Raw genomic sequence first — 112,500 nt, 5'->3', positions numbered from 1 at the left:
GGTATGATTATGAAACTCCAGCAGTTGTATTTTATGAAAATCAGACCCTGGCAGCATAATCAATCACACGAAAGGAGAGTTATCTTAAATATTTTGATTTCGTGTCTTGACAAGCGTGCACATTATAAAATATCACTTTGTGTAACAGTCAAATTCTTTGGGATTCATCATGGGGGAAAGGCACAGAAGTATTTGATACATTATTATTCAAAGCTTCCTTATGATAAATCACTATTCAAAATCATGGAAGAACCTAAAATGTTTCGGATTATTCTATAGTACTGAAGATTTATTTTCTTATGAATTAAAGTTGTACAGTTATCTTTATTTCTCGTTTTTTTCTATACCACCCTGGCTACCGTGTTTCGAGATACTTTTAAAGTATCCGTAATTCTCCGCTGGCTGTATCCGTTAAGGCGGAGCTGTAAAATTTGTTTTTGTTTGGACATTAACAGGTCCTCCTTTCGTAAGTACAACGGTTATCCCGTAGCTTCATTTTAACACTTGCGAAAGTGGCTCTCTATAGCGGCTTCTTTTTTTGAAGGCAAAATCATCAACACCGATTGTTTCACCACCCTTTCTATCTATTTGATGCTTTTATTATAGCACTCCAAATTTAATAAATCGTTTAGTAAACGGCTTTTTACGGAAGAACCACGAATATCTGGTCCGGATGGTAAATCACGACCGAAATATTCACCGCCGCGACTTTTACCAAGGTATTGATTCACTTCAGCATTAACAGCCCCTTTTTCGGTTCTTTTCAGGATTTTCATCTCAACTTTTTATAAAATAATGCCAAACTGATTTTATTCTACATCAGTTTGCAGTTTGCAATTTATGAATTGGTCTCTGGTTTATTGCTTCTTTTTGTTTTTATCGATGGCGTCATTGATATTACCTGCGATGACTTCTTTTATACTATCTGCCTGATCACCGATATCCATTGCTTTTCCCTCTAGCTCGCCCTTTTTAGTCTGAATTTTACCCTTTAATTCCAACTTTTCGTTTCCGGTAACTTTTCCAACTGTTTCCTTGACTCCGCCTACGAGCTTATCTTTATTTGACTCGATTTTACCTTTTGTATTTGACATCATTATACCTACTTTCGAAATTTATTTTTTTCTGAAGCAAACGACTAATGTGTGAATCTCACATAACTCCTCTGCGATCGATTACTGTAATGTACATTTTCATCACGGTAAGTGTTAATTACCTGTAATGGCCTAGCTGTTAAAAAGTTTATTTAGTTCGACAACGCATCCTACTTTCTCCGAATAAGACTCACTACAATTAGAATAACTGCAATTACGAGAAGAATATGAATTAACCCGCCAAATGTATAAGAAGTAATCAAACCTAATAACCATAAAACAACGAGAACGCCTGCAATAGTCCAAAACATCTTTATCACCTTCTCTTTAATTAATCAAATATATTGATTATAATAATCTATATACCCGATATAATACTCTCTAAACATAAGATCAACCCATGGCAATCGTAAAAACTGGAGTTCCCCCCTATCAATTTTGGATGATGCTACTTTCAAAATACATTGATGGAGAAAAATCCCACCAAAGCAGTGACCTTTGTTGATCATCATGATTCGCAACCATCTCAAGCTCTGGAATCATGAGTCGATGACTAGTTCAAACCCTTAGCATACGAGATGATTTTATTACGTGAAAATGCCCTGCCCTGTATTTTTTATGGGGACTACTACGGCATTGCCGGTGAAAATTCGATTCAGGTTCGATGCCTGTCTGGGTAGAAAGTGGGATTTATTCAGATTAAACCATGCATAATCTTTTATTGAAAAGCTTATGCCAAAAACCGTCCCATTAGTATCTAGGAGCATTCAAAAAATGTCAAAATGAATTATTAAGGATCACGCCTAAAAGTCCCCAGGCGGTCCCCAGCATAGCTCCTCCGAGCACATCCCGGGGGTAGTGCATGCCGACATAGATACGAGTGATCCCAACAAAAAAAGCCATCAGATATACTGCTAACCAGATGAATAAGTTGGCGTGAAAATAGTGTAATAGAAAAGTCGCCATGTAGAAGGACTGACTGGTATGACCACTTGGAAAAGAACTGCCCCTGGCTTGTGACCCAACAATTCGACTATTTTCTATCTTTTTATAGGGTCGGGTTCGATGGATAAGCACTTTTATTAAGGTAACCACTAACCATAATGATAACGTGCCTAAGGCAAAGGCATATCCAAGGAAATTATACCCTGAAAAATATAAAAAAAAGGCAACAATTATTGCAAAAATCCCATTACCAAGCTGAGTAAAAAACAGCATCAGCCAATCAAGCCAACACTTGCGGCGACCATGCATATTAAAATAGGTAAAAACCCAGACATCAACGCGCTGACCAACCGACCATACAAGAGAAATGGTGGTTAAACCAAAAATTAGCACTAGGATAATCAGGGTGCTTTGGGTTTTAACCACTCCTAACAAAATGATCCATATATAATTTGGAACAAATATAAGAAATAAAACAAAGAAAATGGCAACTAGGGTGAGCCAGTAAACAGGTGGAATATGACGTATCCTCGTGATGATTTTCTGCCATCTTCCGTCAATTTCAAGCTCAGGCAATGGGCCTTCTTCAGTCGGTTTTAATCCTTGGTCTTTTACGACCTTATCCTGATTATTGCCCATCATTTGACTCTGTCGATCCGACCATTACGGTCAAGGCTTGTCGCTGTACTTCAATTCGCACGGAACCCTCTCCCAGACTGATGCCATCAGCCATCACCGACATTGATGGTTCAGTGTCAATGACAACTTCACGCACACGGTAGTGCTGAATCCGGGGATCCTCAGGACTGTCGGTTCCCACACCGTTAAGAATATAACCGATCAAATCGAGTTTGGATAGATCGGAAAAAAACAATACATCGAGGAAGCCGTCATGATAGGCATCGACAGCACCGACTTTATAATTAAGACCAATATAGGGCATATTTGAAATTAATGCCGCATGACCCAACTCGCTGATTTCCCGATTATCGTCCAGAATAAGATGTATTTCAGAAGGGGGAGAAGTCGCTAGGATGCCGAGAAAATCACCGATACGAGCGATGTTGCCATGCTGGATATCATCCCCGGATGGGAAAAGTGTCGAAAACAATCCCACCGAGCAAAGCTCTATAAAAGGCGTGCTGACATTGTTGCACGTGACCATGCCCAGATCTATTTTTAAATCCCGCCCTTCTCTTAGAATCGCGACTGCAGCAGGAATATCAGTGGGGATCCCCAGGCTAAGGGCCACATTGTTCTGAGTTCCGGTGGGGACAATGCCAAGAGTAGCGTTTGAACCGACCATCGCCTTTGTGACAGCTGTAACGGTACCATCCCCGCCACAAACAACAAACAGTTCAATTCCTTGGGCAATGGCTTCTTCGACCACTGTCTTCAAGTTACAGTCTGGCGCTGTTAAATAGATTTCAGGGATAAACTTCCAGGCTTGCATTTCTTTAATCACAGCCAGCATTTGTTGGGGTGAGTCGTCATTTGATCCAGAACCAGGATTGAAAATGAGTTTAATGCGCATTGGCAGAACGTTTGTTTTCAGAACTTCCATCACTTATTCCTCCATAGATTAAGTTACTAAATAAAAGTGTGCCGGTTAACGTTTAAAACAATCAAGAAAATTTAATACTCACAAAAATCAACGCAACCATCAGATCTGGAACCGTCTCCCTTGTGTCAAAATTTTATTGCCGAACAAAAAAGCGTGGCTTTCCCCAACGGTAAAAATGAATACCCGCAATCAGACATAACCCTCCCAATAGATATGCTCCTAACACATCACTGGCCCAGTGCTGGCCAAGATAAATGCGAGATATTCCAACCAGAACAATGTGACCGCCAAAGATAAAAAACAGCAAAGTCCGTATCCAGAATGGTTTGAGCAGTGTAAAAGTCAGGGAAACTTCAGGTTTCGCTTCATATTCTACTAATGTCACAACGGCATCCTTCAGTGCAGTAAATTGATCTTTAAATTTACCCTTGGGTATTTTTTTGACATCGGGATACAGGGCTGCCGTCAGGTTGCGCTCCAATCATCGAGATAGCACCCTGCTGATCTGTCGTCTTCCCTCCATATCCAACTGCCATTAGAACCGCTAGCAATCCAATTACAAAATAGATGATTCCGCGTGCTGCATATCCTAAGCGAGCCAGTGTTTCAAAAGTATTACTAAGCGTTGCATTATTAGCGGTTAGTGGACCTTTTCTATTGATCTTTCCTTTTGATTTTTATTTGCCAGTCATATACTCATACATCCTCTCTTTAACGAAATATTACTGGTGCCGGGGCAGTCTTTGTTTTCGTCGTCCGAAGCATGAATACCGTAACCGCTCACACAAAATAAAACGGTTAATATCGATACCATAAGGGTAGAAATTACTTTTTCATAATAGAAATTTCTTTCTTTAATGATTTTATACCCAATTGTAAATAGATGAAACAACTATTGGTTCGATGAACATAAGGGCACGGTTCCGGGACCAGTGAAAAAGTCGAAAATATTAGTTTGTACAGATCGTTGAAAAAATTGGAAATCACGAATTAGAAATCGTGTAATATTTATAGACTGAAATTGAAACATCCAGTGTAGTTTTGATTAAAACAGAGTAAAAAAAAACCTGTATGGTAAATTTAAGTGCTGCCAAAACGAACCAAACAGAAGAAAAACCATGATTCGATGCGAATCAAAACTATTATCTTTCCATTGCTTATTATACAACTAAACCTGGAAAATCATATCCTTAAACAGGTTAAAAAGCGGTTGATTTCAGTTTTATCAATGATCTGCTGGAAGATACTTACTGCAAAAACTTTGGCCGTCCGGTTAAAGAACCGAAACTGTTGTGCAAATTGCTGTTTTTCCAGCATATCGACAATCTCTCTGACCAGCTTCTGGCAATAAAACAGAAGTACGGACTTTTCCCTGAATACCAGGGCAAGATTGATCTGAGGCAAGCGGTCATTACCATACGGTGCCTGGCGAAGTGTCTGGGAATAGCTGGATATGGATGTTGAATCATAAACCCAGTATTCATCCTCATTGCGACGTTTTTCCTGAAGTTTAAAGAAGTTATTTTCCCCTTCTTCGGAAATGGCATTGAAAATTTTACGGCTCCGTTGCGATGGAATATCCTTGACAAACGGGTGTTTGTGGAGACAACTCTATTTTTCAAAATGGGAAAGCGGCGAATCGCTTTCCGTGATCAAATAGTATGCAATGGACTGAATCTGCTTGTAGGCATCAGGAAAACACTGCATGAGATCCTGAATGAGACCAAGAGTTTCGCCGATTTTATCCAGCAGGTAAGTGGCTCTATAAAAGCTGCGGCTGGTTGTGGTAATGGGTACCGGTTCGTGCTTTGGCGGTTGCATACATTTGGTCTGTCCTTTGCGTTTTTTTCCCCGCCATCGGTCGGGATGATTTCACCTGTCACCAGATCACGTTTACCGATTAGTTTGCGCTTTACCCGGGGTTGTTGTTTCTCTTTGTCCCAATAGGATACGGATTTATATACATATATGATCCCACTGCGTTTATCAAACTGGTTTATGATTGCCATTATGCCACCTCATAGTTGTGTATGTGCTAACACGTAACTATGTAAGGGTCAATATAAAATTCATTGATAGCCTTTAAAATAAACAGTTTAGAGCGTTCTCATAGTCATATCCTAGTTATGAGTAACGGGAATTCAGGTTTAATGAAACGAGGGATTGTACAAATTATTTTCTAATCTTAAAAAAATGGCATCTGCATGGGGATGATTGATGACCTGGGTTCTGGGGGGGCTATTTCATTGCGAATGATGTGCCTTTATGCTTCTCCGGTGACGCACGGCCTGAAAATTAAAAAGCCGTTGCGGATTGCATCAATAGTTATGGAAATAACAAGTTGAGAGGTGAGAAAAATGAATGAAATAATGACCAATAGTGAATTATTTGAAAAATTTGCCAAAGAAGTTATGCAATTAGAAACTCAGGGACAGATTGATTCTTTTGTTAATACATTTATTTATGCAATGATTGGATTAATCTATAGTTTTAAATAGTACATCAAAATGATAAGGTTGAAAATCCGGGTATGTTTATATGGTCAGGCTGAATCAAACAGTTCTCCTTGACTGTTTAAAGAGTTTAAAGGCGCTTTGACAGAGCAGTATCAGTATGTGCTCCAGCAATTAAAGACGCGGCATGGCATTGAAACCTATTATTGGATAAATGAACGTGGTGGCGCAGAGATTGACTTCCTTGTCGATAACGAAAGCAATATATTTCCCATTGAGGTTAAGGCGGAGACCAATTTAAAAGCCAAAAGTTTGAGAACATATTATGAAAAATTTAGTCCCAAAATATCAATTCGTACAGAAATGACGGATTATAAGCAGGAAGATTGGTTAATTAATTTAACTTTGTGAGAAATCAATACATTGCAAATAAATACTGATTTAATTGAATGGACAATATCTGAAAAGCTAAATAGTAGTAAACAAAAATATAGAATTAAAAAATTTAATTAGTCGCTTTGGAGACAGTGCATCATTTAATACTGACAAGCATTTGAGAAAAGAGATGAAAAAGTGTCCTAAAAATAAATTATAAAAGTAAAATATTGGTAATAAAATAGAACTAAATTACTTAAATCCATGAAGGGGGTTGGAACGGCTTCCGTAGTTTAATTCTCATTAGGCTAGGAAGTATACACGCACATGACAATGATCAATTAGCTGATATCCATTGGCCAATTGGAAATGAGGACCTGGGTTCAATTAAATGGGATGAAGAAATTAAATTTTTGAATAGCTTTAATTATAAAGGTGCTTTTATCTTGGAAGGCTACCAAAATGACTAATTAGAATATTCATAAAAAAGAAAACTGGAAATCGTAGTGCTTACAAAAGGGCTCTGGAAATAGAATAGAAACAGAAAGTTACAGCATTCAAAATTAAACTTGGACGGGTAAACTCAAATGTGGCCTTGGCCTGATTCGGTCACAAATGGCTGATACAGGCTGCACTGTCGATTGTGTTTGTTCTGAACTTGCAAAACGTTCTTTATGCCTCTTTTTATGGTTCTTAATTACTCCGAATATTCAGTAGCACATTTTTTTTAATATGAAAAATTTTTCAGATTATGTTATATTAAGTTGTAATGGTACGATATTGCCAAATATAGGAAATGCAAAAGAAGTAATGCGTCGCTGTCAGAAAATATACAGGTAAGCAAAAACGAAGAAAAGTATTAATATAGTGTGGATAAAATAATAAAAAGACGCTAAACAACTTCAATTATTTTAAATTTCTGATACAATTGGAACTATGGTGTTTTACCTGCCAATTACTTAGAAAGAACTTTATATTAGTATGAACTTTCTGAAAATAAAAGATAAAAACTATTGACATGTGCATTAGTGCGCACGTATAATAAAGGTGGTGATAAAATGGGAAGTGAAAAAAACGCATTAGTATGTGGAAATTTTATTGAAGATAACATTGATTTTGATTTTTATAAGGCTTTATTTGATCCAGTGAGAAGCAAAATACTGGTGTACATTGCTAGTAATGGAAAAAAGAGCGTTAACGAAATTGCTGAAAATTTTACACAAGATAGATCAGTAATTTCAAGGCACCTGGATTTAATGAATCGTTATGGAATTGTCAGTAAAACAAAAATAAACAGGTATGTATTTTATGAAGTAAACAGTAAATTTATCTTTGATAAATTTGAAGAAACAACAACAAATTTAAAAAGACTTATGGAATTTTGAAAACTGATGTAAGTAATAGAGATGGCAGAGATGTCTTTTTTATTACTTACATACGTGCATTAGTGTGCACAATTACATAATGACAATTGAGGAGTTAACCGATGATTAAGACTGCTGTGTTTTATTTTTCAGGTACTAGTACCAGTTTAAGCATTGCAAAAGATATTGCTAAAGAAATGGAAAACTGCGAAATTATTTCAATGGGTAGCAGTCAGAATTATGATTTACAAGGAGGATAGGAAACGATAGGATTTGTTTACTCAACATATTATAGAGGAGAGCCGCAAAAGGTTCGTGAATTCATATCAAACATTAATCTGAAAAATTCTCAGAAAACATATTATTATGCAATAACAACCTGCGGAAAATACGATGGCAACGCACTTGTTCATATTAAGCATTTACTAAAAAGAAAAGACATAGATCTGACCTACGGAAAAAAAATTGTTATGTTTTCAAATTATGTTGTCGCTTATGATATGAGGGAAACAATTGAAGAAGAAACTAAACAGTCACAAAAAGATTTAATACAAATTATTCAATCAATAAAAAACAGAGAAATCAATAAATTATCTATTACAGAACCGTTGCAAGAAATAGCTTATCGGGTTTTAATTAAATTCGCACATAATATGGATAAGCATTATAATGTGTCTGATGACTGCATTGGCTGTGGCATATGTAAAAAAGTATGCCCGGTAGGTAATGTTGATTTAGATGACAATAATAAACCATATTTTAAACATCATTGTGAGCAATGTGTTGCCTGTATTCAATATTGTCCAAAGAAGGCAATAAACTATAAAAACAAGACACAGAATAGAAGAAGATATACTTATCCAGGTATAAAGTACACGGAATTAGCTGAAATGAACAAGAATGATTAATATATTTGATTAAACATTGAAAGAAAATTACGGAATATGCGATTATTAATTTATAATTAAAAATGTTCGAACCCCCAAATGAACTACATATATTACGTCGCCAGCAGATTGATTACTATCGTAATTCCGGACTTTCAACAGAAACCTTGGATGCTACAAGTAATTGGACAAATAACCTGTTGGTTTTTGGTCTATGAGAAGATGGATAATGTTTTAGGGCTTATGTTATAACGTTTAGGGAGTTTTTCAGAGTTGATTTGAGATTAAACATGACGATAATTAGAAATATTTATTGTCATCTTGAACCGATGCGATTCGTATACATCAAAAATGAATATAATACAACATAAAAAGCGGCTAAATAGAAATATTCAGTCGCTTTTTATTTAAAATGAATTATAAAGGTGTTTTTATCTTGGAAGGCTACCAAAATGACCAGTTAGAATCTTTAAAGTACCTGAAAAAAATACATTTGGTATAATAAGGTTTAGTTCGCAACTTTTTAAGTCTGTATTTCACATTAACCTGAAAAACTAGAAAATACAAAATTATTTACACTGCCGATAAGAGGGCTTAAAATTTGGTATAGTGTTTATGAATCCTCAGGAACTCAATCCACGACTATTTCACATGTTCCGAACCATCTCAGCTTTTTTTGTTTTACAATATTCCTTAGTGGTACCAAAGCGCATAAAAAATGGTTGCAATTGTCGTAGCGCCCAACAAATGAAAGTTACACCAAAATATTGATACCGAAAGGACGCAGTTAATATCAGTGAAATCAACAAAGACTGGACGCTTTATCAGTTTTTTATCGGTAATAAAATTACCGATAAAACCTTTAAATTGTCAAATAATAAGGAAAATGACAAAACCTAGATAAAAAAGTTAAAAAATATGTTTCAAAATCCCATTTTATGCTTGACCTTCCGGTAAATAGAATGTTTATACTTGATATATAACCGATCACAGGAGGTAATTGATGCGTTTAAATATTTTGGAAATTAATTGGCTGGAAGTTGAGCAGTGCAACAAAGAAAAAACCATTGCGTTCATTGGCTTGGCACCCATCGAAGAGCATGGAAGACATCTTCCTTTAGGTGTTGACGTTTATGAAACACAATACTGGATGGAAAACAGTTTGAGCAAACTGGAGGTCGAATTTGGTGATTACACATTTCTTATAATGCCTGTTATCACCTTCGGACATGCCAATATGAAGGGAATCCCGGGAAATATTCATCTTTCGCAACAGTTATTATATGAACTGGTGCTAGCCACAGTAAACAATATTGTTGAATGGGGAATAGAACATATTGTTATTATTTCAGGGCATGCAGACCCCAAGCATACCATTGCGATTGAACAGGCGTGTGAAAAAGTGAATAATGAAAATGGAATAGTTGCATTTGCTCCTATGGGGGCGATATTTTCTGAGAAAGTTCCAATCAAGGCTGGAAATCAAGATCAAGATATGAAACAAAAATTGAAGGCATATCCAAATGATTTTCACGCAGGTTGGATAGAAACATCAAACATGTTAGAGATTCGAAAGGATTTAGTTAAACACGACTTTATGAAACAGCCGGATATAATAGTAAATGACAAAGATATGATCAATCCTGAAGTGGTGATGACAAAAACTTCAGGATACGGACATCTTGGTTATCCCAAGGAGGCGTCAACGATGTTAGGGAAAACGCTGAATAAAGCAGTAATTGAAAAAATCAGATATTGTACATCGTGCTTTATAAAAAGACAAAACTTTCAACAATTTGCACATCATAAATTGTATGGTATCCCATCGTTGCATGTGAAAGGAGTTGAGTGACTTGTATAGCATCGGGAAATTTTCGATTATGTTAAATCTTAACAAAAAAACGTTGCGCTTTTATGATGAAATTGATTTATTTAAACCGGCATATGTAGATGAAACAAATCAGTACAGATATTATGAAGAATCTCAGATTGATGAGATCAAAGAAATAATTAGACTTAAAAATATTGGCATTTCACTTGAACAGATCAAAATAATTACGAATAAAATGAATGGTGCAAGTTTAGAGACTATATATCAGGAACGCTTATTCGAAATAGACGAATCATTGAAATTACTGACTAAACAAAAAGAATTAATTATCAATGAACAAAGATGTACAACCAGAGAAAATGATGATGAAAATGACTGCATTGTTGACAAAGGATATTTTATTGAACAGGGTAATGTATATTATCGTAATATACATTGCGAAATGGATCAGTTAAATCGTTTCATGAGTGAGTTTTATGAAAATGTAAAGGGTAAAACGCTTCGCAGTGGACATATCTTAAAAATGAGTTTAGCAGATGATGCAAAAGACATTTGTGAAATATTTGCCTATACTGATGAGGATGAAAAAGATGAAAGTGTTCGAATTCAAGAAAAAGAAATGTGTATAAAAGTTGCATGTAATAAAGTCGAACAAAGAGAAAATGGCTACAAGTCTTTATTTGATTATGCAGAAAAAAGCAAAACTATCATCCACAATACTTATGAAAAATACAATATGAAGGATGGACAGATGCATTTGGAAATAATATGTAGTATTGCATAAATCGATAAAAACTGCTTATGAAAATTTGTAATAACTCGATATGCATGGAGAATTTTTTAAAACTGATTTGTTGATTCTTTTTTGGTGACTGTAAATTCTGATAAAAGGAATTAAAAAGTATTTGTCGGCGACCAGCAACCTTACACAAGGTTGGATTGTATTTCATTTAATTGTTTGGTGCAAACAGATGGCGAAGCCCAGGGAACTTTTGAAATTACTTAGAAATAGAGATAAAAATGAACCCGGATTGGGAGAATTAAATTTGTTAATCAGGATCTCCGGCTGAGTCCAACATCATAAACTTAAGGAGATCCAGAAATATTAATTGGATTTCCTTATTTTTGTTTATGTATTAGAATATAAACAGGGGTGGTATGAACGGTAATCATGCCAGAAAATTCAGAAAAATGTATGAATCGATTAATTCAGAACAAATCAAGCCGCATGTTCATCTAGAAAACCCAAATAGTTTTTCAAGGAAACGCAAGATGCGAATGTCAAGAAAATAGTAGGCCAGTCGCTGAAATAATAGTAGGCCACTTGTGCTGAAAAAATAGTAGACCATTATCAAGAAACGCTGATAAAAAGTGATCCACTTGTTTGAATCCTGGTCTGGCTGATTTTGTATACTTTGGCAGCCATTCTCAATATTGGGGTATTATTGATCGGAAAAGGGCAGGTGTGGCGGGACAATGTTAGTTTTCAAGAAGTAGATCTTAATACCCCGACGACGGAATTGCTTCCCGGTGAAGTATTTCCAGATTACCCGAAAAAATTAACTTTTGAAGAGTAATACATAGCACATTTGGGTTGAGTAGACGGAGCCTCGCGGCGCTAATCCCTCACAGAACCGGACTTGCCCTATTAAGGCATCTGGCTCTTCACAATACTATTTACAATAAGTAGTTACTTCCTGCACCTAATTCAAAAACATTAACATAAGTCTTCGCTTTTGGTAGTGGATACTTCTTTAAAAATACTACAAATTTACTCCAATCAAAGCTCCTTTTCTGACTTCTACGATTTAACCATTTGAAAATTAGAGTTCTGCATTCATCTATAAAATTTCCTACAGACCTCCTATTATCAGTTATTCCGTAATAATTACAATGTCCTTGTCTTATAATTGAATTGCATCATGACAATCTCTATTAGGTCGAAATCCAAATGAACATTCAAGGAAATCTTGTTCATATATAGCATTTAGGATTTTGGCTAGATTAGCTTGAACTAATTTGACCTCATATACTGGTATTCCTATTGGTCTTTTATCGTTTGTGCCAGGTTTAGGGATATGTACCCTTCTTCCTGGTTGTGGTTTGTATGCTTGTCTTTTCATTTTGGCAATCAAGTCATCTGTATTTTCTAAAAGTGTAGTGTTACAACTTCATTGTACCGCTACATATATTAATACACAAAATGGTTATAGTAAATGAAATTAACCAAAACGGTTTATAGAAAAAGGGGTAAAATGATAATCAAAGTTAAAAAACTACGTGAGAACGCAAATATGACACAAGAAGAAATGGCTGAACAATTAGGTTTATCATCGGCAAACGCTTATAGTTTAAAAGAAAGAGAAGAACGCCGTTTTTCTCTGGAAAAAGCTAGAGTCATTGCAAAGTTTTTTAGATTACTATATTGAAAAATATTTTTCGAGAATGAATTAACCGAATCGGTTAATTATAATTCGAAAGCCAGTTAGGAGGGGAAAGGCATGAGTAAAACAATAGAAGCAGAGCCAAAGAAAATAGCTGCTCTTGTATTTGAATTGCAAAAGCAGCTTAATACAGAAGAATTAAAAAAAGATTGGAATGCGCTCATGTAAAAATACGTTGAAACGTTTAATCTACGGAATCCTGAGATTCAAGTTCTTTAAGTATCTCATATTCCTGAATAGCCATTAGACTTGCTTGAACTGAAACTAGGTACATTTTTTCAAGTGTATCATCAATTCCGTCAGAATAGGTTGAATGAACCCTTTCCATAATCCTGTGTTGAAGGTCATTAGTCTGATCATCTGTAAGCATTAGGTAATATCCTTTCAATTTATTTCAAAATTGCTGTTCTGATAATTAAATTATATAAGGATGAACAAAAAGAAACAAGAGTAAAAATAATAAGTCAATTAGGCGGTGAGGAGTGTTTGTTGTAAGATGAAAATGTAGAAAGGTCTCAAAAAAGTTGTGCACTTGCCAACACAATTTTGTTCATTAGCGATGGCCGACCAATCTCTTTTTTAACAGAAGGAAATAAAACCTATAAAAAGGGCTCGTTCGCTTCCATCAAACCGCTTCCGCTGATGTATTTTAGTGAGTACAAAGACGCCAATGTCAATAAATATATCTCACTATGGCGTCAATGGTTTGGAAAATACTATGGTGCAAGAATGTCAAAATTAGCCAACCTTAGTATACGTTGTTCCAGAACATTTCGGACATGGTGGCAAAGTATCGGTAGTAGCATCAAGAACAACTTGTTGACCGCAAGTTGTACATTTATATATACCATTGCCAGGTTTTTCACCAGTTTTATATGTTTGCATATTTTTCTCCTTTCACAATTATTTCAGTTATGCAACTGATAATTTGATTATAGGAGTATAAACAAAAAGAAACAAGAGCAAAAATAAATAGTTAGGTGGTGGAAAGGATGTTAAAAACAGCACGTAATATTATGGAATTTCTTGAAGGAAATAAAATGATGCTTTTTCCTGATGAAACAAATCAAATTAATTTATATAACAATCAAAAAAAGTTGTATGTTTAAATGACATGAAATATTTATTTGAAGTTGTGATTTTGAAGATGTAATTCTGAAGATGTTTATCATTTTTGAAATAATGAGTGCAATCTGAATAAATTCCTGCCGAAGAAAATTGTTTTTGTAATAATAAGTCATGGTACCACTCCTTTCAGATTGGTGAATTTGTTTTTTAACAATTCAATGTTTCATAATCTGTTGAGGAGTTATATTTTTTATAAAAAATATTCCGTAATTATACGGGTTATAGTGTTTCATAACCGCCTAAATGGGTAATTATATTATCAGAGGAGCGAAAATGCTTAGAAAAAGATTGTTTAGCATGATCATGATCATGGCGGGATCTATGACAGTAGATTAAGCAACTGGCTGTCGGTTAAATTTAATAGCGTCATCCGGCGAGGCATTAACTGCTGGAACGATTGTCATAAACAATAGGTTAAAATGTTACAAAAATACTTGACCGCAACAAGTCTAATATTTTATAATGTTTTAGGAGTGATAAAAATGTCTACAAGATACAAAAAATTATTTGAGCCACTTACAGTGGGAAAACTGACTATTAAAAACCGTATTGCTATGGCGCCTTTGGGCATGGTAGCAATGGCTGATCCTTGCGGTGGTTTCTCTGAAAATGCGCAGGAATATTATATTGAGCGTGCAAAAGGCGGAACTGGTCTGATTATTACTGGAATAACAAACGTAAATTACAATGAATTGGTACCTCTGGTAATGCCATGTGCTTCGTACCAGCCCTTAATGTTTGCAAAATCTTGTGCACTTATGAATGAAAGAATTCATGCTTATGATTCTAAAATCTTTCTTCAGCACACGGGAGGATTCGGCAGGGTAGCAATTCCACATCTTATGAAAAATGCCATTGCACCATCTGAACAAGAAAATAGATGGGACGCCTCAATTCAGCATAGAGCGATGACTATTGATGAAATAAAGGAATTGATCGCATCTTTTGTGACCTGTGCTGTTATTGCAAAGGAGTCTAAGTTTGATGGCGTTGAAATCCATGCTGTTCATGAAGGGTATCTTTTAGATCAGTTCGCTATAGCACTATATAATAAAAGAACCGACGAATATGGTGGAGATTTATTCGGTCGATTAAAGATTTCTATAGATATTGTGAAAGGTATCAAAGCCGCCTGTGGTAAGGATTTTCCGGTATCTTTACGTTACAGTTTAAAGAGTTTTGTCAAAGCAATTCGTAAGGGTGCTCTGCCTGGTGAGGATTTTGTTGAAAAGGGTAAGGATATTGATGAGGGAATTGAAGCTGCTAAAATTTTAGTGAAGGCCGGCTATGATCTTTTAAACGTAGATGCGGGAACTTACGATTCATGGTATTGGAATCACCCCCCTATGTATTTTGAAAAAGGCATGTACCGTAAATTCGGAAAGATTTTAAAGGAGAATGTAAATGTTCCTATTATTCTCGCCGGTAGGATGGATGATCCTGATATAGCTTGTGAAGCACTTGGTACTAGCTGCGATATCGTTGCTTACGGCAGACCGCTTCTTGCAGATCCGTATCTTCCAGAAAAAATCAGAACCGAAAAGCTTGAGGATATTCGCCCATGCCTGTCTTGCCATCAGGGGTGTCTTGATCGGCTTGCTCATGGTTTGCCACTTTCCTGTGCGGTAAATCCGGCCTGTGGTAGAGAAAAAGCTCTGGCAATCACTCTGGCTACTGAAAAGAAAAAGGTATTGATTATCGGTGGCGGCCTTGCTGGTATGGAAGCAGCACGTGTCTGCGCCATCCGTGGTCATCAGGTAATTCTTATGGAAAAGAACAATAAACTCGGTGGAAACATTATTCCTGGAAGTGTGCCTGATTTTAAGAAAGATGACCGTGCATTACTGAAATGGTATGTGGTACAACTTGAGAAGCTTCCTGTGGAGATTAAGCTGAACTACACAGCGAACCGAGAAATGATAGGAAAATCCAATGTCGATGTTGTTATTTTCGCCACCGGGTCTACACCCGTGAAAATAGACTTTGGCAACAAGAATCGCATTTACACGGCGGATGATATTTTAAAGAATAAAGAAAATGCAAGAGAAGATATCGTTGTTGTTGGAGGTGGTTTGGTAGGTTGTGAAACTGCTTTGTGGCTACGTTATCAAGGAAAAAATGTTACAATTGTGGAAGCGAAGGCACAGATACTCGGTGGTGGAGAAGATATGTGTTTCGCAAATTATGATATGCTCAAAGACCTTTTAATCTTTAACAAAATTGATGTATATAGCAGCTCATCTATAAAGACTATCAACGATGATTCTGTTATGGTGGCAACCCCAAATGGCGAAAAAGAGATAAAGGCAGATACGGTAATAGTTTCTGTGGGTTATCATTCTGAAAAGAGTCTATATGAAACGATGCTAGATTCAAATAAGATTGTTTACAATGTTGGCGATTCCCGTAAGGTTCACAACATTATGTATGCCATCTGGGATGCCTTTGAGGTAGCGTCAAACATTTAACATGAGTAATTATCCAGTCAGATTAGTCATCGTGACAAATTCAAAAACATCGCAACATATTTTTGAATTTGAAACTAATCCAAAATTCGATGATTTTTACAATGAAATAAAAAAGAATAGCGATCATAATGGCTGCTATTCTTTTTAACTTTACTGCGATGGTTGCCAGTTTTGACTATTTGGATAGCGCAACCAGACCGTAATTTTTGGCCTGGCCAAATTTATGGAATCGTTGATTTGAGATTAAACATGACGATAATTAGAAATATCAATTGTCACCTTGAACTGGTACGGTCCGCCTCCACTAAAGATGAAATAAATGCAAATTATTGGTATTAATAGAGCTAAATTGCTTAAATCAATGAGGAGGATTCAGAACGGTTCCGCTGTTTAATTCTCATTTTGAACGAACAAATTCAATCATTTTTGAATTTGAAGTAACTGGTTTATTAATGATTTCTTTTTACAATGTACTTGCTGATGGATTTCTAGTCTAATAAAGTTTTCCTGGCAATTTCAGCTTTTGATATACCATTGAATTAAATGCTGTTGAACCATCTGGTTCTTTAATTCATCAGGATAACTTTCTCTTAGTCTTTTGTCATTTGAGCAAGTCTCCGTCTTTTATTGTAGCTGTTCACAAATTTATTGTCCAGTTTATTATAACCTATCCAGAAATTCAGATCAGAACCATTAAAGCCAGATGGGGATCATACATTAAAGATAAAAACAGTATTATGCTAATCAAGAGTTAATAAAGAGCATCGGCAAATCAACTTTTGTGAAATATTACAACAATTTTAGGAATGAGAGCCGAGATTCTTGTATTATTGCATTCACTGAGAATTATTCAGATAATTACAAAGCTACACACACTTCAATTTTGCAAAGTATTTTTGGGAAGGTATCTAGAAAGATATCCAGAAAGATGCTTTAAGATTGATTATCAATTCACAACGAGTAGATTCAGAAACAATGCAGATAGCAGTTAATAATTTATTAGGTTGCCTTACTGAAAAAGACAGTTTTGAACTGCGAATCTTCCATGCAAAGGTGCATCTATGCTTAAGAATTTCGTTAGATTTTTGTGCTATTATAACTCGAATCAGCAATTGGAATTTTTTTAATACCGCTAATGAGTGTGAGCTTATTACAGAATTAAAAAATGATTCGATTGATGGATTTGTTATAGACATATATATGACATGTCATAGGAAAAGATGGATTTTTGGATTTACTTAATGAACGTTTTCAAAAGAGCGTAAATCCAAATACATTTGAAATGTATTATGAAACTAAAACGAAAAATGAAATAAAGGAACTTTATGGGGGAGAGAAAAATTTCAGACGAACAAAAACTAAGCGTTTGAAACAATTTTTTATCAATACTTCAAAATAATGTGGATATTTAAAGGATTACTTTGTATAGTGATGATCTATGGCTCGTTAAGGAATAAAGTGAATGTAGAAATAATTGATTGTGTGAGGTACCTTTTGGGTTTAAGAAACAGTTAAACGTCTGTATGCTTTTTGACATCATCAGAAACATGAGACATAACTAACATTGCAATCAAATATGGAGGTAATTGCTGCGAAAGCATCTAATGAAAAACAAGGATACAAAATTAAAATAACAGAAAATGGCCCGTATATTGTATCGGGAAATGTCCCCTTATCAGAGAAAATAATTGTTCCTAAGGGAAAATCCTATGAATTTAAAGAAGGTCGTGAATTGCCTCAATCTGAGGAATATGTTCTTTGCCGATGTGGAAAATCACAAAATGCACCATTCTGTGACGGTACCCATTCAAAGATAGGTTTTGTGGGCACAGAGACTGCATCAAAAAAGAAATATGAGGATAGGGCTGAATTGCGAGGAGGTCCTGCGGTGGATTTATTGGATGATCACCGATGTGCTTCGGCACGCTTCTGTCATCGGGAAACTGGTGATGCATGGGAGTTGACAAGAGCGTCGGATAACGAAGCAAACAGAAAAGAAGCGATGCAGGCAGCAAAGGAGTGCCCTTCAGGTAGAATAACCGCAATTATCAAAACAGGAGAAATCATTGAGCCTGAACTTGAACCTTCCATCGAGATCGTTCAGGATCCGGAAAAAGGAGTAAGTGCTGGAATTTTTGTTAAAGGAAATATCCCGATAGAATCAGCAGATGCCCAGATCTATCAGATTAGAAACAGAGTTGCGCTGAGTCGATGTGGTCAATCAGAGAACAAACCATTTTGTGATGCAAGACATACTTCAATAGAATATTTCGATAGAAAAGGTAACATAAAATAGCGCATTTAAAACTTCATGGTTGATGTGTTGATGCGACATCAACTACGAAATTCAAACAACTTTTGAATTAGTCTTTCTAGAGATGATTACGCGATCCATCATAGTAGGAATAAATAAAATGAAAATTTTGTAAAGTGATGATCGTTGGTTCGTTAAAGTAGGATTCTTTAAATCTTCAGCTTGTACAAAATACAGAAACATATTTAAAAGACAAAATGAGTGTAAAAATAATCGATTATAGCGAGCTACCTCTTTTATTTCAGAATATTGAATATTCAATACCGGAAAATGTTAAAAAAATAAGAGAAAAAATTAGAAAAGCGGATGGTTTTTGGCTTTTCACACCTGAGAACAATCATTTTTCCCCGGGGGTACTGAAAAATTTGATTGATTGGTTGTCAAGACCGGTTAGTAAAATTGAAGGACAGGTTCTAAATGTGAAATAAGCTGCAATCGGTGGGATTACCCCCGGAATGTCTAGTGCCGGGATTGCCTTGTATGAGTTCGCAACTAGAAAAATAATTCCAACACTAGCCCCAAGGATAATTGCATAGTATGGACCCTTATCGCTAATTGGATACATGGTGAAGTTCAAGTTAGCTTCTGGTGGTCATTCAGCATCTGGAATTGTTGGTGGGAATGTTGTCCATTCCTTGTCGTAGTTGAATTCACCACGGCTAAAGTCTCCATTTTTTTCAGTTTTGGCAAATTCATTTTCTGGAAGTCCATGTCTAAAATCTTCAGGATTATAGAGATGAGGTGAAGAAAATCGAACCATATAATAAAATATTATATCAATGGATATAAGCACAAGAAAGGAAATCTAATGAAAAAAGAAATTAAATTATATACATGGCCACATTGCCCATATTCCAATGGTGCAAAAAGACTTCTAAATGAAAGAGGTTTGAAATATATCGACGTTAATATTTATCAAAATAATGAAATGCGAAATGAATTGGAAGAAAAAACGAACCATTATACTGTTCCTTTTATTTTTATTGGGGATTCGTGTATCGGAGGCTTTGAGGAGCTTCAAGAACTTGATATTCGTGGAGAACTAGAAGAACTGCTGAAATAAGAAAAGCAAGTTTAAATGGTACGAATAAATTACACGACTCAACAAAGGGCTTCTGAGTGACCTGTTCAAAAAAGCTTTGAGCTGTATGCACTTTTTTACCATTGGAAAAAAAGTGCGCTGGTTTCTAAAATATTTTAAATTTTCCGGCAATAAAATACTGCTCCAGTATTAGCCATTTCTACCATTGCACTGTCGATTGTTGTTCTGAAATTGCAAAACGTTCTTTATGCCTCTTTTTATGGTTCTTAATTACTCCGAATATTTAGTAGTACATTTTTTTTAATATGAAAAATTTTTCAGATTATGTTATATTAAGTTGTAATGGTACGATATTGCCAAATATAGGAAATGCAAAAGAAGTAAAGCGTCGCTGTCAGAAAATATACAGGTAAGCAAAAACGCAGAAAAGTATTAATATAGTGTGGATAAAATAATAAAAAGACGCTAAACAACTTCAATTATTTTAAATTTCTGATACAATTGGAACTATGGTGTTTTACCTGCCAATTACTTAGAAAAAACTTTATATTAGTATGAACTTTCTGAAAATAAAAGATAAAAACTATTGACACGTGCATTAGTGCACACGTATAATAAAGGTGGTGATAAAATGGGAAGTGAAAAAAACGCATTAGTATGTGGCAATTTTATTGAAGATAACATTGATTTTGATTTTTATAAGGCTTTATTTGATCCAGTGAGAAGCAAAATACTGGTGTACATTGCTAGTAATGGAAAAAAGAGCGTTAACGAAATTGCTGAAAATTTTACACAAGATAGATCAGTAATTTCAAGGCACCTGGATTTAATGAATCGTTATGGAATTGTCAGTAAAACAAAAATAAACAGGTATGTATTTTATGAAGTAAACAGTAAATTTATCTTTGATAAATTTGAAGAAACAACAACAAATTTAAAAAGACTTATGGAATTTTGAAAACTGATGTAAGTAATAGAGATGGCAGAGATGTCTTTTTTATTACTTACATACGTGCATTAGTGTGCACGATAACATAATAAATATTGAGGAGTTAAACGATGATTAAGAATGCTGTGTTTTATTTTTCAGGTACTGGAAACAGTTTAAACATTGCAAAAGATATTGCTAAAGAAATGGAAAACTGCGAAATTATTTCAATGGGTAGCAGTAAGAATTATGATTTACAAGCAGGATACGAAACGATAGGATTTGTTTACCCAACATATTATAGAGGAGAGCCGCAAAAGGTTCGTGAATTCATATCAAACCTTAATCTGAAAAATAATCAGAATACATATTATTATGCAATAACAACCTGCGGAAAATACGATGGCAACGCACTTGTTCATATTAAGTATTTACTAAAAAGAAAAGACATAGATCTGACCTACGGAAAAAAGATTGTTATGTTTTCAAATTATGTTGTCGCTTATGATATGAGAGAAACAATTGAAGAAGAAACTAAACAGTCACAAAAAGATTTAATACAAATTATTCAATCAATAAAAAACAGAGAAATCAATAAATTATTTATTACAGAACCGTTGCAAGAAATAGCTTATCGGGTTTTAATTAAATTCGCACATAATATGGATAAGCATTATAATGTGTCTGATGACTGCATTGGCTGTGGCATATGTAAAAAAGTATGCCCGGTAGGTAATGTCGATTTAGATGACAATAATATACCATGTTTTAAACATCATTGTGAGCAATGTGTTGCCTGTATTCAATATTGTCCAAAGAAGGCAATAAACTATAAAAACAAGACACAGAGTAGAAGAAGATATACTTATCCAGGTATAAAGTACACGGAATTAGCTGAAATGAACAAGAATGATTAATATATTTGATTAAAAATTGAAAGAAAATTACGGAATATGCGATTATTAATTTATAATTAAAAATGTCCGCCCCCCTGAGGTCAATTTTAATTGACAATCAATACGCATTTTGCTGGCAAGAGCAAGTTATATATGTGCTATGTTTACAGCTTTTTCAGAAATTATTGGCCAGACGATCTCGTCCAATTGGGCATTTGATCAATATACAGAAATAATGGTTTGACGGGGATGGCTTGCCACGGACGTCAATAAAGTGATTGTCTTGGAAAGTATACGCTTTTTTTCTTCAAAAACCATTTTAAAGGTAATGTTTTTTTATTTGCGAATTAAAAGATCGTTTTTGACACTCTAACCATTAATTGGAACAATAAAATAATTAATAAATTAGCTTGATAAATATGCACACATGTGATAGGTTGATATTAATAAAGGGCAAACTTACCGGGAGGTAAGGACGCAAAGCTATAGGGTCTGAGTAATCTTTTTGCAGACAGCCAGTTGCAGATTATTATTTCTTTAATTTATTTATGCATTATGCAACGTTAAATAACGTTGCTTTTTTATATAGACTTTAGTCTGTTGAGCGCGCAAAGCGAGCGAAACAATAAAGCACCTGCTATGCGGGTGGTGGACAAAAGGGTTATACCCAAAAATCACCTTTCCGAGTAAAATAGAGATGTTCAGGCTCTATCAAAAGTAAGGAAAGGTGATTTAGACAAATAGTTTAGCTCATACAAAATGGATGTGCAAATATCATATTGTATTTACATCTAAAGTATAGACGAAAAATAATTTATAATCAATACCGGGAAAGTATTGGAGAAATATTAAGACAATTGTGTAGATACAAGTGAGTTGAGATTATTGAAGGGCATCTGATGCCAGACCATGTGCATATGTTGGTGAGTGTTCCACCCAAAATAAGTATAGCTCAATTTATGGGATATCTCAAAGGAAAAAGTGCATTGATGATATTTGACAAACATGCAAATTTAAAATATAAGTTTGAAAATAGACATTTCTGGGTAGAAGGATATTATGTTAGCACAGTTGGGTTAAATGAAGCAACCATACGGAAATACATTGAAGAACAAGAAAAATATGATATAGCATTGGATAAATTGAGTGTGAAAGAATATGAAGACCCCTTTAGGGGATAGCTAGTAATACGAATGCTCCTTTAGGAGCAAGCAAAAGTAACAAAGGCGTTTGGAAAACACTTCAGAATAGATTTATAACGTAAAATTAAATATTGGGCAAACTTATCCAAAGATGAGGACGCAAAGCTATAGGGTCTAAGTAGTTTTTATATGACAGCCAGTTGCAGATTATTTAAAAAAATGACGCAAAGTAACTATAGTGATTCTATCTACAGCAAAACATATCACTATCTTACTCTAAACTTCTGATGTTACATGAAAAGTTAAGATGATATAGAAATGAGTGATTAATATGCTGAAATCATCTTTTGGGTTGCAAACGTTTACGTTCACTCTTGTGTTATTCCTGTCACCGATGTTAACAGCATTTGCCAGCGCGGCAGAACCAGAAACGATAGTGGATCTGGGTGCGGGCATCAATTATGCTGTTTTTGCTGGTACGGAAATTATCAATACTGGAACAGCCACAAAAATTACTGGTGATATTGGGACATCACCAGTAACGCTCATCACCGGGTTAACGACCGATCAATTGACCTCAGAAACGACACCTGCAAATGACGATAACACCAATCTCGTCCAAAATGATTTAATCACGGCTTATAATAATATAAAGGATCGAGATAATGCTAAAGCGATTACCACTAATCTGGGCGGACAAACACTCTCCCCAGGAGTTTACTCATTAAACTTACCGGCAACTGTAACAGGAACGCTTAAGCTTGATGCTCAGGGTGATATCAACGCGGTATTTATTTTTCAGGTAAATTCAACTCTGATCACCGAAAAAAACAGCAGGATCGAACTTATTAACGGAGCACAATTCAGTCGCGTTTTTTGGCAGGTTGCAAACAATGTAACGTTGGGAGAAAAGACTAACTTCAAAGGGAATATTCTTGCAAATACTTCCATTTTTTCGGAAACTGATGTTACCGTGCAAGGGCGCTTGTTGGCGATCACAGGTGGAGTTACCTTAACTAATACGCAAGTAGATATGACTGAAATAGTACCGTTAACGGATAGCGATAATACAGAGCTTCCAAAGCCCGGCGATATCCCCAAAATTGTAGAAGAAACACCGAAGATAGTTGAACCGGTTATCAATATTCCTCAAGCTGACAATTCGCCTGATAGTGCCAGTGCTGTGCCGGCAATCGATGTGCCAAATAGGGTACCAGCAAATACAAGCCCAGTTCCGGCAGCAACCACAGCAGGTGATTCAATAACTCTTGACGGAGCAGGTGACACATATAAAGTGACCATCGACTGGGGATCAATGATATTTAACTATGATTTGGGAACTTGGAATCCGAGTGCTCACTCTTGGGTTGGCGGAGGATGGGATGCAGCTGGCTTTAATGGAAGCAATAATCAAATAAACATAATGAACGAATCGACCCAGCCAGTGACTGCTGCGTTTACTTACACTCGTGATGAAACTTATGGTGGTTCAACAACGGGTACGTTTGAAGATAATAATGGGAATCAAACGGGTATTATGGAATTACCGCTATGCCCAGCCGGTGGGCCTGCACCAACAGCCAGTACCTATCTTAAACTTCAGGGGCAACCCGCTCAAATTGGTTCTACCCCAACGAAAATCGGATTGATCAGTATTCTGTTAAACTCAGTATTACCCTAGATTCTAACCGGAAACAAATGTTTAGAAAGAAGGCATAATGATGGCTAATAAAAATGCAGTTTGTGGCGGATTTGTCGCGTTGAACAGTGGCATGATCGTCGACTGTTATTCGAATATGACGGTTTTGGGAAAAGGAACGGCAGCAGGCTTTTGCGGCAATAACAAAGGTGAAATAAAAAATTCTTATAGTACCGGGCGTGTCAAAAAGGCAAAAGTCACGGGTGGGTTTAGAGCTAAAAATTCAGGATCTGTCGTTAATTGCTTTTTTAATAAAGGCAAAGCTAATTCGAAAAAGCTGGTGGACATCGGTTTGGGTAAGCTGGAAAAAGACCTGACTTTTGAAAATTTCTATAATCAGTTGGATTGGGATTTTGAAAATATATGGGAAACGGCAGATAGTGTGATGGAAAATCAGCATGAACCTTTTCTGCCCACATTTATAAGCAAGAAATTTTACTATGAACTACCGTCTGAAAAAGAAGTTATCGAACTGTCAACAGCACAACAGCTCTTTAAAATTGCTGTAAAAATTAATGAAGGCGACAAAATTTTCGCCAAGGTGCGGTATCTGCTCGTTAATGACATTGACCTTAAAAACAAGAAATGGACACCGATCGGCGTCGATGAAAACAATCCGTTTAGTGGTACCTTTGATGGCGGCGGTTACTGCATAAAGAATCTTTTGGTCAATGACAAAGATTTGGAATATGCGGGATTCTTTGGAGTAATCAGAGATGCGGTCATTGTTAACTTAGGTATTGAAGGGGTTGTAAAAAAAGGTAAATATTCAGGTGGTTTAGTCGGTGTTAATGACGGCAGCTCCATTAACTGCTGTTTTGCTAACTGTGAAATAACCAGCAGCCAATTTCCGGGTGGTCTGGTAGGGAAAAACAATGGTGAAATTCGGCATTGCGTTGTTTTTGGAAAAATAAAAAATGGTGGCAAAGCATTGCTGCCATGGCTTTTAGGGGCAGGGGCATTCGCCGCATCGATGTTAGGTGTTTTAGCCTGGTTTTACATGGGCAAGACGCCTACCTATCCGGCAATTCCCATTGACGATAGTGTGTCTGTTATTCCAGATGAAAAAATACAACCCAGTGAGGGAAACTCGGTCTCTTTTGAATTTGCAAAAGAGATTATATTTCAAAATGCACAATCCGGAGGTGTTTTTGCATTTAAGAATCCTGGGGATTCAACCAATAATATTGTCGTTGAACTCCAGCTGACCGATACTGAAATGATAAACACATTAGGTTCGACTGGCCGAACCCCATTGGAACAGGCCAGAATTGAAGCGCAACCTGGATACTCGCCAGATACAACCCGGCAGGTGATTGGGCGATCTGGAGCAATCCCACCGGGATATGCATTGGATGAAATTAAATTGCAATTATTACAGGATGGAACGGCACTTAAAAGAGGTGAATATAATGCTATTATCTATCTTGTGTTTTATGATATAACGACCAATGAACAGGCCATGCTGAATACTCAGATGCCGGTAAAGTTAATTATATCAGAGTAGATGACAGAAACATATCTATGAAAGGAGAAAACAAAATGAAAAAACTTAGTGCAGTGATTGGAACCATAACAATAATGGCCATGATGGTAACGCCCGCTTTTGCGGCACCCTTAGATCCTGGCGACATTACAGGTGGAACGGGTCATGATGTAAACGGAACAACCACACAAACGGATGCTTACAAGGCAACTGTAGCATGGGGTTCCATGGCTTTCGATTATGACTTTGGGACATGGAGTACATCTGCTCACACATGGAGCGGAGCTGGATGGAGTGCAACAGATTTCGATGGCACAAAAGATCAGGTAAAAATCACCAATGACTCAAGCCAACCAATCAACGCTGCTTTTGCTTATACCAAAGATTCAGCTAAAGGTGGAGCAACGACAGGGACATTTACAAAAGTAACAGGTAATTTGGATGGTGATAAAACAGGTACTATGGCGTTGGATCTTTGCGCAACAAGTGGGACTGCTCCGGTAGAGGAAACTTACCTGAATCTACAAGGTGCACCGGCAGCAAATACTACTGCAGGAAAAGTGGGCGCAGTTACAGTGACACTTGCAACTTCACCATACAGTTCAACAACTGAACTTGCCAAGATTTTAGATACAACAGTAGCATCGGTAACGGCAGCAGCAAATACAGAAGTGCCGGTAGAAACAGCTATGACTGAACTAGCGCAGGCTGCTGTTACGTCAGGTTATACAGTTACCATGGCAAGTGGTATTTACACACCGATTGATACGACAACTGGTACGTGGGTTGGAAAATTTATAGTCACCAACGATAACACCCCATCCAACACAAAGACTGATGCAGCTGACAGAACCATCGCAGTTGTTGTTACTATAGTATAAAAAAGTAAGATAGTTTCAGAAAAGGGCAGGCAATCTGCCCTTTTTATATAAAATATAAATGCTGAAAGGAATAACTGATGAATACCAACAGAGAGATCCCTCAACATTCAAAAGCGTCCAGAAAAACCGTGGTTTTGTACCTGGCACTTATTGGCGTCATCCTCATAGCCTTGATACTGACTGGGATTATACTCTTTCAGCGATTGAACACGCCCCTCCAATTTGTTCCTCCCGGGTTTGATCCATCAGCACAAGTCGGAGAGCCTACACCGGATATCGATTTAGGTTACACCACCGTGAATGTGGAACAAGGGTTTGAGATTAAGCTTTGCGGCAGGCTATTCGTCAAAAATAACAGCGTCGATATCAATCTAACCAATCCTGCATCAAATGATGTATGGATGAAGACCGAATTGCAGGATAAAAATGGCAAGGTACTTGCCAAAAGCGGTATTATTAAACCAGGAGAATATGTTCAATCAATTGCTCTGCTTAAGAATGTGACGGCAGAAGAAACAAATGTAAAAATAGTTGTAATTGGCTATGCTCCAGATACATATGCCAGCAGAGGAACTGTTGACATGAATACAGTGTTGCTTAAACAAAAAGAATTTTCTATTGATCCATGAACGAGTACAATACAAATGTTCAATAGAAACTCCACTAATCTGAATCATTGAATTTTTAATCTTATATTCCAAATTTGCGTTTTTGTTACACATTACAAAATGGCGCAATTTTTAAATTAATTCTCCGTTTTATGTCTCTTCACCTTCTTGCTTAAACTCTTTTTCATCACGTTTCATCGCATTGCCTTCTTAATCTCATTAACTGGGGCGGGACAACTTAGTTGCAAAAATAAATCAATATATAAATCGTTATTTTATAATAAAACTCTTGATGTATAAAAAGGTTAAATTTACCATATCAATTAAAAAAATAATGATAAGGAGGTCAAGTATGGCTTTATTTGAAGAGAACCAGTTAAATAGAAAATATTAATCCCCCCCAGCTGTGCTGGAGAGATTAGGGTAAATGGAACAGTTCAAGTCTATCGCACACAAAATGGAATCGATCGTTTCGGGCAAGAGGGTACTATGTATCGACCAGCGGAAACATTACTGAAGAAGCTATAAAAAGATACATACATGAACAGCAGGAAGAAGCAAAAAAAGAAAAAACTAGATAAGAGCCTCTTTTAGAGGCAGATGGTAACAATGCTTACTAATGATTCACCAATAATCTATTTTAATTCACTGTTATCAAATTATAATGTCACACTGATCTCGACTGATTTGAAGTGGTAATCCAGGTTGATGACTTTAAAAGATTGGTTTTGACAGAAAAATATGGGTATTAATAATACTATTCAAAGCGACTTCAACCGACAAAGAATTCTGCTTTTTATTAATTATTTTAGAAGGAAGATGGTTTGGAATGACAGCAAAAATGATGGAACCTCTGGTAGAAGCGATTGTTATTGGGGACTGCACCCAGTCCCTCGATCTGGCTAGGAATTTATGTGACACTGGGATTAGTGCCAAGGAAATAGTTGTTAACGGGATTGAGGTAGCAATGGCGCAGCTGGATGAAAAATGTACGATGGAGCAGTTCAACCTTTTGGAAATCATGCTGACCGGGCGAGCCGCAATGGAAGTGATGAAATATCTGTTCCCTTCCGGTGAAATGGTGACAGCAAGAAAAGGAACGATTGTCTTAGCAGTTCTGGAGGGTGATGTACACGATATTGGAAAGAACATTCTCAAGATGATTTTAATCGCAAACGGATACCAGGTGGTTGATTGTGGGAAAAACTGCCCGATTGAAAGGCTTTTAGACGTCATAGAAAAGGAAAAACCACTCGCAATAGGGTTAAGCGGATTAATTTTTCCAGTAATCCCAATGGTAAAACAAGTAAAGGAACAGATGCAGGCACGAGGAATTTATGTGCCAAAAATTATGGTCGGAGGCGCTGCGCTTAAGCAATCATCAATGGAAAATCTTAATGTGGATTTTCTCGCAGAAACGGCATTTGACAGCGTTAACTATTTGGAACAACTATCTGGGGGTGAATCAAATGAATAGTTTAGAGCGAATCAGTGCAGTCTTAAAATTTGAAACACCAGACCGAGTTCCGGTGATTCCTCAAATATTTGGTCTTGCTGGTGTTATGGCCAGAATTCCTGTTGATGAATATGTCAGAGATGGTTTTATTCTCGCTGAGTGTCAGATCAAAGCGGTTAAAAAATATGGCTATGATGCCGTGTTTTCAGTGATGGACACCAGTTTGGAAGCAGAGGCGGTGGGAGCAATTCTGGAATATAAAAAAGATATGTATCCCACAATGAAGACGTATGCAATACCGGATACGGGCATGATTGATCATCTTGTTTTGCCTGACCCAAATGAGGCCGGACGTATGCCTGAAATGCTGAAAGCTCTAAAAATCCTTCGTAGTGAGTTTGGAGATGAGCATCTGGTGGTAGGGTGTGTGATGGGTCCTCTGACCATCGCCACCCAATTGCTGGGAATGGAAAAGGCTTTATATTTAGCCATTGACGAACCAGGCGTGTTTATTAAGTTACTGGATTTTTGCACCGAAATAGCCATTGAATTTGGTCTCGCCCAAATCCATGCGGGCGCTCATTTACCACTGGTATTTGATCCCTCTGCATCTCCTGCTGTAGTCCCTCCCCAATTTTTTAGAGAAATTGAGTTGCCACAGCTTCAAAAGCTATGCAAGACTTTTGCCGAAGCAGGTTCCATTGCCAACTGGCTTCATATTGCCGGTCCATCAGCTTCTATTTTACCCTTTTATCCGAGTATTGGGGTTGATATTGTAAATATCGATTATTATGTTACCCCTCAACAAGCGGCAGAGATGCTCCCTGATATGTGCCTGGATGGAAACATTAAATCACTATCGTTTATTGAAGATAGGCCAGAAGAAATTGCTGCCAAATCCTCTGAGCTTTTAGATTCCTTTGAATCCCGGGGTGGGTTTATCCTCTCTTCCGGCTGTGAAATTCCACCTCAGTCACGTCCGGAAAATATTGCCGCTATGGTAAATGCGACAAAGGAAAGAGGGTGACCTTATGCCAATATTATCTTTTGTTCAAGAGGAAAAACAACATCAAATCCCCTTTGAAATAGGTGTGACAATACGTGAAATACTGGATACAACACAGTTAATGGCAACCATTGTCGGATGCCGGGGCAATGGGGCATGTGGTTTGTGTATGGTTCATATCAAGGCCGGGGAAGTAAATGAACCCCACCCAAATGAAAGGGTTCATCTTTCCCAGAACCAGATAAACCAGGGGATTCGTCTTGCCTGTCAGACCAAACCTTTTCAAAATGTTCGAATTGAATTGCTCTATTCTGTTTTTGAATCGAACTGGAGAAGTATTCCAGATAATGAATATTTTTTTGACACATCGAATAAAGACCAACCTTTTAAGAATAATAAAACTGAAAACCAACGAAAGTCTTATGGTGTCTCTGTCGATTTGGGGACAACGAATATCAGCCTTACCGTTTGGGATATGGAAAAAAAGATACGAGTGGCAGACCGCCAGGGTTTAAATGGACAATATTGTTTCGGCTCTGATGTTATGACAAGATTGACTGCCGCATGCAAATCAGTTGAGAATGCACAAAAGCTAGGCATGGCAGCACGAAATTCAATCGGCGAGGCCATTTGGGATATTGCCTCAAGAGAATTTATCGATCTTGAACAAATTGAACAGGTGATAATTGTGGGAAATACATCTATGCTTACCCTTTTGTCCGAAAAAAACTATGAATTAATGCTAAATCCTGAATTTTGGGAAAAAGAGATTGACTGCCAGCCTGAAGACAGCAAAAGCTGGGGTGAGCTTTGGAAAATTTCACCAAAAGCAACGATTGAAGTTGTTCAGCCTCTTGCCGGATTTGTCGGCTCAGACCTGATTGCCGGTGTTCTCGCCACACAAATCATGGATCAGTTAGACGTAACTTTACTCATTGATTTTGGAACGAATACTGAAATTGCCTTGTGGGATTCTAATAAATTATGGGTAACTTCTGCCGCGGGGGGCCCAGCTTTTGAAGGGTGTGGTATTTCATGTGGAATGCATGCAAAACCCGGGGCTATCTTTAAGATTGCTTGGACAGATGCCCAAGCTGACTATCATTTCGAGGTAATTGGCGCAGCGGAACCAAGGGGTATTTGCGGCTCAGGCATGGTTGATGCAATCGCAGCTCTTGTAAATCAGGGCAAACTTAACGCTAATGGAAAGTTTCTATCACATGACATAACTGAAGGGTCTTTCGTTTTGGATGAAAAGCATAAAATCAGCATTAATAATCATGACATTGATGTTTTTCAACGTGCCAAGGCTGCTGTGGGAACAGGAATTGACTGTTTATTGGATAATGCCGGAATGAACCTGGCAAATATTAAAAAAATAGTTGTCTGTGGAGCGTTTGGCGTTTTTTTAAATGTGGAAAATGCGCAAAAAATCGGTCTTCTACCAGAAATTGCGCCTCAAAATGTTATACTAGCGGGAGATACTGCTTTAGCCGGGTGTGAAATGCTATTATTAAATGGGAATGACATAGATTTGGTAAAAAATATAAAAAGCAAGGCTGAGCTCATTAATTTAGCAAATTATCCGGAATTCTACAACGTGTTTTTAGAAAATCTTTTTTTAAAACCAATGGGAGAGCAAATATAATGGTGAAAGCACAAGCAGGAAACATATTCCAAATTGAAAGTTTTATAAAAGCGACCCAATATATTCTGCGGCTGACACCAATGCAGGATATTTGGGAGCATACGGGCAGTTTGATCGTAGAGTATTTTAATGCAGAATGGGTGGTCTTTGTTCAAAGTGACAAAAACAATAAAATCAGAGTTCATTCTAGCACTTCTTCCGAGTTTGAACTTCTCTTAAGTTCGAGTGATGGTACAATTGAAAAGATTATTCTAGATACCATCGAGAGTGGATTTATCGCTCTGGAAGAAATAAAGTCACCAGAACCTTTAAGGTCAGTTTTTGTACCCATTATGAATTGCGATCAAGTGGATAAAATTATGATCATTGCCCACAAATCAACCGAACCCATTCCAAGGGAGTTGATCAACATCTATCTGGGATTCGCAGGCTTGGTGGGTACCGTCAATGAGCTTAGAAATTATCCGATTCACCTGGAGAAATTAGTCGGAGAACGGACCACCGAAATGGAAAAAGCATTAAAGCAGAATGAGCTGATCCTTCATGCTGTTGGTGATGGAATCTATGGTGTTGATGCAGAGGGCCGGCTTACTTTTATTAATTCGGCTGCCGCACAAATGGTAGGCTGGGAATCGGATGAACTACTTGGTAAGAAAAGCCATCATATATGGCATCACACAAAAAGTGACAATTCTTCTTATCCTGAAGCGGATTGTCCTCTTTTTGGAGCTGAAAAGGATGGAACGGTTTATCGTAGTGATGACGATATCTTCTGGCGAAAAGATGGGACATGCTTTCCTGTGGAATACATTATTACACCCATTGTGGAAGGAGACCCGAGTGCAGGGGCTGTGGTTGTTTTCAGGGATATTACTCAAAAAAAATTAGCAAAAGAGGAACTCGAATATTTTGCATATACAGACCCAATGACAGGGGTTTCTAACCGCAGAACTGGATTTATGATATTGGAGAAAGAATTAGATCTGGCGTCAAAAAAAGGCATGCATTTATCAGTATGTTTTCTTGATGTGGATGGACTCAAAAATGCTAATGATACGTATGGACATGAAGAGGGAGACAGTTTAATTAATTTAATTACCACCAGTATTAAATCATCTATCCGTGAGATTGATGCGGTGAGCCGAATGGGAGGAGATGAGTTTCTCATTATTTTTCCGGGGTGTCATGAATCCGATGTTGAAAAAGTAATCAATCGAATAAATGAAAAATTAGAAGCATATGATAAGAAAGGGTTAAAGCCGTATAAACATTCGTTTAGTTATGGTATATTAGAACTTATAGCAGACAGCAAATTAACTGCGAATGAAGTCATAAAAGTGGCAGATGAGAAAATGTATCAAAATAAGATATTAAAAAAGACAGTATAATAAATGGAGAAAACTGGAATGTTCTCAAGCTAAGTTAAGAGTATCTTGATTACTTCATCACCCTTTATTGATTTATAATTAAAATTGACCGCTGAAAGAAAGGAGCAACGAAAAAATGAGCAATCAGAATGAAGGATTGATTACCTTTGATCTAACAAATTTCACCATCCATGAAGTAACGGAATGTGGCAGGGCGGTACGGACCATGGGTGTGGGGGCTTCAAGTATGGAGGCGGTGGCGGGCAGGATCGTGAACTATCTGTACGACACCCTGATTGACGGACAAACCGGTGAACGTGCCTGTACGCTGATCCGCTTTTTCAAGACTCAGACCTATGCAGATCTTGATGATGAGCTTAAATCCTTTGCTATAAACCTGCTCGGTGGGAGCACTCCCCTGCCGAAGATGAAGTGTTTTACCCTTTTAGGGACCGTTGGGGAAAACGAGGAATGGAAACAGAGAGGATCATCAAATGGGCATAGGGCGATTCCGCTACCATGCGAGGAGGTCATCCATCAGATTCCGACTGATGCGAAATCTGATCAAGCAGTTGGGACTGGATGTGCGTTCAGTTGTGAAACCGGATCCAGCATTCCTGCTGGATATTGAGCAGAAGAGCTATGGCGTGTTTCTTGTTCCACAAGCACTCGGTAGTCCTTATATCCCCGCCCAAAAAGAATTTGTCGTTCCCTATCAGATAAAGTCAGTTATGGGATTTGGCGGAATGCTCCCCATGCTGGATATCTTTGTGATTATTATATTTCTTTGAGTCCCTATTTCAAGGAAAACGGCGGATCTTTTTAAGAACCTGTCATTGAACATAAAACTGGCGGTATTACCCTTTGAAAAAACGGTGTTCGCTCGCCCGGGTGAAGATCACTTGCCAAACGTAATGGAAGGAGACTAGCAAAAATGGATGATGATGGCATTATGGTTGTTGAAAATCAGCTTTTCAAGTCTCAAATAGCAGCTCTGGAACAATTGCTTGATGTATATGAAAAGAGCGTACTGGAAAAGACGGATGAGCTTTACGCGGAGATTATCAAACGCAAGCAAATTGAAGAAGATCTCAGGCAGTCCGAAGAGAGATATCGAACCATCATGGAAGAGATGGAGGAATGGTATTTTGAAACAGACCTAGCTTACGACATCACTTTTTTTAACGATATTTTTGCTAAAGGTTTAGGCTATTCTCAAAATGAACTCATCGGCATGAATTTTCAAAGCTTCGTAAAAAAGGAAGATTTAAATTCGGTCTCCAGATTATTCCATCATGTCCTTAAAAAAAATGACTCAACTAAAAATTTTCTCTGTGAATATATCCAAATAGGCGGGACCATAGCCTCAGTTGAGTTCTCTATTTTCCCCAAATGGGACAAGGAGAACAGGATAACCGGTTTTCGCGGAGTTGGGCATGACATCACTGAACGTAAACGCGCCGAAGAACAGATTCAGTACCTCGCCACCCACGATAGCCTGACAGGACTGCCCAACCGTTTGATGTTCAGTCAACTACTGAATCACTCAATCCAGTCTGCACGACATCATAAACAACAGTTAGCCGTTTTCTTCATCGATCTTGATCATTTCAAGATTATCAACGATACCAAAGGTCATGATGCAGGCGATCAACTATTGCAGGATATTGCCCAACGATTTCAGCAAACGCTACGTGCGGCCGATATCGTTGCCCGTCAGGGAGGCGATGAATTCATCATATTAATCGAGGACGTAACTACGTTGAGACAAGTCGGAATTGTCGTCCGCAAGATACTTATCAATACGATCAAACCGGTGGTTCTTCTGGGTGAAGAATGCCATATAACGGCGAGTATCGGCATCAGTATTTATCCAACAGATGGAGAGGATGCACAATCACTGATGAAAAATGCGGATATAGCCCTTTATTTTGCCAAAGAAGAAGGCCGAAATGACTACCAGTTCTACTCCAAAAGTATTCAATTACAATCAACTGAACGATTGTCTATTGAGGCAAACCTGCGGCATGCGTTGGAGCGCAATGAGTTCTCTTTGCACTATCAGGCAAAAGTTGATTTCAAAACAAATATGATTACTGGAGTAGAGGAATTGTTGCGCTGGCAGAATCTATCGCTTGGTTCGGTAACCCCGACACAATTCATTCCCGTGGCAGAAGAAACAGGATTGATTCTATCCATCGGTAAGTGGGTAATGAGGATGGCGTGCGCTCAAAACGTTGCATGGCAAAAGCAAGGGCTTCCAAACGTCTGCATGTCGATCAATTTGTCGTTACAGCAACTCAAGGATGACAATCTGATAGAAGATGTCAGGATCGTTCTGAAAGAAACGGGTATGGCACCAAATCTTCTGGAACTTGAAATTAAAGAAAATATGGTATTATATGATATTACACATATGATTTCTGTATTGAATGAAATTAAAAGCTTGGGAGTGCGGTTGGCCATGGACAATTTCGGTGCCAATTACTCGTCTTTTTCCCAAATTAAGGTTTTCCCCATTGATACGCTCAAGATTGACCGTTCCTTCATTCGTAATGTCCCGAAGGAAGTTGAAGACAATAATATCACCCAGGCTATTATTAATATTGGCAACACTTTAAGTTTAAATGTAGTCGCCGAAGGGGTGGAAACGCTAGAACAAATGAATTTTTTAAAGGACCACTTCTGTAATGAGATGCAAGGTTACTATTTCAGTAAACCCATTGTGCCAAAACAGTTTGCCGACCTGCTTCGGGAACATGTTCCTACTCCACTAAAGTGACCTTACTCAAAATAATCGAAATACTTATTGTCAATTATTGGATATTATCATAAAAGCATCTATATATTTATGCACCGATCCTCAATGCGATTAATACTGTAGCTCGAATTATTCATGAACTCTGATAATTTATGAAACTGCATCACCCAAAGACTATTTTCAGGATAATACCCTCGAAAATAGTGAAACGTCGTAACGATATCAGAAATTTGAGTGGCATACTTGCCAATTAAACAAATAATCGGTTCAAAAGGATAGACGAATCCCCGGGACCTTATTTTTAAATTTAAAATACTAAGTTTATAATGCCGTTATTATTCCAGTTTGACAAGCAGGTCATGAAACAACTCCAGATAGGGAAAACTTGAACTGAGTTTCAGCCAGGTGGATCGTCCGAAACGGAGGAGGCGACCTGCCACTTTAATCAGAAGCAAACGCAGTGTCAGTAAACGGCTCTTCTGATAGATTTTTGGCAGAACCAGTCGCCGCATGAAGTTGATGTGATTATAGGCCAGTGCCCGAATCTAAAATTATTGAACAAGTTCAAGCAGAAATAAAACGCAGGAGCAATATTGGAATTATCAATGGTAAGGCAACGTGAAAAGGAACACACTATAGCACAAAAGCACAAAAAGAACTGTGCATGATTGAATATATCTGTTATATTTGATTTTGTGTGAGCGATAAAATGAGTTGGACATTCTGATTATCATTTGATAACTGATGTTCAAACACTTTGGAAAGGAAAGTGCATCTGTGAAAAAATTGAACAGATTCAGAAAATACTATGAAAAAATTAAATGATTACTTGTATTCAGGGGATACCGTTCTTAAGATTTTACAGAGATATTTTGAGGATTTAAAACAGTCGACGAAAGAAACTAATAATCAGATTCGCACAAAAGAAATGGACGATTTTGCTGAGATTGGTCCAGCTAATCATTTTGGTTACGAAAAACGACAGGAAAGTGAAAGAGCCAGACGAGATGCAATACCAAAAGGAGAAAATATTTATTTTGATGATGCATATGAAAGAGGGATCATATTGCAGCAGCTTAAATTATCAAAATTGGATGTAAATATGTTTTCAGCAGTAAATTAAAGTTTGAATAATTTTACATTGCCCAGATATAAGGATGGTTATTTATGATAGAATTAGATAGGATTTTATTGGTTGAAGATAATACCAATGATGTGGAATTAATATTAATGGCATTAGGAGAAAACAATCTCGTTAATAAGATGGATATGATTGAAGTGATGATGAGCCACAGGCCCTCCCGTCCGGCTAAAACGTTTGATGAGGCTACTTGCCGAGAAAGAACATGGGGTAGGAACTTTATACGATCGGGATTGCATTCAGGTTTGTATTAATCTTTTTCGGGACAAAGGTTATCAGTTCTGATATTTGGTCATAATGAAAAACTGGAAAAGGAGGCTGAGTATGGCAATTTTTGGAGAAAACCTGTTTACTAAGAAAGAAGAAACTGAAGACATGAAAGATGAATTTGAAAAGTATGCTCAATTATGGAGAGAAAATCAAAACTATGCCCAACATCTTGCTCATATGGGGAGTTGGACTAAAGATCTGATTGAGGAAAAAAATTATTTTTCTGATGAAGTCTATAGTATATTAGGGGTGACTGCTCAGGACTTCGATGGCAGCGAGGAAAGTTATTATCACTTTGTCCACCCGGATGATTTAGAAATGGTAAAGACCGCAATTCAGGGTGCTTTCGAAGGTCGGAAATATGATTTGGAATATCGTATTATCTCAGCGGGAGAAGCGCTTCGGTTTGTTAGAGAGAAAACAAAAGTATTGCTTGACAAAAACAAACTGCCGATTAAAATTATTGGCATCCTTCAGGATATTACGAAAGAAAAGATCATGGAAAATAATTTAAAGACACTGGGGGAAAACCTTAATCAGGCACAAAAGGTAGCGGGACTGGGAAGCTGGCACTATGATCTGAAAAAAGATGAATTATTCTGGTCCGATGAAATTTATATCATGCATGGTCTTGATCCGATAAAATACGAACCAGATTTTAATAAACTTCTAGAATTGATCCACCCGGATGACAAAGGCAGTGTGCAAAATGCAGTACAGATCGGTTTGTCAGGTAAAAAATATGAATTTGATTATCGAATTCCTCAGAAAAAAGGGACAATTAAATATGTGAATACAAAAACGGAACCAATATTTGATGAAAATCTGAAAATCATCGGTTTATTAGGAACCGTTCAGGACATTACCAACATAAAACTCATGGAAAAAGAAATGAGATATATGAAAAAAACCTTAGATAACGCCCAAAGATTGGCTAATCTGGGAAGCTGGGAAATTAATGTTGCACAGAATATTAACTTTCTGTCTGAAGAAGCCCTGCGGATCTTTGGAATTACAGTAGCAGACTATGATGGGAGCATGGAAAAATTCATGCGTTTAATCCATCCTCAGGACCGAAAAAGTCTTGAAATACTATTGAAAGACCCTCCCCAAGGGAAACCCTTTACCATGGAATATCGGATCATAAAAAAAGATGGAGCCATTCGAAATCTGTTTCAAATGGGGGAAACAAAACTAAACATAGATGGAAACCCAACCCGGATTTATGGAACCATTCAAGATATTACCGAAAAAAAAGAGATGCAGAAGGACATTGAGAACAAACAGAGAGAACTTGATAGCATTGAAGAACGATACAGAGTGTTGGTTCAGGAATCCGGGGATGTCTATGAGATTATTAAACCAGATGGTACCATTAATTATATCAGTGACACATTCACAAAAGTTATTAAATATAAACCGGAAAAACTCATTGGTGAAAAAATATATAAATTTTACGAAGGGCTGGAACTAAAAAAATTAACCAAGATGGTTGCTTTTGTTGCAAAAGATCCCAGTAATAAGTGTCAAGAGATTTTGGCATATAAAACAAAGACCGGAAAAGAAGTGTATTTAGAAGTAACCATGCAGAATTTACTGGATAATCCAATTATTGAAGGGATTGTATTAAATTTCAGAGATGTGACAAAAAGGGTAGAACTGGAAAAACGAATGAACCATATTGCCACTCATGATGAATTAACTGGCCTTCCCAATCGAGCATATTTTAAACGAGAACTGACGGACCAATATCAGATTGCAAAGGAAAAAGGTGACTTAATAGCGGTGATGATGTTGGATTTTGAGGGATATAAGTATATCAATGATTCGCTGGGATTTACGTCAGGGGATCAAATGATCATTCAAATGATGATCCGCTTAAAAAGCTATTTTGGTGAAGCTTATTTTATCAGCCGATACTCCGAAGACCAGTTTGCGATTATTGCTACTGGCTTAATAACCACTGAAGCTTATAAAGAAATGGCAAAGGGAATTGTGGACTTGTTTTCCCGGACATTTAAGGTCGATATGTATGAATTTGATGTGGCCATGAATATCGGAATAGCAGTCTATACAAAGGACTATCCGGGAACAGAGAAACTGGAAGATGCTGGTGAGGAAAAAAATGGAGATTCGCTCATTAAGCAGGCTAACATTGCTTTGCTCTGGGCAAAAAAAGAAGGTAAGAATGTTTTTAAGTTTTATGCTCCAGATTTCAGTATTGAAAATTACAAGCAATTTGAACTGCGAAAAGATCTGCGCTGCGCTATTGATAATAAACAGTTTGAAGTTTTTTATCAGCCTGTGGTTAGACTCAAAACAACCGAAATTATTGCTGCTGAAGCCTTGATTCGATGGAATCATCCAGTTTGGGGATTGGTAAGTCCAAAGGAATTTATTCATTTGGCAGAAGAAACCGGGGTGATTATTGAAATGGGCAAATGGATACTCCGGGAAATTTGTGCCAACTATAAAGATTGGCTAAAAAAAGGGTTCCCAAAAATAAAAATAACGGTTAACTTTTCCAGTATTCAGTTTTACGAAAAGAATTTTGTAGAAAATATAAAAAATGTTTTAGATGAATTTGAGCTTGATCCCAAATTTTTAATTATGAAACTCACAGAAACTCTATTAATGGAAGAAGGGGAAAAAGCCGTTCGAGATATTAAAAGATTATCGTCTTTTGGGATAAAAATTGCTCTGGATGGAGTTGGAACAGGATTTTCTTCATTGACTTATTTGAATAAGTTCAGTATCGATATTATAAAAATGGATGGGGCTATTATCAGGAACATCATGTTTGATAAAACAACAGCGATTATCGCTAAAACCATTATTAATCTGTCGAGAGATCTCAAAATCAAACTGGTTGCGGTTGGCATCGAGAATTGGGAGCAATTATCATTTTTACGCCAGAATAACTGCTATGCCGGTCAGGGTTATCTGTATTCCAGACCAGTGCCCCTGGAAGAATTCGAGGAAATCTTAGTTCAAGGACAATGTAAACCAGTTCTTGAGAATAATACGGTGGTCATGCCCCAAGTGGAACGCCGGGAATATTTCCGAATAATGTTTTATCGATTATTAAAAGCTGACTTGAGAATTTTGAAAATCAAAGATAAAAAAATGAATGTTGGGAATACAAAAATATTGATTCGAGATATTGGGCCTGGTGGGTTACGCTTTATTTCTAATATAAAATTTCCTCTTGAACGAGAATTCACCCTGGAATTTGAAACCACCATATTGAATAAGACCATTAAAACTTATGGAAGTCCGGTGTGGCTGGAAGAAACAGATGAGAACTTTTATCAATATGGAGTGAAATTTTCAATTGAAGAAGAGGATCGAGAAGAGTTCATGAAAATCCTTTACGAAATTCAAATCAATAAGAAAAGAAATACTTTCTTTGAAGATGACAACTTTACCGATGATTCCCCAACGATCTATTTTAACTCGATTGCATCAATTTAAAGACAAAATTTAAAAAGGATCGATTATAGGAAATATCCTGATTATCAGGGACGAAGCTACAATCTGATGATCAGCCACACCAAGATTGTTTATACGCGATGACAATTGAAAAGAAATGCTGTAAAAGATGTCGTGATTGTCAGGTTAAACCTGTTAGTTCTTGGGCTATTAGAAGATGGATAATATTTTAGGGCATATGTTATAACGTGTAGGGAGTCATTCAGAGTTTAAACATGACGACGATTATAAATCAATTTTTATCATGAACCAGTATGAACCGCTTCCACCAATTTATTAACAAAGCTCTGTAATGCCTTTTTTAAGAGGAACTCAGAGCTTTTTTATTTGTAAAAATAAATTTTTCTCATAATTCTTTCTAATTATAACATTTTCTAGCCTCTTTCCAAAGTTAGTGGAAAGCAGCCTACTAATCATCAGAATCTGATCATGTTAAAAATTGATACACTTGTATATTTCATTAACCTAGTACCTTTCTCCGGAGAGTCATTAACTGATTATTAATAAAACAAGTGCATACATTAGTATTGTTAATCCATGTGATACGTGCCTTTGCGTAAATAATTCCCTTCAAACGCGTTAATTATATGACCGTTCTGGATTTGATAGATCCAAGTGGTTTTTTTTAGTTTGGCATGAATTTGTCATGAAAGTGGATGATCGATCATGACAAAAAAATCATTGCCTTTTAAGATCATGATTTCAGTGAGTTTTGCAATCTGTTCTGGGGATTCGTTCATTCCTGTCTCTAACCAGTGGGTAATTAAACTGATGCATCCCGATATAAAATAGGAAAAGAAATACTCGATTTTCTTGGAAGCTTGCGTGAGATATTTTTTCTGCCAGTCATCAAAAAATCTTTTCTTAACACTACTTTTTAGCTGATTCAAAAGAAAGGAATCGTCATTCTTACAAAATATCACACGCATCATGCCTTCGTTTTCTTCAATAAAAGAGAATACTTCAATGAGAAATGGGAGAACATTACTTTTGACAATGAGAGAAGGGTAATGATTAAGGATTTCAAGAAAATCTTCAGCCAATTTATTCTCAATTTGATCAAGCATATCAAACGCATCTTTATAGTGGAGATAAAATGTACCCCGGTTAATATCCACCAGATTAGACAGTTCACTTACAGTTATTTTTTGAATGCTTTTTTCCTGCATTAATTGGATTAAACCAGATTGAAGTTGGCTCTTCGTTTTTCGAACTCTACGATCAACGTGAATTTTTTCCATGAAAACCAGCGATCCTCTCAAAAAAGTAATTGTAATATAGAATATAAAGCAATCATTATACTTGACAATTAATGATTAAGCAAATGAGTTAAAAGACAGTTTCGCGATGTTTGATCAATATTAAACATATTTATAAATAATGACGCTTAATAGACAGTTGTGATAGTGATTGACTATTGAAAAAAATAGCAACGTTTATTATGCTGAATTAATAATTAAATAGATTTAAAAAATGAGGCGTGCCATACGCACAGACTTTGAGATAAAATCATTATTTGAAATCACTTGAGATGATGTATGATTACCAAAAATCACTGATTTCTCACTCCGTGCATAAGGTTTTTAGCTGACCATTCATATTGAATAAGAAGGTGACTATGACTAAAGTATTAATTGTAGATGATGCTGTATTTATTCGAATACAACTCAGAAATTTACTGGAAAGCAACGGATTTGAAGTGGTTGCCGAAGCGGAAAACGGCAAGGTTGCACTCGAAAAGATTCGTGAATTCAGGCCAGATCTGGTTACATTGGACATTACCATGCCAGAAATGAATGGACTTGAATGCATGAAGGAGATCAAAAAAATGGATTTTGTACCCACGGTGATCATGGTTTCAGCATTAGGACAGGAGAAACATGTGCAACAAGCAATCTTAAACGGGGCAAAAGGTTTTATTGTTAAACCATACAAGAATGAATCTGTGATAAAAAACCTAAATAAGTACAAAGATTAAATATATAGATTATAGCCTGGCATAAAATGCGCTCGGTAAATTAATGAATAAGACTTTAGGAGGTCAAGAAAATTATGGAAAAAAAGTTAGCAATACCCTCAAGCGATAAATATAAAAAAGTCCCGTTTGAATCAGCGATCGCATCGGATGAAATGGAACGAAAAAGAGAACTAGCTAGGAGGCAGGCGAAGGACAAGGTACGGGCCAGAACACTGGCAAAACAGCAACAATTAGCTGAGCGGATTGCCGTTGCAACTGAACAAATGGCATCTGGCATCGAAGAATCAAGTAGCGCTGCTGAAGAATTGGCGGCAACGATGGCACAGATTTCCAGTGGTGCAAGTGAAGCGGCCTCTGCAGCGGAAGAGTCTCGAGCCGCCATTAACCAGGTAGAAAAAGCATCAGTAACAGCAGATAAACGCGCCAAAGAATCCCTTGAAAGGGCGAAAGCAGCCAAAGATTTGATTACAACTATATCCAGCGATATTGAACTCATGATTAAAGGCATCAAAGAATCTGCTGAAACCAATAGCGAATCGGTAAAATTAATTGGTGAGCTGGAAAGGCAGTCGAATGAAGTTGGTGAAATTGTTCAGGCAGTTGTTCGAATTGCGGATCAAACCAATCTCCTGGCACTCAATGCAGCCATTGAAGCTGCCCGAGCAGGAGAACATGGCAAAGGCTTTGCCGTTGTAGCAGATGAAGTCAGAAATCTTGCCGAAACCTCAGAAAAGTCAGCAACAAATATCAGGTCACTGGTCAATGAGATTCAAAGCAATGTGAAAGTTGTGGTAATTGACATTGAAAATGCCGGTAAGGTTGCAAATAGTGAAGTTGAAAAGGCATCTCAGACGACACAAGACCTCATTAAAATTAATGAAGGGATTATTGTTGCAATGTCTGGTATTGCTGAAGTATCTCAGAATGCAATGGATGCAAACAAAGGCGCCCTGGAATTTCTGGCCATTGCGGAAACTATTGCTGCTGCTTCTGAACAGCAAAGCAGTGCTGCCGAAGAAGTTAAGAAAGCCATACAAATGCAGAACAAAGCATTTAATGAATTGAATGCCGGCGCCGCGGATCTGTCTCAAATGGCTGAAGATCTTAAAAGTTCGACCGATGCCCAAAAGTCATCCGAGTCTATGGCAGCAGCTTCTGAAGAACTTTCTGCTAATGTTGAAGAAGGGAATTCAACAGCAGCAGAGATACTAAAAGCAATGGAGCAAGTATCATCAGGCGCACTTTTACAGGCAGAAAATGCTGAAAGAGGCTCCTTATTCGCAGAAAAGCTGTCTGTCGCTTCAACCCAAATGAGTGAAAGAGCGGGATTTTCGGCTGAAAAAGTGTCAGAAATTCAAGGACTTTTGCAAGACAATAAAATAGCGATTGATAGCATGATTGATGGTATAACTAACTCGGCAGAAATCTCAATGGATGCAGCTAAAAATATTAAAAGTCTTGAAGAAACAGCATTAAGCATCGACAAAATTGTTGACGCAATCGTTAATGTTTCAATCCAGACGAATATGCTGGCAATTAACGGTTCCATTGAAGCCGCTAGAGCTGGCGAGTTTGGCAGAGGGTTCTCGGTGGTTGCCAGTGATATCAGAGCGCTTGCCAATGAATCCGCAGAAAATGCCGATAAAATCAAAGATCTTGTGAGAGCAATACAAAATCAGATTCAGCGCGTTTCAGCCGACACCGATGCATCTAGCAAAGCTTCTTTTGCAGAGGTCGAAAAATCTAAGAAAACCACCATTAACCTGAACATCATCGAAGAAAACATGGTCAAAATACTGGAAGGAACTCATGAAATTCAAACGGGAGCTGAAGAGTCTCAAGTTGCCCTTGAACAGGCAACGAAGGGTGTCGATCAGATTGCAATTGCAGCACAGGAAGCCAGCAGTGGAGCTGAACAAGCCGCAACCGCAGCAAGTCAGCAATCAAAAGGCATGCAGGAACTAGCCGAAGCAATTGAAGAAATTTCGGGACTCGCGGATGAACTGCAGAATATGTAGAAATGGGGGTGATGAAGATGGTTGCTAGTTTAAAAAATATCGGTGTTACAGAACGCCAAGTAGTGACGTTCCAGCTTGGCGAGGATGAATTTGGAACGGATATCATGGATGTCAAGGAAATTATAAGGGTACCTTCCATCACCAAAATACCAAATGCGCCGGACTATGTGGAAGGAGCCTGCAACCTGAGAGGCGATGTGCTTCCTATCATCGATGGACGGACCAAGTTTAATCTGGAACGAAAAGAAAAAGATGAAAATAGTCGAGTTCTTGTGATTGATGTGGAAGGTAAAGCGACGGGTATCATTGTCGATAAGGTATCAGAAGTTATGCGTGTGCCAACTTCCAATATTGAAGACACCCCTGAGATTGTTAGAAATATTGATGATGATTTTATTGATGGTGTCGTGAAATTAAATAACGGACAAAGGCTTGTAATGCTTCTCGATGTCGTCCAGGCACTTATGGTTAAAGATTTAACCAAAGAAAAAAAAGAACCTCAAGAAGATAACATGAGATACGATAATCAATCAATCAATATAGATGTGGATAAATCCGTTGATGAGAAGCAGTTGGTCACCTTTTTAATAGATCAGGAAGAATATGCCTTTGAAATTATGAAGGTGAAAGAAATTATACGGGTGCCGCAAATTGTGAAGGTTCCCAATTGTGAAGCCTATATTGAGGGCGTTCTTTCCTTGCGCGATAACCTACTACCGATCATTAATCTTAGAAAGTATTTTGGAATAGTACACACGGAAATCAATGATCACAACCGGATACTTGTCGTCGATATGGGCAACTTTACCGCTGGAATTATGGTTGATAAAGTTACAGAAGTGTTGAGAGTACCTAAAATGAGTATTCAACCACCACTGCAATTCTCGGCACAAAGTGGTGAACAGCTGAAAGGCATTGCAAAACTGAATAGCGGAAAACGCATGATTCTCATTCTAGAACCTTCAAAACTCATTTTGTCTGATTCAATTGAACCGATCATGGGGAATAGGGCGATTCAGGAACAGCATGATGATACTCAACGTAGCGAAAACCAACTACTTGATGAAGTTCAACTGGTCACTTTCAAAATTGATCAGGAAGAGTATGGTATTATAATCGACAATGTCCAGGAAATTAATCGGATGACCGAAATAACAAAAGTGCCAAACGCACCCGACTACATCGAGGGGATTGTGAATTTACGCGGCAATATCATTCCGGCTTTGGATCTGAGACGGCTATTGAAAATTTCTGAAAAAGTACAAACCGATGCGTCACGTATTATCATAGCCGATTTTAACGGCAAACGAACAGGAATAATCGTTGATTCTGTTTCGGAAGTTCTCAGATTTGAAAAAAAACTGATTGAGGTACCGACTGAAATATTGAGCAGTGGTGTCGACATTGACTGGTTAGAAGGGGTTGGAAAACTTGATGAAGGAAAACGTATGATTTTAATTCTGGACATCGGTAAGGTACTGAGCTTCATTTAAGAGGACGACCATCCGAAATAGTTGGAAAGTCATGGTTTTGGGAATGGGAGTTATCAAGCGGAGGTGTTGGTTGTGATAGACAAGATAAAGATATTGATTGTGGATGATTCAGCCCTTATGAGAAGAGTATTGAAAGAGATTATCATGTCTGACCCAAGTCTTGATGTGGTTGGAACTGCAAGGGATGGCAATGATGCAATTGAAAAGGTCCATGAGTTAAAACCGGATGTAATCACAATGGACATTAATATGCCAGTTATGGATGGTTTGACTGCGATGCAATACATCCTGAATGATTATCCCCAAATAGCGGTACTGATGGTGAGTTCACTTACCGAAGAAGGGGCATTGACAACGTTTGAAGCACTTGAATTGGGTGCTTTTGATTATGTGGCAAAGCCATCCGGGACAGTATCGACGGACATTTATCTGGTTGGCCGGGAAATCATCCAAAAAGTAAAATTAGCCTATAAAAATGTCAATGGGAAAAGTATCAGAGATCGGGTTGAAAGGCGCAGCAGCGCGCTACCGCAAAAAAAAGTGCAACAACAAAAACAATTAGAATTGCTGACAATCAAAGAAGTCACAAAGGTTGTGGTTATTGGCATTTCCACTGGCGGTCCGGGAACACTGATGGAGGTATTGCCAATGTTACCGGAGGACCTTGGGGCGGCGGTTATTATTATTCAGCACATGCCACCGGCTTTTACCACGTCATTTGCTAAGCGACTGGATGGTGCCAGTCGGATTTCGGTCAAGGAAGTTACTACTGGTGATGTCCTTCAAAATGGCAGAGGATATCTCGGACCCGGTGGCTATCAATTGGTGGTCAGGGGAGACTCTGGTGTACTGAGACTTACCAGTTCACCAAAAACTGTTTTCATGCCATGTGTCAATGTAACCATGGAGTCTGTTCTTTCAGTTTATGGCGGCAAAAATGTCGTGGGAGTATTAATGACTGGCATGGGAGACGATGGAGCAGATGCCATGGTAAAGATCAGACAAGCTGGCGGTATTACGATTGCTGAGGATGAATCAACAGCTGTCGTTTTTGGTATGCCTAAGGAAGCAATCGAGAGAGGTGGCGCAGAAATTGTGGTTCCTTCTTATAAGATGGCTGAGGCAATTATTAGAGCAGTCAGAAGAATGCGTTAGTTGAAAATTTGTCGTAAAAGTGATTTTGAATGAGTGGAGGTATTGATGAACGACCGCTATAAGATTTTAATTGTTGATGATGAAGAAGATGTGGGAAGTCTGTTAAAAAAATATTTTGAACAAAATGGGTATGCCGTTGATACGAGTCTTGCTGCAATAGATGCGCTAGAAAAAGTTAAAAATACAAAATATCACATTGTCGTGATCGATATGGTGATGCCACAAATGGATGGAATTGAACTTTTGATTGCAATAAAGAAATATGATCCAATGACACAAATCATCATGATGACAGAATCCTCAACAATGGATAAAATAGTGAGATCTCTGGAATATGGAGCCAACGATTATATGCTTAAACCGTTTAAAAGTGAGGACTACGTTTTGGCTATGATTGACCATTCGGTACAAAAACTGGAAAGATGGCGAGACGCTTTCATTCAAATCGTACAATAGAAAATCTTTAAAACAGGAATAATTATTTAAGTTTAGGTGGTATATTGAATGGATCCAATGATACAGTTGTATTATGAAGAATCGGAGGAAATGCTCCAAAAAGCTGAAGAATGCATGATCAGACTTGAAGTGGAATATTCTGGCGTTGATATCAATGAGCTATTCAGAATTGCTCATACCATCAAAGGATCGTCGCATATGGTCGGTTATGCGGATGTTGGAAACCTCATGCATAAAATTGAAGATATGCTTGATTGTGCAAGAAATGGCTCAATCCCGTTTAATCAGAGCATTGTATCGCTTTGCTTTGAGGGGCTGGATATCACAAAGAAGATGCTGTTATATAAAAAAGAATATGGTCCTGATCAAATGATAGAGAGCCTTGCCCAGGAAGCACGACACATTACTGAACGGACTGAGATATTTATATGTGCCAATAAAAAAGTTGAGGTGATGGCTGAAACACAGAAAACTGAAGCCGGTATTATTACTTCCTGCTTAGGTAAACGGTCAAATGAAAAGAACACCTATTTTATTACCTTCTTTTTTGAAGATGATATTTCCATGATATCGCCGGTATTATTGATGATTTTAAATTGCGTGGAAGAAATAGGAACCCTTGTTTATTCCAGTGTTGATGATAATTATTTTGATGGAAACGGATGTAATCAGGAGTTGCCATCTTATGACATTATCCTGTCTACAGATACGGATGAAGCCGAGCTATATGCAAATTTCGACGTAAGCTATGTAGAAAAAATAAATATCGTGGATTTAAGTAGAAGCAAGGTGGCGCAAAATGACTATCGTTTTATGGCGTTTGATAATCAATTAAATGTTATTATCCTCAAAACTCTGATACAGCTGTGCAAAATCGACTTTAATAAGCAGATTAGAATGAGCAGTGAAGAAATTGATCATCTGAAGTCCTTGCACCACCAGGTAATAAGAGCGATGGCTTCAATGAAAAACAATGTTAAAGTTGCTGAGTTCCTGGAAGATTTAAAAACACTTTATTGTATGGCTGTTAAGTGTTATGACAAACAAAAAATTGCTGATCAACACTTTTTTTTAGATTTTGAAAATAAAATGGCGGGATTCATTGAAAAAGGCTTTAATGATATAAAAGGCAAATATGTAGTCAGCATTTTTAAAGCCGAAAAGGTCAACTTTATTTCCAAGCTCCGTATTTTTATTGGAAAGATGAATAAAACCGGAATGTATATCTTTCTTATTGATATGAGCCAGCTCGTCATAGTGGACGAAAAAGAGATTAAGGATTTAATCGGAATTAAAAGACAGCTGGAATCCAAGAATATTGAGCTGGGGCTAATTGCTGAAGGCCCAGAGGTGCGAAGTGTTATAAATATTTTTGATTCGATTGAAACAATCGAAAAATTTCAAGTGTCAAAATCAGGTGTAGATGCTATTCTGAAAATTTTGAAATCAGAAGGCTTTTTAAAAAGAATAAGTAAGAAAACAGATAATATAAATAAACTTTGACCATTCAATTGACTAGCGATTATATCAGGAAAATTATCAATGATGCCGCCTCCAGAAGCGATATTCCTCCGAGATTAGCGACAATTTAAACACAAAGTGATAGCAAATCATGCGTTTGCATAATTTGCTGAATAACTTGGTAAAAGAGGAGTTATAAGGCGTTAAGCTTTGGAAAAAACAAGAGGTGTTGCTGTGATGCTATCGGATGAATTATATGATAAGTATATTAAATTGATCTATAAAAGAACCGGATTATATTATGAAAGCAATAAAAAGTACTTTGTCGAAAAAAGGATTATCCAGCACACCGAGTCGCTTCAAATTGATTCGTTAAACGAGTACTATATGCTGCTGAAATTCGGAACAGATTCATCAGAGTTTTATCAACTAATCAATGATCTTACCATAAATGAGACGTATTTTTTTAGGGATTTCCCACAATTACGTAATTTTGCTGAGGATGTTCTACCGATTGTTGAAAAAAGAAAAATGAGCAGAAAAAAGATAAAAATATGGTGTGCTGCCTGCTCGACGGGAGAAGAACCCTATACATTATCCATTATTCTTCAAGAAATGCTTGATGAACCTGAAAAATGGGATATTCAAATCATTGCTTCTGATATCAATTCGGAAGTTTTGCAAAGTGCTAAAACAGGACTTTATGACAGCAGAGCCATAAAGGATGTCCCGATAGAATATCTTGAAAAATACTTTAAGAAACGTCAAGACAAATATCTCATCAATCTCAATATCCGAAAATCCGTATCGTTTTTTCGGATTAATCTGATGGATACAATGTCACGAAGCAGTATCAATGGCTGCGACTTCATATTCTGTCGAAATTGTTTAATTTATTTTGATGAACAGTCAAGAAAAAGTGTCGTGATGAGCTTTTATGAATCCCTGAATCTGGAGGGATTTCTTTTTCTCGGCCATTCGGAATCGGTGGGAAGAATTACATCATTATACAAAGCTAAAAAAATTGGAGATACCATTGTATATTCCAAGTCCAAATAATGAGAGGAGAGAAAAAGAGAGAATGACTCAGAATAACACACAAAATAAATTTAGAGAAGATATGATCATTGTGAAAATGTTTACTAAGGAATGGACTGATAATTTTAGTGACCTTGAAAAAGCAATATTAAAACTTGAATTACACACCAAAGGGATGGAGCTGCCCAATAACCTTTTTAATAACATCCATCATATTAAGTGTGGGTCATCCTTTATTGGACTATCATCGATAACACAATTATGCTATGAAATTGAAATAATCTTAATCGCATTAGAAAACAATGCGATCATTGTTAAAACAGAATTGATAGATAACCTTCTTTTATTTTTGGACTTTTTCAGGAATTGTCTTGATCGGCTGAATGAAATAATTAGTGATGACTATGTTACAATCGAAGATAATAAACTTTTTTTGGAGAGGCCATACGAAACCCAGGAAATCCAGTTGCGTCAGAACTTAAAGTTGGCATTTGAAAACTGTCTGGTGAATGATGATGAAGAAAATGATTTACAGGAGGGTATCGACGGAGAAGAAAATCTGGATGTCTTACTGTCTGAGGAATTTAAAGGTGGACTGACAGAGGGGATAAAAGAACAGTTTCAGATTGAAAATTTGGAGCACATTGAAAAAATTGAAAATGAGTTATTGATACGATTGGATAGCAATAGTGCTGATCGGGAAGCCGTTGACGAAATATTTAGAGCCATACACAGTATTAAAGGCGGAATAGGCATATACCTCGCAGTTTTAAATCCTCACGATACGATTTATGTGGCGCTTAAGCGATTTTCAGAAATAGTACACACCTACGAAAGTCTTCTGGTTTTGATACGGGATAAAGGATACAATTTTGAAAACAAACTCGTCGATCTCAGTTTTTTTGTGATGGATTATGTTAAGTCTTTCATCCGTTCCATTGAATTTGAGATATTTGACAATCGGGAAGATAAGAAAATACTCGCTCAGATTAAACAACAGTTAATTGATTTACAATCCATGAACATACCGGGAGAAAACACGCAAATTCCATCACCTCGGAAAGTCTCTAATACAAAAGAAGTTTATTCAAAAAGTAAGCAAACCCCAAATAACCCGATTCAGAATAGTTCTACCCAGAGTAGCATTACCCAGAGCATTCGAGTTAACCAAGATAAAATTGATAAAATGATGAACATGATTTCGGAACTTTTGATCGCTAAAAACTCATTTATGCATATTTCATCCAAATTGAGTACGGACTATAACTTGCCTCAAATATCAAAGGAGGTTAAGGAAGTTGGGGCCTATGTCAATCGAATTTCTGATGATCTTCAAAATACTATCATGTCCATCAGAATGATAGAAGTAAAAACAGTTTTTCAAAAAATGCCGCGGGTGATCAGAGATATTGCCCAGAGCACGGGAAAAAAAATGGAGCTTGTCCTTCAGGGTGAGCACACGGAAATCGATAAAACAATTATCGAACAAATTAGTGATCCGCTGGTTCATATGATTAGAAATTCTGCGGATCATGGTATTGAACCGTGTGAAGAGCGGTTATTAAAAGGCAAGTCTGAGAAGGGCCGGATTACCCTTAGAGCTTACAATAAAAACAAGCTGGTCTATATCGAAATTGAAGATGATGGAAAGGGCATTGACGCCGAGAGTATAAAAAACAAAGCGATCGAAAAAAAACTGATCTCACAGGCTGAAGGTGATAAAATGAGCAAAAACCAATTAATTAATCTCATTTTCCTTCCGGGATTCAGTATGGCAAAAGAGATTACGGAAGTGTCGGGACGCGGTGTTGGGATGGATATTGTTAAAAACAATATATCCAAAATCAACGGAAAAATTTCCATCGAGAGTGAAGTGGATAAGGGGACAAAAATGACGATTCAATTACCGCTTTCACTGGCAGTATCACGTGGCTTGATCGTAGAAGTCGGCCAAGATACCTATATTTTTCCACTGGACAATATAGTTGAAACGGTAAAAATAAAAACAGCCAATATTCACAATTTTAACGGGAAATGTTTGACTCATTTAAGAGGCGAAGTGATTGGAATTGAATGGCTTTCTCAGATTTTTTCTACCGGTGAGAAGAACAAGGACAAAGAAGAGCTCAATGCTGTCATTTTAACTAATGGTCATGAAAACTATGCAATCGTCGTGGATAAACTAAAAAATGAACAGGAATTTGTTGTGAAGCCGTTAGAAGGTCACTTGGCCACTATTCCAGGAATAACAGGCTCGACCCTTCTCGGTAACGGTCAAGTCGTTTTGATTGTTAATCCCATTGATTTAGTGCACTTCATGGATAATTAAAATGAATTGATATTTATAGCACAAGACAACTACTTTGGGCACGGTTTGAATTGGCAATTATATAAGAACTGACAAATCCATTTTCTTTTTCTTGATTCGTAGTAGTAAGCATTCTATGGTGGTTTTAAGACGCGCTACTTTGTTGATACGCTATAGTGGTGAGTATTCTCCTTGATCGCTTTTACTTTCGTCCCATTATCCTCAGCAGCTTACTACTTTATAATATCATTAAACATATGGTTGTTTTAACAGATTATACCGTGTTTGAAAACAAGAAAAAAGTTTTTGTTCTTACTGTGAAAATGCTCTGATTTTGATCTTTTTCAGTTAATAGCAGGCGATTATTTTTGACATCATGTCCAGCAATTTCGTAACACAAAATTATTTATCGTCTCTTTTTGACCGTGTTTTCTTGTCCAGTAAAACGATAAAATCTGAAATTGGCATTGGCTTTGCATAATAGAATCCCTGTGCCAAATCACACCCAATTTCGCACAAAAAATCAACTTGCTCCATGGTCTCAATACCCTCTGCGACTATTTCTATTTCTAAATCCTTTGCCATTTTGACAATGCTCTTAACAATGGTTTTTCCTCGAATTGTACTGGTGGTCTCGTTAAAAAATTCACGATCAATTTTTACAACATCGATAAAAATATCCTTTAACATATTAAACGATGAGTAAGCTGATCCAAAATCATCAATGGATAGTCTAAATCCAATGTTATGAAGTTTTCTAGTAACATCAAGGACAATCCCCATATTACCTGAAAAGGTACTTTCTGTTAACTCCAATTCCATGACTTCGGGTCTTACATCATATTTCTCACTAATTGCCGTTAAGTTTGCAACAAATGCCGGATTATTCAGATGAAGTCTTGACATATTGACAGATATAATGAGAGGTTTTCGTCCTTCAGCTTTCCAAGCCTTCTGCATTTTGCATATTTCTTCAAAAACAAACATATCAATTTCAGTTACAAAGCCATTTTTTTCAAAAAGTGGAATAAACGAATTTGGATGGATAATGCCTTTTCTGGGATGATGCCAACGGATTAAGGCTTCTGCTCCTACGATTTTTTCTGTTTTAACATTAAATTTAGGTTGTAAAAAAACTTTGAAATCTTTATTTTCAAGGCCTTCATGCATTTCATTTTCAATTTCATTGTCATTAAGAATTTGATTTCGAATCGCATCATTGTAGAAGGAACAGGCACTGGCATAACCTCCTTTAATCATTTTAGCCGCAAGACTTGCTCGATCACTGATCATGTCAATGGTAATCGAACTATCCTCTATTACATAGATACCGGAAACAACAACTATATTAAATGATGTATTGCTGTCGAATTTGAAAATAAGAATGTCATCTGTAATCTTTTTTATGCGGCTTTCCAGTTGGCTTTTAGCCGCATAGCTAAGAAACAGATAAAATTTATCACCGGTAATACGCCCATACACTTCATTCTCTTTGATATGCACAAATAGCGTATTCGCAATATGTATTAGAAGTGAATCGCCTCCTGAGTATCCAAAAATGTCGTTAATTAATTTAAAATTGTCAATATCCATAACAATAAAGGCATATTTTTGACTTTTATCTTTTCTAAGCTTTTCTGCTTTTTCTTTAAACGTCCGTTTATTGGTGCTTTTGGTTAAGTCGTCAATATATATTGACTCGTTTTCTTTCTTTAATGCGAGCTCCTCTTCTTTCCTTGCAGTAATGTCAAACACAATTCCCGATATCATCACAGGCTTTCCTTTGCTATCTCGTTGCGTAATTTTACCGCGATCATAAAACCATTTCCAACTTTTATCTTTAGCTTGAATACGGTACTCCGTCTCATAAACACTTGCTTTTCCCTCTAAATGGAGAGTCATTGCATGCATTGTATTCTGATAATCATCTGGATGCAACTTTTCTGTGAAAAATTGTTGGGTTATTTTTGGTGGCATCTCATCCATGGTATATCCCAAAGTTGTCACTTTTAACTGATTGCAAATAACCGTATTCGTTTTTCGATTCCAATACCAGTTTCCTAAATTTCCTGACCATGCAAAATCCAGCATAGTTTCTTGTTCTTTTTCCCTAAGCAGTTGCTTGTTAAGCACTTCAAGCTCATTTATTCGCTCAATTAATTGGTCTAAATCGTATTCCGAATAATCCATACATTCCTTAGCCTCTCGATCTAAATTTATTTAGATCATTATAATTAATTTCTATCCCTATTGGATACCTATTTATTAGTATATCATTTCTTTTGTTATTTTATAAAGACTTCTTAAATATTTGGTAAGAGTGTCAAAAGCGCCCATTTTAAGCAGACAGAATAAAACTATTTTCAGCTAAATAATGCTTCAGTAAAATATTAGGTATTTCTCTAATAATATAAAAGTGGCAAATTCGACATTGTTTTAGACTATCTGTTGACAGTTGATGATTTGATGATCGTAACCTGACCATCGTGGTTTCAATGATATTACCTACATGACCTTTATGCTTTTTCTTGTCATAGTACCAGTATCAAGTTATGTTTTGTGATAATACAAATCGAGAAATATTAGTGTAAATTTTAAATTTGAGGGTATGAAGCTTACATATATATTGATGATCAGAAATTTAACATCATAATATATGGATAGGAACCCAACTATAAACATATCCTCTCGATTGGTCCGAATTTTTTATTTGATCAATGAAAGTTACAATAAAAATGAAGGATTAATTAATCTATAATCTAACAAATTTTACCATCCAGGAGGTAACACAATGTGGCTAAGTGGTGCGTAGGAGTTTCAAATCGAAAAACAAGGCTTATGTTTCTTGATATTAATAGTCTCATGATAATAAATGATATCTATGACATGAAGAAGGTGACATTAAATTGAGCTCTTTACTAAAAATAGTAGAGATAATTTATATATTAACACCATCATATATGTATCCAAATTAATAAGTTGAGAAAAGGGAATTATGATTGATTAAAGGGAAGGTATGATAGATGAGTAATGATTTTTGCAAAGACAAACAGGCAAAAGCAGATTTACAAACGTATGAAAGAAAATTATCGAACATCATCGAATTTCTGCCAGATGCTATTCTGGCTATTGATGATAAAAAGCGAGTGATCATTTGGAATAAGGCAATTGAGAAAATGACGGGTATCCCTGCCACAGAGATGCTTGGTAAAGACGATTATGCTTATAGTATTCCGTTTTGTGGGGAGGCACAACCGCAGTTAATGGATTTGATCTTTCAGAATGATGATCTGATTACATCCAAGTATTCGGAACTTACCCATGAAGGTGATGTGATTAAAGCGGAAATATTTTGTCCAGCACTCTATAATAATAAAGGGGCATGGGTTTATACCATGGCAATACCAATCTATGATCAGTTTGGAAACACGATTGGTGCCATTGAGAGTATTCAGGATATCAGTGAGCATTTGCTGATGATGAATGACTTGCAATCACAGACCATGTTTCTTGAAGCACAGGCAAACGCGTCCCTTGACGGCATCCTGATTGTTAATATGGATCAAAAAAGGATTCTTGCCAATCAACGTATCTTTGAGATGTTCAATGTTCCCCAGCATATTATCGATGATGCGGATGATACGCTATTGCTTAGGCATGTCGTTAGCATGGCTAGAGACCAGGAACACTTTCTGAAAAAAGTGTCGTATTTATATGATCACCAAAATGAAACCAGTCTGGATGAAATAGAATTTACCAACGAACTGATCATTGAAAGGCATTCTGCACCTGTTTTGGATGAAAATGGAAAATATTATGGAAGAATCTGGATATTTCATGAAATCACTGAACATAAGCGGTTGGAACGGGCACTCTTGAATGAAAAAAATTCTCTGGCAACGACATTGCAATCGGTGGGTGATGGGGTTATATCCACCGACAATCATGGAAATATTGTTATTTTGAATAAAATTGGTGAGTATCTGACCGGATGGACCCAGGAAGAAGCGATGGGAAAACCTATTGAAGATGTTTTTAATGTCGTTAACGGGTATACTGGCGAAAAATCCGATAATATTGTGAATAAAGCTCTGAGTATGGGAAGAATCATTGAGTTAGCCAACCATGTTATTCTGATTTCAAAAGATGGAAATCAACGATCAATAGAGGATTGTGCGTCACCAATTATAGAAGAAAATGGAAAAATTAGCGGAGTAGTCGTTGTATTCAGAGATGTTTCCGAAGAAAGGATAAGAAAGGAAGAACTCCTCTATGCCAGTTATCATGATTTTCTAACTGGGCTTTATAACCGCAGATTTTATGAAGAAGAGTTGAAACGACTGGATATTAAGAGAAACCTACCCTTGACGCTTCTTATGGCAGATATCAATGGGTTAAAATTAATCAACGATGCCTTAGGATATGCCAAGGGTGACGATGTGATTAAGAAAGTAGGAAGGAAAATTATAGAAGGCTGCCGAGGGAGGGATGATGTAATAGCAAGACTTGGTGGAGACGAATTTATTATCATTCTACCTAAAACCGATGCAGTTGGTGCAGAACGCATCATTAAACAAATCAAAGATCATGAATCAGAAGAAAAAGTTGGAGTATTTGAAATTTCTATTACATTTGGGCAGGCAACAAAAAATAATGAGATAGAAAGTATTCAGGACATTTTCAAACAAGCTGAAAATAATTTGTATCTGCATAAACTTTATCAAAATTTCGGTACAATCTCCAAAACCGTTGATCTTGTTATGAGAACACTCTATGAAAAAAACAACCGGGAAATGCTGCATTCAAAAAGAGTCAGTGAAATTTGTGAAGCGATTGCTCTTCAAATGGGTTTTGAAACAGAAATGGTTAATCAAATCAGACTCGCAGGACTCGTTCATGACATCGGGAAAATAGGGATTGATGAAAAAATATTAAACAAACATGGAAAATTAAATCAAGTTGAGTGGAAAGAAATCCAAAGACATCCGGAAATTGGGTATCGCATTTTAAATTCCTCAACAGAATTTATGGAATTAGCGACTTATGTTCTGCAACATCAGGAAAAATGGGACGGACAGGGTTATCCATTGGGACTTAAGGGTGACAATATATCGATACAGGCACGAATTATCGGGATTGCAGATGCTTATGATGCGATGACGAGTTACCGGACTTATGGCGATGCATTAAGTGAAGAAGATGCCATCAAGGAAATAAAAAGATGTTCAGGGTCCCAATTTAATCCCGAAATTGCCAGAATATTTGTTGAAAAGGTCATGGGAAAAGTGTGGTAACAATAAAAAATCGATGAATTACAAAGAATGGAAAATAAGATAAAACATGAGTGATCGTGCCAAAAATATTGCTATTGACAGCTACTGAAGAAAAATTCGAGTATGGACATAATATTAGGGATTTGCTTTTGATAGAAATTTCCAACAGATTCACTGTATCCATACGGGAAAGTGATACGGTCGCCCGGTTAGGCGGCGATGAGTTTGTGGTTTTATTAGCAAATCTTCCCAATGAAAATGATTATGAAATAACAATACGTCGAATATTGAAATATATTTCAGATCCTGTTATGATTGAGACCAGGGTAATTAACATTACTGCTAGTGCGGGTGTCAGTGTGTATCCCCGACATGGAATTAACTACGAAAGTCTTTTAAAGAGTGCTGATTTAGCCATGTATCGGGTAAAAGATCTGGAGAAAAACAATTTTCAAGAGTACAATCCCTCCATGAGTTCAATGTTAACAAGGAGAATTACCTTAGATAACCAACTGAAAAAATCGATTATCAATAATGAATTGCTGTTGGAATATCAGCCGATCATCGCTGTTCAAACTGGAAAAATTTCGACTTTGAAGCGTTAATCCGTTGGAATAATACTGAGTTTGTAATGCTCCAACCGGATACATTTCTACCGCTTGCCGAAGAAAATGGTTTTATTTTGGATATTGGAGTTTGGGTTTTGAGAATCGTATGCTTTCAATCAAAAGCCTGGCAAAATAACAGCATCCACCCTCTCTATGTTTCCGTTAATATTTCCGGACAAGCATTTTACTCTGTCAGTTTCACTTCAATTATTAACCAGGGTCAGGGGTTTTTATTTTACAGCCCTGTTAGTGAAAATATAATAGATGATTTACTTGGTCGGACATTTCCAAAGGGTTCATCTTTGGGCATTAAAAAATACCTCCATTTATTAATCTGATGAAGGTGTTTTCTCATGAATTTTTAACATAAAATATGTGCTACCTATTTGACATTAACGTTTTCATGATACTAATCCTAGACGACATCGATAGTTGACTGAACTCATCTTTCCAAGGGACATTGTTCTAGTTTTCGTATAAGGTAGCTATATCATGTATTCTATGCTTCATTTTTGTGCGGATATGTAACGGCTCTAAACACTCGCATTTATCCCCAAAACTGAAAAGAATATTGTAGTAGTATTCGTTCTCTATGAAAGGAAAACTAACAATGTAATGCTCATCACCGTCTGGCGAAAAGTGTTCATAAGTGCAATAATCGAGTACTCTGTCCATGACCGATTTATGAATACGAATTTTGATTTCTGTTTGCATCGTTGCCAAAATATCCATAAAATCTAACTGCGGTTTTTGATAATCCCGTGGTGTAAAAAATTCCTCTTTTATTTGTAGGTTTGATGTGCGGGATAGTTTGAATAAGCGAAAATCATTTCTTTTATGGCAATACCCTTGCCAATACCAATGACTACTTTTCAATACAAGCTGATACGGCTCGGCTGTTCGTGCGGTTTTATTTCCGTAGCGGTCTGCATATTCAAACGAAAGTAGCTTGCTTTCCTGTAAGGCTGTTTTGATAATTTCTAAATATGGTTGTACGTTCCTGTTGCCCATCCACGGACTTAAATCGATAACTATTTGATTTGCTTTTAATTCAATGTCTTTCGCTCTGTCAGCGGGGATAAAACTCTTGACTTTCGCAAGGGCGTTTACCAGTTCATCACCTCGTATCATGTTGGAAAGACTGGAAAGCCCCATCAAGATAGCGGAAAGGTCGGCAGTCGAAAAAACCGTTCTATCAATCTTGTATTTCTGCATGATTTCAAAGCCGCCGCCCACTCCAGATGCCCCGCGAACAGGAATACCCGCCATGTTGATCGTATCTATGTCGCGGTAGATTGTTCGGGGTGAAACTTCAAACATATCTGCTAACTCCTGTGCACCGATACGCTTTTTATCAAGGAGTATCATAATAATGCTAATAAGCCTGTCAACTTTCATCGGATAGCCGCCTTCCAAAATTTCTTGTTATCATTATAGATTGTTGCCATACTGTTGTCAACAATTACAAGGTATAATAACAAGCAAACAAATCAATCTACCTATTAGGAGGAAATTTATGTTTACAATCTATGTTTATGTTCTTGATACTTTAGCCGACTGGGAACTGGGGTATGCTATTTCGGAGCTGAATTCTGGTCGATTTTTCAAAAAGGGCGAGCCACGTGTATCGCTCAAAACGGTTAGTTATTCTAAAGAGCCAATCAATACCATGGGCGGGATGACAATAGTGCCCAATTGCTTAATTGATAATATTGTTGTGAGTGAAACAAGCATGCTGCTATTACCGGGCGCAGATACATGGAACGACCCAAAGCATGGCGCTATCATCGAAAAAGCAAGCGAATTTCTCTCTTTAGGCGCTACGGTCTGTGCTATCTGTGGGGCTACCGCTGCGCTTGCCAACTTTGGGCTATTGGACAAGCGTCCACATACCAGTAATGGACCGGGATTTCTTGAAATGGTTTCTCCTGGTTATAAAGGACAAAGTTTTTATATAGACAAGCCATCTGTAGCGGATAACAACCTTATTACTGCAAGTTCCACCGGAGCTTTGTTGTGGGCGAAACAAATTATTGAGCATTTAGATGTTTTTCAATCAAACACACTGGAATCTTGGTATGAATATTTTAGTACCGGTGATCCTAAACATTTCTTTGCCCTCATGCAAACTTTGCCGTCTAGCAATGAAAACTGATCTACCTTTGTCATAAAAGAACAGGGATATAGAAGATATGGGATGCCTAACAAACAATCTTGAAATTTACCCGCCGCGAAAAGCAGCTAAATAGAAATATTTAGTCGCTTTTTTATTTAAAATGAATTATAAAAGTGATTTATTGGTAAAAAATAAAACTAAATTGCCTAAAATCGAATAAGCAGGGGGAGCTGAACAATTCTGTTGTATTTCACGATTCTCAATTGGAACAATCAATCTTCATCTGGTTCTTGAATTCATTAGTATAACTATTTCATGGACTGGATAAGTTCTTGAGTAGATCTCCATTTTTTATTATTTATTACTCTTATTTTACTTGCCTACAATTTTATTGTACAATTAACTATAACCTATATATTTTATTTTGTGTGAGCGATAAAATGAGTTGGACATTCTGATTATCATTTGATAATTGATGTTCAAACACTTTGGAAAGGAAAGTGCTTCTGTGAAAAAATTGAACAGATGCAGAAAATATTATGAAAAAATTAAATGATTACTTATATTCAGGGGATACCGTTCTTAAGATTTTACAGAGATATTCTGAGGATTTAAAACAGTCGGCTAAAAAAACTAATAATCAGATTGATCTTTTGCATAGTAATTTTCTGCTTCAAATTGCAGAACTTTTGGAGCACAACGAATTCCTGACTTCGCAATCACAGCGAATTCGGGAATTCTATAAACTTATGGCAAATGAATATCCTTTTCTGGCATTTACTTTTAAGGGACGAATTAAATCTCTGATCCGCGCCGAAGCAAAATTTAATGGATACATTGTGGAATATATTTACGATTATTATACTCAACACGGCAATTACCCTTCTCTTCCTGAACTGAAAAACTCAGTAAATTGTTTTCGGGACTTGATTGCATACAGAATCGTGATTTCTCTTCCAAAATGTCATCTGAAAGAAGGGGAGACTTACGCGGATGAAGAAATAAAATATCTATATGATGTTGCCAACCAGTTGCCTGGTTTCTTGGAGGAACGCGGGTTTACTGCAGAAATGTCTTCTTTAACAGATCAGAAAATATCGCTCTTATTAGAAGAGAGCGTAAGCCCGTATTATCGGGATTATATTGCAAATACAGAATCTAATGGCTATCGTTCATTGCATATAACATTTTATGATAACATTGCCCGTTGTTATGTAGAAGTACAACTTCGCACAAAAGAAATGGACGATTTTGCTGAGATTGGTCCTGCTAATCATTTTGGTTACGAAAAACGACAGGAAAGTGAAAGAGCCAGACGAGATGCAATACCAAAAGGAGAAAATATTTATTTTGATGATGCATATGAACGAGGGATCATATTGCAGCAGCTTGAATTATCAAAATTGGATGTAAACATGTTTTCAGCAGTGAATAATTCCCTTATCAACGATGGTTGCGGACTCTACCGCGGAAGACTTATTCTTCCGTATGAGCATCTTTCAAGTTTCCAGAATGACCTTATTGATTAATTTTTAAGGGAAATACATGGCTTGTTCCGGTTGACACTGAAAAACCGGCTGACGGACGATATAGGAGCAGTAAAGTAAAGGATGGTAGAAAAATGAAACGAATATTTTTGGTTGAGGACGATAAGTCAATCGCAAAAAATCTTATGCTTTTGCTCCGCTCGGAGGGATTTACAGTTACCCACGCCCCGACAAGGGGCGACGCCCTGGCGGTGCTTGCCGGGAATAAATTTGACTTGGCGCTTGTTGATATTTCGTTGCCGGACGGTAATGGCTTTACGGTTTGCACGGAAATCAAAGAAACGCAAGATATTCCCGTTATTTTTCTGACGGCTTACGGCGATGAGGCAAGTGTTGTTACCGGGTTGAATATGGGTGCGGACGACTATATCACTAAGCCTTTTCGTCCGCGCGAACTGATTGCGCGAATTAGAACTGCCATGCGAAAAAGTGGGCGTTCTGGGTCGGCTTTTGAAATCCGCGGGCTTCATGTCGATACGACAAGCGGCGTTGTGAAAAAAAACGGCAACGAGGTTTTTCTTTCAGCATTAGAATACCGCTTGCTGCTAGTGTTTATTAGCAACCCCAAAATTATTATTACGAGGAGCAGGCTACTTGACGAATTGTGGGACGCGACGGGCGAGTTTGTCAATGACAATACATTGACCGTGTACGTCAAACGCTTGCGAGAGAAGATTGAGAACGACCCCGCAAGCCCGCAAATTATTCTGACCATTCGTGGGACGGGGTATCGATTGGGGGGCGAGGATGCTTCGGAATAGAGCGGTTCGACAATTTGCCATTTTGTTCTCCTTAATAGCTGTCACCGCTGTCATACTGGGATTTGTAATTAATACGGCGGCGGGAATCCTGGCCATCTTTTCTGCCGCTGCCTTTGGCACCGCGTTTTTCGCGTTTACCAAAGCCCGATACAAAAGCATTGCGCAGATTTCAGATCAAATCGATCGGGTGCTTCATAACGCTGACCATCTGTATATTGGTGAATCGGACGAGGGCGAACTTTCCATTTTGCAAAGTGAGATAAAAAAAATGACGCTGCGTATTCAGGAGCAAAATGACGCATTAAAAAAAGAAAAAGCACATCTCGCCGATTCGCTGGCTGACATCGCTCACCAGCTCCGCACTCCGCTGACATCCGTGAATCTGATTGTATCGTTGTTAGAGAAAAACCCTGATAAAAATGACCGGAAAGCATTGATGCGGGAAACAGAGGAATTGCTGATCCAAATGGATTGGCTGCTTACTTCCCTTTTGAAATTATCCCGCCTGGACGCGGGTATTGTGGTGTTCCAAAGCGAACAGATCGATGTCAACAACTTGATCGGTGCTGTGCTTCGCCCGTTTTTAATCCCCATGGAATTGCACACGATTGATTTACAAATAGATGCTCCGAAAGGGATAATGATTCAGGGCGACTTTGGTTGGCTTTCAGAAGCCATTCAAAACATCCTTAAAAATTGCATTGAAAGCGCTGGCGAGAACGGGAAGATTGAGATTGTCGGCACGGACAATCCACTGTTTACCGAGATTACCATCCACGATAGCGGTGCAGGCTTTGAAAAAGAAGATTTACCCTGCCTGTTCGACCGATTTTTTCGTGGGAAAAATCCCAACGCGACAGGATACGGGATTGGATTAGCACTCTGCAAGATGATTATCACCTGGCAGGGAGGGACGATTACCGCCAAAAATCACCCCCAGGGCGGCGCGATATTTGCCATCCGTTTCCCTAAGTGACGAATCTCTCACCTGAAAGTCACAGAGATGTAAGTTGAATGTTCTATTATATGGGTAAACCATGAGAAAGGAGACTCACATAATGGAGTTTTTAAAAATTGAAAATCTATGCAAGGTCTACGGTAAGGACGAAAACCAAGTTACCGCGCTTGACCATGTTTCACTTACAATTGAAAAGGGGGAATTTACAGCAATCATCGGTTCATCAGGCTCCGGAAAATCCACATTGCTTCACATCATCGGTGGTGTGGATGTGCCGACAAGCGGAAAGGTATATTTGGATGGGCAGGATGTCTATGCCCAAAACAATGAAAAACTCGCCATCTTCCGGCGACGCCAGGTCGGACTGATTTATCAGTTTCACAACCTTATTCCCACTCTGAATGTGGTGGAAAACATCAGCTTGCCGATCCTGATGGATAAGCGCAAGGTCAACGAGGAACGGCTTGATGACTTACTCAAACTGCTTGGGCTAAATGATCGCAAAACGCATTTACCCAATCAGCTTTCTGGCGGTCAGCAACAACGGGTTTCGATCGGACGCGCTTTGATGAACGCCCCGGCGGTCATGCTTGCCGACGAACCAACGGGCAGTTTGGACAGCCGCAATGGACATGAAATTATCAATCTGCTGAAATTAAGCAATCAAAAATATCGACAGACCCTGCTGCTCGTCACCCATGACGAAAATATCGCCCTGCAGGCAGACCGCATTATCGGCATATCAGACGGCAAAGTCGTGCGAGACGAACGAGTGCGCTCATGAACATTTTCAACAAAGTTACCCTGCAAAGCTTGAAAAAAAGCCGTACCCGAACGATTGTCACGATTGTCGGAGTTGTTCTGTCCGCCGCCATGATCACGGCCGTCGCTACCTTTGGCGTTTCCCTGCTGAACTATCTGGCCAACGGCGCGGCCCAGAAATACGGCGATTGGCACGTTGAGTTTTTGGACGTCCCTGCTTCTTTCGTCCAGGAACGAAGCCACGACGAGGGCGTCGCTAACACCACGGCATTTGAGAATGTCGGTTACGCAACACTTGACGGCGGTAAAAACCCCGACAAACCCTATCTTTTTATCGCTGGTTTAAACGATGAAGCCTTTGATACCTTGTCCATCAACCTGATTTCCGGGAGGCTGCCTGAAAACAGCGGAGAGATTCTTGTTTCGGGGAGCGTCGCCGCCAATGGCGGTGTTAAATTCGCGGTGGGTGACACGCTTTCACTTGCTGTCGGCAGCCGCATCAGTGGCAACGAGACGCTCGGTCAACACGATCCTTACACTTCCGGGGGTGAAACACTGGTGCCAAAAGATGAGCGAACTTACACGGTTGTCGGTATCTGCCAAAGACCCGGCTTTGAAGAGTCGACCGCACCGGGATATACCTTAATAACGAAAGCCGATGCCCAAAATCAAGCGGACAGCTTCAGCCTCTTTGTCACGCTGACAAACCCGCGTGGGGTTCACGCTTACGCCAACAGCACAGCAGGAAACTATAGCTATGTTTTCAACGATAATGTGCTGCGCTTCATGGGTCTTTCAGACGATAACGTGTTCAACATGTTTTTGTATGCGGTTGGCGGCATTTTGGTTGCCATCATCATGATCGGCTCGATTTTTCTAATTTATAACGCCTTTAACATCTCGCTGAATGAACGCACCCGGCAGTTCGGAATTCTTTCATCGGTGGGCGCCACCGCAAAGCAACTGCGAAATTCGGTGCTGTTTGAGGGGCTTTGTATTGGTGCGGTCGGCATCCCGATTGGGGTTATGGTCGGCATCGCCAGTATCAGCCTGGTGATTTCCGTTGTCGCCGGAAATTTCGGAAACGTCATGTACAGTAACGTTCCTTTAACCCTGACCGTGTCCATACCCGTCATTGTCATTGCAGCGGCGGTTAGCATGGTTACGATTCTGATTTCGGCCTATATCCCAGCTAGGAAGGCCGCAAACACGCCAGTAATGGAGAGTATTCGCCAGACCAACGAAATCAAGGTCGAATCCAAAGCCGTGAAAACATCAAAACTGGCCCAGCGACTTTACGGTTTGGAGGGAACCCTGGCGCAAAAGAATTTTAAACGAAACAAGAAAGGCTATCGCAGCATCGTGCTCTCACTGGGTTTAAGCGTCGTGTTGTTTATCTCAGCTAGTGCTTTTGTAACGGATATGAAACAGGCGGCGGAGCGTTCAGTAGAGGTTACGAGCTATGACATCGGTTTTGCCACCCAGAACATGGATGATAGTGAAATGTTGCCGCTTTACGACAAACTAAAAACCGCCGACGGCGTTTACGAAAGCGCGTATCAATCGCTGATGAAGTATTCATGCGTTGCTAAAGCCAGCGATCTTTCCAATGATTACTGGCAAAATATTGGTTCCCATGCGCCGGATGAAACGGTTAATCTGCCTATGGACATCCAGTTTCTTGATGACAGTACCTATCTGAATATATTAAACGGCTTGGGCTTGCCTGCTGAAGAATATACTGGACCAAATGCGAAACTGATCGCCGTTGCCAAAGTGGAAGGCCAGGCCAATCAGAAGGCGGAGGTTGACCAGCTTAGTGATCTGTTCACGCGTTCTTCTCTGAATCTTACCATTGCTCCCGAAACAAATGGCGAGCCAATAACAGAATCGGGGCAAAACATCAGCGTGACCTTTGTCGAGACCGTACCCCCAGATACACTGCCGGTCCCGGGAAACTCCGGGTCGAATAATCCGTTCTTTTTTAGAGTGATGGCTCCCTATTCGCTCAAAGAGAAGTTTGAAACTACCGATACTCAGGTGGCTGTTAAGGGCTTGACCTTTCGGTCAAAGAATCCTACCCAGTCGACGGCTGAAATGGAAACGATGATTCAGGGCGCGGGAATTACTGCCGATTACAACCTGTACAATACGTATAAAATGCTTGACGAGAGCCGCAATTACATCTTTATTGCCAACGTGTTCGCTTATACTTTTATCATTATGATTTCGCTGATTGCGGTTGCCAATGTGTTCAACACGATTTCTACCAATATCAAGCTGCGCCGGCGGGAGCTTGCGATGCTCCGCTCGGTGGGGATGTCCGACCGCGATTTCCAAAAGATGATGAATTTCGAGTGTGTCTTTTATGGCCTGAGGGCGCTGCTCTTCGGGCTTCCCATCGCGGCAATCGCTTCCTGGCTGATTTACAAAGGGATGGTCCTCGGCGGGACAGACAATATCGATTTTGTGTTCCCGTGGGGCAGTATGGCAATCAGCGTATTCAGCGTGCTCTTTGTGGTGTTCATTACAATGCTGTATTCCGTTAGCAAGATAAAAAAGGAAAATATCATCGATGCGCTTCGAGATGACATGATGTGATTCAAAACCGATATTAACTTGATAGAAAATCAAAAAATATCGGTGTGATTGGGTTCAAGTGATTCGCAATCGTTCCGAAAGGCGAATTAATTTCGGACCATGCCTATTTACTGCCCCAGCTGCCGTTCCCGTCTTCTCCGTTCATCAGCCATAGTTTGTGGAGCAATCCGCAAACATGATGAACGGGATTTAAAATGTCAGAACCGGTTAGTTTCGGTATAGTCGAAGATAATCATAGCTGTTCCAAACACCGTAATTTGCATTTTCCTCATCTTCCCGTATTAATTCATAGATTTGCGCCAAAAGATTTGTATGCTTATCCGGTTTATTGCTAAACCGTAGATATTTGTAATAAACTGATTTGCTAACACCCAACGTACGACAAAGGCGGGCAACAGGCCAACGGCTCCGGCGGCTTATAGGCTATCCACAGGTTCTTTGCTATTTCTTTCGGCGCTTTACAAAAAAAACCAAGTGCATCTTGGAGGATCTCTATTTCTTCTTTGGCTTCCCGTAGTTCCTTTTCGAGTTCTTTTAAACGAGTTGGATCGGTTATTGGGATATTTTTAGGCTCATGACAAAAACCAGGTTGGCCTTTTTTAGCTTTGCTAATCTAAGTGTATAACGTATCGAGTTTAATTTCTAGTCGATCGGTGGCAGCTTGATTGCCGATTTAATTTGCCAGTTTTAACGCTTCAAAAAGTTCTTCTGCACTGGATGCTTTTTCATAAGTTTCCAGTCTTTTTTCTTTCTATTTCACCTCATTTCCTTGCAATTCGGGACTGCATTTTATGATATCACTCCACATCCTCAATATTCAATGAAGAAATATAGCGATTATTTTGTTATATAATATGACGCGAACATAACGAAACAGTAAAAATCATGTTATATTATAATAATAATGACATTAACGTTATAATATGATATAATACCGTACATATTCATTCGTACGAATAATAAAATAAGATAGCTTTTTATTACTGTTATTTGCAGAAATTCAATTTTATATGAGTTAAATGTATAAACAAGGAACGTTTAATCGCAGCATATAGCATAAGAAAGTTTATGGCAGAAGGGGCAAATCCATGGAAAGTACTGAAAAACCAGATATAAAAACAACACCCGCTGTTTACGCGAAACTGAACGTGATTGATTCGTATGAAGAAGAGAGAGACGATGAAGAGGAGGAAGAAAAAAGGGATAAAACCAAAATCATTATTCTTGTTAGTCTCCTCATCCTTATAGTTGTATTCTTTGTTTCATTTGTATTGGGGCGGTATTCAGTTTCAATTAAACAAGTGGGATATATTTTTGCGGCAAAGCTATTCAATTTGCCACAAACATGGACAATAGAGCAAGAAATCGTTGTATTTCAGATCAGACTGCCGAGGATCCTTTCCGCAATTTTGATTGGCGCGGCGCTTTCTATTTCCGGTGCCGCTTACCAAGGGATTTTTAAGAACCCAATGGTTTCACCGGATATTCTTGGCGCCTCGGCAGGAGCTGGTTTTGGAGCTGCAGTCGCAATTCTGCTTGACTACAATGTTTTTGGAATACAATTATTCGCATTTGTATTTGGACTAATGGCGGTTGGCTTGGCATATTTAATCAGCAGTATCGTCGGACGTGGTAATAGTTCAATACTTCTTCTTGTATTAACGGGCATGGTGGTGTCGGCGCTTTTTCAGGCTTTAATTTCCGTGACCAAATATGCCGCCGATCCTAATGACAAGCTTCCGGCCATTACCTTTTGGCTTATGGGGGGACTTTCCTCTATAACATATAATGATATTGCGATGTTTCTAGTCCCGTTTATTATTGGCGCTGTTCCGATAATACTATTGAAGTGGAGGCTCAATGTTCTTTCCTTCAGTGAAGAAGAAGCCAAGGCCTTGGGTATAAATACTAAAAAACTCAGACTGGTTATTATCTTTTGTGCGACCCTTCTAGCGGCTGGCTCGGTAGCTCTCGCTGGGATTATCGGGTGGGTTGGTCTGATTATCCCGCACTTAGCGCGAATACTTGTTGGGCCCAATCATAAGGACTTAATCCCAGCTTCTCTCATTATGGGTGCCACTTATCTGCTGTTTGTTGATGACATTGCACGGGCAGCTTTGTCTATGGAAATTCCCATTGGCATTCTTACAGCTATAATTGGGGCTCCGTTCTTTCTTTTCATGTTACTAAAAGGAAAAAAGGGGGCATGGTTATAAAACTCGAAATTAGAAATATCACCTGCGGATATGGGTCAACAAATATCCTGCATCATATTTCCCTGATTATTGAAACAGGGCAGATTATGTGCCTGCTTGGGCCCAACGGTGTTGGGAAAACCACTCTGTTCAAATCGATTCTGGGATCTATTAATCCGGTTGAAGGAAGTGTTTTGCTGGACGGCAAAGATGTGAGCAGACTAACCAACAAGTACCGTGCCCAGGTAATTGCCTATGTGCCTCAGGCACACACTCCTGCTTTCCCTTTTAAAGTGTTTGACGTGGTGGTAATGGGAAGAACGGCTCACATAGGCATATTTGCCTCACCTTCGAAAATTGATTTGGAAATTTCCAAGGACGCCCTGGCCGATTTACATATCAGCCATTTAAAGAATAAAATCTATACAGAAATCAGCGGAGGAGAAAGACAGCTTGTGCTTATTGCCCGTGCTCTCGCTCAACAGCCGAAGCTATTAATTATGGATGAGCCGACATCTAATTTGGATTTTGGCAATCAGGTACGAGTTCTGGAGGAGGTGCAAAAACTTTCAGGAAAAGGAATCGGCGTACTGATGACTTCGCATTTTCCTGACCATGCTTTTTTATGTTCCACACAAGTGGGGTTAATGCACCGAAATGGAGACATCATTATCGGCGAAGTTGATGATGTGGTCACGGAGGAAAACCTCAGATTAGCTTATGGTGTTGAGGTGAAAATCACAAGCGTTCAGAGAGAAGACGGACAGCGGATTAAAACCTGTGTGCCGATGCTGTCATTGTCTTGAACTTCAAAATTACGTAAAACATACAAAATAATAAGGACAACAAATTTAAACTATGTATTGCAAAGCAGAAAGGAATGAAATGAAAATGAAAAAAAGATTATTATTGATTCTTATTGTGATTTTACTGGCCATGACTATTGCAGGGTGTTCGACTGCCAGTAAGCAGGACAACCAATCAGCTCAGGAGAAGACCATCACCGATATGGATGGGAATGCTGTCCAATTGCCGGCGAAAGTTGAAAAAATTGGAACATCCTGGCCTGGATTCATAAATACGCTCTGTGTCGCTGGTGGCGCTGATAAAATTGTAGCTTCTTCAGATCAGATAAAAAATTATCCGTGGGCATTAAAAATATTCCCTAATCTTAGCAGCGTTAATTATCCATTCAGCACGGCGGGCACTAGCATTGAAGAGTTGATAAAGAATAAGCCAGATGTCGTCTTTTTAAGATCAGGCGATGATATTGACAAAATCAAAGAGGCCGGCATTCCGGTTGTCATGATTGACTATAAAAACAACAGCATAAATGATATGGTTGACGCAGTCACTCTGGTCGGAAGCATATTAGGTGATAGTGAAACAAAGCAAGCTGCAAAATACAAGGATTTTGTGACGAAAAATGTCGATAAGATTAATTCGGTTACAAGTAAAGTGTCAGATGCCCAAAAGCCAAAGGTACTGGCTCTTTCAGTTACTGGGTCTAAGCTTTCAACGTGGGGTAGCAATATAATCCAAAATGAAGAGATAAAGATAGCAGGAGGGGTCAATGTCGCTGAAAATGATATCAGCGGTTCCAAAGAAGTCTCGATGGAGCAGGTGTTGCAATGGAATCCTGATGACATATTCTTAGTTGGAAATTTAACTGACCGAACGAATTTGCTTAATGACTCCAAGTTCTCGCAGCTGAGCGCGGTTATAAACGGAAAGGTATTTGTAGTTCCGAAAGGTGTGTTTGTGTGGTCGAATTTAGGTTCTGAAACAGCCCTGTATCTTCCCTGGATGGCCAAGAACCTATACCCTGATCAATTGAAAGATCTGGACATTTCAGCTCAGACAAAAGATTTCTACAAAACCTTTTTTAATTACAATTTGAGCGATGATGAACTGACCAGAATATTGAATGCACAGGATCCACAGTAACATGGATATGAAGAGAGTTATTTCAATAGAAGACTATCATTGGCGTGCAAATAATGTTTATACGCCTGTGTACCCATTTCTATCAAAAAAAATAATTGAAGGATTCGGCATTGTCGAAGGCATATGCCTTGATGTCGGTTGTTGCGGTGGGTATTTTGGCATCTCAATGGCGACGCTGACAAACCTGAAAATTATTTTGATGGATATAGATGATACAGCATTGAAGATTGCCAGGGCCAAGGTATCGGAGAATAATCTGGGTGATAGAATACAGGTTACGTTCGGTGATGTTCATGAAATACCTTTGCTCGACAGCTCTGTCAATATGGTAATAAGCAGAAGTTCGCTTCAATTCTGGGACGATTATACTAAGGCATTTGGCGAGATATTCAGGGTGCTTGTTCCGGGTGGAGCGGCGTATATAGGCAGCGGCTTTGGCAATATAGAAATTAAAACAGAAGTTGGCAAAACGATGAGAGAAATCGATCCATTATGGGGGATTGCTAAGGATAGTAATAAACCGGAAGATCGGGTTATTAAACTCGAAGAGGCTATGGACAAAAACGGCATTTGTCAATATGAAATCATCAATGATGACGGAGGTGTATGGCTGGCCTTAAGAAAACCATCAATAAAATAACAAATTAAAATTTTATGACTGCTATGAATTATGAGCAACTGTATCCTATTAAAAGGCTGTAAAGAGCCTCCTATAATACGCTATAATATCACAGGAGGTTATATTTGAGTTAGTATCGGTCAACATAAAAAAGGAGGACTTGTCTGGAAAGCCAACGTAAAGTGCAATGTGTGAAATTTGTCATGGAAAAATTATGGATGGCAGGGACATTATCAAAGATAGAAAGGTATTATGTGAAGCTTGTGACAATGACGCATATTATCGTCGATTTAAAGAAAGAGGAAAGAAGAGAAGAATATGGAGGAAAAATGGTATGAATTCATCAATAAAGGAAAAATATGCAACTAAAGCAGAGGCTTTGCAAATATTATTTAAAAAATGCTGTCCGGAGAAGCAGGTTGAAATGGTTCCACTATCCGAGGCTATTAACAGAGTGCTGGCGAAAACCTTGGAGTCATGCAATACTTTGCCGGTTGTCAGAGCATCAATGATGGATGGTATAGCGGTTTCTTCAGAACTTTTCAAAGACAGCATGCCTGACGCAACTGGTTGGGAAGCAGGAAGAGAATATTCCAGAGTGGATACTGGCGACGATTTTGATGACAAATATGACGCAGTGATTGCGATCGAAAAGGTTTTAATTGATGAAGACGACAGACTTCAGTTTAGAGAGGAATTAAGTGTAAAACCGGGGGATTGTGTAAAAAAAAGCGGTAGTACAATTAAAAAAGGGGATTACATCATATCTGCAGGAGTGCCGATTCGTCCATCTGATTTGGCGGCTTTGGCGTTAGGCGGAATTGCGAAAGTGCCCGTTTACAAAAAACCGGTGGTGGTTTTCATTCCAACCGGAAGTGAACTGGTTCTGGCTGGGAAAACACCTCAAAGAGGTGAAAATATTGATTCTAATAGTATGATGGCAAAACACATGCTTCTTGAGATGGGGGCGGAACCTGTTTGCTATCCGATTGTAAAGGACGATCCTAAAGAGATCAAAATAGCTTTGGAAAAAGCACTGGAACAGGGAGATATCGTCATAATGAACGGTGGTTCATCTAAGGGAGCTGAGGATTTCACATCGAAAGCAATCAATAAAAATGGTGCAGCTTTTCTGCATGGGGTAGCAGCAGGTCCGGGAAGACCAATGAGCATGGCGGTTATAAATGGAAAACCAGTCATTAATCTGCCGGGACCTGTTGCTGCTGCCTATTATGGATTAGAATGGTGCATCAGGGCATTGGTTAATCAGTATCTGGGTTTGCCTATGATTAAACGTCAAAGAGTTACGGCGATCCTTACCGAGGATATGCAGTGTCCCAAATTTATTTCGTTTTTGTGCAAAGTAAATGTACAAAAAACAGCGGCTGGTATATATACCGCGACGCCTATTCCGTTCAAAGTTGCCAGTATTGGCATGTGTCTGAGTACAAATGGTCAATTTATTTCGGAAATTGGAGAAGCTGTCTATAAAAAAGGGGATTCCATTGAGGTAGAACTCCTTCGCGGCGAAGAATTCATATAAAAAGTATGGTGAAAAATATGGATCAATACAAAGGTTATGACGAGATTGCGATGTTTGAAGAAATTATAAATAATGACACGTGGTGTAAAATTGAGAAAATCAATAAAGGTTGGTCTGACGATACTAAATATTATATTGAAACGACAGATAATCAAAAATTAGTATTGAGAACTTCCAATATCGGTAATTATAAACTAAAGAAAAGAGAATATCAGATCGTTTGTAAATATTCAAGTCTGGGATTTAAAATGTCAGAACCGGTTAGCTTTGGTGTTTGTAATAAAAATCAAAATGTTTATATATTATTGACCTAGGTTGAAGGAGAAGATTTAGAATTTGCATTACCTAAACTCGACCGGGATAAACAATATGTATTGGGTAGGGAAGCCGGGATAATTTTTTAAATAGGTAAAAACGAACCCAGATTAGAAGAATTAAAAATGAATTATGATCAAAATACCATAAAACAATAGTGCTTATTTGAGAATGTGAATAATTTCGAGTTTTCTTGTTTATACATCTTGAACCGATACGGTCCGCCTCCACCAAATTTATTAACAAAGCTCTGTAATACACTCTTAAGCGGTATTCGGTGCTTCTTTATTTGCCTGAAAAATATTTTGCCCAATATAACTTTTTTTATTGTTTAATCGCATTGAGCTTATCGATGTATCTTTTGGAATCCTTATAAGCAGATCAAGGTAAGTGTACTGTTGCATTTTTTTTTAAAAACTTGATATTAATTCATTTGCTTGGTATAATATAAAATATAATTGATAAACATTAAAAAAAATAATTCGCCAAGGTTTTAATTGAAATAGACCAAATAAAAACAATACGAATAATATTATATGAGCGTTTATCAAAAGAGGGGAAAATAATATGAATGAAAAAGTAACAATGGCAATTGAAAAAAGAGAAAATGGGAATGGCAGTGCCGGTAAAAAACTAAGAGCTATAGGTTATATCCCTGGCGCTATCAATAGAAAAGGTCTGGAATCAGTTTCAGTAAAAATAAAAAAAGATGAATTGATAAAAAACATATTTAAATATGGGAAGAACTATTTATTCACGCTCAATCTTGGGGGGCAAGAATCGTATTCGGCAATGATAAAAGAGATACAACATTCGCCAATCAAAAGAGAAATTTTAAATGTTGTTTTTCAGCAAGTGTCTGTTACTGAAAAAATTAAATTCAATCTTAATATTAAAATAGTTGGCAAAGAAGCAATAGAATTAAAAAGTCTTCATTTTGTGGAGCAAATGGATAAAATACTTGTGACAGGATTACCACAGGATATACCTGATTTCCTTGAAATCGATGTAACGGATCTTAATTTGAATGATAAAATATGTGTCGGCGATATTAAATTTCCAAAGGGAATTGAATCAGAAATTGAAGCTGATAAAATCGTATTAGTGATCACTGAAATGAGATTAGATGATACGATCATAGAAGATGTGTTAGATGATAAAATCTCAGAAGTCGTTCAGGAAGAAAACCTGTAAAGTTTATTGATTAGTGTGCAGGTCACAATATCAAAGAGTATGCTTTAGCCCTGATGGCGAAAATCTTCTTTGTAACATTTACATGTTTCTCAAAATCGGTGGTAAGCATAAAGATTGCGAAAAAATCGCTTAAAAACAGCCTTCTATGATAAAGTAAGTAATCATAGGAGGCTATTTTTATGGTTGAAATAGGGCTCGGTGTCAAATGGTGTTGGTAGTATAAGACAAGAAAAAAATTATTCAACTACTCTATTAAGCGGACTTTTCACAGGGGGTGTTCTTCCATTTAGGCGCGGGTCCCCTCATATAAGACAGGATGGCAGCCAAAATGCTGAATCCGAATGAAATGCCAAAAGCTAGCCGCAGTCCACCAATAAAACTATCCACTGTAATTCCCTGTGAGCCAACCTGTGTTCCGAAGAATAGCCCCTGCATGGCTTCAGGGGAGACACTTGAAGCAACGATTGCCATTGAAATTGCGATACTTAAAACATTTCCGGCGTTGTTGAACATGGTCCGAACGCCTGAGGCGATTCCTCTTTTATTTGGTGGAACGGCACTCATGATTGAATTGGAATTTGGTGAAAAGAACAGTCCCGAACCAAGTCCCATTATAAACATCCAGATGAGCAGCAAAATTGTAGGTGTGTTATCTGTAATCCACATAAGCCCAAAGAGCCCGATTGCCGAAATTATCAGGCCTAGGGAACTTAAAAAACGAGAGTCATATTTATCAGACAGGATACCACTGATGGGTGAAATGAGGAACATCGATAAGGCCATCGGTGTCAACAATATTCCTGCGGTCATCGGATCATCACCTTTTATTCCCTGAAAATAAAATATCATAAGAAAGGTAATAGCGCCTCTTGCGATTCCATTAAATAAATTACTTGCAAATGCAAAGGCTAATACTCGGGCTTTAAAAAGCTGCAAATCCAGCATTGGCTGAATCGTTCTATTTTCGATTAAGACAAAAACAATCATGGCTACAACGGCAATGACAAACATTGCGATTACTTCAAGGCTGAACCATCCGGAAAAACTGCCAATTGTCAGAGCCATGAGGAGTGAAAATATCCCGAGCGTAAATGTCAAAGTACCGGGCCAGTCAAACTTTTGCTTTTGGGTATAAGAATAGACTTCACGCAACTGAAAGGCAGCCCATAAGGTTCCAATGATCCCAACGGGAAGATTCATATAGAAAATACTCCGCCATCCAATACTGACAAGAAATCCTCCTAAAATTGTTCCGATAACGCTTCCTACACTGATAAACATCAGGTTAATTCCCAGTGCTTTTCCAAGCTCGTCCTTAGGAAAGGCATCAGCAATAATGGCTGTGCTGTTTGCTACTAAGAGTGCTCCGCCGACGCCCTGAATCAATCTGAAGATCAGCAGTTGAATGCCGGTGTTCGACCAAGCGCAAAACAACGACGCGATGGTGAATAAGGCAAATCCACCCACATAAAGTTTTTTTCTTCCAAACATATCGGCGACTCTTCCGATTGATGGCACCAGTATCGTCAGGACAAGCATATAGCCCATCAGGATCCACGTCAGAATACCCATTCCAGCGTTCAGCTCCTTCATGATATCAGGCAAAGCGACAATAAGAGTACTACCACTTAGAACGGAAAGCAATGCACCCATTGTAGTGCAGGAAAGTGCAATCCATTTATAATTTTCGTTTTTCATAACTGACATTCCTCCGGTTGTTTAGTTCTTTTTTCTAGTTCATTTAAATATTTATTACAGTTATTTTTGATGCGTTTAAGCACCGCATCTTTTTCATCCACCAAAATCATTAATTCTTTAATTTTATCTTCAGTTTCTTCGATCTGTCTAATATCTTTTGTATCGCCATCCAGAATTTCTAGGATGCTATTTTTCAGTCCCAGAAAATGTTGAATCTGTTCAAAATTCATGCCTAGTTTGATTCGTAATTCTTTTATTTCTTTAATAATTTCAATATCCGACTGTGTATATAAACGGTAACCGGCCTCCGTTCGCATCGGTTTTAACAGTTCCATTTCCTCATAGTATCGGATGGTTCTTTTGGTGATTCCGGTTGATTTGGCAACTTCATCGATTTGGTAATAATTTATGTTCATCTGTATACCTCTGAAAAGAATTTTACCATACCTTAACATTAACGTCAATGTTATAGTTGAAACATGCAATCGTTATAAAAAAAAAGAAAAGCAAAGGTTTTATGGTGTATTGTCTTTCGAAATACCCCTGGAAAAATTGAATATGTTGGATTTTCCTTCTATGATTATTATGAATCCTTTAAAACTATCATCATTTATCAGGATCGAAATTTTTGTCAGATCTAACTGAATTATACTGCCTCAATTTTACAGAGTCCATTTTGTTAGGCAGGTTTTTGAGCAATTTAAATCCTACCCATTCACAAAAAATTCACATTGCGTTCACCTATTTACTACAAATAAAGAGTAAGATTACAACAGTGTGAATTGGAGATGATGTAATGAAAATATGTTGAAAATGAATATTTAAGTTGCAAAAGTTTGATGGTCCCACCTTCCATTTTTTTGAGATAAGATTTATATAATAATTGGATGATGTGACTGAATTTATCCATATCTTTTAAATATAGAAAAGTGAGGAAGAACAAGGAATGAAAATAGTCAAAAATAATTTACTGAAAATATGTTTGATTTTCATGATGTTTTTAGCAGGCGCAGTCTGTGTCTATTCCGTTGTCGTTTACAGTGGAACCACCACTGAGATGATGGGGAACACTGAGCAAATTAACACACAGCGTTCCAATTCGACTGATCAGTCAACGCAGCAATCTGCGGGGAATAATCTACAGACACAAACACAGCGTAAGGACCTAACTTCGGGAAATCAGTCAACAGTTCAATCGCAAAATCAAAATACTCATACCGGTACACAAAACGCAAACATTCAGTATGCGCCCTTGCTGGTCATTTATGCACTGATCTTTTTAGGTTTGTTTATCTGGGCCTATTTTGCGAGGAGAAGAATAAAGACACTATCTGATGACGGTAAAAATGATAAAATAATAATCGTAACGTTGCTCATTGTTGCCCTTTTAATGAGAATTTCTTTGTCGACGGTTATTCAGGGTTATTCAGGAGATATCAGTCTCTTTAAAAGTTGGGCGACGGCGGCAGCAAAAGATTTTTCAAATTTATATGCAAGTTCAAACAATATTGATTACCCTCCATTATATATTTATATTTTAGCTATTATTGGCAAACTGGCAAACATTGGAATATTCAGTAAATACTATATTCTGCTGCTTAAGCTTCCTTCCATTTTGGCTGATGTTGGAACCGCACTGATTTTATATAAATTAAGTAAAAAACGATTTTCCATGCAAATTAGTCTTTTACTGGCGGCGTTTTATGCGTTTAATCCAGCCACTTTTCTAAATTCAGCGCTTTGGGGACAAGTTGATTCATTATTCACCCTCTTGGTTGTGCTGTCTTTTTATTTCCTTTCAGAGAAGAAAATAACTATTTCAGCCATCTTTTTTGCTTTAAGTATTTTGATGAAGCCACAGGGAATTATTTTTGCTCCTGTTTTATTATATGAACTTGTGCGTGAAAGAAGCCCTAAAAATTTCATAAAAGCAGCATTAGCCGGCTTGGTTACGGTTTTTGTGATAATTCTACCTTTTTCTTATCAACATGGCTTCTCATGGATTTTCGAGTTATATTCAGGGACAATAGCAAAATATCCGTATGCCTCGATGAATGCTTTTAATTTTTTCAGCTTAATCGGCGGGAATATGACCAATTACAATAATACGTTACTACTGTTCAGTTACCACACCTGGGGGATGATCTTTATTGTCCTTGTTTCAGCCTTATCGTGGTTTTTATACGGAAAAGGAAAAAATAGTTCCTATGCTTTTTCCGCTGGACTGATACAAATTGTTGGTGTCTTTATTTTCTCTGTGGGAATGCATGAACGTTATTTATTCCCGGCCATGGCGATAGCACTTTTTGCGTTCGTCTATTTAAAGGATAGAAGATTTCTTCTGCTGGCAGGTGGATTTAGTATTTCTTGTTTTGTAAATACGTACTGTGTTTTATTATATGGTCTACAAGGAGGCATGGGATCCGTTACCGATAATAGTTCTCTGATTGCTGGTATTACAGCACTTTTCAATCTGTTGCTATTTGCGTATCTGGTAAAAGTTGCTTGGGATAATGCGCTGAGTGGGACAGTTTACAGTCTTGAATAATACCGAATATTCGAGAAAATTCACAGAAAATCGATTAGTTTTAGGCCAACCATTTATAAAAAAATTAAAAAAATACGATTCATCCAGAACGAGGTGATGATATGAAAAATAATATGATCTACGTAGTAGAAGACGATCTTAATGATCAGATTGATAATGATGATGTAAAAAATCAAGTAATTTACTCAATTGTAGTTCCTTTATTTAATGAGGAGCTGGTAATAACGGAAAGCTACAATCGGTTAAAGGCTATCATGGACAGTACCAATGAAAATTACGAAATAGTCTTTGTCAATGATGGCAGCAAAGATAAAACGGAATCGATTGTGCGTGAAATTTGCAACCGGGATGAAAAAATCAAGCTGGTCAATTTTTCGCGAAACTTTGGTCATCAACCCGCGATTACGGCGGGGATGATCGAAGCCTGCGGGGAGGCCGTGGTGGTGATTGATGCCGATTTGCAGGATCCCCCGGAAATAATTCTGGAAATGATCAAAAAATGGCGGGAAGGATTTGATGTTGTCTATGGCAAAAGAACGAAAAGAGAGGGCGAAACCTTCTTTAAGAAATTGACATCCAAAGTTTTTTATCGCACGTTCAACAAACTGACTAATATTGACATTCCCAGTGATACCGGCGATTTTCGATTGATTGACAGAAAAGTATGTGATACGCTCAATACCCTGCCGGAAAAGAACCGTTATGTCCGGGGATTAATCAGTTGGTTGGGTTTTAAACAGACTTCCGTAGAATTTGTTCGACAGGAGCGATTTGCCGGCAAGACAAAATATCCGTTAAAAAAGATGATCAAACTGGCTTTAGATGGCATTACTTCATTTTCATATAAGCCAATGACTTTTTTTGGTTATTTCGGAGGCGCACTGTTTTTAATCGGATTTATTTCTTTTGTGGTCGATCTAATGAGGGATGAACTCGGCAATTTGAGCGTCATGAGTCTTTCTCTGTTTTTAATCATCATGATGATGATGTTCGGTATCACATTCATTGCCATTGGCATTATGGGGCAATATATTTGCCGGATTTTAGATGAAAGCAAAAATAGACCGAATTACATCATCAGCGATGTCATTCACTATAATAAAAAAAATAGCAAAGATAAATAGTCGTTCATTTTAATGTGTTTAGAAGTATGTTATAAAATATTTGTTAGGGGAATAGAATGAAAAAAATAGAACTTACTAGAGAAAAGATAATCCTTTTACTGATTATGATGATGTCAGCATTCTTGAATTTTGGAAATTTAGGTATCCAGGGCTATGGAAACGCCTATTACGCAGCCGGTGTGAAGAGTATGACAATGAGTTGGAGTAATTTCTTCTTCGTTGCGTTTGATCCGTCCGGATTCGTAACGATTGATAAGCCGCCACTGGGATTTTGGATACAGGCGCTTTCCGCAAAGATTTTCGGCTACAGCGGGGTAAGTATTCTGTTGCCGGAGGCATTGGCCGGCGTGATATCCGTCTATATTCTGTATCGCTTGGTCAAGAAATCTTACGGTAGTACCGCTGCTTTGATTTCAGCATTTTGTATGGCCACAACACCGATTTTTGTTGCGGTCAGCAAAAACAATACAATTGACGGTATTTTGGTTCTGACGTTGCTGCTTGCCTGCCTGGCTTTACACAAGGCTGTAGAAAGCGGGAAATTAAGACATGTGATCCTATGTTTAGCGATTGTGGGCATTGGTTTCAATGTAAAAATGCTCCAAGCTTATATGATCCTGCCGGCGATCTACATCACTTATTTTTTTGTTTCAACGATTCCCATTAAAAAAAGAATCCTACAGTTGGTTGCCGGAACGTTGATATTGGTAGTGGTCTCACTTTCATGGGCTACCATCGTTGATTTGGTTCCAGCCGCGGATCGTCCATTTGTCGGCAGCAGTACCAATAACAGCGAATTGGAACTGATCTTTGGTCATAATGGGGTGGAACGTTTAACCAGTACCAGCGGCAGTGGAATGGGTACCCGTGGTGGCGGAATGGGCACATCCGGTGATGGCCAATCGCGAGAAAATGCATCAGGTGGAGATACGAATCAGGCTTCAACATCTCAAGCGGTGCAAGATTCATCCGAAACTGGTCAAGATATACCGAGTAACGTTGGATATGGTGATATGAGCGATGCTCCCGGCGGGATGGAAAACGGTCAAAATGGCAATACGCGTGGCGGAGGTATGTTTGGCGGATCAGAACCGGCCAGCATTTTGAGATTATTCTCAAGTAATAGCTTAACTGACCAAATCATTTGGCTATTCCCCTTTGCTGTGATCGGATTAATTGCAGCCTTCCTGAATGAAAAGAAAAAAGCTTCATCATTTGATGTGAAGAAAAAACAGGGACTGCTGTTATGGGGAATGTGGTTGGTACCAGTGTTTCTGTATTTCAGCTTTACAACGGGACTGTTCCATCCTTATTATCTGATTATGTTAGCCCCGCCGATTGCGGCGCTTACCGGTATCGGAATGGTATCGATGTGGGAACTGTATCAAAAAGGAGGCTGGAAAGCCTGGATTCTGCCAGCAGCTCTGATTGTGGATGCAGCAGTAGAATTACTGGTTTTATCCTATTACTACACGACTTCAGGTCTTACCCTGTATTTGATGATTGCAACAGGTGCTTTGTGTTTTGTGGGAGCTCTGATGCTGGGCATTCTAAACGTCATAAAAGACAAAGAAAATCCATCGGAAAGAAAGAAAAAACTCAAGCTAATTTTCGCAGGCGTGGGATTGCTTGGGTTAGTTATAGCACCGACCGTTTGGTCTGGTACAACTCTTTTCTATGCGGAATCAAGCTCAATGCCATCGGCTGGGCTGGAGCTTGCGAGTTCAAACGATAAGGGTGGAAATAATGGCGGAATGTCTAGCACGGAAAACACGGATAAGTTGGTGAGCTATTTAAAAGCGCATACGACCAATGAAAAATATCTACTGGCAGTTTCATCTGCAAATGGGTATGCTTCGGACATCATTATAAAATATGGTGAACCTGTTATGTCTTTTGGTGGATTTTCAGGATCAGACAACATCTTGACTCTAAATGAATTTAAGCAAATGGTTGCTGATGGCGAAATTCGCTATGCAATGATTAATGGCGGCGGAGGAGCCGGCGGCATTAATGAAATTGGTGACGATGGAGAAACCGTTGGTACCAATGAATTTAGTGGCACTGAGGCAACCGGTAGCAACAATGAAATCACTGCATGGATCAAGGCAAACGGCAAGACCATTTCTGAAAGCGAGTGGTCCGAAACAGCTTCGTCAACTTCAACGGTATCAACAGCAACATCTCAAAATGCTGATAAAGGGATGCTGGGCGGTAATTCAGAACAATTATATGATTTAAAACAATAATAAAAAAAAATCAAGATAAATACAACACAGAAAACGGCTAAATATTTCAATTTAGCTGTTTTTTTGTGTTCCAGGATATCTGGCAAAAGTCCTGGGGATGGAAGGAAAGATTGAATTCTTAATAGAATCTTTATCTTTCAGCATGTTTTTGATATAACAAATTTATTGAGAAATAACTATAATAAAGGTACAAAGAAATAACTTTTGTTAGGGAGGAAAAAATGTCTAATTGTCAAAATGCTTTTGAAGAATATATTGATTTAGCAAAAAACGCCTTAAAATTGGGGAATTTTGTGCTGGCGGAAGAAAGAATTAAGAATGCGATGTATGAAAATCCGCATTCTCCATGTGTTCATAACCTATACGGTATTTTAGAGGAACTGTTAAAGGAGGATAATTTGGCCCATAAACATTATCGGGTTGCCAATGTTTTGGATCCAACATATAAACCCGCATACAGAAATTTGGAAAGAATATCGTCTTTTGAAGGTCGACCCACGAATAAACCTATTGATTTTGGGGATGAACCAGAGAAAGAAGACGATGATTTATATGTTGTCGAATATGACAAGAATCACGTTGGTCATTTGCAAAAAAAGGAAGGGAAGTGACAATAAATGGGAGTTGTTTTAATCATTTCAGGATTTGTAGCACTGGCTTTGTTGGTATATCTTGTTTATGTGTTATTTAATGGTGAAAAATTATGAGCTCTATTGTGATTGAGGATGGTTTATTTTTAATAGTATTAGTGGCTCTTTCATTTCCTCTTGGTCATTACATTTATAAGGTAATGACTGGTCAAACGGTATTTCTATCTCGTGTCATTGTTCCTGTTGAAAGAAGTATTTATAAGTTAATGGGAATGAATGATGAAGATGAAATGAGTCCGCGAAAATATGCTTTTTCGGTAGTAATATTTAGTTTTATCGGACTCATCTTCGTTTTTGGAATTCAAATGTTTCAAAGTAGTTTGCCCTTTAACCCAGAGAATTTTCAAGCACCTAGTTGGGATTTGGCGTTTAATACAGCGGCAAGTTTTGTTACAAATACAAACTGGCAGGCCTATTCAGGAGAGCTTAGTCTATCATATTTTACTCAAGCAGTGGGGCTAGGCGTTCAGAACTTTTTAACAGCAGCAACAGGGATTGCCGTTTTGTTTGCCTTAACAAGAGGTTTCATAGCAACAAAAAAAACAACAATTGGAAGCTTTTGGAAAGATTTAATAAGAACAACGTTGTATGTGCTCATTCCATTGTCACTGATACTTGCGATTATTCTTGTTTCACAAGGTGTTGTCCAAACACTTGCACCTTATAAAGAAATTGTAACACTTCAAGGTGGATCAGCTCAGACAGTACCTTTAGGACCGGCTGCAAGCCAGATTGCAATTAAACAGCTTGGTACAAATGGCGGCGGATTCTTTGGACTTAACTCAGCGTTTCCTCTCGAAAATCCTACAGCATTGTCTAATTTTCTGCAGCTTTTATCAATTCTATTGATTCCGGCAGCCCTTTGCATTTCTTTTGGAAAAGCAGTAAAGGACAGTAAACAAGGAAGATCAATTTATGCAGCTATGCTAATTCTGTTTGTGGTGGCACTTGCAGTTTTAACATATAGTGAGCAATATCTAGCACCTGTTTTTCAAGGCGTCATGGCTTCAGGTAATATGGAAGGTAAAGAAATCATTCATGGTGTTGGAACATCAGCTCTATGGGGAGCAGCAACAACAGCAGCTTCTAACGGTTCGGTAAATGCGATGCTTGATAGTTTCACGCCATTAGGTGGGATGATTCTCATGTTCTTAATGCAGCTTGGCGAAGTTGTTTTTGGTGGTGTTGGTAGTGGATTATACGGGATGATTGCGTTTGTGATCCTAACTGTGTTTATCGCCGGGCTGATGGTAGGAAGAACGCCTGAGTATTTAGGGAAAAAAATTGAAGCGTTTGATATGAAAATGGTATGTCTAATTGTTCTTGTTCCCCCGCTTTTAACCTTGTTTGGAACAGCAACTGCGGTTCTCATGCCCCAGGCGAGCACATGGTTAACAAACTCGGGAGCACATGGGTTTTCAGAATTACTCTATGCATTTACATCAATGGGAGCTAATAACGGAAGTGCCTTTGGCGGTTTTACGGCAAATACGATATTCACAAATGTGATTGGCGGGATAATGATGCTGTTTGTACGTTTTATCCCGTTAGTTGCAGTTGTGTTTCTCGCTGGGAATTTATCAAATAAGAAAATTGTTGCTGCAAGCGATGGAACCCTTTCAACAAGCAATGCGTTATTTGTAGGACTGCTTATTGTTATTGTGCTATTAATCGGAGCACTCAGCTTTTTGCCTGCTTTAGCATTAGGGCCAATTGCAGATTTCTTTACAACGATCAAGTGAGGTGATATTAGTGAAAGATAAAGATTTAAATAAGAATATTTTCAAAGATGCAATAAGGCAGTCTTTTGCAAAATTGACACCGCGAATTCAGATTAAAAATCCGGTTATGTTAGTCGTTTATATTGGAGCGATTTTTACAACCATTCTATTTTTTATAAGTTTCGCAGGAATAAAGGATGAGAATTCAGGTTATACTTTGGCAATTGCTCTTATTCTTTGGTTTACGGTTCTTTTTGCAAATTTCGCTGAGGCCATCGCAGAGGGCCGAGGCCGGGCACAGGCAGACAGTTTACGCAGTGCCAGAAAAGATGTAAAAGCCAAAAAACTGAAATCAGCATCTAATTTTGAAGACTATACCGAAGTACTGTCAAATCTCTTGAAAAAGGGCGACATTGTTTATGTTAAATCTGGAGAACAGATACCCATGGATGGTGATGTGATTGATGGCGCTGCATCAGTCGATGAAAGTGCCATAACAGGGGAATCCGCGCCGGTAATTCGAGAATCAGGCGGGGATAGAAGTGCTGTTACAGGAGGAACTACCCTTTTGTCCGACTGGCTTGTCGTTCAGGTAACAGCGGAAGCGGGAGAAAGCTTTCTCGATAAGATGATTGCAATGGTAGAAGGCGCTTCTCGAAAAAAAACACCAAACGAAATAGCGCTTCAAATACTTCTGGTAACACTTACCATTATTTTCCTGGTGGTTACAGCAACCTTGTTGCCGTTTTCAAATTTCGTAAGCAGTCAGGTCGGTCAAGGGTCGGCAATTTCTATCACCAATGTAATCGCATTATTAGTATGTTTGGCTCCCACAACAATAGGAGCACTTCTTTCATCAATTGGGATTGCTGGGATGAGTCGGCTTAATCAAGCCAATGTATTGGCAATGAGTGGCAGAGCGATTGAAGCCGCAGGTGATGTGGATGTCCTTTTATTAGATAAAACAGGAACCATTACCCTTGGGAACCGACAAGCTAGTGTTTTTATTCCAGTAAATGGGGTGACGGAAAAGGATCTTGCCGATGCTGCTCAGCTTTCTTCACTTGCTGATGAAACAGCTGAAGGCAGAAGTATTGTCGTTCTTGCTAAAGAACGTTTTGGAATAAGAGGACGTGATCTTACCAAGCTAGGTGCAACCTTTGTGGAATTTACGGCAAAAACGAGAATGAGCGGGATTGATTACCAAGGGAACGAGATTCGAAAAGGTGCGGCAGAAGCAGTGAAAAACTTCGTTCTAGACAAAGGTGGGGATTATCCGGAGGAATGCAACCAAATTGTAAAGCAAGTGGCAAGTGATGGCGGAACACCTCTTGTCGTTGTAAAAAACAACATCATATTAGGCGTGATTTATCTCAAAGATATTGTTAAGAACGGTGTTAAAGAACGTTTTGAAGACTTGCGAAAAATGGGCATCAAGACCATTATGATCACTGGTGACAATCCTATGACAGCGGCTGCCATCGCAGCCGAAGCAGGAGTAGATGACTTTTTGGCAGAAGCAACGCCAGAAGCTAAGCTGATACTAATTCGTGATTACCAATCCAAAGGACATCTTGTCGCGATGACTGGCGATGGAACCAATGATGCGCCGGCCCTTGCCCAGGCAGATGTGGCAGTGGCAATGAACACTGGGACGCAGGCAGCCAAGGAAGCAGGAAATATGGTTGACCTGGATTCAAGCCCAACTAAACTCATTGATATTGTAAGAATAGGAAAGCAGTTATTGATGACAAGAGGCGCACTAACAACATTTAGTGTAGCAAATGATGTGGCAAAATATTTTGCCATTATTCCAGTTCTGTTTTTTGGTATTTATCCACAATTAATGGCACTTAACTTTATGGGACTAACCAGTACAAAAAGTGCTATTTTATCAGCCATTATCTACAATGCCTTAATAATCATTGCGTTGATTCCTTTGGCTCTGAAGGGTGTGAAATATCATGAAATGCCAGCTGGCAAACTATTAAAAAGAAATATGCTAATTTATGGTTTAGGTGGGATTGTAGCACCTTTTGTGGCAATTAAACTGATTGATGTATTGCTGACCGTAAGCGGTTTGGTATGAGGTGAAATGATATGATGAAAAGAATTGGAAAAGATTTACGACCAGTGTTGGTGTGTTTCATTGTTATGACGTTACTTTGTGGTGTTATTTATCCGATTTTTGTGACAGGTATTGCACAAATTGTATTTCCAAATCAGTCAAATGGTAGCATTATTACGATAACACAAGAAAATGGCACAAAAATAGATGTTGGGTCTGCATTACTTGGGCAGGAATTTACCAATCCGGAATATTTAATTGGCAGACCGATGGGTGCATCTAATTTATCACCAACCAGTGAAGAACAAAATACTCTGGTGCAGGAACGTGTGGCAGGGTGGCATGCCCTCGATCAGAATAATATTGGAGATATTCCCATGGACCTGGTAACAGCATCTGCAAGCGGAGTTGATCCTAATATTTCTCCTGAAGCAGCTGAATATCAGGTGGCGCGTATTGCAAGTGCGAGAGGAATCGATGAGGCTGCTGTTAGATCAGTCATAGACAAATATACTTCTGAGAGATTCCTTGGATTTTGGGGCGAATCTGGAGTTAATGTATTAAAAGTGAATTTAGCACTGGATGGATTAATATAATAAAAAGAAAATCGATGCCAAAAATAATGAAGATCAAGTAAAATAAAAAACATAAAAAGCGACTAAATGCTATTATTTAGTCGCTTTTTATGTACCGATTACACGATTCCAAAGCTTTTGATAAAGTTCGATGCAAGTGGCGAAATATATCTATCTTTTACCCATATTGCAGCTATTTTTGTTTTCAACTTTTCACTTTTGATCTCTTTGACAACCAGATTACTATTGGCTGCAAGTTCAAATGCGGATTTGGGAATAATCGCTATTCCAGTCCCTGCATTTGCCCATAAAAGTGCTGTTCTTGCGTCATCACATTTACAGAATATTTCCGGAGCAAAGCCGTGTTCCATACAAGTATCGCAAATGAGCTGTTCAAATCTACGGTAAATGATCAACGGTTTGTTTTTGAGTTCGCGGATGGATAGAGTCATGTTATTTGATTCCCAATTCATTTCTTTTGGTATGGCTGCAATCATCGGTTCTGTTTTTGCATATTTACACTCGAAATTTAAAGCATTGAAGGGTGTTCTGACAATGCCCACTTCAATAATCCCTTTATTTAACAAATCAATCAGAGTAAAGGTATTCCCTTCGAATATTTCAAATTTGATATTGTCATATTGCTTGTGAAATTCCGACATCCTTTCATTTAACAGAGTTGCTCCCGAGGAAGAAACTGTACCGATGGATAAAGTTCCCTGTAATCCGTTGCTCAAATCCGTCACTTCTTTTACAACTGAGTTGGTTAGCTCTAAAATCTGGTGGGCTCGGTTCATCAGTATTTTTCCTGAATCAGTAAGCTGTACATGCCGAGGACCCCGCTCGAAAAGTTTCACTCCTAGTTCTTCTTCCAATAGCTTAAGCTGATGACTTAATGGCGGTTGGGCCATATTAAGCTTTTTAGCTGCAGAAGTTATTTGGCCTTCTTCAGCAATGGCAAGAAAGTACTTCAATTGCTTGATATCCATAGAAACCTCCAATAAATATATACCATACGATTTTCGTATATCACCCATACAAAATAGATATTTTTCATATGCGAGTTTGCATGTTATAATTTTAGTCGGGAAACTAAAATTAGGCAATAGATTTCTAATATTTTCTAAAATGGAGGTTGATAAATTTGTTCAAACTTGCTGTCTTTTTAAAACCATATAAAAAAGAGTGTATCATTGGCCCGGCGTTTAAGTTGCTGGAGGCAATATTTGAGTTGCTGCTGCCTACCATTATGGCACTAATCATTAACAATGGGGTTGGTCAACATAATCAAGATTATGTTCTTGAAATGGGAGGGGTGATGCTTCTGATGGCAGTATTAGGATTTTGCTGCTCGATGATCTGCCAATATTATGCGGCGCGTACCTCTCAGGGGTTTGGTACAACATTAAGAAATACCCTTTTTAAACATATTTCATCGCTTTCTTATGTGGAAATCGATCGATTTGGCACATCTTCATTGATCAATCGCATTACAAATGATGTCAATCAACTTCAACTTGCGGTTGCCATGCTGATACGTCTCGTCATACGCGCACCCTTTATTTGTATCGGGGCTATCATTATGTCCATGATTATGGATTTTCGTTTATCACTGATTTTTTTAGCTGCTACACCTATTTTTGCTGTGATCTTGTACCTTGTTATCAGCAAATCATCACCACTGTACCGTAAATATCAACAGAAACTTGACAAAATGGCATTGATCTTACGCGAAAATCTTTCTGGAGTCAGAGTAATCCGAGCCTTTGCCCGAATTGAAAATGAGAAGGAACGATTTTATGATGCCAATGATGATCTAACCGATGTCGCCATTCATGTCGGTAAAATCTCAGCATTACTCAATCCGCTGACATCCTTTGTGATGAATGCTGCCATCATCGCGATATTATGGACAGCCGGGTTTCATATCAATTCAGGAACGCTTTCTCAGGGGGAAATCATTGCCTTTGTCAATTATATTACTCAGATACTGCTCGCGCTGATCGTCGTGTCGAACTTGGTGATTATCTTCACCAAGGCCGTGACATCGGCTGGCCGTATCAATGAAGTGTTGGCGGCTAATACCTCCATTCCAGACAATCCCAGTCAGATTTCGCAAGTGATGAGTAACAGTAGCCCATCCATTCAATTCTGCAATGTGTCCTTTGCTTACAATCAGATCGATAATATGGCTCTTGAGGATATTTCAGTCACCATCAAAAAAGGCGAGACCATTGGCGTGATCGGCAGTACTGGATCCGGAAAATCCACTTTTGTTAACCTTATTCCCAGATTTTACGATGTGGTAAAGGGTGCGGTGTTTGTTGATGGTATTAATGTTAAAAACTATCCGTTGCATGAGCTTCGGGAGAAAATCGGGATCGTTCCACAGAACATGATGCTGTTCACTGGCAGCATTGCTGAAAATATTCGTTGGGGAAAACAAGATGCCACGGATGAAGAAGTAATAACAGCCGCAAAAATTGCCCAGGCCGATGAATTTATTTCAAAACTTCCTGAAGGCTATAATACCCATGTTTCGCGTGGCGGATTGAATTTTTCAGGGGGGCAAAAACAACGCTTAACGATTGCACGGGCGATGGTTTCAAAGCCTGATATTTTGATATTGGATGATTCTTCCAGCGCACTGGACTTTGCCACAGATGCTGCCCTAAGACTGGCTATTAAAAAAAGCAGTCAAAACATGACGGTTCTGATTGTGTCTCAACGAGCCAGTACGATCAAGCAGGCGGATAAAATTATTGTGTTTGATGATCGTCATATTGTTGGTTATGGTTCACATAAAGAACTGATGGATAGCTGTGAAGTTTATAAAGAGATCTGTCTGTCCCAGCTTTCAAGTGAGGAGGTTTTATTATGAACAAAGCGACGTTTACACGAATTTTAAAATACATCGAAAAGTATAAAAGCCACGCAATCGGATCTTTTATAGCTGCTATTTTAAGCGTTGTTTCGACATTGATCGGACCGCTACTGATCGGTAAGTCCATCGATCATATGATCGGGATTGGCACGGTGGACTTCGCTGGTATAAAATATATTTTAATAGCGCTTGCGCTGATTTATATTGTTAGTAATATATTTGTATGGCTGTTAACTTATTTAACAAATTGCTTAGCTTATCAAACGGTTAATGATATGCGTCATCAACTGATTGCCAAAATAAATACGCTACCGCTGAAATTCTTTGACACCCATTCTCATGGCGATACCATCAGCCGCTTTATCAATGACATGGACGCTATTTCAGATGGAATGCTCCAAGGAGGGGCAATGCTGCTTACAGGGATTGTTACCATCATTGGAGTGATCGGATTCATGTTGTATATCAAACCAGAGATGACGCTGGTTGTTGTTTTATCGGCTCCGGCTTCTTTTCTAGTGGCCCGGTTTATTACCACACGTTCACAGCAAATGTTTAAAGGTCAGGCAAAAAGCTTGGGTGAATTAAACGGTTATGTTGAAGAAATGATTGGCGGACAAAAAATCGTTAAGGCTTTTAATTATGAAGCGCATTCTTTCGAAGAATTTGCGAAGATTAACACCGCATTATATCGTTCCGGTGTAAAATCGCAGTTCTATGGCTCGCTATCCGGACCAACAACCCGTCTTGTCAATAATATTACCTTTTCTGCCATCGGTGTCATCGGCAGCATACTAGCAATTTCAGGCCAACTCACTGTGGGTGAGCTATCAAGTTTCCTGATTTACGCAAGCCTTTTTGCAAAACCGTTTAACGATTTATCCGGAGTCTTTACACAAGTACAATCCGGGGTTGCATCAGCACAACGTATCTTTAATATTCTTGACATGCCGTCAGAAAAACCGGATGCAAAAGACGCCATCATACTTAAACACAGTCAGGGTGAGATCAGCTTTAATCATGTAAGCTTTTCATATCACCCGGATCAGCCTCTGATTATTGATTTCAATCTTAATGTAAAGCCAGGAAGCAGAATTGCCATCGTTGGTCAAACCGGTGCAGGTAAGACGACCCTCGTCAACTTACTAATGCGATTTTATGATGTTGACAGCGGTTTTATTTCGGTTGATGGCACAAATATCAACGCCATCAAGCGTGACAGCTTACGGCGTAATTTTGGTATGGTACTACAGGATACTTGGTTGTTTGCAGGTAGTATTCGCGATAATATTTCCTATGGTAAACCGGATGCAACGGAAGCAGAAATCATTGCTGCAGCTAAAGCGGCTGAGGCTCATGACTTTATAAAATGTTTGCCGAATGGTTACGACACCTTGATTTTTGACGAAGGTGAAAATTTATCACAAGGACAAAAACAACTTCTTACCATTGCCAGAGTCATGCTTGTCGATCCGCCAATGCTTATTTTAGATGAAGCCACAAGCAATATCGATACCCGAACAGAAAACCATATCCAAAAAGCATTTGAGAAAATGATTAAAGGCCGGACAAGTTTTGTGATCGCCCACAGGCTTTCAACAATACGCGACGCCGATTTGATCCTGGTACTTGATCATGGCAACATTGTAGAGCGTGGAACACATCTTCAGTTATTAAAAAATGGAAGCTATTATGAACGGCTTTATAATAGTCAGTTCGCACCGGTATAGATTAATGTATTCCATATTTACAGAAAACAATAAAAATTTAATCAAACAAAATTAAGCTTTAGAGTATTAATCATAGAGATGTCATTTATTTGTCTTGACTTAATTGAAAAGAATCATTTACAATAAGATCAATATAAAAGAAAAGGCGGATTTATGTGATGACCTGAATCGTCGTCTGAATGAAATTTCCAGTGTCCGGGTGGGAACGGATGTGGTGGTCTGTTCCAGTAAGGATAATCGGGGCTATGATGAGATTGCTGACTACCTAACACTAGGAAAAACAATTGCCTTTATTGGATCATCAGGGGTGGGCAAATCTACCATCATCAATCGGCTCATGGGGGAAGAAGTGCTTCAAACCAAAAACATTCGCAATGATGATCGTGGGCGCCACGCCACAACCCATCATCAACTGCTGTTGTTGCCAAATAGCGGGATTGTCATCGATACCCCTGGTATGCGGGAACTGCATTTAGATAGCGCAAATTTAGCTAAATTTTTTGAGGATATAGAGAGTTTGGCTGAGAATTGCCGCTTTCGAGACTGTACCCACACCGGAGAACCTGGTTGTGCAGTGCAAAATGCCATCGAAACGGGGATATTGTCAGAAAAACGATTTGCAAATTATTGTAAACTGCAAAAAGAAATGGAATACGTGGGCCTGAACTCGCGACAATTGGAAGAGGAGAAAATTAAAAAAATGTTTGGCAGCAAAGGTGAAATGAAACAAGCCAAAAGACAGGTAAAAAACAAAAACAAACGATGAGTTTCAATCTCAGTTTGATTGTTGGCAAAAGGATAAAAGTTTATCATATTTTGAATTTTTTGCTGAGCTGTAAATTTTAAGATTGCAAATACTGTCAAAGTTAGGTATAATGAGTACAAATTTAATATTTAACATACGGTTGGACAGATGAAAGTCTGTTTTCAAGAAAAATATGTTTCCTGGGTGGGAAGCTCTTTTATAGAGTTTCCCACCCTTTTTTTATTCTAAAATGATGGCGGTTTAATGAATTAAAATTAACTTAAATAACTAATCATTTATATATAATATATCAAAATGCGTTCATTGATTAATACTAGCTTTTATATTTAAAGTGCATTTGTATATACAAATATCTAGATGGTTCTTATAAAATCATGATTGAGGGGTGTTAAAATTAAAATGAATGTAAAACATGGAACTTTTAGGGGAGGGATCCATCCGCCTTATGGAAAGGAAAGTACAGCTGCAGTTCCCTTGGAATTTGGTGAAAAACCAAAAATGGTGACCATACCCATGTCGATGCACATTGGGGCACCGTGTACTCCAAATGTGAAAAAAGGTGAATACGTTTATCTTGGACAAAAAATTGGGGAACCAAACGGTTTTGTTTCGGTACCAATACATGCGAGTGTTTCTGGAAAGGTTGTTGCAGTAGAGGTCAGACCGCATCCATCTGGGGATCGGGTCATGTCTGTAGTTATTGAATCAGATGGACTGGATATACTTGAACCCAGCATCAAACCGTATGGGTCATTGGAGAAAATGGATGCTGAGTCCATCAAAAATATGATCTTGAATGCTGGCATTGTCGGACTGGGCGGAGCAACCTTTCCAACCCATGTAAAATTAACTGTTCCACCAGATAAAAAGGTGGATTCTATTATTTTAAATGGTGCGGAGTGTGAACCGTATTTAACCGCAGATCATCATTTAATGCGGACACAAGCTGAAAAGATTGTACTAGGGTTAAAAGTTGCAATGAAAGCTGTTGGTGTCGAAAAAGGTTTTATTGGAATTGAAGATAATAAAGGTGAAGCTATTCAAGCGTTGACTAAGGCGATTGGAAACGATTTAAATTTGGAAATATATTCTCTACATACAAAATATCCTCAAGGAGCTGAAAAACAACTGATTACAGCAATAACCGGACGCGAAGTCCCTTCAGGTGGACTCCCAGCCGATGCCGGGGTTGTAGTTATGAATGTCGGAACAGCTGCTCAGATAGCCGAGTCTATGACAACCGGAATGCCATTATACAAACGCCTTTTAACCTGTACCGGAGATGCGATTAAAAATCCGCAGACTCTTGCAATCCGAATTGGTGTATCCTTTCAGTCCGTCATTGATCAGTGTGGTGGATTTATTTCTGAACCCCAAAAAGTTATTTCAGGTGGACCCATGATGGGGGTTTCTCAATTCGAAACTGAAGTACCGGTAATCAAAGGGACTTCGGGAATTTTATGTTTAACTAAAGAATTTGCCAACGTATCCATCCCATCGAATTGTATTCGCTGCGGAAAATGTTTAAGTGTCTGCCCCATTCATTTGGAACCGCTTAATCTGGCAGAGTATTCGCAGAAAAACAAATGGAAACAATGTGAAGAAAACCATATCATGGATTGTATTGAATGCGGAAGCTGCTCCTATATCTGTCCTGCAAAAAGAACCTTAGTTTCTTCAATTCGTGTGGCTAAACGTGAGATTGTTGCACAGAGAAGAAAAGGAAATTAGGAGGAATTATGATGAATAACTTAAATCTTACCATATCCTCATCTCCTCATATCCATGCAAAGCATTCAACGGCAAGTATTATGCAAAATGTTTTGATTGCGTTGCTGCCAGCGTTGGCGGTTGCAGGATATGTTTTTGGAGTATGGGCATTGGCATTAGTGGCAATTTGTATTGTTTCCGCAGTGACTACGGAAGCAATTATTCAAAAATTATCTAAAAAAGCAGTCACTATTAATGACTGGAGTGCGGTTGTAACCGGAGTGTTGCTGGGCTTTAATTTACCAATTAATGCACCTTGGTGGCTTGCTGTCATTGGATCTGTTTTTGCAATTGCAATTGTAAAACAATGTTTTGGCGGATTGGGTCAGAACTTTATGAATCCTGCTTTGGCGGCAAGAGCTTTTTTGCTTGCTTCATGGCCGACCCGTATGACCAGTACCGCCTATATTCCAGCTTATGATACGGTGACAACAGCAACACCGCTGGCTCTTCTTAAATCAGGCGATTTAACAAACATGCCATCAACACTGGATTTATTTACAGGCTTAAACGGGGTTTACGGTTGTATTGGCGAAATCTCGGCTTTGGCCTTGTTAGTTGGTGGGTTATATCTTATTTTTAAAGGCATTATTAGCTGGCGGATACCAACGGTTTATCTTTTAACCGTTGCCGCTTTTGCAGTTTTAGTTGGACAGGATCCGCTGGTACACATTGTATCAGGTGGTGTCATGTTGGGTGCTTTCTTCATGGCAACCGATTATGCCTCTTCACCGGTTACCCCAAAAGGTCAGATAATATTTGCCCTTGGATGTGGTTTAATCACAATGATTATTCGCTTATATGGCGGATACCCAGAAGGCTGTTCTTATTCGATTCTTCTCATGAATATTGCAACCCCTTTAATAGATCGCTTCACGAAGGAAAAAATTTATGGTGTTGTTAAAAAGAAAAAGGAGGTGCAGGCATAATGGAAAATAAAGTTCAAATTGATTGGAAAAATGTTTTTAAATTGGGCTTTATTCTCTTCGCGATTTCAGCTGTTGCTGCCTGCTGTTTGGCATTAACAAATTATGTGACAGCGGGTACAATTGAGAAAATGAATTTAGCAACAAATCAAACGGCTCGGCAGGAAGTGCTTTCCGAAGCGGTAGATTTTGAAGAGATACCCGCTGAAGATCTGACAAAGATCGGAACTGAAATAGGTCTGGACAATCCCGATGAACTTGTTGAAGCCTATATTGGCAAAAATGGTAATGAAGTGGTTGGGTATACCGTTAAAACAGCGCCACAAAGTGGATACAGTGGAGAAGTACAAGTATTGATCGGTATTTCAACGGATGGTATTGTTCAGGGCGTAACCATTCTAGAACATAGTGAAACGCCGGGATTGGGTGCACAAGCGACGCTACCAAAATTTAAAGATCAATATAAAGGTTTAACAGCTTCAGAGAAAATTACAGTTGTAAAAAGTACTCCTGTATCCGGAAGTAATTCAATTCAGGCTATTACTGGAGCAACGATCACATCCAGGGCGGTAACACTTGGCGTAAACATCTCAAATGAAGTTTATCAGATTTTATCGAAATAAGAGGGGAGAATATAGATGAATTTTATAAAAAACCTGACCAGAGGAATCATAAAAGAAAATCCAACATTCGTACTTGTGCTGGGGATGTGTCCAACTCTTGCGGTTACAACATCGGCGATTAATGGTATGGGAATGGGTTTAGCGACCACCGCAGTGCTTGTCGGTTCCAATGTGGCTATATCAGCATTGCGTAAAGTAATTCCCAATAGCATCAGAATCCCGGCTTTTGTCGTGATTATCGCATCTTTTGTAACAATTATTGGCATGTTAATGAAGGCTTATGTACCAGCCTTAGATGCCGCATTAGGACTGTTTATTCCCTTGATTGTTGTGAACTGTGTTATTTTAGGCCGTGCGGAAGCCTTTGCTTTTTCAAATGGAATTGCGGATTCTTTTGCTGATGGCCTTGGAATGGGTCTTGGATTTACATTGTCATTAACAGTTCTCGGCTCTGTGCGCGAGATTTTAGGAGCAGGCAGTATTTTTGGTCTTTCATTATTTGGCGCTTCGTATGAACCTGTCATATTGATGATTCTTCCACCAGGCGCTTTTTTAACGCTCGGTCTTTTAATGGGGCTTATTAATTGGAAAAAGAAAAAGGCATAGGAGGAAGAGATAAATGAGTTTAATTTTTATTTTAATTAGTAGTATATTCGTTAATAACTTTGTATTATCCCGTTTTTTAGGTATCTGTCCTTTTCTTGGCGTTTCAAAAAAAGTTGAAACAGCACTTGGGATGGGTGCGGCCGTAACTTTTGTTATGGCTTTGGCATCAGCGATTACCTATGTCGTCCAGTATGCGATTCTGGAACCCCTAAACCTTGGTTATTTACAGACAATTGCGTTTATTTTAGTTGTTGCAGCATTGGTTCAGTTTGTTGAAATGATTATAAAAAAAATGACACCGTCCTTGTATCAGGCCCTTGGTGTATTTTTGCCATTGATTACAACAAATTGTGCAGTGCTGGGAGTGGCATTTTTAAATATTCAGTATGAATATAATTTCATTGAAACGATTGTAAATGGGATCGGTGCAGCATTGGGTTTCACACTGGCAATTGTCCTTTTTGCAGGGGTTCGTGAGCGTCTTGAGTCTTCAGAAATACCAATGGCTTTTGAAGGATTTCCCATTGCATTATTAAGTGCTGGATTAATGGCAATAGCATTTTTAGGTTTTTCCGGAATGAAACTGGGTTAGGAGGATATGGAAATGTTAAATGCAATTTTAGTTCCAATAGGTATTATTAGTGCGTTCGGATTGCTTTTTGGAATTGGCTTGGCTATTGCCGCCAAGGTTTTTGAAGTGCCGGAAGACCCTCGGATTCCTTTAGTCAGAGCAGCTTTGCCGGGCGCAAATTGTGGCGGATGTGGCTTCCCAGGATGTGATGCATTGGCCGGTTCAATTGTGGAAGGTTCAGCAGCTGTTGATGTCTGCCCGGTTGGCGGAGGTGATACGGCCGCTGCGATTGCCAAAATTATGGGCAAAGAAGCTGGCAGCGCGGTTAAAAAAATTGCAACCGTTATTTGTCAGGGAACCTGTGAAACGGCACCTAACCGTGCTGACTATTATGGTGAAATGGACTGCCGTGAAGCAATGATTGCTTCGGGTGGTGCTAAAGGATGTCGTTATGGCTGTATGGGGTATGGAACCTGTAAGTCCGTTTGCCCATTCAATGCAATCAGCATGGGTGAGGACGGACTGCCGAAGGTCGATCCTGATAAATGTACATCCTGTGGTAAATGTGTGGATGCCTGTCCAAAATCAGTCATGAATTTGGTGCCGATAACACAAGAAATCATCGTTAAATGTCATAACTTGGACAAAGGGAAGATTGCCCGATTATCCTGTACAACTGCTTGTATCGGTTGCGGAGCCTGTGAAAAAGCGTGTAATTTTGATGCCATAAAAGTGGAAAATAATTGTGCGAAAATTGATTATGATAAATGTCGCCAATGTTATGAATGTGTTGATAAATGTCCGATGAACTGTATTTCCGGTGATATTGACTATGGTAAATTAACAGCTCGCGCTGGATTATAACCCATTAACACAATTAATTGGTTGTTCCCCCTTTGATACGGCTAAAATATTTGACCATACAGTTTTGTGCATTTTTTCAAAAGCCTCTTTGGTAGTCCCAGCAATATGGGGGGTGAATAACAGTTTGTATCGACAATCCTCCGGTAGATTAAGCAGCGGATTATCCAGTTCAACGGGTTCAGGATTCATTGTGTCCAGTCCTGCCCCGGCAATCTGACCATTGACTAGGGCTGTGACCAAACTTTCCTGGACAACCAGTTCGCCTCTGGCAGTATTAATAAGCAAGGCTGTTGGTTTCATCAGTGTCAATAGCTCCTGATTGATCAGTCCTGTCGTTTCTGGTGTTACAGGCAGATGAAGGCTGATGATATCACATGTTTTACAGAGTTCTTCCAGTGGTAAATAGGACAGTCCCAATTCCTTTTCGGTCTGGATTTTTCTGGTGCGACTAAAATAACTTAGCTTTGAGCCAAAAGGTTTCAATCGCTTTGCCGTTTCAAAGGCAATAGAACCCATTCCCACTAGACCTATATGACAGGCCCCTAGTTCGGAAATTCCTTCTAGAATAAATGACCCCTTTGCCTGAATCTGTTGGCCGCTGCGAACCATCTGATCCCCCTCTAGAAGCCTTCGCTGAAGCCCCAGCATCAGCAGAATGGTATGTTCCGCCACAGCTCCGGAGTTAGCGGCAGTATTATTGCAGACATAGATTCCTTTTTCTTTTGCGGCATCAAGATCAATTTTATTATAGCCCACCCCTTCAGAATGAATGAGTTTTAGATTGGACATGTTATCAATTAAGTTTTTACTGACCTCTCGAACGGCATCGGCAAAAATGAAATCGGCATCGCCTCCGGCATAAAGAATGGCGTCATCGGAAGTGAGTTCTTCACCGAAAATGAGATCCCAATCCTTTGGAATATTTGTTAAATCAGAAAACTTTTCCACACGTTTTTTAGATGTTAGAATTAGTGCCTTAGCCATAGGGTTACCTCCGTTATTTTGATATAATTCATTATATCGCGGGTATGATTTAAACGCTATTTATTTATTTTGTTGCAGTAGTATCGTTACCGACCGTGTATTGATTATTTGTCTGAGCATATTTGTGGGTATAATAAAGATATATCTGTTATGGAGAATACAAATAAATTATTGGGCAAAAGATCTCTTAGCTTTGAGAAAACATAAAAGCTAGATGACCTATTATCATGTTCATCTGAAATAAAATAAAATAATTAAAAAATATAATTTTCATTATATTTGGGTAATAATACTAAAAAGTCATTTCTCACTATAATTAAAAAAAGTGCATAAGTCGTTGAATAGAAAAATCTGCGGATTTAATTAAAGGAGAGAACTGACTTAAAACCAGATTTTCCAAAATCTACATGTAAAGCATCCAGCACTGGATAAGAAAACGAGACCCTTGGAATGGGTTGATCACACGAATAACTTAAAGTCACAGGCAAACGAGATTGTCTAACAGGAACTTATTTGCAATTTATATTTATAAACTAGAATTATCGTATTAATAATATGGATTGGAGAAATTCTATGCAAATCGTAATTGTACATGGGTATTTTTTAAAGGGAACCGGTAGCAACCTTTTTGTTGAAAATGTATGCCGGGAGTTATGCAAAATAGGTCATCAGGTTAATCTCTTCTGTCAGGAAAATGACCCAGACAAATTCGATTTTATTGAGAAAGCATTCGATTTTAATGGCGAAAATAGCAAAAGTCGGATGATTTACAGTAAAAAAACACCATATATGGGTAAATGCGACTTGTATCGTCCCAACCTCAATGGTTTTTTACCGGTTTATGTTTATGACAAATATGAAGGGTATGAGGTAAAAACATTTACCAGCTGTACCAAAGAAGAAATAGAGTCTTATATTGAAAACAATCGACAAGCGATTAATACCGCCCTGGTGAATACCCATACCGATATGGTTTGGACAAACCATACGATCATGCAGCCAGTTTATGTAGCGAGAAGCCATTTGGGTCAGTGTCAGCATGTCATGACGGTTCACGGCAGCTGCTTGAATTTTTCAGTAAGAAACAGTCCTCTGCTCCAGGATTACGCTAAGGAAGCTAATGCAAACGCTGACAGAATTGCATTTGTGAGTCGTTTTTCTGAAAATGAATTTCTGGAATTTTTTAATAATGATTCCAGGCTCAAAGAAAAATCAATCGCAATATCAGGTGGCGTGGATCTGGAAAAATTTATGACCTTAAATGACAGCAGTGAAAAAAAACATGTGATCAACAAACTCGTGACCGAGCTGGAAATCGAAGAAAAGCGGTTAAAGAACAATCTGGATTCAGATGAAGGTATCTGGAAAACGGATCGTGATATTATCAGCAAGCTAAAAAAGATTGACTTCGAAAATGAAAAGATTGTACTGTACTACGGAAAATATTTATGGACAAAAGGCGTTCAGCTATTGATTGCAGCAGCACCGCTGATAATGAAGGATCATCAGGACGTCCGGTTTATTCTTATTGGATTTGGTTCCTCTCGTACATACTTTGAAGCTATGATTGAGGCATTGAATAAAGGGGAGAAAGAAGCATATATTGAGCTGATCACACATCCAGATTTATACGATAAAGAAATTGATCCCAATTCAGCGAATTTTTTTTCTTTGTTAACAGTAAAATTGAAAGATGAGGATTTTGCTCAGGCTTATTTTTCAGCGGCTAAGGGAAAAATTGGGTCAGCTTTTGTTTTGACAGGTTTTTTAGGGCACAATCATTTAAAAAGCCTGATCGCTTGTTCAGAAATAACTGTGGCACCCTCAATCTTTCCGGAAGCATTCGGTCTGGTGGCAGCAGAAGCCCTTTCATCCGGGGTTATTCCGATACAGACAAATCACAGTGGTTTTTCTGAGGTTATTAAAATATATGTGGATGAATTTTGTGATATTTTTGATAAATATAAATTGAATAAATTATTCTTAAATGAAAATCTAGTGCTTAATCTGGCCGAAAATATTTCTGTTTTTCTGGATTATTACAGCAGTATGAATGATAAAGTTAGGCAGACGATTAGAGAACGCGCCCGTAAGATCAGTGTCGAAAACTATTCCTGGGAATCAGTTGTGAAAAATTACCTAAGACTTTACGAAGAGCAGAGTATTACAATTCAGTCTGCTAAAAAAGCGGAATATATTTTCACAATTTCGGACTATGTAAAAGAGGAAGTCCTCAGTTTATATGATGTTGATCGCAAAAAAGTCATTGTTACCGGGAATGGCTATGATCAAACCATATTCCGACCAAATAAAAAGCTAAATCGTAAAACGGTAATGACAAAAATGGGTTATCCAAATTTAGAGAATTACCCAATCGTTACTTTTTGCGGAAAAATTTCAAAAACAAAAGGGATCGATGTGTTGCTTGAGGCAAATAAATATATTCAAAAAAAAAACAAGGTATATATTCTGATCATGGGCAGCGGCAATATTGATTCTTTAGGTAAAGGCAATCGCGAAAAACTGCACATGGAGAATGTACTGATCCTTGGGCAGCGGTCGCAACATGAGTTGGCTATGTTACATAATATTGCTAAATTAAGTGTGCTCCCATCCCGTTCCGAAGGTTTTGGGATTGCTGCTCTGGAAGCGATGGGGTGTAAAAAGCCCGTCGTTGTAACCCGGGTGGGCGGGTTACCATCCTTTGCGGTAGGAAAAATTGTTGAAAGTGAAAATGCAAATGAACTGGCCGAAGGCATTCTTGAAATTCTGAATATGGAAGAGTTTGCATATTATACCATTTGCCAAAAAGCATATCATATTGCAATTGAATATTCTTGGGAAAATATTGTGAACATACGTATGAAATATTACAATAAACTTGTGGTCAATCAACAATTAACTTCAGCTAATTGTATCTAATCAGCTTCAAAATATGAATGAGTTGGAAGTGACAATAATTGTTTATTTTATATCTTATTTATGTTAGTACCATATTATACTCACAATATAAATAAATTTTCATATAGTGAAGGTGAAACGCAATAATGAGAAAAAATATTATCATAGTCATTATTCTAATCTGTCTTACTGTAATTGGTTTTATCGGTTATCACTTTTATACAAGGATGACGAGCAATCAAATATCCATGTACACCGATGCGGATTCCATTCAATATATGGCCAAGGTTGATTCTGATTCTTTTTATGTTTTTAAAGATAATCAATGGGAAAAAGAATTTATCAAAGGTGTAAACATTGGTACAGGTGTCCCTGATTATTTTCCTGGCGAATTTGGTGCAACAAAAGATGACTATCTGCGTTGGTTTAAATATATCAGCGAGATGAATGCAAATACGATCAGAGTTTACACAATCCTTAAGCCGGATTTCTATAATGCTCTTTACGAGTATAATCAAAGTGCCCAAAATCCTTTATATTTAATTCAAGGTGTATGGATTAATGAGGAAGATATTTCGACCTATTTGGATGCCTATAATCCGAAAATCATGGATAATTTCAAAAGTGATATTGAAACCACCATTGATGTATTACACGGAAATAAAATCATAAAAAAAGAGACTGGTCATGCCTATGGAGTGTATGAAGCAGATGTTTCGCAATATGTTATCGGTTATATTTTGGGAATCGAGTGGGACCCTGAGTTTGTTTTAACAACAAATAATAACAATTCGGGAAACACACATTTTGATGGAACTTATTTATACAGTGCCGATGCGTCACCGTTTGAGAATTTCTTATGTGAATCAGGGGACAATTGCATCAAGTACGAAACGGATCATTATAAAATGGAAAAAACTGTCAGTTTTGCTAATTGGCCCACAACTGATATGCTGAGTCATCCCAATGAACCGCTGCCAAATGAAGATCTCGTTACCGTAAATACTGAACACATTAAGAAAAAAGATACATTCAAACCGGGCCTTTTTGCATCCTATCATATTTATCCATATTATCCTGATTTTATGAATTATCAAAATGAATATGCTAATTATAAAGATGAGAATGGAAATGTTGATACCTATGCGGCTTATTTAAATGATTTAAAAAAGCAACATACCATGCCGGTATTAGTAGCTGAGTTTGGAATACCAGCTGGCCGTGGCAAGGCTCATGACAATGCTAGTATGGGTTTTAATCAAGGGGATGTATCAGAAACACAACAGGGCGATATGGATGCATCCATGTTAAAGGACATCTATGACGCAGGTTATGCCGGGGGCTTAGTATTTTCATTTCAGGATGAATGGTTTAAACGAACTTGGAATACGATGGACTTTGATTTACCGGAAAGAAGACCCTATTGGGATAATGTTCAAACGAATGAACAACACTTTGGGTTATTGGCTTTCGATTCAGGTGAAAAAGAAAGTACTTGTTATGTTGATGGGGATTCAAAAGATTGGGAGGGGAGTACACCTATTAGTACAACTAACGGGACTGAACTTTATATGAAATCGGATGAAACTTATGTTTATTTTATGGCAAAAACATCAAATTTTAATTTTGATCAAGACAACTTGATTATTCCTGTAGACACTCTGCAAAACCAGGGAAGCTCGAGTAATAATGGTGTTAATTTTGATAAAGCGGCTGATTTTTTAATATCAATCAATGGGAAAGATAATTCAAGAATAATGGTTGACTCCTATTACGATAGCTTTCAGTATTTGTACGGGGAAAAATTAAATATGATTCCTAAAAATCCCGATTATGATATCAACAATAGTGGTAAGTTTGTGCCCATGTATTTATGTCTGAACAAAGAGCTATATTTACCGCAAGATAAGCTTATTCTCCCATTTAGCCAATATGAGACAGGAAAACTTACTTACGGAGATGGGAATCCGAATAACAGTGATTTTAATTCTCTTTCGGATTTCTGTGTAAAAGATAATATAGTTGAAATCCGAATACCGTGGCAGCTGCTTAATTTCATGGATCCCTCTACAAAAATGGTAATGAACGACTTGCATATTGATGGCATTCAACCAGTAAAAACAGATGGAATTTATGCTGGAGTGGGGATTTTAAATAAAACAAGCGATCAGAACATCAACATGAACTTTTATAGTTGGCAAGATTGGAATGTTGCCACTTATCATGAGCGACTAAAACCATCATACTACATATTAAAAGACGCATTTAATCTATACAACTAGAGAGGGATAACATGAAGAGACAAATAAATCTAAAAAGGGTCGGAATATTTTCATCAATCTTTCTTGTTATAATGGCCGCTCCATTTTTATACTGGTTTGTTCAACCCTCTAAAATACTTGACATTGTCATCATTGACAAAACGGTTCCAGACACTACCTATCGAGAACATAAAGGATTTATGTGGATATTGAATAATTTAAAAATAAAAAATGGGGATTCAAACAAGCCATTTAAGTATGAAGAGGATTATTATGGCTTTTTCCCATTAGCGAATGAACAATATAAGATCAAAGAGATTCCGGATAATCTAGGAAAACCAGATTTAATCTATTTAACCGATACATATGGGGTCTATACGGATGAATTTTACAAAAAAAATAATCAAGGGAATCGATCCGGAATGATTTATGGGGGAACACAGGAAAAAGAAGTGAGTATTATCAGGAACTCATTGGACAATAATGTAATTATTGGGGAATTCAATATTTTGGCCAGCCCAACGAATAGTCAGGTGAGAGAAGGCTTAGAAAATATTTTCGGAATAAAGTGGAATAATTGGATTGGTCGATATTTTTCTGATCTTTCAAATAAAAACGTTGAAATTCCAAATTGGATGAAAGAAAATTACGCAATGCAATATGGACAGAAGTGGGACCTTAAAGGAGCCGGGATTGTTTTAGTTGGTGCTGACGATATGATAATAGTTTTAAGAAACGGTATTGAACTTGGAGGCGAACTGAATACGATCAATTTTTCTGGAAATGCCAATAATGAATTTTCAATAAAAAATAATTCAAAATATTATTATTGGTTTGAAATTGTCAACGCAGACAATAATGCTGAAATTCTTGCTAATTATAAGCTTGATGTAACCGAAACGGGACAAAAGTTATTAGACGATTATGGACTCCCTAATACGTTTCCAGCAATTGTGAGAAAAACAGGGTCTTATACCAGTTATTACTTTGCCGGAGATTTTGCTGACAGTAAGTCTACGCCAAGTATCTATAACATACCTGGCATTCCGTTTTTAAATCAAATTACAACGTTGGATGAAGACTCCAACCAAAACTATTTTTATTGGAATGTATATTATCCTTTGATTGAAAAAATTATCAACAATATAAATTAGGATGGTGAAAAAAGATGTTTTCTAATAATATTCAGTCATTCGTTATTCTAAATATATATATACTAATCATAGTAAACGTCATCTTGCTGTTTTCTATTTATTATGAAATTATAAAAGATAAGATTAAAAAAAAGCACTATGAAAAGTCATCTATTTATTTAAAGCCCAAAATCATTTCTTATTTAAACGATGAAAATCAGAAGGCGGAAGTCTGTAGGACATTAAAGAATACTTATTTAAAAATCGTTGCTATTGATATCATGCTAGATTATGCAGAAGTAAATCATGTAAATCTCAGTGAACAGTTTGTGAATCTTGATTTAGTAAATTTATTAATTAAAAAATTTAAAAAAAAAATGAACATCGTTTATCTGAAAAAGCTGGCATTAATGGGATCAAAAAATGCTTATAATGTTTTAATGGATTCTGCACAATCCGAAGATTTGGATATCAGCTATATGAGCTATTTCGGGTTATCACGTATTAAAATTCAAAATGACAAAAAAGAAGCAGCCATAAAAAAATTAGTGGTCTCTAATATCGTCACCGATCGAATCATAGAAATTCTGAGACAATTCGATCTTGAGTTTATAGATTGGCTAGAACTCCTTGAAAAAGAGGAAACAGTCAAAGGTAAATTTATTTTCATAAAAACTATCATGGTAAAAGATGAAATAAAAAGTGAAGAGTATTCAGATCGTATGGAAAAATTTTTAAAAGACCAGCGCGAAGTGAAAATAGCAGCCATTCAAGCTTTATGCAACAGTCAGAATGAAAAATATATTGCCGAACTAATAAAAATCTATGAAAATGAAGAAAATTGGCAAGTCCGAGTGGCTGTTGCAAAAGGGCTTAGCAGTTTTAAATTTAAAGATGTCGAGGATGCGTTACTAAACATGACAAAAGATAGCGAATGGTGGGTGCGATATAATGCAATTAAATCAATTGTAGCAATGGGCGAAGACGGCTTATTCAGTCTCATCGACTTGTCACTTAAATCAAAGGATGAAAATATTTCTGATTTAGCCTATTATTTTTTAAATTCCAATCAAGATGTTTACAATACGGTAAAGAATATTGAGGTGTGAGTAGATGAATATACTATTGAGCAGTATTGCAATTTATAGCCAAATAATATTTGTATATTTTTTTTGTATCAGCTTGTTTTATGTCGTATTAATACTTATATCTTCTAGAAAATTAACGGAATTCGTTAAGCGCATTAATAATGATGTCACCATTATCAGTAATTATACAAAACCAATTTCTGTTGTTGTCCCTGCCTTTAATGAAGAGGCAACAATTATCGATAATATCATTTCACTCTTAGATCTGAATTATCCTGAATTTGAAATAATTGTGGTAAATGACGGTTCCTCAGACAATACGCTGAAAAAAACAATTGACTACTTCAACCTGAGAAGAATTGACGTGGAAATAAATATGCAAGTTGAGTGTAAAGAAATTAGAGGGGTCTATGGATCCTTTGTCATCCCAAATCTTGTCGTTGTGGATAAATTAAATGGCGGGAAAGCAGATGCCTTAAATGCCGGTATCAATCTATCTCGATATCCCCTTTTCTGCGGAATTGATGCGGATTGTATCATCGAGAAAAATGCCTTATTAAGAATTGTGAAGCCATTTCTCATTCATGAGGATACCATCGCTGTCGGCGGTATCATTAGAATCGCAAATGGATGTACTATCAAAGACGGTAAACTACTGGAAGCAAAATTACCAAGGGAAGCCATTGTCAGATTTCAAATTATTGAATATTTCAGAGCCTTTTTAACGAGTCGAATTGGTTGGGAAAGAATCAATGCACTACTTATCATTTCCGGGGCATTCGGTGTTTTCAAAAAGTCAGCAGTGGTCACTGTTGGGGGTTATAGTACAACCATCGGTGAAGATATGGAACTCACTTTAAAAATGCATGAATATTTCAGAAAGAACAAACTGAATTATAAAATCGATTTTGCGTCGGATGCTGTCTGTTGGACACAGGCACCAGATACGCTAAAAGGTCTTAAATCTCAACGAATTAGATGGCATCGTGGTCTGGCTGATTCCCTACTGAGACATAAAAAAATGATATTCAACCCTAAATATGGAACAGTTGGAATTTTATCTATGCCTTATTTCTTTTTGGTGGAAATGATCGGTCCTGTCATTGAGACCTTTGGCTATTTCTTGTTTATTATTGCAATCCTTACCGGAAGTGTTTCAAACTTCTTCATCTTTGTTTTTTTGATGGCTTTTCTATTTGGTATATTGTTTTCACTTTCAGGGATATTATTTGAAGAATTTTCGTACAAACGATATAATGGGTTTAAAGAAATTTCTAAACTTATACTTTACAGCTTTTTAGAACAATTTTTGTATCGCCAGCTTACAGTATGGTGGCGAGTCCTATCCTTTTTTAATTTTAAAAAAGGAAGTAAGGATTGGGGTACGATAAAAAGAAATTCATTTTCAAATAAGGAGGAATAAATGAATTTACAAGAATATTTTTTAGAACTTTCTCATATTGAGGAACTTGGAAAAGATTTATATGAAAAATTTTCTGAATCATGTAGCGATAAATTAAAACCAGTTGTTCTCGCCTTTTCCCAGGAAGAAGCAAAGCATCAACAATTAATGTTGGACTTATCTGTAAGGAAAGGTTTAAGTGAAGAAAAAACAGATAAAGAAATTGAATCGATTTTAAACCAACAAATCGATCATATTACAATTAATGGTAGAAATCTTGATATAAATTCAGAAAAAGATTTTTTTCAATTTGCATTGCAGTTAGAAAAGAATTCCATAGATATCTATACAACGCAATTAAATGCATATGAAAAAGAATCGAATGAATATAAAACATTTGAAAATATTACTAAAGAAGAAAGAAAACATATGTTGTTTATTTTGGATCGACTTTATAAACTTAAATAAAAAATAGGCAGCTGATTTGTACCAAAAAAATTGGGAGATATGATGAAAAAGGTGCTATTGTTTATTATAAGTATAACTGTACTTTGCTTTACCGGTTGTCATTCAAATAATGAAAACCTCGTTATTAAAAGTTTTCATCACCCGAATGGCGTATATTTTTGTCGAGAAAAAGTCAATTCTGAAATTAATATTCTTAATCCTATGAAAAATGAAAAAGAAGTTTGGGTTGAGTTTAAAATTAAAGATAATCTCGGCAATTTGATCGATTCATCTATACAGAAAGAAATGATTCCTTCGGGAAAAGAAGAGAACGTCGTTATTGATTGGACAATCCCAGTTGATTTTAAGAGTGGCAGCTATAAAACTGATCTAATTGCTTGGGACCAATCTCCTGAAAATTCTGATGCTAAAAAAATTGCTGAAAGTGTCGATAAAGAGGGGATTTTAGTCTTTGAGACTCAAGATAATTTTGATGAGCTGGATGGGAATGTTTGGTTAGTATCGGAAGGTAATCTTGGCAGAAGTGAATTGAAAAGTGAGAATGTAACATTAAATAATGGTTTGTTAAGCATTGAAATGCCCCAAAATACTCTTAATGGTGGAGAGATATATTCCAAAGAACTTAAAGATTACGGGGCTTTTGAAACAAGAATGAAACTACCGGATGCACCATCTTCGATTACCGGGTTTTTCCTATACAAGGCTCCGGACTATTTTTATGAAATTGACATTGAACTCTATAATCAGCCAGACGGAACCCTAATGTTTACGACTTATTCAGATGGTGAAAAAAAGAATGTCTATGTGGGAAACCTTGGCTTTGATCCAACAAATGATTTTCATGACTATCGAATTGAATACAAAGAAAATCAGGTTGCATTTTACGTTGATAATATTTTTGTCAAAAGCTGGTCAGATGGTTTCCCGAAAGAAGGAATGTATTTAATGATTAACTGTTGGTATCCTAAATGGCTGGATGGAGAAAAACCAAAAGAAAACCAATACTTATTGGTAGACTGGGTCAGATTTTGATAAAGATCCAATTTAGGTTGCAGGAGTAAGAATTTCACACTACACTTTCTGCTTTTAAATGCGTTTTTAATTGTTGGCATAGTCTGAAAATATGTGAATTTTCAAGCTAAGGCAGTTTTACAAGAAAAATTGTGGAATCTGTTTTAGTTCTTTTTTAATTAAAGGCTATTCATTATAATAAATATTTATGCTATACTAAAATTAAATTAAAAAAATGAGGGTTTATAATGGAAGAGCTACTTATTCAAGCGGTGAAAGATGTCAATGAAAAGGATATTCTAATGTTGGTTGACCAGGCATTCGCGATCGGTTATACACCGGATCAAATTATCGAATTGCTAAAAAAGGGAATGGACTGCGTTGGTAAAGAATACGAAACCGGGAACTATTTTATCGCTGACTTAATGATGTCTGGTATTATTTTCAAAGAAATTCTTTCTCAAGAACGTATGCAGCCCAGCACATCAAAGAAAAATCAGAATTATAATGGCACTATTCTGATCGGAACTGTAAAGGGTGATCTTCATGATATTGGAAAAGGCCTTTTTTCCGGTTTGGCACTATCGTGTGGTTACAACGTTATTGATCTTGGTGTCGATGTTTCTCCACTGACCTTTGTTGATCAGATTATAAAACTCAAGCCTGAAATTCTTGCATTAAGCGGGGTGTTGCATACCGCTATTAAAAGTATGAAAAACACAGTGGATCTTATTGAAGAGAATGGATTAAGAAATCAAATAAAAATTATTGTTGGTGGAAATCCCCTTACTCAGGAAACATTTCATTTTATCGGAGCAGATGCATTCAGCCGTGATGCCACCGAGGGAATTAATATTATAAAAAGCTGGACTCAAGAACAAAAATAAAGGGAGAATAATATGGCGGAACCGGTTTATTTAAGAATTGCTGACGATATCCGAAAACAGATTACTTACGGTCTTCTCAGTGCCAATGATCCTCTTTCTTCAGAAAAAGAGCTTTGTTCTAAATACAGTGTCAGTCGAATGACCGTGAGAAAATCACTATCCATTCTCGTAGATGAAAATCTGCTTTACTCTGTGCCGGGAAAAGGTTATTTTACAAAAAAAATTAATCGTGATAAATATCTCTTTTTATTCGATGAACTGGATATTCTGATTGGTTCAAATAAAGAAAGTCAACTGATGGAAGTTGAAATTATCAAACCCACTGCTGAGTTGATTTATCAGTTGAGAGTTTCGCCTGATAAACGGATTGTCGTGATCAAACATCTCCTTTACAGTGATGGCGAAATTGTCGCTTATGACATAAAATACATCCCATATTTTACAGGAATACCCATTGTGGAAAAAGAAATAAATTATATTACATTTCCTGAAATTATTGCCAGCCGAACATCGATCTTTGATGTTCATCGAAAAATCGCAATTAGCATGGAAATCCCGCCTGATGAAATCATCAATTTATTGAATATTTCATCTTTAGATCCGGTAATCATCATTCAACAGCATATTTTGGATCAAGAAAGCTTACCAATTGGATTTGGACAATTGTATTGTCATTACAAAAAATGCCGCATTGAAGGGGTTTCAGTAATAGGTGAATAAATGAAGCAGCAGATTTATCAAGTCATTCAAGAAGATATAATAAAAAAAATAAGAAACAATACCCTTAGACCGGGAGATAAATTACCAACCGAATCAGAATTTTGCGAGATTTATGATACCAGCAAGTCTTCCGTAAAAAAAGCGCTAAACCGACTCGTAAATAACGGGTACCTTTATGCCGTTCAGCGTGTTGGTTATTATGTTAATATTCCAAAATACAACAACTATATTCTTTCTTTTGATCCCATGGAATTATTCTATCAAGGAGAAAAAATCGATCAAATTAAACTTGAACAAATATCAGAAACTGATACTTATGATTTTAGAGATGATTCTGATCCTAAGAAAGCTAAAATCTTATGTCTGCCTGAACTTTATTCGGTGGGTAATGTTGCTGTGGCTTTATCTCTTACTAAATTTTTTTATCGTAAGGCACTTTTCTTAAAAAATAAAAGCACACTCACACAGAGTCCAGATCATAATCAAATAAGGGAGCTGTTAAAAATATTTACTCACAATCGAAAAATAACAATTTATGGCAAGGATTCGCCTATATTTATTGATAAACTTCTAAAATTACCATCACAAACCCCATTATTTGTCGTTGAAGAATCTTTTTATGATCGATATGAAAAGTTGTTTGGCAAAAGAACGATTTATTACAGAAAAGAATACATTAAACTCTTGGGTGTTTCAGATAAAAATAACATCATGTTATAGATTTACTTTCAAAAATAAATTTTCTTAAAACATATTTAATACCATTGACAATTAATAAAAAGAGTGCTATTATCACTTTAAGATATTGGTGTATACATGTAGCACTCAATATCTTAAGAATTGCTCTCAGTCAACTAAGATGGAATATATTACGAGAGAATTCTGTAAATATGGAGGTAATAAGAATATTGATTATTATTGGAGAAAAAATTAACGGGGCCATTCCTTCCACCGCGAAGGCCATTGCCGCCAAGGATTCAGAATTTATTAAAAATTTAGCCATCAAACAGGCGGAAGCCGGTGCCGATTTTATTGATGTCTGTGCTTCGGTGGATGATGCCATCGAACTGGAAACCATGAAATGGCTGATCGACATTGTCCAGGACGCCACGGATGTGCCGATCGCAGTGGACAGCCCCAACGTACACACCTGCGTTGAAGCGATGAAATACTGCAACAAACCGGGACTATTCAACTCCGTTTCGTTGGAAGGGGATAAAGTGGATATCGCCTTCA

Annotated in this window: 98 protein-coding genes, 5 pseudogenes, 2 riboswitches and 1 other annotated feature; of the genes and pseudogenes, 85 read left to right on the top strand and 18 right to left on the bottom strand. The window is 37.9% G+C overall.

Annotation, left to right across the window (positions count from 1 at the left end):
- Window positions 1–341: 341 nt before the first annotated feature.
- The 7 genes from FZC40_RS17795 to FZC40_RS10335 all read right to left on the bottom strand — a co-directional run bounded on the left by FZC40_RS17795 (window position 342) and on the right by FZC40_RS10335 (window position 4,084).
- Window positions 342–449 (bottom strand): helix-turn-helix domain-containing protein, encoded by a 108-nt coding sequence (locus FZC40_RS17795; protein ID WP_148604009.1) that lies wholly within the window; start codon window positions 447–449, stop codon window positions 342–344.
- Window positions 450–584: 135 nt separating this feature from the next.
- Window positions 585–776, bottom strand: coding sequence for a hypothetical protein (locus tag FZC40_RS10360; protein WP_148604007.1), 192 nt, complete (start codon window positions 774–776; stop codon window positions 585–587).
- Between the two features lie 81 nt (window positions 777–857).
- Complete coding sequence (locus tag FZC40_RS10355) at window positions 858–1,094, bottom strand: CsbD family protein (protein ID WP_148604005.1); 237 nt, start codon at window positions 1,092–1,094, stop codon at window positions 858–860.
- Window positions 1,095–1,264: 170 nt separating this feature from the next.
- Window positions 1,265–1,405, bottom strand: coding sequence for a lmo0937 family membrane protein (locus FZC40_RS10350; protein ID WP_148604003.1), 141 nt, complete (start codon window positions 1,403–1,405; stop codon window positions 1,265–1,267).
- 466 nt (window positions 1,406–1,871) lie between these two features.
- Window positions 1,872–2,678 carry a phosphatase PAP2 family protein gene (locus FZC40_RS10345; protein ID WP_187389066.1) on the bottom strand — a complete coding sequence of 269 codons (807 nt, stop codon included), beginning with the start codon at window positions 2,676–2,678 and terminating at the stop codon, window positions 1,872–1,874.
- On the bottom strand, window positions 2,668–3,603 hold the full coding sequence (locus FZC40_RS10340; protein ID WP_148603998.1) for a diacylglycerol/lipid kinase family protein: 936 nt from the start codon (window positions 3,601–3,603) through the stop codon (window positions 2,668–2,670). The genes FZC40_RS10345 and FZC40_RS10340 overlap by 11 nt, the downstream gene beginning before the upstream one ends.
- A gap of 133 nt (window positions 3,604–3,736) precedes the next feature.
- Complete coding sequence (locus tag FZC40_RS10335; protein ID WP_148603996.1) at window positions 3,737–4,084, bottom strand: phosphatase PAP2 family protein; 348 nt, start codon at window positions 4,082–4,084, stop codon at window positions 3,737–3,739.
- 637 nt (window positions 4,085–4,721) lie between these two features.
- On the opposite strand from FZC40_RS10335, the pseudogene FZC40_RS17430 reads away from it, so the two are divergent.
- Window positions 4,722–4,941: pseudogene (locus FZC40_RS17430) on the top strand (transposase); the annotation flags it as partial.
- 273 nt (window positions 4,942–5,214) lie between these two features.
- Here FZC40_RS17430 and FZC40_RS10320 read toward each other — a convergent pair.
- Window positions 5,215–5,424 (bottom strand): hypothetical protein, encoded by a 210-nt coding sequence (locus FZC40_RS10320; RefSeq protein WP_148603991.1) that lies wholly within the window; start codon window positions 5,422–5,424, stop codon window positions 5,215–5,217.
- Between the two features lie 536 nt (window positions 5,425–5,960).
- On the opposite strand from FZC40_RS10320, the gene FZC40_RS17135 reads away from it, so the two are divergent.
- The 9 genes from FZC40_RS17135 to FZC40_RS10280 all read left to right on the top strand — a co-directional run bounded on the left by FZC40_RS17135 (window position 5,961) and on the right by FZC40_RS10280 (window position 12,942).
- Window positions 5,961–6,101, top strand: coding sequence for a hypothetical protein (locus tag FZC40_RS17135; protein WP_186843881.1), 141 nt, complete (start codon window positions 5,961–5,963; stop codon window positions 6,099–6,101).
- Window positions 6,102–6,197: 96 nt separating this feature from the next.
- Window positions 6,198–6,467, top strand: coding sequence for a DUF4143 domain-containing protein (locus FZC40_RS10315; protein ID WP_420534738.1), 270 nt, complete (start codon window positions 6,198–6,200; stop codon window positions 6,465–6,467).
- A gap of 1,022 nt (window positions 6,468–7,489) precedes the next feature.
- A complete protein-coding gene (locus FZC40_RS10310) occupies window positions 7,490–7,816 on the top strand; it encodes an ArsR/SmtB family transcription factor (RefSeq protein WP_148603967.1) in 327 nt (108 codons plus the stop codon).
- Between the two features lie 101 nt (window positions 7,817–7,917).
- Entirely contained in the window at window positions 7,918–8,055 is a 138-nt protein-coding gene (locus FZC40_RS17130) for a hypothetical protein (RefSeq protein ID WP_187389065.1), read from the top strand.
- Between the two features lie 6 nt (window positions 8,056–8,061).
- Window positions 8,062–8,703 (top strand): EFR1 family ferrodoxin, encoded by a 642-nt coding sequence (locus tag FZC40_RS10305; RefSeq protein WP_207706717.1) that lies wholly within the window; start codon window positions 8,062–8,064, stop codon window positions 8,701–8,703.
- Between the two features lie 982 nt (window positions 8,704–9,685).
- Window positions 9,686–10,534 carry a creatininase family protein gene (locus FZC40_RS10300; protein WP_148603987.1) on the top strand — a complete coding sequence of 283 codons (849 nt, stop codon included), beginning with the start codon at window positions 9,686–9,688 and terminating at the stop codon, window positions 10,532–10,534.
- Window positions 10,527–11,297 carry a MerR family transcriptional regulator gene (locus FZC40_RS10295; RefSeq protein WP_311135698.1) on the top strand — a complete coding sequence of 257 codons (771 nt, stop codon included), beginning with the start codon at window positions 10,527–10,529 and terminating at the stop codon, window positions 11,295–11,297. Before FZC40_RS10300 ends, FZC40_RS10295 begins: the two co-directional genes overlap by 8 nt.
- Before the next feature lie 622 nt (window positions 11,298–11,919).
- A complete protein-coding gene (locus FZC40_RS10290; RefSeq protein WP_243135791.1) occupies window positions 11,920–12,090 on the top strand; it encodes a hypothetical protein in 171 nt (56 codons plus the stop codon).
- Window positions 12,091–12,729: 639 nt separating this feature from the next.
- Complete coding sequence (locus FZC40_RS10280) at window positions 12,730–12,942, top strand: helix-turn-helix transcriptional regulator (RefSeq protein WP_148603981.1); 213 nt, start codon at window positions 12,730–12,732, stop codon at window positions 12,940–12,942.
- A 199-nt stretch (window positions 12,943–13,141) separates the two neighbouring features.
- Here the strand turns inward: FZC40_RS10280 and FZC40_RS10275 are convergent, their stop codons facing one another.
- Window positions 13,142–13,327: a hypothetical protein gene (locus FZC40_RS10275; protein ID WP_148603979.1), complete on the bottom strand. Its 186-nt coding sequence runs from the start codon at window positions 13,325–13,327 to the stop codon at window positions 13,142–13,144.
- Between the two features lie 368 nt (window positions 13,328–13,695).
- On the bottom strand, window positions 13,696–13,842 hold the full coding sequence (locus FZC40_RS17790) for a zinc ribbon-containing protein (RefSeq protein WP_148603977.1): 147 nt from the start codon (window positions 13,840–13,842) through the stop codon (window positions 13,696–13,698).
- Between the two features lie 725 nt (window positions 13,843–14,567).
- Here FZC40_RS17790 and FZC40_RS10265 point away from each other — a divergent pair.
- The 19 genes and pseudogenes from FZC40_RS10265 (at window position 14,568) to FZC40_RS10180 (ending at window position 35,808) form a co-directional block, all read left to right on the top strand.
- The gene (locus tag FZC40_RS10265; RefSeq protein WP_148603974.1) at window positions 14,568–16,553 is read left to right on the top strand and encodes an oxidoreductase; all 1,986 of its coding nucleotides are present in this window, start codon (window positions 14,568–14,570) and stop codon (window positions 16,551–16,553) included.
- Window positions 16,554–18,129: 1,576 nt separating this feature from the next.
- On the top strand, window positions 18,130–18,849 hold the full coding sequence (locus tag FZC40_RS10260; protein WP_148603972.1) for a CDGSH iron-sulfur domain-containing protein: 720 nt from the start codon (window positions 18,130–18,132) through the stop codon (window positions 18,847–18,849).
- Window positions 18,850–19,022: 173 nt separating this feature from the next.
- Window positions 19,023–19,295 (top strand): annotated as a pseudogene (locus FZC40_RS10255) (NADPH-dependent FMN reductase); the annotation flags it as partial.
- A gap of 380 nt (window positions 19,296–19,675) precedes the next feature.
- The gene (locus tag FZC40_RS10250; protein ID WP_148603968.1) at window positions 19,676–19,930 is read left to right on the top strand and encodes a glutaredoxin domain-containing protein; all 255 of its coding nucleotides are present in this window, start codon (window positions 19,676–19,678) and stop codon (window positions 19,928–19,930) included.
- 610 nt (window positions 19,931–20,540) lie between these two features.
- Window positions 20,541–20,867, top strand: coding sequence for an ArsR/SmtB family transcription factor (locus FZC40_RS10245; protein WP_148603967.1), 327 nt, complete (start codon window positions 20,541–20,543; stop codon window positions 20,865–20,867).
- Window positions 20,868–20,968: 101 nt separating this feature from the next.
- On the top strand, window positions 20,969–21,754 hold the full coding sequence (locus tag FZC40_RS10240) for an EFR1 family ferrodoxin (RefSeq protein ID WP_148603965.1): 786 nt from the start codon (window positions 20,969–20,971) through the stop codon (window positions 21,752–21,754).
- Window positions 21,755–22,175: 421 nt separating this feature from the next.
- Window positions 22,176–22,260: riboswitch (cyclic di-GMP riboswitch) on the top strand.
- Between the two features lie 236 nt (window positions 22,261–22,496).
- Window positions 22,497–22,914: pseudogene (tnpA, locus tag FZC40_RS10235) on the top strand (IS200/IS605 family transposase).
- Window positions 22,915–22,999: 85 nt separating this feature from the next.
- A riboswitch (cyclic di-GMP riboswitch) is annotated at window positions 23,000–23,083 on the top strand.
- A gap of 123 nt (window positions 23,084–23,206) precedes the next feature.
- On the top strand, window positions 23,207–24,556 hold the full coding sequence (locus FZC40_RS10230) for an ice-binding family protein (RefSeq protein WP_148603963.1): 1,350 nt from the start codon (window positions 23,207–23,209) through the stop codon (window positions 24,554–24,556).
- Window positions 24,557–24,596: 40 nt separating this feature from the next.
- A complete protein-coding gene (locus FZC40_RS10225) occupies window positions 24,597–26,081 on the top strand; it encodes a hypothetical protein (protein WP_148603960.1) in 1,485 nt (494 codons plus the stop codon).
- 80 nt (window positions 26,082–26,161) lie between these two features.
- Complete coding sequence (locus FZC40_RS10220; protein ID WP_148603958.1) at window positions 26,162–26,941, top strand: hypothetical protein; 780 nt, start codon at window positions 26,162–26,164, stop codon at window positions 26,939–26,941.
- Window positions 26,942–27,018: 77 nt separating this feature from the next.
- Entirely contained in the window at window positions 27,019–27,570 is a 552-nt protein-coding gene (locus FZC40_RS10215; RefSeq protein ID WP_148603956.1) for a hypothetical protein, read from the top strand.
- Between the two features lie 437 nt (window positions 27,571–28,007).
- A pseudogene (locus FZC40_RS10210) lies at window positions 28,008–28,130 on the top strand (IS200/IS605 family transposase); the annotation flags it as partial.
- Between the two features lie 248 nt (window positions 28,131–28,378).
- On the top strand, window positions 28,379–29,026 hold the full coding sequence (locus tag FZC40_RS10205) for a cobalamin B12-binding domain-containing protein (RefSeq protein ID WP_207706716.1): 648 nt from the start codon (window positions 28,379–28,381) through the stop codon (window positions 29,024–29,026).
- Entirely contained in the window at window positions 29,019–30,032 is a 1,014-nt protein-coding gene (locus tag FZC40_RS10200) for a uroporphyrinogen decarboxylase family protein (RefSeq protein ID WP_148603954.1), read from the top strand. The genes FZC40_RS10205 and FZC40_RS10200 overlap by 8 nt, the downstream gene beginning before the upstream one ends.
- A 4-nt stretch (window positions 30,033–30,036) precedes the next feature.
- Complete coding sequence (locus tag FZC40_RS10195) at window positions 30,037–31,659, top strand: ASKHA domain-containing protein (protein WP_186843793.1); 1,623 nt, start codon at window positions 30,037–30,039, stop codon at window positions 31,657–31,659.
- Window positions 31,659–33,047, top strand: a complete 1,389-nt coding sequence (locus FZC40_RS10190; RefSeq protein WP_186843792.1) for a sensor domain-containing diguanylate cyclase — start codon at window positions 31,659–31,661, stop codon at window positions 33,045–33,047. Before FZC40_RS10195 ends, FZC40_RS10190 begins: the two co-directional genes overlap by 1 nt.
- A gap of 115 nt (window positions 33,048–33,162) precedes the next feature.
- The gene (locus FZC40_RS17280; protein ID WP_207706715.1) at window positions 33,163–33,657 is read left to right on the top strand and encodes a hypothetical protein; all 495 of its coding nucleotides are present in this window, start codon (window positions 33,163–33,165) and stop codon (window positions 33,655–33,657) included.
- Complete coding sequence (locus tag FZC40_RS17275; RefSeq protein ID WP_207706714.1) at window positions 33,623–33,817, top strand: hypothetical protein; 195 nt, start codon at window positions 33,623–33,625, stop codon at window positions 33,815–33,817. The genes FZC40_RS17280 and FZC40_RS17275 overlap by 35 nt, the downstream gene beginning before the upstream one ends.
- A 143-nt stretch (window positions 33,818–33,960) precedes the next feature.
- A complete protein-coding gene (locus FZC40_RS10180) occupies window positions 33,961–35,808 on the top strand; it encodes a sensor domain-containing protein (RefSeq protein ID WP_148603950.1) in 1,848 nt (615 codons plus the stop codon).
- Between the two features lie 314 nt (window positions 35,809–36,122).
- On the opposite strand, the gene FZC40_RS17785 is transcribed toward FZC40_RS10180, so the two are convergent.
- Window positions 36,123–36,323, bottom strand: coding sequence for a transposase (locus FZC40_RS17785; RefSeq protein WP_420534739.1), 201 nt, complete (start codon window positions 36,321–36,323; stop codon window positions 36,123–36,125).
- 374 nt (window positions 36,324–36,697) lie between these two features.
- Between FZC40_RS17785 and FZC40_RS10170 the strand changes: the two are divergent.
- The 3 genes and pseudogenes from FZC40_RS10170 to FZC40_RS10160 all read left to right on the top strand — a co-directional run.
- Window positions 36,698–36,907: pseudogene (locus FZC40_RS10170) on the top strand (guanosine polyphosphate pyrophosphohydrolase); the annotation flags it as partial.
- A gap of 47 nt (window positions 36,908–36,954) precedes the next feature.
- On the top strand, window positions 36,955–37,182 hold the full coding sequence (locus FZC40_RS10165; RefSeq protein ID WP_148603946.1) for a response regulator: 228 nt from the start codon (window positions 36,955–36,957) through the stop codon (window positions 37,180–37,182).
- A gap of 70 nt (window positions 37,183–37,252) precedes the next feature.
- A complete protein-coding gene (locus tag FZC40_RS10160; RefSeq protein ID WP_186843791.1) occupies window positions 37,253–40,672 on the top strand; it encodes an EAL domain-containing protein in 3,420 nt (1,139 codons plus the stop codon).
- 662 nt (window positions 40,673–41,334) lie between these two features.
- Here the strand turns inward: FZC40_RS10160 and FZC40_RS10155 are convergent.
- A complete protein-coding gene (locus tag FZC40_RS10155) occupies window positions 41,335–41,931 on the bottom strand; it encodes a TetR/AcrR family transcriptional regulator (protein ID WP_148603942.1) in 597 nt (198 codons plus the stop codon).
- A gap of 377 nt (window positions 41,932–42,308) precedes the next feature.
- Between FZC40_RS10155 and FZC40_RS10150 the strand changes: the two genes are divergently transcribed.
- From FZC40_RS10150 to FZC40_RS10115, 8 genes are all read left to right on the top strand, one after another.
- A complete protein-coding gene (locus FZC40_RS10150) occupies window positions 42,309–42,668 on the top strand; it encodes a response regulator (RefSeq protein ID WP_148603940.1) in 360 nt (119 codons plus the stop codon).
- 74 nt (window positions 42,669–42,742) lie between these two features.
- On the top strand, window positions 42,743–44,686 hold the full coding sequence (locus FZC40_RS10145; RefSeq protein ID WP_148603938.1) for a methyl-accepting chemotaxis protein: 1,944 nt from the start codon (window positions 42,743–42,745) through the stop codon (window positions 44,684–44,686).
- Between the two features lie 17 nt (window positions 44,687–44,703).
- Window positions 44,704–46,179: a chemotaxis protein CheW gene (locus FZC40_RS10140; RefSeq protein ID WP_186843790.1), complete on the top strand. Its 1,476-nt coding sequence runs from the start codon at window positions 44,704–44,706 to the stop codon at window positions 46,177–46,179.
- A 72-nt stretch (window positions 46,180–46,251) separates the two neighbouring features.
- The gene (locus FZC40_RS10135) at window positions 46,252–47,334 is read left to right on the top strand and encodes a protein-glutamate methylesterase/protein-glutamine glutaminase (protein WP_148603933.1); all 1,083 of its coding nucleotides are present in this window, start codon (window positions 46,252–46,254) and stop codon (window positions 47,332–47,334) included.
- A gap of 45 nt (window positions 47,335–47,379) precedes the next feature.
- The gene (locus tag FZC40_RS10130; RefSeq protein ID WP_148603931.1) at window positions 47,380–47,790 is read left to right on the top strand and encodes a response regulator; all 411 of its coding nucleotides are present in this window, start codon (window positions 47,380–47,382) and stop codon (window positions 47,788–47,790) included.
- Between the two features lie 48 nt (window positions 47,791–47,838).
- Window positions 47,839–49,293 carry an Hpt domain-containing protein gene (locus FZC40_RS10125; protein ID WP_148603929.1) on the top strand — a complete coding sequence of 485 codons (1,455 nt, stop codon included), beginning with the start codon at window positions 47,839–47,841 and terminating at the stop codon, window positions 49,291–49,293.
- A gap of 168 nt (window positions 49,294–49,461) precedes the next feature.
- The gene (locus FZC40_RS10120) at window positions 49,462–50,310 is read left to right on the top strand and encodes a CheR family methyltransferase (protein WP_207706713.1); all 849 of its coding nucleotides are present in this window, start codon (window positions 49,462–49,464) and stop codon (window positions 50,308–50,310) included.
- Between the two features lie 22 nt (window positions 50,311–50,332).
- On the top strand, window positions 50,333–52,618 hold the full coding sequence (locus tag FZC40_RS10115; protein ID WP_148603927.1) for a chemotaxis protein CheA: 2,286 nt from the start codon (window positions 50,333–50,335) through the stop codon (window positions 52,616–52,618).
- A gap of 381 nt (window positions 52,619–52,999) precedes the next feature.
- Here the strand turns inward: FZC40_RS10115 and FZC40_RS10110 are convergent, their stop codons facing one another.
- Complete coding sequence (locus FZC40_RS10110; protein ID WP_148603925.1) at window positions 53,000–54,787, bottom strand: sensor domain-containing protein; 1,788 nt, start codon at window positions 54,785–54,787, stop codon at window positions 53,000–53,002.
- 833 nt (window positions 54,788–55,620) lie between these two features.
- Here FZC40_RS10110 and FZC40_RS10105 point away from each other — a divergent pair.
- Genes FZC40_RS10105 through FZC40_RS17780 form a run of 3 tightly spaced genes read left to right on the top strand, consistent with a single transcriptional unit; the run spans window position 55,621 to window position 58,816 of the window.
- Window positions 55,621–57,891, top strand: coding sequence for an HD domain-containing phosphohydrolase (locus FZC40_RS10105; protein WP_148603923.1), 2,271 nt, complete (start codon window positions 55,621–55,623; stop codon window positions 57,889–57,891).
- A gap of 56 nt (window positions 57,892–57,947) precedes the next feature.
- Entirely contained in the window at window positions 57,948–58,475 is a 528-nt protein-coding gene (locus FZC40_RS10100) for a GGDEF domain-containing protein (RefSeq protein ID WP_186843789.1), read from the top strand.
- A complete protein-coding gene (locus FZC40_RS17780) occupies window positions 58,409–58,816 on the top strand; it encodes an EAL domain-containing protein (protein WP_148604018.1) in 408 nt (135 codons plus the stop codon). The genes FZC40_RS10100 and FZC40_RS17780 overlap by 67 nt, the downstream gene beginning before the upstream one ends.
- Window positions 58,817–58,943: 127 nt before the next feature.
- On the opposite strand, the gene FZC40_RS10090 is transcribed toward FZC40_RS17780, so the two are convergent.
- The gene (locus tag FZC40_RS10090) at window positions 58,944–59,876 is read right to left on the bottom strand and encodes a helix-turn-helix transcriptional regulator (RefSeq protein WP_148603918.1); all 933 of its coding nucleotides are present in this window, start codon (window positions 59,874–59,876) and stop codon (window positions 58,944–58,946) included.
- Between the two features lie 118 nt (window positions 59,877–59,994).
- Between FZC40_RS10090 and FZC40_RS10085 the strand changes: the two genes are divergently transcribed.
- The 14 genes from FZC40_RS10085 (at window position 59,995) to FZC40_RS10025 (ending at window position 75,036) form a co-directional block, all read left to right on the top strand.
- A complete protein-coding gene (locus FZC40_RS10085; RefSeq protein WP_148603916.1) occupies window positions 59,995–60,633 on the top strand; it encodes a type 1 glutamine amidotransferase family protein in 639 nt (212 codons plus the stop codon).
- Window positions 60,634–61,133: 500 nt separating this feature from the next.
- Window positions 61,134–62,123 (top strand): nucleotidyltransferase family protein, encoded by a 990-nt coding sequence (locus FZC40_RS10080; protein ID WP_148603914.1) that lies wholly within the window; start codon window positions 61,134–61,136, stop codon window positions 62,121–62,123.
- Window positions 62,124–62,215: 92 nt separating this feature from the next.
- Window positions 62,216–62,902: a response regulator transcription factor gene (locus FZC40_RS10075; protein WP_148603912.1), complete on the top strand. Its 687-nt coding sequence runs from the start codon at window positions 62,216–62,218 to the stop codon at window positions 62,900–62,902.
- Window positions 62,889–63,878 carry a sensor histidine kinase gene (locus FZC40_RS10070; protein WP_148603910.1) on the top strand — a complete coding sequence of 330 codons (990 nt, stop codon included), beginning with the start codon at window positions 62,889–62,891 and terminating at the stop codon, window positions 63,876–63,878. The genes FZC40_RS10075 and FZC40_RS10070 overlap by 14 nt, the downstream gene beginning before the upstream one ends.
- 82 nt (window positions 63,879–63,960) lie before the next feature.
- Window positions 63,961–64,644 carry an ABC transporter ATP-binding protein gene (locus FZC40_RS10065; RefSeq protein WP_148603908.1) on the top strand — a complete coding sequence of 228 codons (684 nt, stop codon included), beginning with the start codon at window positions 63,961–63,963 and terminating at the stop codon, window positions 64,642–64,644.
- On the top strand, window positions 64,641–67,223 hold the full coding sequence (locus FZC40_RS10060) for an ABC transporter permease (protein ID WP_148603905.1): 2,583 nt from the start codon (window positions 64,641–64,643) through the stop codon (window positions 67,221–67,223). Before FZC40_RS10065 ends, FZC40_RS10060 begins: the two co-directional genes overlap by 4 nt.
- A gap of 1,088 nt (window positions 67,224–68,311) precedes the next feature.
- Complete coding sequence (locus tag FZC40_RS10055) at window positions 68,312–69,439, top strand: FecCD family ABC transporter permease (protein ID WP_148603902.1); 1,128 nt, start codon at window positions 68,312–68,314, stop codon at window positions 69,437–69,439.
- A complete protein-coding gene (locus tag FZC40_RS10050; RefSeq protein WP_148604016.1) occupies window positions 69,436–70,224 on the top strand; it encodes an ABC transporter ATP-binding protein in 789 nt (262 codons plus the stop codon). Before FZC40_RS10055 ends, FZC40_RS10050 begins: the two co-directional genes overlap by 4 nt.
- Window positions 70,225–70,309: 85 nt before the next feature.
- The gene (locus FZC40_RS10045; protein ID WP_186843788.1) at window positions 70,310–71,365 is read left to right on the top strand and encodes an ABC transporter substrate-binding protein; all 1,056 of its coding nucleotides are present in this window, start codon (window positions 70,310–70,312) and stop codon (window positions 71,363–71,365) included.
- A 1-nt stretch (window position 71,366) separates the two neighbouring features.
- Window positions 71,367–72,005 (top strand): class I SAM-dependent methyltransferase, encoded by a 639-nt coding sequence (locus FZC40_RS10040; RefSeq protein WP_186843787.1) that lies wholly within the window; start codon window positions 71,367–71,369, stop codon window positions 72,003–72,005.
- A 182-nt stretch (window positions 72,006–72,187) separates the two neighbouring features.
- Window positions 72,188–72,322 carry a hypothetical protein gene (locus FZC40_RS17575; RefSeq protein WP_279233330.1) on the top strand — a complete coding sequence of 45 codons (135 nt, stop codon included), beginning with the start codon at window positions 72,188–72,190 and terminating at the stop codon, window positions 72,320–72,322.
- On the top strand, window positions 72,319–73,527 hold the full coding sequence (locus tag FZC40_RS10035) for a molybdopterin molybdotransferase MoeA (protein ID WP_186843786.1): 1,209 nt from the start codon (window positions 72,319–72,321) through the stop codon (window positions 73,525–73,527). Before FZC40_RS17575 ends, FZC40_RS10035 begins: the two co-directional genes overlap by 4 nt.
- A 17-nt stretch (window positions 73,528–73,544) precedes the next feature.
- The gene (locus FZC40_RS10030; protein ID WP_148603894.1) at window positions 73,545–73,841 is read left to right on the top strand and encodes a hypothetical protein; all 297 of its coding nucleotides are present in this window, start codon (window positions 73,545–73,547) and stop codon (window positions 73,839–73,841) included.
- Window positions 73,842–74,409: 568 nt separating this feature from the next.
- Entirely contained in the window at window positions 74,410–75,036 is a 627-nt protein-coding gene (locus tag FZC40_RS10025) for a 50S ribosomal protein L25 (RefSeq protein WP_148603891.1), read from the top strand.
- 252 nt (window positions 75,037–75,288) lie between these two features.
- Here FZC40_RS10025 and FZC40_RS10020 read toward each other — a convergent pair whose 3' ends face one another.
- Both FZC40_RS10020 and FZC40_RS10015 read right to left on the bottom strand, forming a co-directional pair.
- Window positions 75,289–76,734, bottom strand: coding sequence for an MFS transporter (locus FZC40_RS10020; protein WP_148603889.1), 1,446 nt, complete (start codon window positions 76,732–76,734; stop codon window positions 75,289–75,291).
- A complete protein-coding gene (locus tag FZC40_RS10015; protein WP_170253926.1) occupies window positions 76,731–77,150 on the bottom strand; it encodes a MerR family transcriptional regulator in 420 nt (139 codons plus the stop codon). Before FZC40_RS10015 ends, FZC40_RS10020 begins: the two co-directional genes overlap by 4 nt.
- 530 nt (window positions 77,151–77,680) lie before the next feature.
- Here FZC40_RS10015 and FZC40_RS10010 point away from each other — a divergent pair.
- From FZC40_RS10010 to kdpC, 8 genes are all read left to right on the top strand, one after another.
- Window positions 77,681–79,282 (top strand): glycosyltransferase family 39 protein, encoded by a 1,602-nt coding sequence (locus FZC40_RS10010; RefSeq protein WP_148603885.1) that lies wholly within the window; start codon window positions 77,681–77,683, stop codon window positions 79,280–79,282.
- Between the two features lie 113 nt (window positions 79,283–79,395).
- Window positions 79,396–80,406: a glycosyltransferase family 2 protein gene (locus FZC40_RS10005; protein WP_148604013.1), complete on the top strand. Its 1,011-nt coding sequence runs from the start codon at window positions 79,396–79,398 to the stop codon at window positions 80,404–80,406.
- A gap of 56 nt (window positions 80,407–80,462) precedes the next feature.
- Window positions 80,463–82,655, top strand: coding sequence for a glycosyltransferase family 39 protein (locus tag FZC40_RS10000; protein ID WP_148603883.1), 2,193 nt, complete (start codon window positions 80,463–80,465; stop codon window positions 82,653–82,655).
- A gap of 221 nt (window positions 82,656–82,876) precedes the next feature.
- Window positions 82,877–83,266, top strand: coding sequence for a tetratricopeptide repeat protein (locus FZC40_RS09995; RefSeq protein WP_148603881.1), 390 nt, complete (start codon window positions 82,877–82,879; stop codon window positions 83,264–83,266).
- A gap of 6 nt (window positions 83,267–83,272) precedes the next feature.
- Entirely contained in the window at window positions 83,273–83,362 is a 90-nt protein-coding gene (gene kdpF, locus FZC40_RS17775; protein ID WP_148567014.1) for a K(+)-transporting ATPase subunit F, read from the top strand.
- Window positions 83,359–85,047 carry a potassium-transporting ATPase subunit KdpA gene (kdpA, locus tag FZC40_RS09985; RefSeq protein WP_148603879.1) on the top strand — a complete coding sequence of 563 codons (1,689 nt, stop codon included), beginning with the start codon at window positions 83,359–83,361 and terminating at the stop codon, window positions 85,045–85,047. The genes kdpF and kdpA overlap by 4 nt, the downstream gene beginning before the upstream one ends.
- A 10-nt stretch (window positions 85,048–85,057) precedes the next feature.
- A complete protein-coding gene (kdpB, locus tag FZC40_RS09980; RefSeq protein WP_148603877.1) occupies window positions 85,058–87,115 on the top strand; it encodes a potassium-transporting ATPase subunit KdpB in 2,058 nt (685 codons plus the stop codon).
- Between the two features lie 14 nt (window positions 87,116–87,129).
- Window positions 87,130–87,690, top strand: a complete 561-nt coding sequence (kdpC, locus tag FZC40_RS09975) for a K(+)-transporting ATPase subunit C (protein ID WP_148604011.1) — start codon at window positions 87,130–87,132, stop codon at window positions 87,688–87,690.
- A gap of 98 nt (window positions 87,691–87,788) precedes the next feature.
- Here kdpC and FZC40_RS09970 read toward each other — a convergent pair whose 3' ends face one another.
- Complete coding sequence (locus FZC40_RS09970; RefSeq protein ID WP_148603875.1) at window positions 87,789–88,658, bottom strand: LysR family transcriptional regulator; 870 nt, start codon at window positions 88,656–88,658, stop codon at window positions 87,789–87,791.
- 155 nt (window positions 88,659–88,813) lie between these two features.
- Here FZC40_RS09970 and FZC40_RS09965 point away from each other — a divergent pair, with 155 nt between their 5' ends.
- From FZC40_RS09965 to FZC40_RS09925, 9 genes are all read left to right on the top strand, one after another.
- Complete coding sequence (locus tag FZC40_RS09965; protein WP_148603873.1) at window positions 88,814–90,550, top strand: ABC transporter ATP-binding protein; 1,737 nt, start codon at window positions 88,814–88,816, stop codon at window positions 90,548–90,550.
- Window positions 90,547–92,283: an ABC transporter ATP-binding protein gene (locus FZC40_RS09960; RefSeq protein WP_148603871.1), complete on the top strand. Its 1,737-nt coding sequence runs from the start codon at window positions 90,547–90,549 to the stop codon at window positions 92,281–92,283. Before FZC40_RS09965 ends, FZC40_RS09960 begins: the two co-directional genes overlap by 4 nt.
- 103 nt (window positions 92,284–92,386) lie before the next feature.
- Window positions 92,387–93,049, top strand: coding sequence for a ribosome small subunit-dependent GTPase A (gene rsgA, locus FZC40_RS09955; protein ID WP_148603869.1), 663 nt, complete (start codon window positions 92,387–92,389; stop codon window positions 93,047–93,049).
- 137 nt (window positions 93,050–93,186) lie between these two features.
- Window positions 93,187–93,242, top strand: a sequence feature (sodium ion sensor (DUF1646 type); this cis-regulatory element may regulate processes involved in with the transportation of sodium ions).
- A 206-nt stretch (window positions 93,243–93,448) separates the two neighbouring features.
- Window positions 93,449–94,780 (top strand): electron transport complex subunit RsxC, encoded by a 1,332-nt coding sequence (rsxC, locus tag FZC40_RS09950; RefSeq protein ID WP_148603867.1) that lies wholly within the window; start codon window positions 93,449–93,451, stop codon window positions 94,778–94,780.
- Window positions 94,781–94,791: 11 nt separating this feature from the next.
- The gene (locus tag FZC40_RS09945) at window positions 94,792–95,748 is read left to right on the top strand and encodes an RnfABCDGE type electron transport complex subunit D (RefSeq protein WP_148603864.1); all 957 of its coding nucleotides are present in this window, start codon (window positions 94,792–94,794) and stop codon (window positions 95,746–95,748) included.
- Window positions 95,748–96,368 (top strand): RnfABCDGE type electron transport complex subunit G, encoded by a 621-nt coding sequence (locus tag FZC40_RS09940; protein ID WP_148603862.1) that lies wholly within the window; start codon window positions 95,748–95,750, stop codon window positions 96,366–96,368. The genes FZC40_RS09945 and FZC40_RS09940 overlap by 1 nt, the downstream gene beginning before the upstream one ends.
- 15 nt (window positions 96,369–96,383) lie before the next feature.
- Window positions 96,384–96,974 (top strand): RnfABCDGE type electron transport complex subunit E, encoded by a 591-nt coding sequence (locus tag FZC40_RS09935; RefSeq protein WP_148603860.1) that lies wholly within the window; start codon window positions 96,384–96,386, stop codon window positions 96,972–96,974.
- A gap of 13 nt (window positions 96,975–96,987) precedes the next feature.
- On the top strand, window positions 96,988–97,566 hold the full coding sequence (rsxA, locus tag FZC40_RS09930; RefSeq protein ID WP_148603857.1) for an electron transport complex subunit RsxA: 579 nt from the start codon (window positions 96,988–96,990) through the stop codon (window positions 97,564–97,566).
- A 12-nt stretch (window positions 97,567–97,578) separates the two neighbouring features.
- Window positions 97,579–98,409, top strand: a complete 831-nt coding sequence (locus FZC40_RS09925; protein WP_148603855.1) for an RnfABCDGE type electron transport complex subunit B — start codon at window positions 97,579–97,581, stop codon at window positions 98,407–98,409.
- On the opposite strand, the gene FZC40_RS09920 is transcribed toward FZC40_RS09925, so the two are convergent.
- Window positions 98,404–99,393 (bottom strand): 2-hydroxyacid dehydrogenase, encoded by a 990-nt coding sequence (locus FZC40_RS09920; RefSeq protein WP_148603853.1) that lies wholly within the window; start codon window positions 99,391–99,393, stop codon window positions 98,404–98,406. The two genes, FZC40_RS09925 and FZC40_RS09920, sit on opposite strands and share 6 nt — an antisense overlap.
- Window positions 99,394–99,966: 573 nt before the next feature.
- Between FZC40_RS09920 and FZC40_RS09915 the strand changes: the two genes are divergently transcribed.
- The 11 genes from FZC40_RS09915 to FZC40_RS09865 form a co-directional block, all read left to right on the top strand.
- Window positions 99,967–102,315, top strand: a complete 2,349-nt coding sequence (locus tag FZC40_RS09915; RefSeq protein ID WP_186843785.1) for a glycosyltransferase family 4 protein — start codon at window positions 99,967–99,969, stop codon at window positions 102,313–102,315.
- A gap of 125 nt (window positions 102,316–102,440) precedes the next feature.
- Window positions 102,441–104,576 (top strand): family 2 glycosyl transferase, encoded by a 2,136-nt coding sequence (locus FZC40_RS09910; RefSeq protein ID WP_148603849.1) that lies wholly within the window; start codon window positions 102,441–102,443, stop codon window positions 104,574–104,576.
- A 188-nt stretch (window positions 104,577–104,764) separates the two neighbouring features.
- Window positions 104,765–105,709 (top strand): hypothetical protein, encoded by a 945-nt coding sequence (locus FZC40_RS09905; protein ID WP_186843784.1) that lies wholly within the window; start codon window positions 104,765–104,767, stop codon window positions 105,707–105,709.
- 14 nt (window positions 105,710–105,723) lie between these two features.
- Complete coding sequence (locus tag FZC40_RS09900; RefSeq protein WP_148603845.1) at window positions 105,724–106,797, top strand: HEAT repeat domain-containing protein; 1,074 nt, start codon at window positions 105,724–105,726, stop codon at window positions 106,795–106,797.
- 4 nt (window positions 106,798–106,801) lie between these two features.
- The gene (locus FZC40_RS09895; RefSeq protein ID WP_148603843.1) at window positions 106,802–108,199 is read left to right on the top strand and encodes a glycosyltransferase family 2 protein; all 1,398 of its coding nucleotides are present in this window, start codon (window positions 106,802–106,804) and stop codon (window positions 108,197–108,199) included.
- On the top strand, window positions 108,200–108,646 hold the full coding sequence (locus tag FZC40_RS09890) for a ferritin family protein (protein ID WP_148603841.1): 447 nt from the start codon (window positions 108,200–108,202) through the stop codon (window positions 108,644–108,646).
- A 39-nt stretch (window positions 108,647–108,685) separates the two neighbouring features.
- Complete coding sequence (locus tag FZC40_RS09885; protein ID WP_148603839.1) at window positions 108,686–109,678, top strand: glycoside hydrolase family 16 protein; 993 nt, start codon at window positions 108,686–108,688, stop codon at window positions 109,676–109,678.
- 227 nt (window positions 109,679–109,905) lie between these two features.
- Complete coding sequence (locus tag FZC40_RS09880) at window positions 109,906–110,544, top strand: cobalamin B12-binding domain-containing protein (RefSeq protein WP_148603837.1); 639 nt, start codon at window positions 109,906–109,908, stop codon at window positions 110,542–110,544.
- 12 nt (window positions 110,545–110,556) lie between these two features.
- A complete protein-coding gene (locus FZC40_RS09875; protein WP_148603835.1) occupies window positions 110,557–111,264 on the top strand; it encodes a GntR family transcriptional regulator in 708 nt (235 codons plus the stop codon).
- Window positions 111,265–111,984, top strand: a complete 720-nt coding sequence (locus FZC40_RS09870) for a GntR family transcriptional regulator (protein ID WP_148603833.1) — start codon at window positions 111,265–111,267, stop codon at window positions 111,982–111,984.
- A gap of 188 nt (window positions 111,985–112,172) precedes the next feature.
- The coding region (locus FZC40_RS09865; protein WP_186843783.1) for a dihydropteroate synthase at window positions 112,173–112,500 on the top strand (328 nt) is incomplete at its 3' end.

The sequence above is a fragment of the Acetobacterium tundrae genome (assembly GCF_008086615.1).
Lineage (GTDB): Bacteria > Bacillota > Clostridia > Eubacteriales > Eubacteriaceae > Acetobacterium > Acetobacterium tundrae.
This window is presented reverse-complemented; position numbering and strand designations above follow the sequence as displayed.

Excerpts from the sequence above, each read along its gene's own strand:
- FZC40_RS10040 (WP_186843787.1), top strand. The coding sequence starts at position 71,367 with ATGGATATGAAGAGAGTTATTTCAATAGAAGACTATCATTGGCGTGCA.
- FZC40_RS17795 (WP_148604009.1), bottom strand. The coding sequence starts at position 449 with ATGTCCAAACAAAAACAAATTTTACAGCTCCGCCTTAACGGATACAGC.
- FZC40_RS09890 (WP_148603841.1), top strand. The coding sequence starts at position 108,200 with ATGAATTTACAAGAATATTTTTTAGAACTTTCTCATATTGAGGAACTT.
- FZC40_RS10145 (WP_148603938.1), top strand. The coding sequence starts at position 42,743 with ATGGAAAAAAAGTTAGCAATACCCTCAAGCGATAAATATAAAAAAGTC.
- FZC40_RS10220 (WP_148603958.1), top strand. The coding sequence starts at position 26,162 with ATGATGGTAACGCCCGCTTTTGCGGCACCCTTAGATCCTGGCGACATT.
- FZC40_RS10075 (WP_148603912.1), top strand. The coding sequence starts at position 62,216 with ATGAAACGAATATTTTTGGTTGAGGACGATAAGTCAATCGCAAAAAAT.
- FZC40_RS10360 (WP_148604007.1), bottom strand. The coding sequence starts at position 776 with ATGAAAATCCTGAAAAGAACCGAAAAAGGGGCTGTTAATGCTGAAGTG.
- FZC40_RS10180 (WP_148603950.1), top strand. The coding sequence starts at position 33,961 with ATGGATGATGATGGCATTATGGTTGTTGAAAATCAGCTTTTCAAGTCT.
- FZC40_RS10080 (WP_148603914.1), top strand. The coding sequence starts at position 61,134 with ATGAAAAAATTAAATGATTACTTATATTCAGGGGATACCGTTCTTAAG.
- FZC40_RS10195 (WP_186843793.1), top strand. The coding sequence starts at position 30,037 with ATGCCAATATTATCTTTTGTTCAAGAGGAAAAACAACATCAAATCCCC.
- FZC40_RS10205 (WP_207706716.1), top strand. The coding sequence starts at position 28,379 with ATGACAGCAAAAATGATGGAACCTCTGGTAGAAGCGATTGTTATTGGG.
- FZC40_RS17135 (WP_186843881.1), top strand. The coding sequence starts at position 5,961 with ATGAATGAAATAATGACCAATAGTGAATTATTTGAAAAATTTGCCAAA.
- FZC40_RS09970 (WP_148603875.1), bottom strand. The coding sequence starts at position 88,658 with ATGGATATCAAGCAATTGAAGTACTTTCTTGCCATTGCTGAAGAAGGC.
- FZC40_RS17280 (WP_207706715.1), top strand. The coding sequence starts at position 33,163 with ATGAGCAATCAGAATGAAGGATTGATTACCTTTGATCTAACAAATTTC.
- FZC40_RS10115 (WP_148603927.1), top strand. The coding sequence starts at position 50,333 with ATGACTCAGAATAACACACAAAATAAATTTAGAGAAGATATGATCATT.
- rsxC (WP_148603867.1), top strand. The coding sequence starts at position 93,449 with ATGAATGTAAAACATGGAACTTTTAGGGGAGGGATCCATCCGCCTTAT.
- kdpC (WP_148604011.1), top strand. The coding sequence starts at position 87,130 with ATGAAAAGAATTGGAAAAGATTTACGACCAGTGTTGGTGTGTTTCATT.
- FZC40_RS10250 (WP_148603968.1), top strand. The coding sequence starts at position 19,676 with ATGAAAAAAGAAATTAAATTATATACATGGCCACATTGCCCATATTCC.
- FZC40_RS09960 (WP_148603871.1), top strand. The coding sequence starts at position 90,547 with ATGAACAAAGCGACGTTTACACGAATTTTAAAATACATCGAAAAGTAT.
- FZC40_RS10125 (WP_148603929.1), top strand. The coding sequence starts at position 47,839 with ATGGATCCAATGATACAGTTGTATTATGAAGAATCGGAGGAAATGCTC.
- FZC40_RS10000 (WP_148603883.1), top strand. The coding sequence starts at position 80,463 with ATGAAAAAAATAGAACTTACTAGAGAAAAGATAATCCTTTTACTGATT.
- FZC40_RS09995 (WP_148603881.1), top strand. The coding sequence starts at position 82,877 with ATGTCTAATTGTCAAAATGCTTTTGAAGAATATATTGATTTAGCAAAA.
- FZC40_RS09895 (WP_148603843.1), top strand. The coding sequence starts at position 106,802 with ATGAATATACTATTGAGCAGTATTGCAATTTATAGCCAAATAATATTT.
- FZC40_RS10160 (WP_186843791.1), top strand. The coding sequence starts at position 37,253 with ATGGCAATTTTTGGAGAAAACCTGTTTACTAAGAAAGAAGAAACTGAA.
- FZC40_RS10300 (WP_148603987.1), top strand. The coding sequence starts at position 9,686 with ATGCGTTTAAATATTTTGGAAATTAATTGGCTGGAAGTTGAGCAGTGC.
- FZC40_RS10070 (WP_148603910.1), top strand. The coding sequence starts at position 62,889 with ATGCTTCGGAATAGAGCGGTTCGACAATTTGCCATTTTGTTCTCCTTA.
- FZC40_RS10240 (WP_148603965.1), top strand. The coding sequence starts at position 20,969 with ATGATTAAGAATGCTGTGTTTTATTTTTCAGGTACTGGAAACAGTTTA.
- FZC40_RS10030 (WP_148603894.1), top strand. The coding sequence starts at position 73,545 with ATGGATCAATACAAAGGTTATGACGAGATTGCGATGTTTGAAGAAATT.
- FZC40_RS09910 (WP_148603849.1), top strand. The coding sequence starts at position 102,441 with ATGAGAAAAAATATTATCATAGTCATTATTCTAATCTGTCTTACTGTA.
- FZC40_RS10350 (WP_148604003.1), bottom strand. The coding sequence starts at position 1,405 with ATGTTTTGGACTATTGCAGGCGTTCTCGTTGTTTTATGGTTATTAGGT.
- FZC40_RS10165 (WP_148603946.1), top strand. The coding sequence starts at position 36,955 with ATGATAGAATTAGATAGGATTTTATTGGTTGAAGATAATACCAATGAT.
- FZC40_RS17790 (WP_148603977.1), bottom strand. The coding sequence starts at position 13,842 with ATGCAAACATATAAAACTGGTGAAAAACCTGGCAATGGTATATATAAA.
- FZC40_RS09900 (WP_148603845.1), top strand. The coding sequence starts at position 105,724 with ATGTTTTCTAATAATATTCAGTCATTCGTTATTCTAAATATATATATA.
- FZC40_RS17130 (WP_187389065.1), top strand. The coding sequence starts at position 7,918 with ATGATTAAGACTGCTGTGTTTTATTTTTCAGGTACTAGTACCAGTTTA.
- FZC40_RS09940 (WP_148603862.1), top strand. The coding sequence starts at position 95,748 with ATGGAAAATAAAGTTCAAATTGATTGGAAAAATGTTTTTAAATTGGGC.
- FZC40_RS10215 (WP_148603956.1), top strand. The coding sequence starts at position 27,019 with ATGAATACCAACAGAGAGATCCCTCAACATTCAAAAGCGTCCAGAAAA.
- FZC40_RS10200 (WP_148603954.1), top strand. The coding sequence starts at position 29,019 with ATGAATAGTTTAGAGCGAATCAGTGCAGTCTTAAAATTTGAAACACCA.
- FZC40_RS10020 (WP_148603889.1), bottom strand. The coding sequence starts at position 76,734 with ATGAAAAACGAAAATTATAAATGGATTGCACTTTCCTGCACTACAATG.
- FZC40_RS10340 (WP_148603998.1), bottom strand. The coding sequence starts at position 3,603 with ATGGAAGTTCTGAAAACAAACGTTCTGCCAATGCGCATTAAACTCATT.
- rsxA (WP_148603857.1), top strand. The coding sequence starts at position 96,988 with ATGAGTTTAATTTTTATTTTAATTAGTAGTATATTCGTTAATAACTTT.
- FZC40_RS10345 (WP_187389066.1), bottom strand. The coding sequence starts at position 2,678 with ATGGGCAATAATCAGGATAAGGTCGTAAAAGACCAAGGATTAAAACCG.
- FZC40_RS10225 (WP_148603960.1), top strand. The coding sequence starts at position 24,597 with ATGGCTAATAAAAATGCAGTTTGTGGCGGATTTGTCGCGTTGAACAGT.
- FZC40_RS10155 (WP_148603942.1), bottom strand. The coding sequence starts at position 41,931 with ATGGAAAAAATTCACGTTGATCGTAGAGTTCGAAAAACGAAGAGCCAA.
- kdpF (WP_148567014.1), top strand. The coding sequence starts at position 83,273 with ATGGGAGTTGTTTTAATCATTTCAGGATTTGTAGCACTGGCTTTGTTG.
- FZC40_RS10230 (WP_148603963.1), top strand. The coding sequence starts at position 23,207 with ATGCTGAAATCATCTTTTGGGTTGCAAACGTTTACGTTCACTCTTGTG.
- FZC40_RS09925 (WP_148603855.1), top strand. The coding sequence starts at position 97,579 with ATGTTAAATGCAATTTTAGTTCCAATAGGTATTATTAGTGCGTTCGGA.
- FZC40_RS10065 (WP_148603908.1), top strand. The coding sequence starts at position 63,961 with ATGGAGTTTTTAAAAATTGAAAATCTATGCAAGGTCTACGGTAAGGAC.
- FZC40_RS09915 (WP_186843785.1), top strand. The coding sequence starts at position 99,967 with ATGCAAATCGTAATTGTACATGGGTATTTTTTAAAGGGAACCGGTAGC.
- FZC40_RS10130 (WP_148603931.1), top strand. The coding sequence starts at position 47,380 with ATGAACGACCGCTATAAGATTTTAATTGTTGATGATGAAGAAGATGTG.
- FZC40_RS10055 (WP_148603902.1), top strand. The coding sequence starts at position 68,312 with ATGGAAAGTACTGAAAAACCAGATATAAAAACAACACCCGCTGTTTAC.
- FZC40_RS10010 (WP_148603885.1), top strand. The coding sequence starts at position 77,681 with ATGAAAATAGTCAAAAATAATTTACTGAAAATATGTTTGATTTTCATG.
- FZC40_RS17575 (WP_279233330.1), top strand. The coding sequence starts at position 72,188 with ATGGAAAAATTATGGATGGCAGGGACATTATCAAAGATAGAAAGGTAT.
- FZC40_RS09885 (WP_148603839.1), top strand. The coding sequence starts at position 108,686 with ATGATGAAAAAGGTGCTATTGTTTATTATAAGTATAACTGTACTTTGC.
- FZC40_RS10015 (WP_170253926.1), bottom strand. The coding sequence starts at position 77,150 with ATGAACATAAATTATTACCAAATCGATGAAGTTGCCAAATCAACCGGA.
- FZC40_RS10245 (WP_148603967.1), top strand. The coding sequence starts at position 20,541 with ATGGGAAGTGAAAAAAACGCATTAGTATGTGGCAATTTTATTGAAGAT.
- FZC40_RS10060 (WP_148603905.1), top strand. The coding sequence starts at position 64,641 with ATGAACATTTTCAACAAAGTTACCCTGCAAAGCTTGAAAAAAAGCCGT.
- FZC40_RS10110 (WP_148603925.1), bottom strand. The coding sequence starts at position 54,787 with ATGGATTATTCGGAATACGATTTAGACCAATTAATTGAGCGAATAAAT.
- FZC40_RS10190 (WP_186843792.1), top strand. The coding sequence starts at position 31,659 with ATGGTGAAAGCACAAGCAGGAAACATATTCCAAATTGAAAGTTTTATA.
- FZC40_RS10035 (WP_186843786.1), top strand. The coding sequence starts at position 72,319 with ATGAATTCATCAATAAAGGAAAAATATGCAACTAAAGCAGAGGCTTTG.
- FZC40_RS09920 (WP_148603853.1), bottom strand. The coding sequence starts at position 99,393 with ATGGCTAAGGCACTAATTCTAACATCTAAAAAACGTGTGGAAAAGTTT.
- FZC40_RS10025 (WP_148603891.1), top strand. The coding sequence starts at position 74,410 with ATGAATGAAAAAGTAACAATGGCAATTGAAAAAAGAGAAAATGGGAAT.
- FZC40_RS10085 (WP_148603916.1), top strand. The coding sequence starts at position 59,995 with ATGTTTACAATCTATGTTTATGTTCTTGATACTTTAGCCGACTGGGAA.
- FZC40_RS10045 (WP_186843788.1), top strand. The coding sequence starts at position 70,310 with ATGAAAAAAAGATTATTATTGATTCTTATTGTGATTTTACTGGCCATG.
- FZC40_RS10275 (WP_148603979.1), bottom strand. The coding sequence starts at position 13,327 with ATGCTTACAGATGATCAGACTAATGACCTTCAACACAGGATTATGGAA.
- FZC40_RS09935 (WP_148603860.1), top strand. The coding sequence starts at position 96,384 with ATGAATTTTATAAAAAACCTGACCAGAGGAATCATAAAAGAAAATCCA.
- FZC40_RS10355 (WP_148604005.1), bottom strand. The coding sequence starts at position 1,094 with ATGTCAAATACAAAAGGTAAAATCGAGTCAAATAAAGATAAGCTCGTA.
- FZC40_RS10260 (WP_148603972.1), top strand. The coding sequence starts at position 18,130 with ATGGAGGTAATTGCTGCGAAAGCATCTAATGAAAAACAAGGATACAAA.
- kdpA (WP_148603879.1), top strand. The coding sequence starts at position 83,359 with ATGAGCTCTATTGTGATTGAGGATGGTTTATTTTTAATAGTATTAGTG.
- FZC40_RS10320 (WP_148603991.1), bottom strand. The coding sequence starts at position 5,424 with ATGCAACCGCCAAAGCACGAACCGGTACCCATTACCACAACCAGCCGC.
- FZC40_RS09870 (WP_148603833.1), top strand. The coding sequence starts at position 111,265 with ATGAAGCAGCAGATTTATCAAGTCATTCAAGAAGATATAATAAAAAAA.
- FZC40_RS10105 (WP_148603923.1), top strand. The coding sequence starts at position 55,621 with ATGAGTAATGATTTTTGCAAAGACAAACAGGCAAAAGCAGATTTACAA.
- FZC40_RS09880 (WP_148603837.1), top strand. The coding sequence starts at position 109,906 with ATGGAAGAGCTACTTATTCAAGCGGTGAAAGATGTCAATGAAAAGGAT.
- FZC40_RS10265 (WP_148603974.1), top strand. The coding sequence starts at position 14,568 with ATGTCTACAAGATACAAAAAATTATTTGAGCCACTTACAGTGGGAAAA.
- FZC40_RS10280 (WP_148603981.1), top strand. The coding sequence starts at position 12,730 with ATGAAATTAACCAAAACGGTTTATAGAAAAAGGGGTAAAATGATAATC.
- FZC40_RS10150 (WP_148603940.1), top strand. The coding sequence starts at position 42,309 with ATGACTAAAGTATTAATTGTAGATGATGCTGTATTTATTCGAATACAA.
- FZC40_RS10140 (WP_186843790.1), top strand. The coding sequence starts at position 44,704 with ATGGTTGCTAGTTTAAAAAATATCGGTGTTACAGAACGCCAAGTAGTG.
- FZC40_RS09875 (WP_148603835.1), top strand. The coding sequence starts at position 110,557 with ATGGCGGAACCGGTTTATTTAAGAATTGCTGACGATATCCGAAAACAG.
- FZC40_RS09945 (WP_148603864.1), top strand. The coding sequence starts at position 94,792 with ATGAATAACTTAAATCTTACCATATCCTCATCTCCTCATATCCATGCA.
- FZC40_RS10090 (WP_148603918.1), bottom strand. The coding sequence starts at position 59,876 with ATGAAAGTTGACAGGCTTATTAGCATTATTATGATACTCCTTGATAAA.
- FZC40_RS10005 (WP_148604013.1), top strand. The coding sequence starts at position 79,396 with ATGATCTACGTAGTAGAAGACGATCTTAATGATCAGATTGATAATGAT.
- FZC40_RS10310 (WP_148603967.1), top strand. The coding sequence starts at position 7,490 with ATGGGAAGTGAAAAAAACGCATTAGTATGTGGAAATTTTATTGAAGAT.